The following is a 109653-nucleotide window of genomic DNA, read 5'->3' as shown; positions in this document are numbered from 1 at the left end:
GGAGACGCTGCTGGAGCTGATGATCGACGAGGTGGCCGGGGAACACCGGCTGCCGCCCGGACCGTCCGGCGACTGGCACGCCGACCTGCGGCACTTCTTCCGCGAGCAGCGCGCGCTGATGCGGCGCCACCCGTGGCTGCCCGCGGCGCTGCCCGCGCAGCGGACGTTCGGCCCGAACACTCTCGCCGCCCTGGAGCACGCCCTCGCCGTCCTCGCCCCCACGGGGCTCGGCGCCCCGGCGGCACTCGAAATCTTCAGCCTGCTCTCCGGCTTCGTGGCGAGCCATGTCACCCATGAGCACGCCCAGGAAGCGGCGGCCGGCGCCACCGACCGCGCCTTCCACGACGCGCAGGCCCGCTACCTGCGCTCCGCCGCCGTCACGGACGTCTGCCCGAAGGCCGCCGAGGCCCTGACGGCGCCGGGCGGCACGTCCTCCCCCGACGCGACCTTCGACCGGCTCCTCAACCGCATGATCGACGGGCTGACGGCCACGGACTGAGCGCACCGGACGGACAGCGGGACCGGCGGGCGTCCGGCCTGATCGGCGCGGGCGCTACGATGCCCCGGCGGGGCGGCCCCGGCGGCTCCGCGACCGGCCAAAACCCCGCGCGGAAAGGCAACCGACCCATGACGGCACACCCCACCGACAGTGCGCCCGCCGCGCCCCAGGGACCGTGGCTCGGCCCGGGGGTCGTGGTCCTGACGGGCATTCAGGCCGCCGGGAAGTCGACCGTGGCGCAGGCGCTCGCCGAGCGGCTGGCGCGGTCGGTGCACCTGCGCGGTGACACGTTCCGGCGCATGGTCGTCCGGGGGCGGCAGGAGATGACGCCCGACGCCGGCGCGTCGGCCCTCGCACAGCTGCGGCTGCGGCACCGGCTGACCGCCGCCTGCGCCGACCAGTACGCCCAGGCCGGGTTCACCGTGATCGCGCAGGACATCCTGCTCGGCGAGCATCTGACCGAGATGGCCGAGCACATCAGGACCCGCCCGCTGGCGGTGGTGGTGCTGACCCCGGACCCGTCGGCGGTCGAGCGGCGGGAGGCCGCACGGGCCAAGACGGCGTACGGGCCCGACTGGAGCGTGCGCGACCTCGACACGGCGCTGCGCGAGCACACCCCGCCGATCGGGCTGTGGCTGGACACCACGCACCAGACCGTCGAGCAGACCGTGGACGAGATCCTCGACCGCGCCTGGACGGAAGGCGCCATCGCCTGAGCCGCCCGCGGCCCGTGGCGCGGGCGCCGCGCCACGCTTCAGTACCCCTTCGGCGGCCGGGTCGGGTCGGCCTGCTGCACCCGGTCCGCGAAGTTCGAGCCGGACTCGTCGACGCCGTACCGGTCGCGGACGTACCCGATGGTCGCGGTCATGCAGGCCACCACGTCGTACGGCGTACGGGCGGTGCCGCACCGGTGGTACGCCGCGAAGGTCGGCGGAACGCACTGGGTGGCGCCGCGTGAGCAGTTGCGCGGGTGCCCGTCGGACATGACCGGGCCCCAGGCGTTGCCGTCGGTGGTGTTCACCCGCCAGCGCGGGTGGTTGTACGAGGACTCCCGCCGCGCGATCGTGACCAGCGCCGGTATGCCGTACCTGGGGTCCATACCGGTCAGTTCGCAGGCCAGCCGGGCGTAGTCGGCCATCGCCTCCGCGCCCGACGCGTCGTCGGGGTCGTGGTACTCGACCTCGGATAGGTCCATCGGGCCCCACTCCCCTCCGGCTCCGGGTGCCGGCACCGGGCCCGCCGGGAGCACCCTGTCCCGTGCCGCCGCCGGGCCTGCCGTCATGGTGCCCGCACCCGGGACGCGCGAACCGGCCGCCGCCGCTCCCGGGCCGCTCTCCCGGCCGTACGGGTACCGCTCCCCTGGCCGTGCCATGACGTGCGTGTGGCGTACGGACCCCTCGGGGTCGCCGGTACGGGTGACCGTCCGGACCTCGTTCGGCTGGGATGCCGACGAGGCTCCGCCAACCGGGTGAAGCGCGCGGACGACGGCCGGTGAAGGTCACTAAGGTGCCCGCCATGACCACATCCCAGGCCACCACCGGCAACCCTCCGTACAGCCAGCTGGGCACCCTCATGATGATCGGCTGGAGCGGCGCCCACCCCGAGGACGGTCACGACGTACCCTTCCTGCTCACCTACTCCCTCGGAGACGGCAAGGACGGCCCGGAGACCGGGACCGAGGTCATGGGAACCATGCTGAGCCAGGCCGGGCTGCTGGTCGGCGGCGAGCTCCAGGACGCCTCCCGCACCCCCTCCCTCCCGCTGACACTGATCGTCGAGGCCGGGCGGGCGGTGCTGACGATGCCGATCTTCAGCGCGCAGTGCCCGGTGCCGCCGGAGTGGCTGGCGGCGGCGGACCACCGGGGGCAGGTGTACGGCATGTTCGCCACCCGGCCGTGGCCGGAGGCGAAGCCGGGCGGGCCGGTCAGCGAGGACATGCTGCGGGCCTTCGCGGGCGACGAGGGCGTGATCAAGAGTTCCGCGCACTGCCTGATCCCGGTGCGCAGCCTGCAGGGCCGTTCGTCCTAGCGGCGCTCCCGGCCCTCGGGGGCGGGCCCGCCGGGCACGGGCGCGCGGCACCCCGGATGCGGATCCGGCCGGACCCGGTGACCCTGGAGAGGTGGGGGCGTCAGTGGCGAGGAGGACGACTCATGTCCGTGATGGACAAGCTCAAGCAGATGCTGAAGGGTCACGAGGACCAGGCCGGCAAGGGCGTCGACAAGGCCGGCGACTTCGTCGACGACAAGACCCAGGGCAAGTACAGCAGCCAGGTCGACACGGCCCAGGACAAGCTCAGGGGCCAGCTCGGCAAGGATCAGGGCCAGGACCAGCCGCCGCAGTCCTGATCACCGTGCCGCCCCGGGCCGGGCGCGCCTGTCGAGGCGCCCGGCCCGGGGCGCGTGTCGTGCACCGGAGAATCTGTCAAGAGCTAGCGCAAGGCTTCACCCGTTCGAGGGATGCAACCTTGCCTGATCGATTCTCCCCGTACGCGCCCCGCTACGGTTTTTCTGCACCCCGGCCCCCGGTGCCATCAGCCAGCTGCCGCTCTGCGGCCTGTGCAACCGGTGGGGGGCGCCATGACCGAACGCACCGCCGACGCGGCACTGCTCACGTACGCGGTCGGGGACCAGTTCGTGCTCGCGCTCAAGGGAGAACTCGATCTCGCCTTGGCGCTGACCTTGCAACCCGTCCTCGGTGAGGCGTTGCCGCCCCGGCCCGGCACCGTCGTCGTGAACCTGTGTCAGGTCACGTTCATGGACTGCAGCGGCCTGGCCCTGCTGTGCCGGCTCCGTGAACGGGTGGTCGACCGCGGTGGCCGTCTGGTGCTGCTCGGACCGCGTCCCGTGGTCCGCCGACTGCTGCGGCTCGCACCGCTCGACGAGCGTTTCGTCGTCATCGAACGGCTGCTGCCCGCCCGGACCCTCAACTGAGCGCCGGACGGGCACGCCGTCCACGGGTCCGCCGGTCCTGGAGGAAGCTGACGCCCTGCGCCAGCGGCAGGGCGTCCGAGTAGTTGACGGTGGTGGTGGCCCGGCGCATGTACGCCCGCCAGGCGTCCGAGCCGGACTCCCGGCCCCCGCCGGTCTCCTTCTCCCCGCCGAAGGCGCCGCCGATCTCCGCGCCCGACGTACCGATGTTGACGTTGGCGATGCCGCAGTCTGAGCCGTCGGCGGCCAGGAAACGCTCGGCCTCCCGCTGGTCCCGGGTGAAGACGCTGGACGACAGGCCCTGCGGCACGCCGTTGTGCAGGGCGACGGCCTCCTCGAAGGTGCGGTAGGTCAGCACGTACAGGACGGGCGCGAAGGTCTCGGTACGGACGACCTCGGTCTGCGCCGGCATCCGCACGACCGCCGGGCTCACGTAGGCGGCGTCCGGCGCCTGGTCGGTGAGGTGCGGTTCGCCGCCGGTGAGGACGGTGCCGCCGTCGTCGCGCGCCGTGTCCAGCGCCTTGGCCATGGCCGCGTGGGCGGCGGGGCTGATCAGCGGTCCGACGAGGGTGGCGGCGTCGAAGGGGTTGCCGACCGGCAGCTGTCCGTAGGCGTGCACGATCTTCTCGGTCAGGCGGTCCGCGACGTCCTCGTGCACGATCAGCCGGCGCAGGGTCGTACAGCGCTGGCCCGCGGTGCCCGCGGCGGAGAAGACGATGCCGCGTACCGCGAGGTCCAGGTCGGCGGACGGGGTGACCACGGCGGCGTTGTTGCCGCCGAGTTCCAGCAGGCAGCGGCCGAAACGGGCGGCCACCCGCGGCGCCACCGCGCGCCCCATCCGCACCGAGCCGGTCGCGCTGAGCAGCGCGACGCGCGGGTCGTCGGCGAGCAGCGCGCCGGTCTCCCGGTCGCCGAGCAGCAGCCGGTGCAGCGCGGCCGGGGCGCCCGTGTCGGCGATCGCGCGGGCCAGCAGGGCGTCGCAGGCCAGCGCGGTCAGCGGGGTCAGCTCGGAGGGCTTCCACACGACCGGGTCGCCGCAGACCAGGGCGACCGCGGTGTTCCAGGACCAGACGGCGACCGGGAAGTTGAAGGCGGACAGGACTCCGGTCACGCCGAGCGGGTGCCAGGTCTCCGCGAGGCGGTGGCCGGGGCGTTCGCTGGCCATCGTGCGTCCGTAGAGCTGCCGGGACAGCCCCACCGCGAAGTCGCAGACGTCGGTCATCTCCCGTACCTCGCCGAGCGCTTCGGAGCGGATCTTGCCGGCCTCGACGGTGACCAGGTCGGCGAGCGCGTCCCGGTGCTCGGTGAGCAGTTCGCCGAACCGTTTGACCAGGGCGCCCCGCTGCGGAGCGGGGACGGCGCGCCACTCCCGGAACGCCGCTTCGGCGGCGGCCACGGCCGCGTCGGTCTGCTCCGCGGTGGCGGCGGGCAGCCGGTACAGGACGCCGCCGGTGATCGGCGTACGGGCGGTGATCCCGGCGCCCTCGGGGACGGTCGCGACGCCGCAGCGGCGCAGCCGGTCGGCGGCCAGATCACGGAGTTCTGCGGTGCTGGGGAGCTGGGTGCGGGTGCTCACGGCGGGTGGCTCCTTCGGCGCGGGGGAGATGACGGGGCGGGGGTGGCCCGGCGGGGGCCGGTACGGATCGACCGGGGTCAGGAGTCGGGCAAGCCGTCAGGAGGGGCTCAGCTTGCGGAGGGCGTCGTCCGCTCCCAGCGCCTCCAGTGCCCGCCGCAGGGAGGCGTCCTGCTGTGCGGCGTAGATCTGGAAGGGGTCGTGCACGGGGCGGCCGACGGCTTCGGCGAGCCGGTGTTCGTCGTAGGGCGTTCCGGTGCGGGCGCTGTCCCGGGTGCCCTGTCCGGTCAGGTTGGAGGTGAAGATCCCGGCGGCCGAGCGGGGCAGGAAGTCCTCGTAGACGATCGGGCGGGCGGTCAGCCAGCCGTGTTCCAGCAGTCCGGCCAGGTCGGCGGGCGGGTGCTGCCCGTCGCGCGGGCGGGCGGCTGCCGGGGCGTACGTGAAGTAGCCCAGCCCTTCGGCGGCGAGCCGCTGTTCCGAGCGCGGGAAACCGGCCTCCCAGAGAGGGCGGGCCACGTCCTGCCGGGTGGTCACGCCGCCGTCCCCTTCGCGGGCGCTCCGCCGGTCCGCCGCTGCGGCGAGCAGCCGGTCCGTCTCCGTGACGAGCGCGTCGTAGCGGGCGCGACCGGTACGGCTCAGGGCGATGCCGCGCGCCTCGACCTCACCGAACCGCACCCGCAGGGCGCCGGTGGTCACGCTGCCGTCCGGTTCGCGGAAGGTGCGGGGTTCGTCCAGCGCGCGGAAGGAGGTCTGCCGCAGCAGGACGTCGGGACCGTCCCAGCGGGGCGGCCCCTGGATCTCGTCGATCATGGTGATGCCGCGGTCCGCCATCCGCCGGTAGAGCACGTCGATGTCCAGGACGCGGGGGGTGAGGTGGTTGACGTGGGTGCTGGTGACGCCGCCGATGTCGGCGGCGACGGCGGAGATCCGGGCGAGTTCGCGGTACCAGGCGCGGTCCACCGGCTCGGGGGACAGTTCGAAGGCGGCGACCGCCAGCGTGAGGAAGCGTTCCGCCGGTTCCGGCGCGAGGCCGTGCTCGCGTTCGGCGCGCTCGGCGAGGGTGAGCAGTTCGGGCGGGAAGAGGGTGCGGCGGTCCAGGAAGGTCTCCAGCCGGTCCTGGAGTCCGGCGTCGAAGAACCGGCGGTCGGCGGTGGTGAGCATCGAGGTGAAGACGCGGAAGGGGTTACGGTCCAGCTCTTCGGGCTCGACGGGGCGGAAGGCGGTGGAGACCACCGGGACCGCGCTCGTGGCGGCGTCCCGCAGGTCGTAGAAGCCCACCGGACGCATCCCCAGGGCGGCGAACACCTGCGCCGCCTGGCGCAGTTCGCGGGGTGTGCCGACCCGGACGGCGCCGTGCCGCTCCGCGGCGACCCGCTCGATGCCGCCCAGCCGCCCGGCGTCCGGGTCGCGGCGCGCGACCTCGTCGTTCACCTCGCCCGTCACCTCCAGGAGGGTGGTGTACGCGGGGACTTCGGCGCCGTACATGCCGGAGAGCCGGCGGGCGAAGGCGGCGCGCAGCCGCCAGGTGGGGATCATGCGGTCCTCCTGAGCGTGTGCCGGGCGTCAGATGATGTGGGCTTCCGGGCGGGCGCCGTCCTGCCGTACGTCCCCCTCCTCCCCCGTACCGGCCGTCCGGGCGCCGAACCGTGTGGCGGCGAACGGTCCGACGTCGAGAAACGGCTCCCGGCCCAGGTAGAGATCGCGGACCAGCTCCCCCACGGCGGGCGCCTGGAGGAAGCCGTGGCCGGAGAAGCCGGTGGCGTACAGGAAGCGGGGCACGTCGGCGGCCTCGCCGATGAGGGCGTTGTTGTCGGGGGTGGTCTCGTAGAGCCCGGCCCAGCCGTGGCTGACCGGCATCGCGGCCAGGGCGGGCGCCCGGCGGCCGACGGCCGCACGGAAGGGCGCCAGCCACTCCCGGCTGAACTCCCGCCCGAAGCCCGGCTCCTGGCGCGGGTCCGACATGCCGAGCAGCAGCCCGCCCGCGCCGTCGTTGTGGAAGTAGGCCGTGGAGCCGAAGTCCAGGGTGAACGGGATACGGGGCGGTGGGGCGTCCAGTGGCCCGGTGAAGGCGATCTGGCGGCGCACCGGGGTCACCGGCAGCCGTACCCCGGCCATCGCGCCGACCTCGGCGGACCAGGCGCCCGCACAGCAGATGACCGTGGTGGTACGGACCGTGCCGCGCGGTGTCCGTACCGCTTCGAGGGCGCCGTCGCGGGTGTCGATCGCGGTGACAGGGCAGTGCGTACGGATTTCCACGCCGAGCCGGGCGGCCGCGCGCAGGTAGCCGGTCACCGCCTCCCGCGGCAGCGCGTATCCGTCGGTCGGGCAGTACGCGGCGGCGACGATGCCGTCCGGGTCGAGGTACGGGCACAGCGCGGCGGCCGCGGCCGGGCCGATGATCCGGCTGGGCACCCCGAGCGCGTTCTGTGCCGCCACCCCCTCCTCGAACAGAGCGCGTTCGGTGGCGTCGCCGAGGAGGAAGAGGTACCCCACGCTCTCGAACCCGATGTCGGCGCCGGGCCGTTCGCCGAACGCCCGCCACGCCTCCAGGCTGCGCCGCCCGATGCGGATGTTGAGCGGGTCGGAGAACTGGGCGCGTACGCCGCCGATGGGCTTGCCCGAGGACCCGGCGGCGGGCCGGTCGCGCTCCAGCAGCAGGACGCCGCCGACTCCGGCCTCCGCCAGGTGGAACGCGATGCTCGCCCCCAGCACACCGCCGCCGACGATGACGACGTCGGCGCGTCCGGGGACGGGGGCGGCGGAGGCAGAGGCGGAGGCGCCGAGGTCCGTGCCGGCGCCGCGATCCGTGGCCCGGCCGAGGCTCGTGCCCGTGTCCGTGCCCGTACTGCGGTCCTGGGCCGTACGTCGCTCCATGCGGACGCCTTTCCGTCGGCTCGCTCGGTGCGCTGCGGGGTGCCGCCCTCCGGCGGCGGGCGTGCTGCCGGTACCGGTACGTGTGATGCCGCTGGTACCGATGGTGACGGCCGCGGACCGCCGCGTCCATGCGGCGTCCGCCCGGCCGGTCCTTTCCGGTCGCCGGTGACTGCCGTTCCTGTCCCAGTGACCGGACGCTGCCGTTCCTCTCCGGTGATCCGGTGACCGGTCACTGCCGCAGGTCGTCCACCAGCGTCGGCGACGGGCAGGGGATCTCGCCGAAGTCCTCGTCGTCCCCCGCGACGTCGAGGCGGTCGATGACACTCTCCAGGGCCGCGGGCAGGGTGGGCGCGAGACCGCTGTGCCACTGGACGAGCAGGGCGTGCCGGGCGGCGTCCGGCAGCAGCCGCCCGGCGTCGAAGGCGACCGGCGCCGGCAGCTCCTCGTCCGGGTCGTGGGCGGCCTGCATCCGCCAGTAGGCCGCGTCACGGAACTCGCCGTACCGGCGGTGGGAGAGGTACAGGCAGTAGGCGGCCGTCCGGCTGCCGCCGCCGGCGCCGAACCGCCACCAGAAGTCGGCGGCCTCCGCACGTCCGGTGATGTGCAGCAGACAGGCGAAGACGAGGGCGCCTTCGGGGTCGATCCGGTGGTCGTCGACCAGCCGGGCCAGGCTGTCCGCGGCCGCCGCGGCGTTCACCACCAGGGCGCAGGCCAGGTCGAGTTCGTGGGCGGCCTCGTCGTGGGCGCTGGGGTAGGCGGTGGGCGCCGGGGCGTCCGGGCGGGGCCCGGCCGGGTACGCGGCCCCGGTGTCCTCGTAGATGTCGCCGGTGAGCCGGTCACGGGCCGCCACGGTGTCGTAGGCGCCGTAGGACTCGGCGAGGACGTCGGCGGCTGCCGCCAGCAGCGACTCGATGGTGTCCCGGCCGGCCCGGTGGGTGTGCGGCATGGGTCACTTACCCTTCTGTGGGCCCGGTGCGATGCCCAGCGCGGCGGCGATCCGGCGCTTGCCCCGGCTCGCGTGCGAGCGGACGGTGGCCTCGTCGACGCCGAGCAGGGCGGCGATCTGGGTGTCGGAGTACCCGATGACATGGCGCAGCACGATCACGTCGCACTGCCGCTCGGGCAGCCGCGCGATCGCCTCGTACAGGCCCAGCTGGCTCTCCAGCAGCGCGAACTGCTGCTGGCACTCGCGCAGCAGGGCGCGGGTGACGACGGCGAAGGCGGCGCTCTGGGTCAGGGCCGTGGCGCGCCGGTGCCGGCAGAGCCAGTCGACCACGGACTCCTTGAGGACGGCCCAGGCGTAGGAGTCCACCGAGGACTGTTTGAGCGCGTACGGCCAGCACAGCCGTAATCGCTGGTACGCGGAGCCGGTCACCTCCAGGGCGGCGTCCTCGCTGCCGGTGTGCAGATAGGCGTAGGCCAGCCATTTGCGGTAGTGCGTCTCGTGGAACGCCTCGAAGGCGAGGGCCAGCCGCCGGCCGGCCTGGCGCAGCGGGTCGCCGTCCGGACACCGCGGCCGGTCGCGGGTCATGGCCGCTCCCGCCGGCCGTGGCACCCGGCGCCGGGCCCGTGTGCGGGGGCGCACGGCGGCAGGGGGCTGTCCCGGTACGTGCTCACGTGCGGTCCTCGTTCCGTTCGCCGCGGTCCAGAAGGCCGGCAGGCCCCGGCATCAGCGGGAGGGCGGCGGCCCTCCCTTCCAATGAACCGGAAAACCGGCCCGGTTGTGGCACCACCCGGAAGAAATCTCCCCGGAAACGATGATGTGATGATTCGGAGCGGGGGCGCCCGGCCCCCGGCACGCGCCGGTGCAAGACCGCGGCGGCGGGGGTAGTGCTCCGGCGTCGGCCCGGCAGCCGTACAGGGAGGCGGTCCTCTGATGAGCGAGCAGCACGGTGAACCGGTGGTGGACCTGCAACTCGACCGCGCCCACTCGGCGCGCATCTACGACTACTTCCTCGGCGGCAGGACCAACTTCCTCGCCGACCGCACGGCCGCCGCGAGCGTGCTCTCGGTCTTCCCGTCGGCGGCGGTCGCCGCGCGGGTCAACCGGGAGTTCATGCACCGCGCGACCCGCGCCCTGGCACGGGCCGGGCTGCGCCAGTTCCTGGACATCGGCACCGGCATCCCCACCTCGCCCAACCTGCACGAGATCGCCCAGGACGTCGCGCCGGACGCCCGGGTGGTCTACACGGACAACGACCCGATCGTGCTGGCGCACGCGGCCGCCCTGCTGCGCAGCACACCGCAGGGGCGCACCGCCTACCTCCAGGCGGACGTCACCGAGCCGGCCGGCATCCTCACGGCGCCGCAGGTCCGGGAGACCCTCGACTTCGGCCGTCCGGTCGCGCTGAGCCTGATCGCCCTGATGCACTTCGTGCCGGACGGCGGGCAGGACCGGGCGCACCGGGTCGTCGAGCACCTCAAGGCGGCCCTGCCCAGCGGCAGCACGCTGGCCATGACCCACGCCACCGCCGACTTCGCCCCGGAGGCGATGGCCCGGATCTCGGACATCTACGCGGCGGCGGGCACGTCCGTGGCCTACCGTACGGAAGCCGAATTCGCCCGTTTCTTCGACGGCTGGGAGCTGCTGGAGCCCGGCATCACGCTGGCGCACCACTGGCGCCCGGCCGACCCGGGCGAGGCGACGCAGGTCACGGACGCGGTGGCCGCCTCCTACGCCGCCGTGGCGCGCCGGCCCTGACACGACGACGGGCCGGACGCGACAGACCGGACGCGACGGGCCGGACGCGACGGGCCGGAGCGGCTGCGGGGTCCGGCCGCGGAGCGGGGCACCGGCTACCTGCGGTCGCCCTTCTGGGCCGTGAACGCGGGCGGCGGCTGTACGTCGTGGATGTGCGGGACCTGCGAGATCAGTTGCGTCGTCAGGGCGGCTGTCGCGGCGAGGGCCTGGGGCACTTCCACGGCCTGTGCGGTGGTCTGGGCAGTGGCGGTGACCGAGCCCGCCAGCAGGGCCGCGGCGGCAATCTTCTTGATCATGCCGTGCACAACGAGCGCCCCGGCGCACGGGTCACCCCGCCGCCCGTACCGGTGTACGGACGGCGGGGTGCGGGCGGCGCCCGGCGGGCCGCCGCCCCCGTCAGGAGCTGCGGTCGCCCTTGTCCTTGAGGGAGTCCCGCATGCCCTGGGCCTGGCCCTTGGCGTCGTCCAGCGCTCCCTTGGCCTTTCCCTTGGCCTGGTCGGCGCGGCCCTCGCCCTTCTTCCGGTCGTCGCCGGTGGCCTTGCCCATCATCTCCTTGGCCTTGCCCTTGGCCTTGTCCATGGCGTTTTCGTCGCCCATGCCCTGCTCCCTCGGTCCGGTTGGTGGGACAGCACCACGCTGCCGCAGCCGGGCACCGGCCGCATCCGGAGGCGGCTACCAGTAGGTCGGGGTCGTATCGGGAGGGGGCGTACCGGCAGGGGGGCGTACCGGCAGGGCTCCTACTGACGCCGCCCGTACGGGGAGCCATCCGTCACCGCCCCTCCCGCGCCGCCTCCATTGACCTCTCCGGCCGCCGGGGCCAAGGTGTCCCCCGCAGTCCCGGACCCGCTTCGACTCCAAGGACGCTCCCATGCGAAGACGCAGCTTCGTCAGCGGCCTCGCGGGCACCGCCGCGGGCCTCGGCCTGGCCGGCGCCGCGGCCCCCGCGACCGCCGTGGCGGCCCCCGCCGCCACAGCCCCCGCGCCCGGCTGGTCCGCCTCCCCCGGCTGGTCCGCCGTCCCGGTGCCCGACGCGCGGCCGGGCGCCCGGCTGTACGGTGTGGCCGCCGCCGGGCCCGGTCTCGCCTGGGCCGTGGGCGTGGAGGGCCTGAGCAACGTCAGCGAGGGGACGGCGGTCGCACTCCGCTGGGACGGCGCCGCCTGGTCGCGTACGGATCTGGGGCCGCTCGCCTCGTCCGGCCCCCTGACCTCGGTGACGTGCGCCGGCTCCCGTACCGCGCGGGCCGTCGGCGCCGGCGGTCTGCTGCTGGCCTGGGACGGCACGACCTGGCGGAAGACGCCGTACCCGGGCCAGGGAGAGAGCGGCACCACGGTCACCGATGTCGCGGCCACCGCCGACGGCCGGGCGTGGGCCGGCGGCCGGCACGACGGGCGCGCGGGGCTGCTGCACTGGGACGGCCGCCGGTGGCGCTGGTGCGCCCCGCTGCCGGACGCGGCGGCCCCCACTCCGGGGCGCGTCCATGTGACGCCCGGCGGCGAGGTCTGGGTGTACGGCGACGTCATCGCGCGCTGGGACGGCGCATGGACCGTGATTCCCCGCACCACCGGCATCCGCGCGACCGTCTCCGGGCTGCTCCCGGTCGCCCACGACGACATCTGGCTGACCGGTTACGGCTACGGCATCGGCGGCCCGCCCGGAAAGCCGCCCGGCGTCGTCTTCGAGCACTGGGACGGCACCCGGTGGTCACCGGTGAAGGGGCCGTACGGCGTCGGCCTGCTCAGTTCCGTCAGCGGGGACCGGCAGGGCCGCCCCGACCGGATCACCGGCTGGGACTTCTGGGACCAGAAGCGCTCGCACTACCTGCGGTGGGACGGCACGTCCTGGGTGAGCGAGCGTGGCCCCGAGATGCCCGAGACGGCCCTCATGACGGACCTGACGCGCATCCCCGGCACCTTTGCCTACTGGTCCGTCGGCACCACGTCCTTCTACCCGGGCACCACCGCCCGGATGCACATCGAACGCCTGGGCTGAGCGCGACGGCGGACGGGCGGGCGGCGGCTCCGGCGTTCACCCGTTCGCCCGTTCCGGATCGCAGCCCGCGCGGCGGGCTCCTAGCGTCCGTACGGCGGAGCTTCCCGCCCGCGCCTCCCGCGGCCGAAGGAGTTCGACATGCGCCGGCTCATCGCCGTACCGACCGCCCTGCTGGCCCTCACCGTCGCCGCGTGCGGCGGCAGCGGACCGGACGACACCGCGGCGTCCCCCGCCGCCTCCGGCTCGGGCCCGGGCGCGAGTCCCACGAAGACCCTGAAGGGCGGCCCGGACGGCGGCGGCAGCGCGCACCCGTCGGAGCCGGGCGGCTCTCCCTCCGGCGTGCCCGGCCAGCCGCTGGACTGCGGCGCGCTGCCCGACGCCATGGGCGAGGGCCTGACCGCGCGGCTCTTCTCCGGGCCCGGCGCCGGGCCGGCCGCGGGCTGCGCCGAGGCCCGGAGCGTGATGGCGGAGTTCTTCCGCAAGGCGGACGCGGACCAGCCGTCGCTGACGGTACGGGGCTGGGAGTGCCAGTACGAGGCCGGACCCACCGGCACCTGGCTGAGCAGTTGCCGCAAGGACGGCGGTCGGCAGCAGATGCACACCGAGGAGGCGGGCCGGTCCTCGTCACCGGACGCCCCCGGGGAGTCGCCGGGCGACCCGGGGCAGTCCGAGCTGCCGGGAGGGCCCGAGGTGCCCCAGGGGCCCGGGCTGCCCGGCGGGGGCGAGGAGTCGCAGACCTCGATCCGTCTGCCCCGGATGCACGTCTGAGGTCGGCCGCCGGGCTTCCGGCCCGCTCACGTCGCGCTTTCCCGGTCCGCCGCATCAATGCCGGTACCGGAACCGGTTCCGGCGGCCGTTTACGTCGATCCGGTGGTGGTGCGTCGATCCGGGCCTGGCTCGTCGAGCCGGTGACGTTGCGTCGATTCGGTGGCGTTACGTCGATCCGACCGCGTTACGTCGATCCGGGCCTGATGCGTCGTCCCGGCACCGGTGCGTCGATCCGGTTGCGGAACGTCGCTCCGGGGCCGTCACGTCGATCCGCCCCCGGTACGTCGAGCCGCCCCCGGCACGTCGAGCCGGGGCCGTTACGTCGAGCCGGGGCCGTACGACGCTCCGCTCCCGGTACGTCGATCCGAGACCGTACCGTCGAGCCGGAGCCGTACCGTCGACCCGGAGCCGTACCGTCGCTACCGCTCCTGCCCGACGCCCGCGAACCAGGCGGGCCCGTCGTCCATGGCCATCTTGATCCGCGTCACCGAGAACTCCTCCAGCTGCGGCAGGGCGTCCAGCGCGAACCAGCCCACCTCCAGCGACTCGTCGTCGTTGACGGCGGCCGCACCGCCGACGGCGCGGCAGCGCAGCGAGATGTCCATGAACTGGCACGCGTCGCCGTTCGGATAGCGGACCCGCTGGAGCGCCTCGACGAGGATCACCCGCTCGGGGACCACGTGCACCGCGGTCTCCTCGAACACCTCGCGCACCGCCGTCTCGGCCGGCTGCTCCCCCGGCTCCGGGATGCCGCCGATGATCGACCACATGCCGTTGTCCACTCTGCGGCCGAGCAGGACCCGGCCGCGGTCGTCGTAGACCACGGCGCTCACGCCGGGGAGCCACAGGAGCTGGTGGCCGATGCCGGCCCGGAGGTCACGGATGAAGTCGGGTGTCGCCATACCGCGCACCCTAACGAGAGCCCGGTGACCGATGCATCGTCCACGCAATCGGGCGGGCGTTCGCACGGTCCCCGGCGCGGGCCTCAGGCGCCGGCGCTCCGGCCCTTGTCGATCCCGCACCTGCCGCGGATGCAGCGCACCGCGTTCTCCGCGTCGTCCACCGTGATCGTGAAGCTGCGGCCGTCGCCGAGCCGGAGCACCACCGCCTCGCCGCGCCGTACGACCACGGCCGTGCCCTGCTCGGGGCGCCAGCGGTAGCCCCAGCCGCCCCAGTGGCGCGGGGTGACGCGGGGTGCGAAGTCGGCGCCGACGACGTTTTCGAGGGGGATGCGGCGGCGGGGCAGCCCCATGTGGCCGCACCGCACCTCCAGGCAGTCCTTGTCGACCCGTACGGCCACATGGACGAAGGCGAGGGTGCCGAAGAGCACCAGCAGTCCGGCCAGGACGCAGCCGACCACCGACATCAGCAGGGGTGCCAGACCGGTCGTCCAGGCGCTGTCGACGGCCAGCTCGATGCCCAGGGCCAGGCAGGCCGCGCCGATGCCGGCCAAGAGCCACTGCACCCGGTTGGTGGCGCGTCCGTGCCACTCCTCGGGGACGTCCGCGGGGTCTCGGTGGCTGCCGGAGGCGCCTTCGTCGAGCGGGCCGCCGTGCTCGCCGGGGGCTGCTGCCCCCTCGTGGGGGTGGTCCCTCATGAGTCGCAGCCTACGCGGGTTTGCCCGCCCTGGCAGCGTGTCGCGCGCCCTGCGGGGACTCAGTGACGGACGGGTTCCCGGGCCTCCGCCGCGCCGGACAGGAGTCGTCCCTCGTCATAGGCGAGAGCGGCCTCGGGAAGCTGCCCGGGACGGCCGCTGAGAAGGACGGTGACGGTACCGGTGGGGGCGGCCGAGGGGGCCGGGTCCGCGCCGATGCGGCGCAGTGCCTGGGCGGCGACCGCCTCGGCGGAGCCGAGCAGGACGAGCGCGGGGGCGCCGGGCTGCTGGAGGGCGGCGCGGATGCGCTCGGCGACCAGTTCGTAGTGGGTGCAGCCGAGGACGACGGTCCGTACGTCGCGGGGCGTGTTCGCGGCGGCGGCCGCCACGGCGGCGTCGATCGCGGCCTCGTCGGCGGTCTCGACGGCGTCGGCGAGCCCGGGGCAGGGTACGCCGGTGACCTCGACGCCGGAGGCGAACTGTTCGATCAGGTCACGCTGGTACGGGCTGCCCGTGGTGGCCGGGGTGGCCCAGATGGCGACCGGGCCGCCGGTGGCCGCGGCGGGCTTGATGGCCGGGACGGTGCCGATGACGGGCAGTGCGGGCTCCAGCTCGGCCCGCAGGGCGGGCAGGGCGTGCACGGAGGCGGTGTTGCAGGCGACGATCAGGGCGTCCGGGCGGTGCGCGGCGGCGGCGCGGGCGGCGGCGAGCGCGTGCGCCGCGATGTCGTGCGGCGGGCGGGGTCCCCAGGGCATGCCGTCCGGGTCGGAGGAGATGACCAGGTCGGCGTCGGGCCGCAGCCGCCGTACCGCGGCGGCCGCCGCGAGCAGGCCGGTACCGGAGTCCATGAGCGCGATCTTCACCCGGACACTTTACGCCGGGCCGCCCGGTACTTGTCATACCGGCGGCCCGCGTCCGCCGCGCCCGTGGGGCCGCCCGCCGGGTTCCGGCCACGGCGGGTGCCGGTGCGGCAGACTGCGGGCGTGGGAGCGACGGAGTGGATCGGTGCCGGGTCGCTGGCGGCCTGGGTGTGGCTGGCGCTGGGGCAGGGCTTCTTCTGGCGGACGGACGTACGGCTGCCCGCGCGCGACGATCCGGAACGGTGGCCGCCGGTCGCGGTCGTCGTCCCGGCCCGGGACGAGGCCGCGGTGCTGCCGGTGAGCCTGCCGTCCCTGTTGGCGCAGAAGTATCCGGGGCGGGCCGAGGTGATCCTCGTCGACGACGGCAGTACGGACGGGACGGGCGAGCTGGCCCGGGAGCTGGCCGGGCGGGGCGGGCTGCCGCTGACCGTCACCGCGCCGGGCGAGCCGGAGCCGGGCTGGACGGGCAAGCTGTGGGCGGTACGGCACGGCATGGCGCTGGTACGGGAGCGCGGCGACGCGGAGTACGTGCTGCTGACGGACGCGGACATCGCGCACGCCCCCGACAGCCTGCGCGAGCTGGTGGCCGCGGCGCGCTCGGCGGAGCTGGACCTGGTGTCGCAGATGGCGCGGCTGCGGGTGGTCTCGTTCTGGGAGCGGCTGATCGTCCCGGCCTTCGTGTACTTCTTCGCGCAGCTGTATCCCTTCCGGTGGGTCAACCGGCCGGGTGCGCGGACCGCCGCGGCGGCGGGCGGCTGTGTGCTGCTGCGGCGCGCGGTGGCCGAGCGGGCCGGGCTGCCCGACAGCATCCGGCATGCGGTGATCGACGATGTGACGCTGGCCAGGGCCGTGCGGCGGGCCGGTGGCCGGATCTGGCTGGGGCTGGGCGACCGGGTGGAGAGCGTGCGCCCGTACGCGGGGCTGGGCACGCTGTGGCGGATGGTCTCGCGCAGCGCGTACGCGCAGTTGCGGCACAACCCGCTGCTGCTGGCGGGGACGGTGGCCGGGCTCGCGCTCGTCTATCTGGCGCCGCCCGCCGCGCTGGCCGCCGGTCTCGCGGCCGGGAGCGCGACGACGGCGGCGCTGGGCGGCGCGGCGTGGGCCGTGATGGCCGGCACGTACCTGCCGATGCTGCGCTACTACGGGCAGCCGCTCTGGCTCGCGCCGCTGCTGCCGTGCACCGCGCTGCTCTACCTCCTGATGACGGTCGACTCCGCCGTCCAGCACTACCGGGGGCGCGGGGCCGCCTGGAAGGGCCGGACGTACGGGGCGCCGGGCGCGTCCTGACCGGGACTCACCTATCGGCGGGCGCTCACTTGCTGGCCGGGGACCAGTTCAGCCCCCAGCCGTACGCCTCGTCGACGGTGCGCTGCGGGCTGACGCCCGGCGCGGGCACCAGGTAGCGGGCCTCGCGCTGGACGACCAGCTCACTGCCGGTGTTGGTGATGAGGGCGAGGGCGCAGACGTTCGACGGGACGGTGCACTCGTCGAGCGAGAAGTCCACGGGCGCGCCGTACTGCGGCTGGAGGGTGACCGTGGCGTGCAGTCCGGCGAAGCTGGTGGCGCCCGCGTAGACGGTCACGAAGATGAGGATGCGCTTGATGCGGTCCTGGTGGTCGAGATTGACCGTCAGGTTCTCGCCGGAGGCGACGGCGCCGGTGCGGTCGTCCCGGTCGAGCTGGAGGTACGGCGGGGCGTGCAGGGTGCCGAAGTTGCCGCCGATGGGGTGGACCACACCCGCGCTGCCGTCGGTGAGTTCGTACAGCGCGCACAGGTCGAGGTCCAGGTCGCCGGACCGCGGCAGCAGCGCGCCGCGGGCGCCCAGCGCCTCCATGGTCCTGCGGCCCAGCTTCTTGCCCAGGCGGGAGGCGGGTTTGCCGGCCTGCTGCCAGTTCAGGTTGACCCGCATCGCGCCCGAGGTGCCGCCCTGCTTCGTCAAGGAGACGGCGGGCGCCTCCTTCGTGAGGGTGACCTTCGACAGGCTCACGGGCGGGGCGGGGGCGGGCACCGGCGGCGTGCCGTACGGCTGGGCGGGCGGGGCCGGGGGCGGCGGGTACGCGCCGTACTGCTGGGCGGTGGGGGCCGCCGGGGGCACGGCGGCGGGCGGGGCCGGTGCGGCGGCAGGCGGGGCCGGGGGCTCCTCCTCCACGCTGATGCCGAAGTCCGTGGCCAGCCCGGCCAGCCCGGTGGCGTACCCCTGCCCGACCGCACGGAACTTCCAGGCGCCCTGCCGCCGGTAGAGCTCCCCGAGGACGAAGGCGGTCTCGGCGGTGGCGTCCTGGCTGTCGAAGCGGGCCAGCTCGGCGCCGCTGCCCGCGTCGAGCACCCGGATGTGCAGTCCGGCGACCTGGCCGAACGTGCCCCCGTCGGCCGAGGCGGCGAGCACCACCCGCTCCACGGCGGGCTCCAGCCGGGCCAGGTCGACGGACAGGCTGTCGGCCGCGGTGTCCCCGGCGGGCCGCTTGCCTTCGTGGCGGACGGCGCCCGAGGCGTGCGCGGGCTGGTTGTAGAAGACGAAGTCGGTGTCGTCGCGGACCTTTCCCGCGGCGGTCAGCAGCAGCGCGGACGCGTCCACGTCCGGGGTGCCGGGGCCGGTGCGCCACCCCAGTTCCAGCCGTACCGACGTGGCCGGTACCGCGACGTTGCTCCCCTTGGGCATCGGCATCGTGGCGCCCTTCCTCTCGCTTCGCTCGCCGGGCCGCTGCACGGCGCCCCCTTCTGCACGGTGGCAGGTTCCAACCTACTTGCCGAAAAATGTCCGCCGTTCATCTGATGTGGACACGGCCTTTACACGATCCCTACGGGCGTTCGCGACCGATTTTGCCAAGTTCGCTCACATTGTGGACCGCGGGCTTCACACGACACGTGAAACAACCCTCTTTTCAGGCTCCCCAACCGGCACATCGTGGGCTTAACTTAAGAGGTATGACCTCCCCCCGCTCTACCTACGGCGGCGGCTACTACGCTTCGCCGTCCTTCCCGGACACCCCGATCTACGACTCCCTCGTCGCCGAGCGCGGCACCCCGCAGATTGCCCCGATCCGGGTCGAGTTGCCCTATGACACGGGCTCGTCGTACATGCCGGCTCTGCCGTCGGCGCTGCCCGCGCTCCCCGCCGCGCCCTCCCAGCCGTATTCGGGCCAGGGTTATCAGGGCGCCGCGGCCCAGCCGGTCGCCCCGCTGCAGAGCACCCCGGCGCCGTACATCCCGCAGCAGGCGGGCCCCCGCGGCCATCCCGCCCAGCAGCAACAGCCCCAGCGCCCGGCCGGCAACGGCGGCACGGGCTACGACGCGATGCGCCCGGCCGGCCCGGTCGCCCCGCGTCCCGCGCCGTCCCCGTACGACGATCCGTACGGCGGCCGTCAGCAGTATCCGCGCGGGTACTGACCGGACGGGCCGTACGCGGGCGGAGGACCGGCCCCGCACGACCGGGCGGCACCGGTGCCGGGGCCGCCGCGGGGGCCTGGCAGGATGAGGGCATGCTGAAGCCTTTACTCCAGGCCATCCACCGGTATCCGGTCAAGTCGTTGGCGGGGTCGGGACCCGACGAGGCGGTCGTGGAACCGTGGGGGCTCGCCGGGGACCGCCGCTGGATGCTCGTCGACCGCGAGCACCGGTTCGTCACCCAGCGCGCCCGGCCCCGGCTGGCCGCGGCCGCCGCAACGGAACTCCCGGACGGCGGCGTGCGACTGACGGCGCCGGACATGCCGCCGCTGACCGTCGGGGTACCGGAGCCCGGGACGACGGTCACGGTCGAGGTGTGGGGGGACAAGGTCGAGGCGGTGCCCGCGTCCGGCGCCGCCGCCGAGTGGTTCAGCACCTACCTGGACGTGCCGGTGCGCCTGGTGCACATGGACGAGCCGGGCCGGCGGCGCCCCACCGACCCGGCCTACTCGCGGCCGGGTGACACCGTCAGCTTCGCCGACGGCTTCCCCCTGCTCCTCACCACCACCGCCTCGCTCGACGCCCTCAACGCGCTCGTCGCCGAGGGCGGCCACGCCCACGAGGGCCCCCTGCCGATGAACCGTTTCCGCCCGAACGTCGTGGTGGACGGCACCGCGCCCTGGGACGAGGACGGATGGCAGCGGATACGTATCGGCGAGATCGTCTTCCGCGTGGTGAAGCCGTGCGGCCGGTGCGTGATGACCACCACCGACCAGCGGACCGGGCAGCGCGGCAAGGAGCCGCTGCGCACCCTGGCCCGCCACCGCCGCGTCGATGACCAGCTCCTCTTCGGCCAGAACCTGATCCCGGAGGGCACCGGCACCCTCCGCGTCGGCGACCCCTTCGAGGTACTCACCCGTCGGCCGGAAGCCTGAGCTCCGCCCCGCCGCACGTCCCCGGGTCCCGTACGGCGGGCGCCTGACGCCGCGTCGGCACCCGCGCACGCCCCGGCCGTGGAGCGCACGGCCGCATTGCGGGCGCGTGTCCGGCTGCCTACAGTGAGCGCACGGCGATGCCGACAGCGGGAGCCGTGGGGAGTGTCCAGTTGCCGATGCCTGCCTGGGAACCGCCCGGAGACCATCTCATTCCGGTGCAGCACATGCGTCCCGGGGACCACGCCTTTGTGAGCTACGACGACGACGAGGTGCGCTGGGAGGTCATGACCGCCTTCGTACGGCTCGGACTCGCCCGGGGTGAGAAGGTCGTGCTCTTCCCGGACCCGTGGCTCCCGGAGGCCGAGGTGCTGGCCCGGCTCGACTTCACCGGCCGCAGCACCGTGACGGCCCGCGAACGGGGGCAGTTGGTGCTGAGCAGCATGCGCGGGCTGATCCGCCCGGACCTCCGGTTCACGCCCGAGCGGCAGCTCGGGCGGCTGCACTCGGAGACGGCGCGGGCGGCCGCCGAGGGGTTCACCGGCCTGCGGGCCTTCATCGACATGCGGTGGGTGCCCGATCTGCACGCCGACGTGCGGGTGATGATGCACCGGGAGACGCACGCGGACGCGCTGTTCGACGGCCGTCCGTACAGCGAGATCTGCGCCTACGACCGTCGCTGGTTCAGCCGCGAGGTGCTGCACGCGATGGACCGGGCCCATCCGCGCGCCCTCCTGGAACGGCTCGGCAGCCTGCGGTCGGTGCGCGGCGGGGACGGCAGTGTGCACTTCATCGGCGACGCGGACACCACCGCCCGCCGGCCCTTCAGCACCGCGCTGGAGCTGGCGCTGTCCGGCAGCGCCGGCGCCCGCCGGCTCACCGTCGACCTGACCCGGCTGCACCTGCTGTCGGTGGGCTGCGCCACCGCACTGATCACGCTGGCCGGCCGGGCCACCGGTCACGACCGGGTCGAGGTCCGCTGCGACCGCGTACAGGCCCGCACGCTGCACCGGCTCGGCGCGGGCTCGGTGCCCCGGCTGGCCATGACGGAGGTGATACGGCCGTGCTGACCCCGGACCCGGCCACGTCCGAGGACGGGCCGGTCGACACGAGGACCGCCACCTGCCTGCTGCGGCGCCGCTTCACCGCGCGGCTGCTGCCGCAGCTGCGGCTGCTGGTGGAGGAGTGCGCCCTGCGCGAGGGCCTGGCGGAGCCGCGGCGCGGGGAGTTCGTGCTGGCCGTGGACGAGATCGCGGGCAACGCCGTGGAACACGCGGGCGGCTCGGGCCGTCTGGTGCTGCGGCGCATCGGTGACGAACTGGAGTGCCGTATCAGCGACTCGGGCCCCGGCTTCAGCGAAACCGTGATTCCCGAACTGCTGCCGGGGCTCGACGGAGCACACCACGGGCGCGGGCTGTGGCTCGCGCGCCTGGTGGCGGACCGGTTCGCGGTCCGTCCCGGCGACACGGAGGCGTCCGGTGCGCGGGGGGCCGAGGTCACCCTGGCGGTACGGGTGCGGTGAGACGGGTCGGCGGGCAGACCCCACCGGTCCCGCCCGTACCGCCCGTCCTCCCGCCCCGCCGCCTCAGCGTGCCCCTTCCTCCGGGGCCCGCAGCCACTCCTGCGCCCGGTCGCGCACGATCTGCTCACCGTGCTGTTCGGCGGCGTCGTCGTGCTCGTACCCCAACTGGTCCACCACCGCGACCACCCCGTCGATCCGCCCCGCCAGCCGCAGCGCCATCGACACCTCGCTGCTGCGCCCCAGCCGCCCCGACAGCGTGACCACACCCGCCCGTACGGTCACCCCGAGCGCGCCGGGCTTGAGGCCGAGGGTGCGCACCAGCACCTCGGTGATCAGTTCCTCGCGGATCTCCTCGTCCGGGCGCAGGAAGACCTTCAGCAGGTCGCTGCGGGTCACCAGCCCGCACAGCCGGCCCTCCGCGTCGACGACCGGCAGCCGGTCCAGCTTGCCGGTCACCATCAGCCGGGCGGCCTCGGCGACGGTCTGGTGGGGGCCGATCGTCACCGGCGGCGAGGTCATCAGCTCGCCCGCCCGCAGGCCGCGCTTCCTGGCCCGGTCCGCGCGGGCGCGGCCGGTCAGCCGGCGCCGGTTGTACCAGCGGTTCTGCAGGATGTCCTGGGCGGCCTGGCGGTACATCAGGTCCGTCTCGGAGATGACGCCCACGACCTTGCCGTCGGCGTCGACGACGGGCAGCCCCGTCTTGCGGTGCCGGCTCAGCAGATTGACCACTTCCCGGAACGAGGTGGTGCGCCGGGCCCTGACGACCTCGGTGTTCATGAGCCGGCCGACCTGTCGGTGATCCATCGTGGGACCTCCCTCACGCAGGGATACAGTGTCGGCCGCCGCCGGGTACGGCTGAAGGCCGCGCACCCGGCGTTACGGTGCGCGCCCCACAGGTGAGGGAGCCCCCGGCGGGCCCGGTGCCGTACGTGCTTCGGCGCCCCCGTCCGCTCCCGTCTCCGGCACCCGGCCGCCGGTGATTTCGCTCTCCGTTCGCCCCGTCCGTGCATGACGCGCGCCGGACGAGGTACCTGCGGGCAGGGAGAGGGGGCACGACGTGGTACGAGTCATCGCGGGACTGTGGCGCTGGCGGCGCAACCCGCTGCGCCGGACGACCGATCTCCTGGAGGCATGGGTGGCGCTGGCCGCCTTCCTGGTGATCGTGCTGGGCGGCGGCTTCGTGGGGCTCACCGTGGGCGGCGCGGCCCACGACGCGCTGCAGCGGTCCGTACGGGCCCAGACGCAGCAGCGGCACCAGGTCTGGGCGACGCCGGGCCGCTCTGCTCCGCGCCCTTCCGCGGCCGCCGACCCCGAGGCCGCCGCGGGCCGGGAGATGCACCGCCGGGTGGAAGCCCGCTGGACGGCGCCGGACGGCAGCGAGCACAGCGGCCCGGTGGCCGCGCCGGGTGCCGTGCGGGCTGGCGAACGGTTCCGGATCTGGACCGACGCGCGGGGCCAGGTGGTGCCGCGGCCGATGGACGCGAGCACGGCACGGGCCCATGCGGTGCTCGCGGGGCTCGGCGCGGCGGCCCTCACGGGAGCCACCGCCGCGAGCGCCCGGGAGCTGGTGACACGCCGGTTGCTGAACCGCCGTTACCGGCGCTGGGAACGGGAGTGGGAGCGCGCGGGCCAGGACTGGGGACGGGCCGGAGCGGGCAGCTGACCAGGGGCCGCGGGCTGCGGAAGGGGCCGCGGCCCGGTCCCGGAAAAGGCTGCCGGATGCCCGTACGGTGGGGTCGCGGGCCCCGTACGCGAACTCCCGCACATACAGGCTGACCATGTCATCCGGCGGCCGCCGGGCGCGCTACGGTGGAGCGGCCAGCCTCCCGGCTGGGGTCCCGGGCACACGTACGCGGACATACGCGGACGTACAACTGCCGGGCCGGTAACAGCCGCACGAGGTGGGGGCACGACAGCGCCATGGCACAGGGCTCGGTCCAGGTGACGCACACGGGCACATCGCGGTGGCGGCGCCGCACGGGCGAATACAGCTCGCTGGCCGCGGCCCTGGAAGCCGCCGGGGACGGTGACGTGCTGACCGTGGGTGCCGGCACGTACCGCGAGAACCTCGTGCTGCTGCGCGCGGTGACGCTGCGCGGTCCCGAAGGCGCGCGCGGATCGGTGCGGATCGCGCCCGCCGACGGTGTCGCGCTGACCGTACGGGCCTCGGCGACGGTCCAGGACCTCCAGGTGGAGGGGCAGGACTCGACGGCGCCCGCGATCCTGGTGGAGGACGGCGCGCCGGAGCTGGACGGGCTGCGGGTGGTGACGCGTTCGGCGTCCGGCATCGAGGTGCGCGGCGGCGCGCGGCCGACCGTACGCCGCTGCACGGTCGACAATCCGGGCGGTGTGGGCATCAGCGTGCTGGACGGGGCCGGCGGGATCTTCGAGGAGTGCGAGGTGGTGGCCGCCGGGCAGTCCGGGATCGCGGTGCGCGGCGGCGCGCACCCGCGGCTGGAGAACTGCCGGGTGCGCAACGCCTCCGGCGCGGGCCTGTCGGTGGACGGCGAGGGCAGCGGCGTGGAGGCGTTCGGCTGCGAGCTGTACGAGATCAAGGGTACGGGGGTGCAGGTGGCCTCGCGGGCGAGCGGCCAGCTGACCGACTGCTCGGTGCACCGGACCTCGGCCGACGGCATCACCCTGGACACCGACGCGGTGCTCACGCTCGCCGACTGCGACATCCACGACATCCCGGAGAACGCCGTGGACCTGCGGTCCCGGTCGGTGCTGACGCTGACCCGCAGCACGGTGCGGCGCTTCGGACGCAACGGGCTGTCCGTGTGGGACCCGGGCACCCGGGTGGACGCCAACCAGTGCGAGATCCACGACAGTACGGGCGACTACCCGGCGGTGTGGGTCAGCGACGGCGCCACCGCCGTCCTGGACTCGACGCGGGTGCACGACGTGCCGGACGCGCTGTTCGTGCTGGACCGGGGCTCGCGCGCGGACGTGGTGGACTCCGACCTGTCCCAGGTGCGCAACACGGCGGTGTCGGTGAGCGACGGCGCGACCGTGCAGCTCGACGACTGCCGTATCCGGGAGGCGGCGACCGGCGCGTGGTTCCGTGACCACGGCAGCGGCGGCACGCTCGCCAACTGCACCATCGACGCGGCGCAGACCGGCGTGATCGTGACCAAGGGCGCCGATCCCACCGTCGAGCGCTGCGTGGTCAGCAGCCCGGCCGAGGCGGGTTTCTACGTGTCGGCCGAGGGCCGCGGTACGTTCAACGGCTGCCGGGTGACCGGGAGTTCCGGGTACGGGTTCCACATCATCGACGGCTGCCGTACGACGCTGACGCACTGCCGCACCGAGCGCTGCGCGCGCGGCGGGTACGAGTTCGCGGACAGCGCCGCCACGCAGGGCGAGGGGTACACGGGCGGGCCGTCCGTACGGGACTGCACCAGCGACGAGAGCCGGGCGGCCGGGGAACCGGCGGTGCCGGCCCCGGCGGTGCGCGCGCCTGCGGGCGTACCGGTGACGCAGACGGCCGGGCTGCTCGGCGCCGTACCGGCACAGACCGTCCTGCCGGCGCCGCCCGCCCCGGAGCCCGCCGGGGCTTCCCCGGACAGCCGGCCCTCCGAGGAGGTGCTCGGCGAGCTGGACAAGCTGGTCGGCCTGGAGAGCGTCAAGCGCGAGGTGCGCAGCCTGATCAACATGATCGAGGTGGGGCGGCGGCGGCAGGAGGCCGGCCTCAAGGCCGCCTCCGTCCGCCGCCACCTGGTCTTCACCGGCTCCCCCGGCACCGGCAAGACCACGGTCGCGCGGCTCTACGGCGAGATCCTGGCCGCGCTGGACGTGCTGGAGCGCGGGCACCTGGTGGAGGTGTCCCGGGTGGACCTGGTCGGCGAGCACATCGGGTCCACGGCGATCCGTACGCAGGAGGCGTTCGACCGGGCGCGCGGCGGGGTGCTCTTCATCGACGAGGCGTACGCGCTCTCGCCGGAGGACTCCGGACGGGACTTCGGGCGCGAGGCGATCGACACCCTGGTGAAGCTGATGGAGGACCACCGGGAGGCGGTGGTGGTGATCGTGGCCGGGTACACGGCCGAGATGGAGCGCTTCCTCGCCGTCAACCCGGGTGTGGCGTCCCGCTTCTCACGGACCATCACCTTCGGCGACTACGCGCCGGAGGATCTGCTGCGGATCGTCGAGCAGCAGGGTGAGGAGCATGAGTACCGGCTGGCCGAAGGGGCGGGCGAGGCGCTGCTGAAGTACTTCACCGCGCTCCCCAAGGGCCCTTCGTTCGGCAACGGGCGGACCGCGCGGCAGACGTTCGAGTCGATGGTCGAGCGGCACGCGGGCCGGGTCGCCCTGCTGACCGACCCGGACACCGACGACCTCACGCTGCTGTACGCGGAGGACCTGCCCGACCTGCCCTGACGGCCCGTCAGCAGCCGCCGCCCGTCCCGTCGGTCTCCCGCGGGCGCGGTACGCCCGCCCCGAGCCGGGCGATCAGTACGGCGCGGGTCTCCTCGAACACCGGGTCGGACTGGTAGTCACCGTGCCCCAGGATCTGCGCGGGCAGCGGATGCTGGAGGGTCCGCCCGAAGGCCAGCGGATCGCGCAGCGGGCCGAGGTCGATGTCCGGGCCGTCCTCGCAGGTGAGCCGCACCGGGCCGCCGATGGGGTCGGTCAGCCGCCACAGGTTGCGCCAGTCGTCCATCTCCCGGTGCAGCCCGGTCAGCGCTTCCGGCCCGAAGCAGGCGGGGAACCACCGCCCGTACAGGCGCTCCAGCGGCGACCCGTACGTCAGCAGCGCGACCCGGCTGCGGGTGACCAGGTCCAGCTGCCAGACGGCCGCGGCCGCCAGCACACTGCCCTGGGAGTGGCCGGAGATGACCAGGCGGCCGTCGTTGTTCTCGGTCCAGGTGGCCATCCGCCACGTCAGGTCGGGGACGGCGCGCTCGGCGTAGCAGGGCGGCGCGAAGGGGTGCGCCGCGCGCGGCCAGAACGTGCCGACGTCCCACAGGATGCCGACGGTACGGCGGGTGGAGCGGTCGCGGTAGGCCCGCCAGCCCATGACGGCGAGCAGCAGGACCCCGACGCCCATCAGCCAGGAGCCGAGCGACTCGGCCGTCGCCGCGGCCGTGTGCACCAGCAGCGGCGCCTGCTCCGTGGCGCGTCCCGGCGCCCGGTCGGTGAGCCAGGCGCCGGCCACCGCGCCCGCGCCCAGCACCAGCGTGACCAGGCAGACCGCGCCGAGCAGGACCGGGGCGGAATCGGTGAGTCCGGCCCGCGCGATGGTCCCCGCGATCCGGCGCACCCGCTGCTCGTCGGGCCGCTCCTGCTTGTCGTACAGCCCCGGGATGTCCGGTTCCACCTTGCGGCGCACCACCAGCAGCTGAATCCCGGCCAGGACGGCGAAGGCCGCGACGACCACCAGGAGCACCGGCAGCACCGACGCCTGCCAGGACAGGACGACGGCCGGCCCGGCGATCGGGTCGCCCGGCTGCCCGGGGGTCGCGCCGCCGTCCATCCAGTCCGCCAGCCGTTGGGCCGCTCCCCCGGTGAGCACACCGCCCAGCGCGCAGCCCAGCAGGGCGACGGCCGCGCCGTGGAATCCCTTCAGCGCGGCGCGGCCGTCGCCGTGCCCGTGACGCCGTGCGGCGTTCTGCAGGAAGCCCGCGGTGACGAGGAGGCCGAGGACCAGCAAGCCCTGGAAGACGGCGATGCCGCCGAAGGCACCGCTGCCGGGCAGCCGGTCGCCGCTGACCCAGCCGGGCCGGGACCAGGCCGTGTGGACGGCGGACAGGACGAGGGCGACGAGCGCGGCGAACGGCAGCACCTTGACCACGAAGCGGTCGTGGTGCTCGTCCGGTTCGGCCTCGCAGCGCGCGGTGCGGCAGACGACCCGGACGGTGAGCGCCGTCAGCAGCAGGACCAGCGCGAGCAGCACCCGGCCGAGGGTGGACAGCGCCCCGTCGTGCCCCGTACGCCGGTCGAAGTCCAGCCCGGTCACGAGCAGCGCGACGGCGATGGTCAGCAGTCCGGCCGCGGTGTGCGCGGCGCGCAGCCGGGCCACCACCCGGCGGCCGTACCAGAAGCCGCGGCGGGTCAGCGCGGGGCGCTGGGCGGGCGGGACGTCACGGGAGGTGCCGGGGCGGCGCGGCGGCGGCGAGGCGGACTCGTACGCGCTCCACGTACGGCGGGAGAGCCACCACAGGAAGCCGACGAGCAGCAGCGGCATCAGGGCGGCGAGCACGACGCGGCGGCCGGGCCCGCTCCAGGTGCCGCCCTGCTCGGGGCTCATGAAGCCCATCCAGGACTTGCCGGCCGCGCAGGCGGCGCTGCCCGCGCACTGCCAGGCCGTCAGGTCCAGGGCCACCTCGCAGGCCGCGGCGACCAGCAGGACGGTGAGGCTGAGGGCGAGGAGACGGACGAGGACGTCGTACACGCGGTGGCCCCGGTGGTGCGCGGGGGCGGCGGGACGCATCCAGTGGGCCAGGTTGGCGACCATGAAGGGGAGCAGGATCAGCCACAGGGCGCGGGCTCCGTTGCCGGAGGTGAGGTTGCACCAGCAGTACGCCTCGCGGATCGGTTCGGCGCGGTAGTCGCCGGGGCGCTGTTCGGCGTCGGCGTCGACGGCCCTGCGGTACACGGCGGCGGTGTCGTCGCCGGTGATCAGGACGGTGCGCGGGTCGCCGAGCATCCGCTCCGGGGTCGTACCGCCGACGCCGTGCACGAGCAGCTCCAGGGCGAGTTGCCGGTCGCCGGGCGGGGCGGTGTCCGGCGTCTGCCCGCTTGGGGCGGTTCCTGGCGCGGGCCCGTCCGGGGCGGTGCCCGGCTCGTCCCCTTCCGGTGCGGCGTCCGGACGGTCCGGAGCCGTTCGGCGTGTGCTGCTTCCGCTGTCCACTGGTCTGTCCCCCGATGCCGTACGTGCCGGTCGGCGCCGCACGGTACCCGGCGGCGCCTTCCACTGTCATGTCATGCTCAACGAGCGCCCGCGGCTCCGGGCGCCCGCCTCGCGCCTGCCTTCTTCCCGGTTCCGCGGGCGCACACCCCACCCCGGCGGGGCGGATGCCCCTGCTGCCGCGTGCGAGGATGTGTGCGCAACGGCAGCCGGGCGGAAGGGACAGGCCGGGGTGAGCGACAATCAGAACCTGCTCGCGGAGCAGCGGCGCGCTCTGATCCTCGACGAGGTCAGACGGCGCGGCGGCGTCCGCGTGAACGAGCTGACCCGCAGGCTCAACGTGTCGGACATGACGGTCCGGCGCGACCTGGACGCCCTCGCCCGGCAGGGCATGGTGGAGAAGGTGCACGGCGGCGCGGTCCCGGTCAGCGAGCCGAGCAGCCACGAGCCGGGCTTCGAGGCGAAGTCGGGGCTGGAGCTGAGCGCCAAGGAGGACATCGCCAAGGCGGCGGCCCGGATGGCGGCGCCCGGCGGCGCCATCGCCCTGGCGGGCGGCACCACCGCGTTCGCGCTGGCCCAGCAGTTGCTGGAGGTGCCGGACCTGACGGTCGTCACCAACTCGGTACGGGTCGCCGACGTGTTCTACAACGCGCAGCGGGCGGCGGCCGGCGGCAGCCAGGCGCCCCGGGCGGGCGCGGCGACCGTGGTGCTGACCGGCGGCGTCCGTACCCCCTCGGACACCCTGGTGGGCCCGGTGGCGGACGCCGCGATCCGCTCCCTCCACTTCGACGTGCTCTTCCTCGGGGTGCACGGCATATCGGTGGAGGCCGGACTCTCCACGCCCAACCTGGCCGAGGCCGAGACCAACCGCCACTTCGTCCGCTCCGCCCGCCGGGTCGTGGTGGTGGCCGACCACACCAAGTGGGGCACGGTGGGGCTCAGTTCCTTCGCCTCCCTGGAGGACGTGGACGTCCTGGTGACCGACCGCGGCCTGTCGGCGCAGGCCCGTACGGAGATCGCGGAACTGCCGCCGGAACTGGTCGTCGCGGGCGAGCCGGGCGACGGTACGGACCTCTGAGGGCCCGGGGCGCCGGGGCGGCGCCCCCTGGAGGACCGGCGGCCGGCCCGGCGTGGCGAGCGGCTCAGGCCGGCCAGGTGCCGGTCTCCAGGAAGCTGTCGATCGTCGCCGCGTACGGCGCGATGTCCAGGCCCTGCTCCGCCAGCCAGCTGTCCGAGTAGTACTTGTCCAGGTAGCGGTCGCCCGGGTCGCAGAGCAGGGTGACGACCGAGCCCGTACGCCCCGCGGCGACCATCTCCGCGACGATCTTCAGCGCGCTCCACAGACCGGTGCCCGTCGAACCGCCCGCCTTGCGGCCGATGGCCCGCTCCAGGGCCCGTACGGCCGCCACGCTCGCCGCGTCCGGGACCTTCATCATCCGGTCGATGGCGCCGGGCACGAAGCTGGGCTCCATGCGCGGCCGCCCGATGCCCTCGATGCGTGAGGCGGTGGCGCAGTCCGTCTCCGCGTCGCCGGTGCGCCAGCCGTCGAAGAAGCAGGAGTTCTCCGGATCGGGCACGCAGATGCGGGTGTCGTACTGCATGTAGTGCACATAGCGGGCGATGGTCGCCGAGGTGCCGCCGGTGCCGGCCGTGGCGACGATCCAGGCGGGTTCCGGGTAACGCTCCAGGCGCAGCTGCTGGTAGATCGACTCGGCGATGTTGTTGTTGCCCCGCCAGTCCGTCGCCCGTTCGGCGTAGGTGAACTGATCCATGTAGTGGCCGCCGGACTCGGCGGCGAGTTCGGCGGAGACCGCGTAGACGGTCCGCGGGTCGTCCACGAGGTGGCAGGTGCCGCCGTGGAACTCGATCAGCCGGGTCTTCTCCCGGCTGGTGGTGGCGGGCATCACCGCGATGAAGGGCACCCCGATCAGGCTCGCGAAGTACGCCTCGGAGACCGCGGTGGAGCCGCTGGAGGACTCGATGACGGGCTTGCCGGGCCGGATCCAGCCGTTGCACAGTCCGTAGAGGAACAGCGAACGGGCCAGCCGGTGCTTGAGGCTGCCGGTGGGGTGGGTCGACTCGTCCTTCAGGTACAGGTCGATGCCCCACTCCTCCGGCAGCGGGAAGCGCAGCACATGGGTGTCGGCCGTCCGGTTGGCGTCCGCCTGCACCTTGCGGACGGCCTCCTTGAGCCAGCTCCGGTAGTCCGGATCGCTGCGGTCGACGTCCACGGTCGGCATCGGACAACCGCCCCCGGACACCCGGCCGGCGGGGCTGTGTGGTGACTGTGCGGTGCTCATGGCGCGCTCCCCGACGTCGTACGGAGCCCGCGCGGAACGCCGGGCCGGTTCCGACTATAACCACCTGCCACACGCTTCTCACCTGCATAAACAACCCTTTGAGCAACCCCAAGCACCTCCTGGGAGCGAGCTGCGGGCGAGCTTTGGCCAAGGGGTACTGGTGCACACGGCACGACGCAGGCAGACTGCGCACCGGGGCGGGTGGCGAGCGCACGCCCGACGTGCTGAGGAGGTGATCGCCATGGCGGAGCCCGAGTTCAACGCGACCGGGGTACGCATAGAGAAGTGGCTGCTCCGGTCGCTCACCCGGGCGGGCCAGGTCGTGATCAAGGACGGCAGGCTGGCCCTGCTGACGAGTTACGGCACCGAGATAGACAGCGCGCCGGTGCAGGCCGTACAGGCGCACAAACCCCTGTTCGCAGCCCGTGACCGGGCACTGGCGACGCTGAACGGACACCGTTACTCGCTGACGCTGGGCACCCCGGACCGCTTCCTGGACGCCGTACGCGCGGCACGCTCCGCGCGCGCTTGACAGGGTCTTACGGGGGACGGTGCGGTTGCGGGAGCGCACTGGTGGGACGACCCTGGACTCGTATCACTGAGGGTTCACCAGCGGTGACACTGTGGTGGAAGTGCGGACATCGCTGGATCCGATCTTCGCCCCCGTCGTACGAGGGCGCCCGACCTCATCAGGGAGTCGTGGTCGTGATCAGGCAGCCCAGCAGACACTGCACGGTGGAGCTCCAGGCCCTTCCGGCCCGGATCGGCCAGGTGCGCAGGATCGTATCGGCACAGCTCCGGTACTGGCGTCTCGACGCCTTGATAGACCCGGCGGCGCTCGGCGTGACCGAACTGCTGGCCAATGTGCACCAGCACGCCGTGCCCAGCAAACAGTGCACCGTCGAACTGCTCGTCCTCCTGGACCAGCTGACGGTGTCGGTACGCGACCTGGACCCGCGACTGCCCCGGGTACGGACGGCCGGGACCCTCGACACCGAGGGCCGCGGGCTGTCGCTGATCGACGCGCTGAGCGAGAGCTGGGGAGTGCGCCCGGACGGCGGCGGCAAGGTCGTCTGGTTCACGCTCCCCGCGCTCTCGCTCGCACCGGAGGAGACGGTGCGCCGTACGTCGGCGGGGCGCTCGTCGTGCGCCCGCGGCGCGGCAGCACGCGAACCGGCGCTCACCCCGGCCGAACCACCCCTGCGTACAGCGGTGGACACCCGCCCACGGGTGCGGGGCGCCGGAGTCGGCTGACGGGCCGGGGCGGACGGACGGCATGAACGCCTACGGGGGCGCGGCGTGGAGTGCCGACGGCGCCCGCCCCTGTCCGCTCACGCCGTCCCGCCCTTCGGGCCGGTGCCGAACCGCTCGTCCAGGGCGGAGAGCCGGCGCCAGTACTCGCCCTCGTCGATCTTCCCGGTCGCGAAGCGGCGGGCGAGCAGATCGATGGGCGACGGGCCGGCACGGCCTGCCGACGCGGGACCGGCGCCGCCCCGGAGGCCGCCGAACGGCTGCCGTCGGCCGCGCCACACGGTGCGCCGCAGCAGGGTGACCACCCCGAACACCGTCGGGCACCGTCCCGGCGCGTCGGCGTGCGCCTGGGTGGTTCGCCCTTGCGAGCCTGGCCCGCCGGGGGCCGCCGGTCGTCGTACGGCTGACGACACCGTGCGTACGGCCGAAGAAGTACGTGCTGCGGAGTCAGGTGCTGCGGCCTGGGACAACCGCCCCGCGCAACCGGAATTGATCTCTGTAACTACTGGTATGTACAGTCGCGCCATGACCACTTCCGAACGGCTCGTCGAGAGCACCAGGGAGCTCCTCTGGGAGCGCGGCTTCACCGGCACCAGTCCGAAGGCGATCCTGCAGCGCGCCGGCGTCGGGCAGGGCAGCATGTACCACCACTTCGCCGGCAAGTCCGACCTCGCGCTCGCCGCCATCCGCCGTACCGCCGAGGTCATGCGGGCCACCGCCGACACCGCCCTCTCCGGGGAGGGCGGCGCCTGCGACCGGGTGCGGGCCTACCTGCTGCGCGAGCGCGACGTGCTGCGCGGCTGTCCGGTGGGCCGGCTGACCATGGACCCGGACGTCATCGCCGATCCGGCGCTGCGGCAGCCCGTCTTCGAGACGCTCGACTGGCTGCGCGGCCGGATCGCCGCAATCCTCCGCGAAGGGTGCGAGCGGGGCGAGTTCGACGCGGAACTGGACCCGGAAGAGACCGCGGCCGCCGTCGTCGCCACCGTGCAGGGCGGCTACGTACTGGCCCGCGCCGCCGAGTCGCCCGCCCCCTTCGACACCGCGGTACGCGGCGTACTGTCCCTGCTCACGGCCCGCACCACCGGTCCGGGCCCGGTCGCCTGACGCCCCGTCACCGCAGCACCGCGCATCCGCGCCCGCACCGCACCGCACCGCACCGCACCTGAGAGGCGTCACCGCCATGGAGATCACCCGCAGCCGTCCCGACAGCCAGGCCGGGCCCGCCGGGCATTTCACCGGCACCGTATGGCTCGACGAACTCGCGTCGCCGCCCGCGCCGTCCCGGCTGCGCCTGTTCAGCGTCCACTTCGCGCCGGGCGCCCGTACCGCCTGGCACCGTCATCCGCACGGCCAGGTTCTGCACGTCACCGAGGGCGTCGGCCTGGTGCAGCGCAGGGGCGGCCCGGTCGAGGGGATCAGGGCCGGGGACACGGTGTGGACCGCCCCGGGCGAGTGGCACTGGCACGGCGCGGCGCCCGGCACGTTCATGACCCATCTCGCCCTGGTCGAGGCGGCCGAGGACGGCACGACCACCGACTGGGGCTGCCTGACCGACGATCGTACGGCCGCCGACGCCGAGCGGGCCGCGTGAGCCCGCACCCCACCGTTTCGCCCACCCACTCGGAGCACCCGTGCACGCCATGCAGTACACCGTCACCCTCCCCGCCGACTACGACATGGCAATCATCCGCGACCGGGTACGGACCCGGGGGCACCTCCTCGACACCTGCGCCGGACTCGGGATCAAGGCGTACGGCATCCGCGAGCGCGGGGCCGACGGTTCGCCCGTCAATCAATATGCGCCGTTCTATCTCTGGGCCGACCCCCTGGCGATGAACCGTTTCCTGCTCGGTGACGGCTTCCGTGGTGTGATCCGCGACTTCGGCCGCCCCGAGGTGCGGCACTGGACGGGCGTCCACCACGAGCGGGGTCCGTCCGCCGGAGCGGTGCCGGGCTCCTTCGTCCGCCGCACCCAGGTGCTCGACGGAGCGACGGATCCGGCCACCGCCGTGGCGGAGGCGGTGGCCGGTCAGCGGCGGCTGGCCCGTACCGACGGGGTGCACACCACCGCGCTCGCGCTCGACCCCCGGCACTGGGAGCTGATGCACTTCACCCTCTGGGAAGGCACGGCGCCCGAGTCGGACGGGGAGCGCTTCGAGGTGCTGCACCTGTCCGCGCCGGGGGCCGGGCAGCTGCCGACCGGGGCGCACTGGTGAACGCGCGTCCGGAACCCGCCGTCCGTACGGTGTCGGGAGACGTCTGCCCCGCCTCGCTGGGCCTCTGCGACGCCCACGACCATCTGTTCCTGCGCAGCCCGCAGCTGCCCGGTCAGGAACTCGACGACACCGGTGCGGCGGCGGCCGAGCTGCGGGCCTTCCGGGAGGCGGGCGGCGGCACGGTGATCCAGTGGACGCCGTACGGAATGGGGCGGCGCGCCGGTGAACTGCCCCGGCTCGCCGAGGAGTCGGGGGTGCGGATCGTCGCGGCGACGGGCCTGCACCAGGCGGTGCACTACGCGCCTGAGGTGCTGGAACGGGTAGGGGCGAAGGGCGGTGCGGCCGGTTCCGGCGGGGGCTCGACGGACCTGGCGGCGCTGTTCGTGGCGGAGCTGACCGCGGGGATCGGGAGCCGGCCCGGCGGTCGCGGTGACGGCCGTACGGACGCGGCCGGCGACGCCGGCGCGCGCCCCCGGGCCGGGATGATCAAAGTGGCCGGCGGATTCCACGGCCTGGACGCGCACGCCCGGTACACCATGGCCGCGGCGGCCGAGGCCCACCACGCCACCGGCGCCGCCATCGGCGTCCACCTGGAGCTGGGCACCGGGGCCCAGGACGTCCTCGACCTGCTGTGCGGGACGCTGGCGGTACCGCCGCGGCGGGTCGTCCTGGGCCACCTCAACCGCTCCCCCGACCCGGTGACCCACCGGTCGGCCGCCGCTGCCGGGGCCTACCTGGCGTTCGACGGGCCGTCCCGCACCCACCACGCAACGGACTGGCGGCTGCCCGACGCGCTGGCCGCGCTCGCCGACGCCGGGTACGGGGACCGGCTGCTCCTCGGCGGCGACACGACGACGGCGGCGGCCCGGTCGGTCAGCGGCGGGCCCGGCATGCCCCATCTGCTGCGCCGCCTGCGGCCGCGGCTCGAACTCGCCCTGGGGGCCGAACTGGTACGGCATATCTTCACCACGAATCCGGCCCGCGCGTTCGCGGTGGCGTGGGGGCGGGCGGGAGGCGCCTGAAGCCGGTGCGCAGGCGGCTGGAGCCGGTGGGCGGGCGGCTGGAGCCGGTGGGCGGGTGTCTGAAACCGGGGGCTGACGCCTGAGGCCGGACGACGGGCGGCCGTTGTCAGTGGGGCGGGTGACAATGGCGGCAGTGTGAACCGCCGGCCACTGGAGGGACCGTGGAACACCTGGGCATCCTCGCGCACAGCGCCGAAGGGGCGGCGCTGTGCTTCCGGGCCTTCTGCCAGGAGGCGTCCGCCGAGCTGGGACCGTACGACCATCCGGACGTGACGCTGGACTGCATCAGCATGGCGCGGTCCATGCCCGCCTGGGAGGCCGGTGATCATCGCTCGATACGGGCGACGCTCGCCGAGAGCGTCGCCCGCCTCGCCCGCGCCGGCGCGGACTTCTTCGTCTGCCCGGACAACACCGCCCACCTGGCCCTCGAACTGCCCGGCGAGCACCTGCCGTTGCCGGGCCTGCACATAGCCGAGGTGGTCGCCGAACGCGCCGCCCGTCACGGGTACCGACGCGTCGCCGTCCTGGGCACCGCGTACACGATGGACGGCCCGCTCTACGGGCACGCGCTGGGCTCCCGAGGCATCGCGGCGGACGTCCCGGACTCGGACGACCGCCGTACCGTCCACCGGATCATCTTCGACGAGCTGGTGAACGGCGTCTTCTCCGAGCCCGCCCGCCAGGAGTACGTACGCGTCATCGGGCGGCTGGCCGCACGCGGCTGTGACGCGGTCGCCCTCGTGTGCACGGAGATTCCGCTCCTGGTGACACCGGAGGTCTCGCCGCTGCCGACGCTGGACTCGACGCGGCTGCTGGCCCGCGCGGCCTTCGAGACCGCCGTGGGCCGACGGCCCGTACCACGGTGGCGGGGAGGAGCGGTCGGGACAGACATCAGCAGGTGATGCTGCCCTTGCGCAGTGCGTGGCCGTCGTCATTGCTGTCGTCGGCCCAGTAGACGGGCTTGGATCCGGCGACGCACTCGTCGGCGCCTGCCAAGGCGAAGCCCTCGTTGTTGTAGTCGGGCATGCCTGAGGGGCGGTTGTAGACGGCTTTGGTGGTGAAGGTGCCGGTGCGGGCTACTTGAAAGGTGCGGTGCTGTCCCTTGCAGGTGTCGTCGCAGACGGCCCACAGGCGGTCGGCCCGGGGTTCCCACTGCAACTCCATGACGCCGCTCATGCCACTGCTGAAGGACGCGACACGGGTGAAGGCACCGGAGTCCTCCAGGACGTAGCCGTAGATCATGCCGGTGCCCTCGACGCCGGTGAAGAACACGCCACCGCTGTGGGCGCCGTACCGTGCCGGGGCGTAGGCGGCGCCGGTGGAGGCGTCCTTGAAGGCGGCTCCCGTCAGGTAGGCGTCGGGGACCCAGGTGATGCCCTCGAAGCCGAGGTTGGAGCCGACGGGTGGCAGGTCGGAGGTGAGGTTCCACTCCTTGGCGGCGGTCAGGGTGGAGCCGGTGCCGGAGACGTCGTACTTCAGGACGGACAGCCGGCTGGTGCCGGAGGCGTCGCCGTCACGCTCACTGGCGACGAACACACCGGCGGCTCCGCCGCCGGTCGCGGTCACGCCCTCGCTGTCGGGCCGTCCGGAACCGCCGGGAAAGCGCAGGGCCTTGCCGGAGGCCCAGCCGCGGCCGGTGTCGGGCGTCCAGCCACCGGAGGCGTTACGGACCAGGCGCCACAGCTTGCCGCTGTTCTGGGCGGCCCACATGACCTTGCCGTCCTGGTGGAGGCCGCTGAGGTCCTCGCCGAAGACGTCGGCGGCGTCGGCGTTCGTCACGGCGCCGCTGCCGGGCCACGCCGCCGGAGTGGTGCCGTTGCCACCACAGTTGTTGGCGGCGCCGAGGGTCACCTCGGCCGCCTTGAAGGCGCCGGTGCCGTCGGGGCAGCGTGACCAGGACGGAGCGGAATGTTTGCTCCAGGAGAAGCTGTCGGCCAGGGTCCTGCCGTCCGGCAGATACAGACGGGCCTTGTCGTCCGAGCCCAGCCCGAATCTGTCGTGGACATCGAAGGCACGGAAGGCGCCCGCAGCCAGCCCGGTCCCGGCGGGGATCGTGTACTTCGAGCCGTCCTTGTCGTCCTTGAGAACCCAGCCCGAGATGTCGACCGTCGCGGTGCCCTTGTTGTACAGCTCGACCGAGTCCTCGACGCTCCCGGTGGTCACCACCTCGTTGATCCGGATGTCACCGGCCGGAGCCGCGTGAGCAGGGGCGACGACGGCCGTACCGGCCAGGACCGTCGCGGTGACGAGGAGAAGGACGAGGAGAAGGGGGAAAGCACGGTGCCGACGGCGCGTACGTACTGCGGTCACGGAGTCCGTCCAGAGGTCGCGGAGGAAGGGGCGGCACGACGGTCCGACGCGGACCGGACGGGACGCCTCCCGCCAGGCGTACGGCGCATGAACGGAAACCGAAGGATGGGCACAAGGCACGCGCGGCGGCCGGGACGTGATCCGCCGTCAGGTATGACCGGCGGGCGCCCGCCACCGCGAACCAAGAGATCAACTTTGCAACAGCAATGATCTTCGCAACGGCGCTTACCGCCTGCGCGCGCCACCCCCCTTGCGTATGTGATTTACGCAACGGCTAGATCGGGAACTGACACTCGGTGCTACCGCGAGGTAAGCGCATCCCCGCAGGTCCGGGACCCGGAAGGGGGCCAAGTGACCAACAGAAAAGCCCCGTACGGCCCGCCGTGCCTGGCCGGACTCCGACATCACGGCACCCACTGGTGCCCAAGAGGGCTATGAGGGCGGTCACACCGAGCTAATCTGATGCCTCACCTCCGGCCCTGCCGGACCGGCTCGCGGCTCCCGCGGGGTCGCGACGACACGGCCCCGGACCGGAGGTGATACCCGATGGACTCGTGTCCGAAGGGGTGCTGCTGTACTCGCTGTTCGTGGGAGGGCTTTTTTCGGAAGGCGCGCTGGTTCAGCCCGCTGTACGCGGTGGTGAAGTTCCTGCGTGAAACCTTTCAGCACTTCCACTGATCAGCAGTAAGGCCCCGGCTCGACACCGGGGCCCCTGCAGCTGGGTCCTGCCTCCGCCGGTTGAGCGCCAAGGGGGCAGGGCCCTTCATGCCTGCGCGCCGCCCGGAGCCGCGGACCGTGAACTTCCCGGCCCCCGCCACCGGACAGGCGGTTGTTGCACCTATCTTGCCCTGCCCGGCTGGGCATTTCGAGCGGCGGGCACGCCCCATCTTGCGTGAGCGGCGGCCAACCGAGTGTCATACACACTGTTCAGGCAGCACCACCGGGCCCCTTGTGGCTCACATCACGTCCCTCGGGGGTGGCAGGGACCACAAGAGGTTTCGAGGAAAAATGTCGAACACGTGACTGTGTACGGGCCGTTCAGCCGGGGCCGGCTTCCCGGCCCTCCCCCTCCAGGACCACCAGCGGATCGTCCAGCACCGGCTGCCACGCCAGCTCCGCCGCGCCGACCAGGCTGTTGTGGTCGAGCGTGCACGGCAGGATCGGTACGCCGCCGCTGCGCCCCCACAGGCTGCGCTCGGCGACCACGGCCCGCAGCCGTTCCGGGTCGGCGCCCAGCAGTTCACGGTGCAGGCCGCCGAGGATGATGCGGTCGGGATTGAGGATGTTGACGAGTCCGGCGATGCCGAGGCCCAGCCGGTCGATCAGCAGGTCGGCGGCGGCCCGTACGGACGGGTCCTGGTGCTCCTCGCGGAGCAGATCGGTGGCCTGCCGGAGCAGCGAGCCCTCGGGGCCGGGTGCGCGCCCCGCGGCGCCGAGGAAGGCGAGCGGGTCCGCCTCGACGTCGAGACAGCCGCGGCTGCCGCAGTGGCAGGGCGCGCCCTCCGGGTTGACGGTCAGGTGTCCGACCTCCAGGGCGAGGCCCGAACTGCCGCTGTGCAAGCGGCCGTCCAGGACCAGCGCGCCGCCGACGCCCCGGTGGCCGGAGGCGATGCACAACAGGTCGCGGGCGCCGCGTCCGGCGCCGTGCCGGTGTTCGGCCAGCGCGGCGAGGTTGACATCGTTGCCGGTGAAGCCGACCGCGGCGGTGGCCCCGGGGATGCCGGCCTCGGCGAGGGCGCGCCGGAAGAGCCGGCGTACGGGGGCGCCCGAAGGCCAGGCCAGGTGGAGGGGGTTGAGTGCCTCGCCGTCGGGTTCGGCGACGGCCGACGGGATGGCGAGCGCGGCGCCGAGGCAGCGCCGCCCGGCCCGTTCGAGCAGTCCGGAGCCCGCCGCCACCGCTTCGGCCAGTACGTGCGCCGGGTCGGCGGGGATCGTGCCGCAGCCGCTCACGGTGGCCACGATCCGCCCGCCGAGGCCGACCAGCGCGACGCGGTAACCGTCGGCGTGGATCTGCCCGGCGAGGACGACGGGGCCGTTCTCGTTCAGGAACAGCCGGTGGGACGGACGGCCTTGGGACCCCGCCGAGGAGGTCGGACGGGAGTCGACGACGATCAGCCCGAGCGCTTCCAGCTCCGCGGCCACCGCGCCCGCGGTCGCCCGGGTCACGCCGAGTTCCGAGGTCAGGACGGCACGGGTGGGTGCGCGCCCGGTGTGTACGAGCTCCAGTGCGGGCCCGAGGGCGCTGCGGCCCCGCTCCAGCCTGGTTGTCCGAGTGTGGGTCACGTCCCCATTCTTGCTTTGTACCGGCAGCAAACAAAATACGGGCCACCCTTCCGCGCGGGAAGCTGCGGGCCGCCCTCCGGGAAGCGCCGCCCGCGCCCCGTTCGGCGGGTCCGGCGCGCGTCCCGTTCGGCAGGCCGTGTCCCATGCGGCTACTGCACGGCGCGTACGGGCACGTACGCGGGAGTCGATACGCGGATGACGGGTACCCGACCTGTCGGAAGGGACCGTATGCGGACCATAATTGACTGCTTGGTCACGGATTCGGCCAGGGCATCCGGCCGGAGGACACCCGTGCGCGGGAGCGCGCACCGGAGCCGCCCGGCCACCCCGACACCTGGGGGGTCTGCATGAACGTCACACCTCGGCTGCGCGGAGCCGCGCGGCTGATGTTCGGCAATCCGGTCTCGCTCGTCTACCTCGCGCTGGTGCTCGCGGCGGCGCTCTTCGCCGTGGTGGACCTGGCCTTCGTGCAGCACGAGGACGCCTCCTTCTCCGGCGTCTGGGTGGCGCTGCTCACCGCCCCCACGGTCTTCCCGCTGTGGCTCGCCGGCGACGCGCTGTGGGGCGAAGCCGGCTCGCCGCAGTGGTACCTGATCCTGACACTGGCCGTCGCCGCGCTGGTCAACGCGTTGCTGCTGGGACTGGTCCACCGGGCGCTGCGCGGCCGGCCGGGCGCGCGCGGGGCCGTTGTCAGTGGCGGCTGGCACACTCAGCGGCATGGAGAACACTGACTTCACCGAGTCCCTGGAGCGGGACGGGCAACTCCTCGCGGACGCCGCCGAGAAGGCCGGGGCCGACGCGCCGGTCCCCACCTGCCCGGAGTGGCGGGTGCGCGATCTGCTCTCCCACACGGGCCGGGTGCACCGCTGGGCGACGGGCTTCGTGGCGCAGGGCCTCCAGCAGCCGGTCCGGTTCCCCGAGGCCCCTGGGCTGCCCGACGACCAGCTCGCCGACTGGCTGCGCGACGGCTGCCGGACTCTGGTGCGGGCGCTGCGCTCGGCCCCGGCGGACCTGTCCTGCTGGACCTTCCTGCCCGCGCCGTCCCCGCTGGCCTTCTGGTCGCGCCGCCAGGCGCACGAGACGGCGGTGCACCGCGCCGACGCCGAGGTGGCGCTCGGCGCGGGCATCACCGCAGCCACTCCCGCCTTCGCCGTCGACGGCATCGACGAACTCCTCGTCGGCATGCAGGCGCGGGAGCGCAGCACCATGCGCACGGAGTTGCCGAAGACGCTGCTGATACGGGCCGCCGGAGCAGCCGGCACACCCGCTGCGGCCTGGACGGTCCGGCTGTCGGACGCGCCGCCGCGCGCCGAGCGCATACCGGGCGCGGCGGCGGGAGACGCCGCGCTGTCCGGCGCCGCCGCGGCGGACTGCGTGATCGAGGGAGCGGCGCCCGACCTGTACCTCGCCCTGTGGAACCGCCGTTCGCTGGACGGCATCACCGTCACGGGCGATGCCGGGCTGGCCCGGTTGTGGCAGGAGCGTTCGGGACTCTGACGGTTGCCGTACGACGGAGGGAAGGGACGGAGACGGAGGGAGGCGGGCCGGCCGGACAGCAGAGAAATGGGCGGCAAGGAGCGGCGAGGAGCGGCACTCTCCTCGCACAACCCCGAAATTCAGGGCAGCACATGACAGACTGTCACCATGTCACCGACCCGCTCCCAGGCCGACCGTGACGCGATGACCGTCGAGATCGGTTTCGCGCTGCTGACCGGCGTGTTCGTGGCCGCGCTGACCTTCGGCGTGGCCGTGAGCCCGCTGCTCTTCCTCCAGCTGAGCCGGAACGCGACGGGGGCGCTCCTGGCGGCGGCCGCGAGCGTGGCAGGGATCGCGTTCGTCTGGCGGGTGGTGCGGGTTCTGCGCCGCTTCACCGGCCGGCGCTCCGGACCGGGCGCTCTGGCGGAGTGATCTCCGGTCGAGGACCGGGGGCGCGCTGAGCCGTATCAGGTCGCGCTCGGGCCTCCAGGCGGACGGCGGCCCGAGCCGCCTGGGACATACCGGCCCGGGACGCACCGGTTCGGGGCGGCTACCCGAGCCACCCGGGCCGTACGAGCCCGGACTCGTAGGCCAGCACCACGAGTTGGGCCCGGTCGCGGGCGCCCAGCTTGACCATCGTGCGGCTGACGTGGGTCTTGGCGGTCAGCGGGCTGACGACCAGGCGGCGGGCGATCTCCTCGTTCGACATGCCGAGGCCGACCAGCGCCATCACCTCCCGCTCCCGTTCGGTGAGCGCGGCCAGGGTGCCGTCCGCGGCCGGTTCCTTGGAGCGGGCGGCGAACTCGGCGATCAGCCGGCGGGTGACACCCGGCGAGAGCAGCGCGTCGCCCTCGACCACGGCACGCACCGCCCGCACGAGTTCCTCCGGTTCGGTGTCCTTGACCAGGAAGCCGGAGGCGCCGCAGCGGATCGCCTCGAAGACGTACTCGTCCAGTTCGAAGGTGGTGAGCATGACGACCTTCACGGCGGACAGCCGGGGGTCCTCGGTGATCTGGCGGGTGGCGGCCAGCCCGTCCAGCACCGGCATCCGGATGTCCATCAGGACGGCGTCGGGGCACAGGTCGCGCAGGGCGAGCAGCGCCTCCTCGCCGTCCGCCGCCTCTCCGACGACCTCGATGTCGGGCTGGGCGTCCAGCAGCGCCCGGAAGCCGGCGCGGACCAGCAGCTGGTCGTCGGCGAGCAGTACCCGGATCACGACTCCTCCTCGGTGGCCTGGTCCCTCACCGTATCCGCAGCGTGCGCGGCATCGGGCCGCTGCGGCTCCGGCGGTCCGGCGGGTGTCGCGGGGCGCAGCGGGAGGCGGGCGTGCACCCGGAAGCCGCCGTCCGGGCGCGGCCCCGCCTCGACGGTGCCGCCGAGCGCGGCGGCACGCTCGCGCATACCGACCAAGCCGTTGCCGCCCCCGGTGACGTCTCCGGCGCGCCCGGCGGCGGTCGCCGGGCCGTCGTCGTCCACCGTGATCTCCAGCGTGCCGGGGAGACGGCCGAGGCGGACGCGGGCGGTACGGGAACCGGAGTGCCGTACGACGTTGGTGAGCGCCTCCTGGACGATGCGGAAAGCGGCGAGGTCGGTGCCCGGAGCGAGACGCTCGGACGAGCCGTCCACGGTGACCGCGACCGCCAGGCCGGCACCCTTGGCCTGCTCGCACAGTTCGGGCAGCCGGTCCAGGCCGGGCGCCGGGGCGCGTGGCGCGGCTCCCGGTGCCCGCAGGGTGTCCAGAACCTGCCGGACCTCGCCCAGCGCTTCCTTGCTGGCGGCCTTGATGGTGGTCAGGGCGGTGCGGGCCTGCTCGGGGTCGTCGTCCAGCAGCGCGAGGCCGACGCCTGCCTGGACGTTGATGACGGAGATGCTGTGGGCCAGTACGTCGTGCAGTTCCCGGGCGATCCGCAGCCGTTCCTCGTCGGCCCGCCGCCGCTCGGCGGCCCGCCGCTCGGCACGTACCCGCGCGAACTGCTCACGGCGTACGCGCGCCAGCTCCGAAACCGCCACCACCGCCACCACCAGGACCGTGACGAACAGCTGTTCCCCCCAGGGCGCGGGCCCGTCACCCCGCGGCGGCAGCCAGCGGTAGAGCCAGTGGCCGACCAGGAGGTGGCTCGCCCAGACCAGGCCGACGGCGGCCCAGGCGGCCGTACGGTGCCCGGCGACGGCGGCCGCGAAGCAGCCGAAGGCGCCGAGGAACAGGACGGGGCCGTACGGGTACCCGGCGGCGAGGTAGACGGCGGTGGTGAGCGCGGTGCCGAGGGCGACGGTGCGCGGGTGGCGGTGCCGCAGGAGGAGCAGGGCCGCGCCCGCGATCACCAGGAGGTACGCCGGCAGGCCGAGGTCAGCGCGGCCCGGCTGGCCCTTCGCGGCGAACCGGGTGCCGACGCACACGAACACGGTGAACCAGACCGTCGAGGCCCAGGGCAGCCCCGCGCCGGACCGGCCCGCCGGCCCGCCGTCGTCCGCCACCCACCACGGGCCCGCGGGTCCGCCGCCTCTCGCCGCCCGCCACCGGCCCGGACGCGGGCCGCGGCAGTGCCGCGCCCACCGCGGCCGTACGTCGTCCATGCCGTCACGCTAGACCGGCGCACCGTACGGGGGCGTCAGCCCGGCGTGGGTGATCGGACGTACTCCCCGGGGAGTAGCCGCCGAGCAGCGGCCCCGGCTCCTGCCCTGGCTCCCGGCTCTCCGGTTCCCGGCTCCCGGTTCCCGGCCCTCCGGCTCCCGGCTCTCCGGCTCCCGGTTCCCTACTTGTCCAACGCCCCCATCGCCCGCCGCGCGACCGGATGCGTACGGACGATCTCGGCCAGCGTGGTCGTCCCCCGGACGATCTTCGCGAAGGCGTGCCAGGCCGGACGGAAGCCGGTCAGGGCAGCGTGGATCAGACCGGGGCGGCGGGCGAAGAGCGTGAGCATCCGGCGGCCGACGCCCATTTCCACCCCGAGCCCGGCCTTGATCGCGAAGGCGTAGTTCAGGGCCTGGCGGCGGGCGTCCACCGCGTCGTGCGCCTCCGCGACACGGGCGGCCCACTCCCCCGCGAGCCGCCCGGAGCGCAGCGCGAAGGAGATGCCCTCGCGGGTCCACGGCTCCAGCAGCCCGGCGGCGTCACCGCACACCAGGACGCGGCCGCGGGAGAGCGGCGAGTCCTCGGCGCGGCAGCGGGTCAGATGGCCGGAGGAGATGCTCGGCTCGAAGCCCGCCAGGCCGAGCCGCCCGATGAAGTCGTCCAGGTAGCGCTTGGTCGCGGCGCCCTCGCCGCGGGCCGAGATCACGCCGACGGTGAGGGTGTCGCCCTTGGGGAAGACCCAGCCGTAGCTGCCGGGGATCGGGCCCCAGTCGACGAGCACCCGTCCGGCCCAGTCCTCGGCGACCGTCGGCGGCACCGGGATCTCGGCCTCCAGGCCCAGATCGACCTGGTCCATCTTCACGCCGACGTGGGCGCCTATCCGGCTGGCGCTGCCGTCCGCACCGACCACCGCGCGGGCCAGCACCACCTCGCCGTCGCCCAGCACCACGGCGACGGTCCGCCGGTCCGGCACCGCCGAGCCGTGCTGTTCGACACGGGAGACGGTGGCGCCGGTGCGCAGCTCGGCGCCGGCGTCCTGGGCGGTCTTGACCAGCTGGGCGTCGAAGTCGGGACGGTTGATGAGCCCGAACAGCATGTTCTTGGAGCGGCGGGTGCGGGTCAGCTTTCCGTTGAGGGAGAACGTCACCGCGTGCACCCGGTCGCGCAGCGGCAGGTCGAAGCCGGGCGGCAGCGCGTCGCGGGACGGTCCGATGATGCCGCCGCCGCAGGTCTTGTAACGGGGGAGTTCGGCCTTCTCCAGGAGCAGCACCCGGCGTCCCGTACACGCCGCTGCGTAGGCGGCCGAGGCTCCGGCGGGCCCCGCGCCCACCACCACGACGTCCCACACCTGCTGGTTCCCCTCGGCTGCGCTGTCGCTGCTCACCTGTGCTTCTGCTCCCGTTCGATGCCTTGCTGCGCGTACCGCCCGCATCCTACGGCGCGCCGTCGGACGCCCTTCCTGTGGGAAGATCGGCCCCACAATCGCCCGTACGTACGGTTGGTCCGGTGCGGTAGAACCGGACGGACCGGCACGTGACCCCACGTGTACAACGCCGCGCCCACAAGGAGCGTTCCATGCCTGACAGCCCGCTCGCGCACACCGTCGCCTCGCTGCAGCCCCGGGCCAGGACCGAGCTGGCCGAGCTGGTGGCCTTCAAGTCGGTCGCCGACCCGGCGCAGTTCCCCCGCAGCGAGTGCGAGGCCGCCGCCGAGTGGGTGGCGGGCGCGCTGCGGTCCGAGGGCTTCACGGACGTGGCCCTGCTGGACACCCCGGACGGCACCCAGTCCGTGTACGGCTTCCTGCCGGGGCCGGCCGGCGCGCCGACCGTGCTGCTGTACGCGCACTACGACGTGCAGCCGCCGCTGGACGAGGCCGCCTGGATATCGCCGCCGTTCGAGCTGACCGAGCGGGACGGCCGCTGGTACGGGCGCGGTGCCGCGGACTGCAAGGGCGGCCTGATCATGCACCTGACGGCGCTGCGGGCGCTCAAGGCGCACGGCGGCGTCCCGGTCAACGTCAAGGTGATCGTGGAGGGCTCCGAGGAGCAGGGCACCGGCGGGCTGGAGCAGTACGCCGAGGCCCACCCCGAGCTGCTGACCGCCGACACCATCGTGATCGGTGACACCGGCAACTTCCGGGTCGGCCTGCCGACGGTGACCGCGACGCTGCGCGGCATGACGCTGGTCCGGGTCCAGGTGGACACCCTGGAGGGCAACCTCCACTCCGGCCAGTTCGGCGGCGCGGCGCCGGACGCGCTGGCGGCGCTGATCCGCATCCTGGACTCGCTGCGCGCGGAGGACGGCTCGACGGTCGTGGACGGCCTGGAGGCCGACGCCTGCTGGGACGGTCTGCAGTACGCGGAGGAGGAGTTCCGCAAGGACGCCAAGGTGCTGGACGGTGTCGGGCTGACCGGCAGCGGCACGGTCGCCGACCGGATCTGGGCCCGCCCCGCCGTCACCGTCCTCGGCATCGACTGCCCGCCGGTGGTCGGTGCCACGCCGTCCGTGCAGGCGGGCGCGCGGGCGCTGGTGAGCCTGCGGATCCCGCCGGGCACGGACGCCGTGAAGGCCTCCGAGCTGCTCACCGCGCACCTGGAGAAGGCCGCACCGTGGGGCGCGCGGGTCACCGTCGAGCAGATCGGGCAGGGCCAGGCGTTCCGCGCGGACACCGACAGCCCGGCGTACGCGTCGATGGCGGAGGCGATGCGGGAGGCGTACGACGGCACCGAGATGCAGACGTCCGGCATGGGCGGTTCGATCCCGCTGTGCAACACCCTCGCCGCGCTCTACCCGCGGGCCGAGATCCTGCTCATCGGCCTCAGCGAGCCGGAGGCGCAGATCCACGCGGTCAACGAGAGCGTCTCGCCGGAGGAGCTGGAGCGCCTCTCGCTGGCCGAGGCGCTGTTCCTCCAGCGGTACGCGCGGCAGTACGAGGCCGCCGGCAGCTGAGCCGCCCGCACCGTAGGCCGAGGGCCGAGCCGCCCGCCCATAGGACGGCGGCTGGGCCGCCCGGCCCGTAGGACACCCGTGACGACCGGTCCGGGGGCTCTCCCGCCGCCCCCGGACCGCTGCCCCAAGCGTCCGCCTTCGGCTCCTACCGCCCCCGGCCGCCCCTCACCCCACAGGAACGCCCGCCTCAAGATTGAGCGGGCGTCCCCGTTCGCGTGCGCGCAGGGCCCAGCGCAGCCGGTTCCAGCGCACCGGGGGCAGCATGTCCGCCGCCTCGGCCTCGGTGGCGAACCGCCAGTCCCGCAGCTCGGGCCCCGGGAGCAGCAGGTCCCGGATCTGCTCGCCCGCCAGCCTGCCGCCGTCGAAGAGCATCCGCAGGCCGCCGAAGCCGGGCGGCTTCGGCGGTTCCCAGTCCAGCACCAGCAGCCGTGGCGCGCTGTGCAGCCGGATGCCCAGTTCCTCGGTGACCTCGCGCAGTCCCGCCCGGGCCGGCGGCTCGCCCGGTTCCACGACGCCGCCGGGGAACTCCCAGCCCGGCTTGTACGTCGGGTCCACCAGCAGGACCCGGTCGGCATCGTCGAAGAGCAGCACGCCGGCCGCGAGGGTCTCCGCCGTGGGCTCCGGTGTCTGCACGATGTCGCAGGCCCCGGCACCGGCGTGGACGGCTTCCGCGATCCGTTCGGCGGTCTCCCGGGGTGTCAGCCGGGCCGTGTCGATGACGTGCGCGTCCTGTTTGAGCCAGCCGAGCGCGTCCTCGTACGCCTCCAGGTGCGCCCGGCACCGGCCCTGCGCCGCCGCGTCGGCCGGCGCGCCCCCGGCTCGGCCCGCGCGCCGGTCCGCACGCTCGCGGAGGATCGTTTCCTCCGCGTGCAGCAGAACGTGGCGTACGGGCACCCGGCGCGAGGCGAGGCCGCCGAATATCTCGTCCCGGTACTCCTGGCGCAGCAGCGGCATCGGGGTGACGAGCGGCCCCGGTACCTCGTTGAGCAGCGCGGCGGCCGTGTCCACGACGAGCCGGCGCCAGGACGGCAGGTCCTGGTAGTCGCCGACCTGCTCCAGCCGCGCGGCGGGCAGCAGCAGCCGCAGCTCGCTGCCGACCAGCTCGGGGTCGTAGAGCGTGCTGCCGGGAAGCAGGTCCAGCAGGTGCCGGGCCGCGGTGGACTTTCCCGCACCGGACGCGCCGTTCAGCCAGACGATCACATTGCCCCCTTGTCCCTAGACCCCTGTGAGTTGCCCGTAACACCCTGCCACGGAAACTTTTGCGGGGACGGGGCTATCCACGCGCTGCCACGGACGTGGCCTTTTCCACCTTCGGCGCAATACCGGAAGGTTTGAAGACCCCCTTGTACGCGCTGATCGCGGCCACCGCGGCGACGAGGACGCTGGTCACCACGTCCTTTCCGGCGAAATCCCCGGCGAAGAGCGCACTCCCCAGCCCCACCAGCACCGAGACCACCACCTGCACCAGAGTTCTGGCGGCGTGCGACCACTGCGGCTGATTGATGACGGAGATGAGCACCGGTGACGCGAAACCCACGATCAACGCCCACATCTGTGCGTTCGTCATGACGCTCCCCTTTCACTCGGGTTTCACTCGGGCGGTAGCCGGAGCGTCGCCGCCCCGGCCCGCCCCGGCAAGGGCTCGCGCACCGCAATCCCCCGCGCGGGCGTACGGGGACACCGCCCGGCCCGTCACCCCTTGTTCGCGCCCAGGGTCAGGCCCGCGATGAAGTGCCGTTGCAGGAGCAGGAAGACCACGATCGTGGGCAGGGCGACGATGACCGAACCCGCCGCCAGCAGGTTGTAGTCCGTGAAGAACTGACCGCGCAGGTTGTTCAGGGCCGAGGTGACCGGAAGTTTGTCACCGTCGGAGAGGAAGACCAGGCCCCACAGGAAGTCGTTGTACATCCAGGTGAATTGCAGCGTGCCCAGGGCGGCGAGGGCGGGCCGGCACAGCGGCAGCGTCACGTGCCGGTAGCGCCTCCACACCCCCGCCCCGTCGACGACCGCGGCCTCCAGGATTTCCCGCGGCAGGGTCCGCATGAAATTCGCCAGCACGAAGACGCAGAAGCCGAGTTGGAAGGCGACCTGCACGGCGAGCACGGCCCACAGGGAGTCGTAGAGCGTGAGCGAGTCGGACAGCCAGTAGGGCAGCGGCACCTTGGTGAAGAGCACGTAGAGCGGCGTGACGATGACCTGTTGCGGCAGCAGGTTGCCGGCTGTGAAGAACATCAGCAGGAGCAGCGAGCCGCGCAGCCGCAGCCGGGCCACGGCAAAGGCGGTGAAGGACGCGAGAAAGAGCGTGATCAGGACGCCCGGCACCGCGATCAGGAGGGTGTTCAGGAAATACCGGCCCATGCCGGAATCGGTGAACGCCTGCCGGTAATAGTCGAAGGAGAGCCGGCTCGGCAGGGAGAAGTACCCGTCCCTGGCGGTCTCCTCGTACGGGCGCAGCGACGCGTAGACGGCCAGCAGCAGCGGCGCGAGGAAGGCGAGTGAGACGGCGAGCAGAAAGGCGTGCACACCCCAGCGGCCGCCCCGGCGGCCACCTCGGCCGCCCTTCCCGCTCCGGCGGCGGCCGGGTGCGCCACCGGCCGGCCCGGCGGTACGTACCGGGCGCGCGGCCCGTACGGCGGGCACGGTCATCGGCGCTCCTCCCCCCTCAGTTCCTGGACGAGATAGGTGACGATGAACCCGAGGGAGACCAGCAGCAGGACGACGGCGATGGCCGATCCGAAGCCGATCCGGCTCGCCTCGCCGACGATGTTGTCGGTCACCAGGACGGACAGCAGTTCCAGGCCGTTGCGGCCCTTGTTGACGGCGTAGACGATGTCGAAGGCGCGCAGTGCCTCGATGACGGTGATGACGCCGACGATGACGTTGACCGGGCGCAGCGCCGGCAGCACGACCCGGAAGAACGTCTGCCGTTCGGTGGCCCCGTCGACGGCCGCGGCCTCCTTGAGCGTCGGGTCCACCGACTTCAGCCCGGCGAGGTAGAGGATCATGACGTACCCGGTGTGCCGCCAGCAGGCGGCCAGCAGGATCATCCAGATGTTCAGGTCCGGATCGCCGAGCCAGTCGACCGGGTCCTTCCCCCCGCCCAGGAGGGCGTTCAGGGCGCCCTGGTCGCGGGAGAGGATCAGCTGGGCGATGAAGCCGACGACGGCGAGCGAGAGCACCACCGGCATGTAGAGGGCGGACTGGTAGAAGCGGCTGAACCGCACGCCGCGGTCGATGAGCGCGGCGAGCAGCAGGCCGAACGGTGTGGCCAGCAGGCCGAGGGCGGCCAGCCACAGCAGGTTGTTGCGGACTGCCGGCCAGAATTGCGGGTAATCGGCGAAGAGGTGGGCGTAATTGCCGAGACCGGCCCATTCGATGTCACCGACGCCGTCCCAGTCGGTGAAGGACAGGCCGACGGAAGCCATGGTCGGGCCCCACACCAGGACGAGGTCGAGCAGAATCGGCAGGCCCAGCAGGACGCACAGGACGGCGCGGTCGCGGCGGGTGTGGCGCCGCGGGCCCCGGCGCCGGGCGCGGCGTGCCGCGGTCTTCGGCATGGTTCCCGGCCCCCCGTGGGTCGTACGGTCGTGGGTCGTACGGTCGGTGGTGGTCACGGCGTCAGTCCGCGGCGAATATCTGTCTCTTCTGCCGTTCGATGCTGTTGACCAGGCCGTCGATGTCGTCCGGGTCGCCGATGAACTGCTGGAGCGCCTGGATCAGTACGGTCGAGGCGAAATCGGGGCGGGTGTCGCGGTCCATGAACTGCGATATCTGCCGGGCGCCGGCCACCAGCCGGACGGCCTTCTTCTGCAGGGCGTCGTACGTCTGGGTGCCGGCCGCGCCGTTGGCCGCGACGTTGTTCGGGTCCCGCTTCAGGTAGGCCAGTTCGGCCTGGGGTGTGGCCAGGAAGGCGAGCAGGTCGCGGGCGGCTTCCCGGTGCCGCGCCTTCTTCGCCATCAGGAAGCCGTCCATCGGCGCCTCGACCGCCTCTTTCCCGAAGGCCGGATCGATCTCGGGGAACGGGAAGAGGTCCAGGTCCGCGCGGTTCTCCGCGGTGAACTGCTGGCCGGGGTGCTGCAGTCCGAGTACCGCCATACCGGCCTTCTTCCCCTGGAGGGACTGTGCCGCCTCCTGCCAGGTCCGGCCGTTGGCACCTTTCTGGTGGTACGGCAGCAGGCCCCGCCACAGGTCGAAGACCTGCCGTACCTGCGGGCTGGTCCAGGATTTCTCGCCGCGCATCAGGGCGATGTGGAAGTCGTACCCGTTGGCCCGCATGTCGAGGTAGTCGAAGGTGCCCATGGCGGGCCAGCCCTCCTTGTCGCCGAAGGCGAATGGGGTGAGGCCGTCCTTCTGCATCTGCCGGGCGAGCGCGCGGTATTGATCGAAGTTCTCCGGGACCTCGTAACCCCGCGTCCGGAAAACGCTCTTCCGATGGAAGACCGCCCACGGGTAGTAGTAGTACGGCACGAAGTACTGCTTGCCGTCCTCGCCCGTGGACTGTTTCCGCACCGCGTCGGAGAACCCGTCGAACTTCTTCCAGAGATCACTGATGTCGGCGAGCAGGCCCTTTCGCGCGAAGTACTGCATCCGGTATCCGGCGAACCACGTGAAGACGTCATCGGGCGTGCCCTGGAGGTAACGGTTGATGTTCTCCTGGAAGTTCTCGTGGTTGACCGTGTTGACCTTCACCGGCTTCCTGGACTTCTTCTCGTACGCCGCGAAGGCGTCGGCGTACGCGCGTTTGGGCACCGCGTCGGAGGCGTTGGACCCCAGGGTGACGCCGTCATCGGAGCCGTCACCGCAGGCGGCGAGCAGCGACGGCAGCGCGACCGCCCCCGCACCGGCCGCCATGCCCCGCAGCAGAGACCTCCGGGGCACCCCGGGTACCGCCCGGCGCGTACCCCCGCCCGGGCCGTCCCCCCTTGACCGGACCATGTCTTCTCCCCCTCCTCGGCGATGGAACCGAACAGAACCGAACGCGAGTGCTGGGATCTCACTCCCAACCGGTGCCTCAGTCAAGGCTTTCGGCGGCCCCTCCCGCATTTTCCCCTTTCGCCTTCCAACACAGTCCAACAAGCCTTACCGTAAATACTCGCAATTGACTGGTACATGACTTACTGCTCTCTCCGTGAACGGAGGACGCGAATCATGCGCCCGCACACCCCCCTCACCACCCGCCGCGCCCGGCGAAGAGTCGTCGCGGCACTGTCCGCGGCGCTGCTGTGCTCGGCCGGCGTGACGGCCCTGCCCGCCACGGCCCGCCCGGCCGGCGCCGCCGACGGTCCGGCCACCTCCGCACCCACCCCCGCCGCCTCCGCCGGAACAGCCGCGTCCGCCGCCCCGCGACTGCCCGACGGCCTGGCCAGGACACCTCCCATGGGCTTCAACAACTGGAACTCCACCCACTGCGGAGCCGACTTCAACGAGGCGATGATCAAGGGAATCGCCGACATCTTCGTCGCGAAGGGCCTGAAGGCCGCCGGCTACGAGTACGTCAACCTCGACGACTGCTGGGCCAAGAAGGAGCGGGACGCGAACGGAAAACTGGTCCCGGACACCACCCGCTTCCCCAACGGCATCAAGGCCCTGGCCGACTACGTCCACTCCAAGGGCTTGAAGTTCGGCATCTACACCAGTGCCGGCACCACGACGTGTGCGCAGGCGATGCCCGGCGCGCTGGGCCATGAGTACTCCGACGCCCAGCAGTTCGCCGACTGGGGAGTGGACTACCTGAAATACGACAACTGCAACAACCAGGGGGTGGACGCGAAGAAGCGCTACATCACCATGCGCGACGCCCTGAAGGCGACGGGCCGCCCCATCGTCTACAGCATTTGCGAGTGGGGCGAGAACAAGCCGTGGGAGTGGGCGGCGGACGTCGGGCACCTGTGGCGCACCACCGGTGACATCAGTGACGTGTGGGACAGCATGGTCTCGATCTTCAAGGCGAACGCGCCGCTGGCGCCGTACGCCGGTCCCGGCCACTGGAACGACCCGGACATGCTGGAGGTCGGCAACGGCGGGATGACGGACACCGAGTACCGCAGCCACTTCTCGCTGTGGTCGATGATGGCCGCGCCGCTGCTGATCGGCGCCGATCTGCGCAAGGCGTCGCAGGCGACCTTCGACATCCTCGACAACCGCGAGGTCGTCGCGCTCGACCAGGACCCGCTGGGCAAGCAGGCCCAGGTGCTGAAGTCCGAGGGCGGCCGCTGGGTCCTGAGCAAGCCGCTGGCCAACGGCGACCGGGCGGTGGCCCTGTTCAACGAGACCGACCGGCCGCAGCACATCACCACCACGGCCCAGGAGGCGGGCCTGCCGCAGGCGAGCGGCTACCGGCTGCGTGACCTGTGGAAGGACGAGAACACCCACACCGCCGGTGAGATCGCCGGGACCGTACCGGCACACGGCACGCTGCTGTACCGCGTCGCCGCCGACCGCCACTGGGCGCAGTACCCGCCGGCCCTCGACACCGCGGCGGACGGCGTCGCGCCGATCGAGGTCGGCAAGGAGGTCCGGACCGCCACCCTCACCCGCAATCTGGGCCGCACTCCCGCGCTGGACGTCAAGGTCGACTTCAAGGGCCCGCAGGGCTGGCGCGTCGAGCCGGTCACGTCCACCGGCACCCAGGTGCTGCCCCCGGGCAAGGAGCTGGCCACCGCCTGGAAGATCTCGCCGCTCGCGGGGACCAAGCCCGGTCCGTACGAGCTGTCGCTGACCACCGACTACCACTCGACACGCGGGCAACGGGTGACCCTGACGCTCCCGTTCGGGGTCACCGCCGTCCAGGCACCGCCGGCCGGCACCTCCTACGCCAGCGACCTGACCTGGCTCTCCGCCACCAACGGCTACGGGCCGGTGGAGAAGGACATGAGCGTGGGCGGGCAGCGGCCCGGTGACGGGACGCCGATCACCATCGGCGGCGTGCCGTACGCCAAGGGGCTGGGCGCCCACGCGCCCAGCGAGATCACGTACTACACGGGCGGCAAGTGCTCGGCGTTCAGCGCGCAGGTCGGCGTGGACGACGAGACCGGCGACCAGGGAACCGTCACCTTCGAGGTGTGGGCCGACGGGCGGAAGGTCGCCGAGAGCGGCAAGCTGACCGGCACCGACCCGGCGAAGGCGATCAGCGCCGCGGTCACCGGGGCGGGCACCGTACGACTGGTCGTGCAGGACGCCGGTGACGGCTTCTTCTACGACCACGGCGACTGGGCCGACGCGAAGTTCACCTGTTGACCGGGGCGTTCACCGCACAGCGCACACCGGCCGGGCGGGCCGCACGGTCCGCCCGGCTCCCGGTGTCCGGGCCCGGCCCGCTCCCCTTCCGGGTCAGCAGGTCGGCAGGCCGGGGACCGGGGCGTCGTTCCGGCCGCCCTTGAGGTAGACGGCGCTGACGTACACGCCGCTGTTGCCGCTGTCGTCGTCCGTCCTCGCCCACCAGGTGTTGGTCCACCGGCCGTACGACTCCCGGCGGCCCAGGTTCGCCTGGCAGTAGAAGTAGTTGGTGCCCGCGTTCAACGTGCCGACGTGCTGGAAGGAGCCGGTGTACGAGGCGGCCGCGCGCCACACCTGGCAGTTGACCTTGCCGCCGCCGATCGGCGCGCACGAGCTGGGCTCCGGTACGCCACCGGTCCCGCCGGTGGCGCTGCCGCCGCCCGGGGCGGCAGAACCGCCGCCGGACGCCGACCCGCCGCTCGCGCCCGCCCCGCCGTCGCCCCCGCCTCCCGTACCGCCGGCCGCCGCTCCTCCGTCGCCACTCCTGCCCTTGCCGGGGTCGCCGCCGCCACCGGGCTTCGGCTTCCCGGACGCGGCACTCTTCGAAGGCTCGCCCGAAGTGGCGGGCGCCGCGCTCCGCCCGCTCTCGTCCTTCCCGGGTGCCTTGCCATCCGGCTCGACGGCCCCGGTCTCCTCCGGCGTGCCCGACGCGCCCGCCCGCGCGGCCTGCTCCTGTTCCTGTGCGGGGGCGCCCGGCCGCCGCTCGGCGACCGTACCGCCGGAGTCCCGGGCCATCAGCCCGTACGTCACTCCCCCGCCCGCCACCAGGACGGCGGCCACCGCGGTGGCGAGCACGCAGGTACGCCGTCCGCGCCCGGCGGCAGGCGTGGCGGTGCCGGTGGCCGCCACGGTGCTGGTCTCCCGCTCCCCCAGGTTCCCGGCGGGGGCGGGCCCGGTGGGTGCTCGGCCACCGGCCGGCCCGGTGGGTGACTGACCACTGACCGGCCCGGCAGGGGCCTGACCGCCTGACGGCGACGGTGCCGGTGACGGCGCCGCCCGGACGTCCGCCGCAGTCGGCGACCACGACGTACCCGGGTCTGTACCCGTACCTGCGCCCGGCCCGGTACCCGGGTCTGTACCCGTACCTGCGCCCGGCCCGGTACCCGCACCCGTATCTGCTCCGGCCCCCGTCCCCAACCCCAACCGCACCGTCTGGCGCCCGTCGGCCACCGCCGTCAGCAGGGACCGCGCCTCGGCCGCGCTCGGCCGGGCGGCAGGGTCCTTGGCCATCAGCGCGTGCAGTACGGGCGTCAGCGGCCCGGCCCGGCGCGGCTCGGGCAGCGGTTCGGAGACGATCGCCGTCAGGGTCGACCAGACCGACGTCCGGCGGAACGGCGCACCGCTGCCCTCCACTGCCGCGTACAGCGTCATGCCCAGCGACCAGATGTCCGAGGCGGGCGACGGCGGCTGCCCCTGGGCGCGCTCGGGCGGCAGGTAGTCGAGCGAGCCGACGAGTTCGCCGCTGCGGGTGAGGTGGGTGCTCGCCCCGTCGTCGGGCGCCTCGATGCTGGCGATACCGAAGTCGGTGAGCACGACGCGGCCGACCCCGGTGTCCGGGCGGCCCGCGCGCCGCTGCCCGCGCTCCAGCAGGACGTTGCCGGGCTTGACGTCCCTGTGCAGCACGCCCACCTGATGGGCGGCGTCCAACGCGTCCATCACCTTGGCGCCGATGGCGGCGATCTCGCGCGGGTCCATGGGGCCGCCCCGGTCGAGCGCGTCGTCCAGCGACGGGCCGTCGACCAGTTCCATGACGATGACGGGGCGCCCGTCCTCGTCGATCACGTCGTGCACGGTGACCACGCCGGGGTGCCGGACCCGGGCCGCGGCCCGTGCCTCGCGCTGCATCCGGGTGCGCAGGTCGGCCAGTTCCGGCGCGGACGCGTCGGTGTAGGCGCGCAGCACCTTCACGGCGACTTCCCGGCCCAGCACCTCGTCCACCGCCCGGCAGACGACGCCCATGCCACCGCGCCCGATCTGTCCGGTGACCCGGTACCGCCCGCCGAGCAGCCGCCCGGTCAACTCCCCGGCTCCGCCGCCCCCTTCGCGAGCACGGTCGCCGCCTTCAGCACTGCCCTCGTCCCCCGGCCCGTTCACGCCATTCACGCAAGTCGCCCCGTTCGCCCCACTCGTCCCCTGTCATGGTCGGCACCAGCCTAGAGGGCCGTGGGGCGCCGCAGGCCCCGTCAGGCGGTCGGGGCGAAGGCATCGAGACGGGACTGTTGTGCGGCGGCGGACGCGGCGCCCACCACACCGGCGTCCGTACCCGTCTGCGCCGGTACGACCGTGAGGCCGCGGACGAAGGAGAGCGTGGCGTAGTCGCGCAGGGCGCGGCGCAGGGGGACGAAGAGGAGGTCCCCGGCGCCCGCGACACCGCCGCCGACGACCACGATCTCGATCTCGACGAGCGCGGCGGTGGCCGCGACACCGGCGGCCAGGGCCTGGGCGGCCCGCTCGAACGAGTGACGGGCCACCGGGTCACCCGCGCGGGCGGCGGCGGCCACGGCGGCGGCACTGGTGTCACCGTCGGGACCCGGCCGCCAGCCGCGTTCGAGGGCGCGGCGGGCGATGTTGGGGCCGCTGGCGATGCGTTCGACGCAGCCGCGGGCGCCGCACGGGCAGGGGTCGCCGTCGAGATCCACGCTGATGTGGCCGATGTGGCCGGCGTTTCCGGTGGGACCGGGGTGCAGCCGGCCGTTCAGGACCAGGCCGCCGCCGACCCCGGTGGAGACCACCATGCACAGGGCGTTCGCGTAGCCGCGGGCGGCGCCCTGCCAGTGTTCGGCGGCGGTCATGGCCACGCCGTCGCCCACCAGGACGACGGGGCGCGCGCCGACCAGGTCCCGTACTTCGGCGACGACCGGGAAGTCCCGCCAGCCGGGGATGTTGACCGGACTGACCGTGCCGCGCCGGGCGTCCACCGGACCCGCGCTGCCGATGCCGACGGCGGCCACCCTGGCCCACTCGGGGTGTGCGGTCAGCTCGCCCACCACCTCCGCCAGCGCGCGCAGGACGGTGGCGCCGTCCCGGTCGGCGGGCGTGGGCCGGGTGGTGCGGACGAGCAGCCTGCCGTGCTCGTCCACCAGCGCGCCGGCGATCTTGGTGCCGCCGATGTCCAGCGCTGCGCTCAGGTCCGTCTGCATCGGTGTCGAATCTCCTGGTGGGGCGCCTGGGCCGGGGTGCGTGACCCGGCACGGGAACGCCAGTCTCGTGCTGATTGACAACGTTGTCCAGAGGTTATGCTCGACGCCGTGCCGCACGTCGTCGTGCGGTGCCGCCGGACGGTCCCGCCGGTCGGCCGCACGCACCGGCCCTCCGGACACCGCCACAGCCATCATCGGCGTACCGGAGGGGGAACCGCCACACCCATCCCGCCCGTCTCTCCAGCAACGGCCGGAGCGAGCAGCGAAGCCGCCGCCCTCCCGGCCGCCCACCGCTCCTCCCACCACCTTCACCCACCGCCGACAGAATCAGGACCGCGCACGTGACCGACACCGCCCGGGGCACCTCCCGCCGCTACGGCAGCCGGCCCACGATGAAGGACGTCGCGGCCCGGGCCGGCGTCGGCCTGAAGACGGTCTCCCGGGTGGTCAACGGCGAGCCCGGCGTCACCCCCGAGACCGAGCGCCGCGTCCAGGACGCCATCACCGCCCTCGGCTTCCGCCGCAACGACTCCGCCCGCATCCTGCGCAAGGGCCGCACCGCCAGCATCGGCCTGGTCCTGGAGGACCTCGCCGACCCGTTCTACGGGCCGCTCAGCCGCGCCGTCGAGGAGGTCGCCCGGGACCACGGCGCGCTGCTGATCAACGGGTCCAGCGCGGAGGACCCGGCCCGCGAGCAGGAGCTGGTCCTGGCCCTGTGCGCGCGCCGGGTGGACGGCCTGGTGATCATTCCGGCCGCCGACGACCACCGTTACCTGGAGCCGGAGATCGCGGCGGGCGTGGCCACCGTCTTCGTGGACCGCCCGGCGGGCCGGATCGAGGCGGACACGGTGCTCTCGGACAGCTTCGGCGGCGCCCGCGACGCGGTCGCGCACCTGATCGCGCACGGCCACCGCCGGATCGGCTTCATCGGCGACCAGCCGCGCATCCACACCGCCGCGGAGCGGCTGCGCGGCTACCGTACGGCGATGGCCGGGGCCGGGCTGGCCGTCGACGAGTCGTGGGTCTCCCTCGGGTCGACCGCGCCCGACCGGGTACGGTTCGCGGCCACCGCCATGCTGGACGGGCCGCGCCCGGTCACCGCGCTGTTCGCGGGCAACAACCGGGTCACGGTCACGGCGGTGCGGGTGCTCGCCGAACGCCCGCGCCCGGTCGCCCTGGTGGGCTTCGACGACTTCGAGCTGGCCGACCTGGTGACCCCGGCGATCACGGTCGTGGCCCAGGACGCCGCGCGCCTCGGCCGTACCGCCGCCACGATGCTCTTCCGCCGCCTGGAGGGCACCGAGATCCCGCCGCAGCGCCAGGAGATCCCCACCCGCCTCGTCCCGCGCGGCTCGGGCGAACTGCCCCCGCCCGCCGACGAGTGAGCGCCACGCCTCCGATTGGAGCGCCCGCCGCGGCGCCCGTCGGCACTGACGCGCGGAACGTTGCCGATGCCCGGCTGTCCCCTCCTGGACCATGGAGCAATGAAAATTCAAGACCGGTTCCTGGAGGTCCTGACCTCGGACGCCAGAGAGACTTTCCTGCTGGCCCTGGGGCACCGCATGGCGATCTTCACGCGTGACGCCCTCGCCCAGGACGCCGCGCACGGGACTCAGCACGCCAGGGCCTGCAACGAGATGAGCATCGCCGTCTGGTCGCAGGTATGGGCGACCCGGGATGCCGAGGTGGCCGGTTACCCGGATTCCGATTTCCTTCCGGTGCTCCTCGAAAAGGCCGACCGGGGCGACGCACGGGCCTTTCTCCGCCATGCCGTCGAGAGCTCCCTGCTGGTGCTGGAGTCCGATGGCGCCACCGAGCCGGGAGCATCGGGCTCGTAGAGCCGGGCGGGGAAGGCACCTGAGGTGACGGGGCCCTTTCGGAAGGGGAAACCGCTTCCGAAAGGGCCTCTGGCCGTTCAGGGAACGTCAAACAGCGGAACTCCTCAGGACGACCAGCCGCTGCGTGGCCCGGGACATCGCCACGTACCGGTCCACCGCTCCCCGCACCCCTTCGCCGAACTTCTCCGGGTCGACCAGGACGACCAGGTCGAACTCCAGGCCCTTCGACAGTTCCGGGGTCAGTGACCGGACGCGGGAGGTGGCCGTGAAGGCGGGGGCGCCGATGACACAGGCGATGCCGTCGTCGTGGGTGGTGAGCCAGGCGTCGAGGATCGCGTCCCGGTCCGTCACGGGCGCGTGGGTGACGGGGATGCCGGTGCTGCGGACTGAGGTGGGGACGTTGGCGTCCGGGAGGGCGGCGCGGATGACGGGTTCGGCCTCCGTCATCACCTCTTCCGGGGTGCGGTAGTTGATGTTGAGGGAGGCCACGTCGATGCGGTCCAGCCCGATGCGTGCGAGGCGGTCGTGCCACGACTCGGTGAAGCCGTGCCGGGCCTGGGCGCGGTCGCCGACGACGGTGAAGCTCCGGGACGGGCAGCGCAGCAGCAGCATCTGCCATTCCGCGTCGGTCAGTTCCTGGGCCTCGTCCACGACGACGTGGGCGAACGGCCCGGCGAGCGGGTCCGGTCCGGCGGTGGGCAGTGCGGTCTCGTCGACCAGGCTGACCCGGGCGTCCTGGCCGCGCAGCATCACCACCAGTCCTTCGCCGTCGTCGCCGTCGGCGCCGGAGTCGGCCGCGGCCCCGATCAGGTTGTCGACGACCTGTGTCATGCACTCGCGCTGGGCGGCGAGAGCGGCGGCGTGCCGGCGCTTGCGCAACGACGCTTCCGGGTCGCCGAGCCGCTGCCGTGCCGCGTCCAGGAGGGGCAGGTCGGAGACCGTCCACGCCTGGGCGTCCGCGCGTTGCAGGGTGCGGATCTCGTCGCGGCTGAGCCAGGGAGCGCACAGGCGCAGGTAGGCGGGTACCGTCCACAGGTCCGAGACGAGGTCGGCCGCTTCGAGCAGCGGCCATGCGCGATAGAGGGACCTGAGCAGTTCCTTGTCGTGCTGCAGCGCCGTGCGGAGCTGGTCGGGCGGGGCCTCGGCGCCGTGTTTGTCCGTCAGGATCGTCAGCAGGGCCTCCCATATCTGCTCGCGGGCTTCGTTGTGCGGGGTGCCTGGTTCCGGTGCTTCGAACGCCTCGGCCCAGTCGTCGGCGGTCAGCCGGACGTCGGCCCAGGGGGTCGAGACCGTCGTGCCCTCGGCGGGCGGCTCCTCGTAGAACCTGACGGCCGTCTCGATCGCCTGCACCATGCGCGCGGACGCCTTCAGGGCGGCCGCCTCCGGGTCGGTCTCGGCTGCCGCTGCGGCGCCTTCGGCGACGAGGTCGCGCAGCGTGCAGGTCTGTACGCCTTCCTCGCCGAGACTGGGCAGGACGTCGGCGACGTAGGACAGGTAAGGCTGGTGCGGGCCGACGAACAGGACGCCGCCGCGGCGGTGCCCGAGGCGGGGGTCGGAGTACAGGAGGTAGGCGGAGCGGTGCAGGGCGACGACGGTCTTGCCGGTGCCCGGGCCGCCGTCGACGACGAGGGCGCCGCGGGAGCCCGCCCGGATGATGGCGTCCTGGTCGGCCTGGATGGTGCCGAGCACGTCGCGCATCCGCGCCGAACGGTTGCTGCCCAGGCTGGCGATGAAGGCGGAGTGGTCGTCGAGCGCGGCGTGCCCTTCGAGGCCGTCGGCGGTGAAGACCTCGTCCCAGTAGTCGCTGATCCGGCCGCCGGTCCAGCGGTAGCGGCGGCGGCTCGTCAGGCCCATCGGGTCGGCGTGGGTGGCTCCGAAGAACGGTTCGGCCGCCGGGGAACGCCAGTCGACCAGCAGCCGGCGGCCCGCGCTGTCGGTGAGGCCGAGCCGTCCGACGTACACGGGCTCGGGGCCGTCCTCGCCGACCATGCGGCCGAGGCACAGATCGAGGCCGAAGCGGCGCAGGGTGCGCAGGCGTGCGGTCAGCCGGTGCACCTCGGCGTCGCGGTCCATCGCCTGGCGGCCGGTGCCGCCGGGCGCCTTCAGTTCGGCGTCGAGGCGGTCGGACAGTTCGCGGACGGTCTGTTCCAGGCTCTCCGCGATGTCCGCGAAGTGCCGTTCGTCGGCCGCCGTCAGCTCTGGGTCAGCCTTGGCGGCGAGGCGGGCGGGGAGGGCGAACACGCCGGTGGTGGTCAGGGAATTCATGGTGGTGTCAGCTCCGATCCTGGGCCGCACCCGCGGAGGTCTGCCGGGCGGAGGACTGCGCCTCGCGCACCCCGTACACCGGCAACGACACACGCACTTCGCGTGTCCCCCATGTCCGCAGGTTCTGGCCTGGGCCAGAGATTCTGCGGTACGGACGGGGCCTTGCCGCAAGCCCCCCTGTGCGCTATAAGTTGAGAGTGGCAAGGAGTGTGAGGCTCCTTGCCTTTGTTGTTCTCGGCGGCGGATGACCGGGTTCCGGACACAGTTGAGCGGCGTACGACGGGGTCGTACGCCGCTGGTGGGGTTCGGCCCCCGAGAGCCGTCAGGCGTTCGGCACCGCCCGGCCCGCGAGGCCGTCGAGGTCGGCGCGGGTGAGGCCGGTCAGGCGGGCTGCCTCGGCGATGTCGACGGCGCCGCAGTCCAGGCCGCGCAGCAGGTAGCCGCTGAGCGCCTTGGCGGTCGCGGGCTCGTCCATCACGTCGCCGCCCGCCTTGGCCACGTACGCGGCCAGCCGGGCCGCGGCCTGCTCCAGACCCTCGCGGTAGAAGGTGTAGACGGCGGCGTAGCGGGTGGGCAGGTGCGCGGGATGCATGTCCCAGCCCTGGTAGTACGCGCGGGCCAGTGAGCGGCGCACCAGGCCGTGGTGCAGCCGCCAGGCGTCGTGGACCTGTGTGGTCGCGCCCACCGGGAGGACGTTGGTCGAGCCGTCGGAGAGGCGGACGCCGGTGCCCGCTGCCGCGACCTGCATCACGGCCTTGGCGTGGTCGGCCGCCGGGTGGTCCAGCGCCTGGTGGGCGGCGCTGACGCCGCAGGAGGCGCTGTAGTCGAAGGTGCCGTAGTGCAGGGAGGTGACGCGGCCCTCGGCGGCCTCTATCAGGCGGGCGACGGTGGCGCGGCCGTCGGCGCCCAGGACGGACTGGGTGGTCTCGATCTGGATCTCGAAGCCGATCCGGCCGGACGACAGGCCGTGGGTCTTCTCGAACGCCGTCAGCAGCCGCACCATCGCGGTGACCTGCTCGGGGTAGGTGACCTTGGGCAGGGTCAGCACCAGACCGTCCGGGAGGCCGCCGGCCGCCAGCAGGCCGGTGAGGAAGATGTCCAGGGTGCGGATACCGCGGTCGCGGACGGCGGCTTCCATGCACTTCATGCGGATGCCCGTGCAGGGCGCGGCGGTGCCGTCCCGGTAGGCGGCCGCGACGAGGGCGGCGGCGCGGGCGGCGGCCGCGTCCTCTTCGGCGTCCGGGCGCAGGCCGTACCCGTCCTCGAAGTCGATGCGCAGGTCCTCGACGGGTTCGCGTTCCAGCTTGGCCCGTACCCGCTCGTACACCGGCTCCGCGAGGCTGTCGGGGATGCCCAGGACGCCGGCGAACGCCTCCGCGTCCGGGGCGTGCTCGTCGAGCGCGGCGAGGGCGGCGTCGCCCCACTCGCGGACGGTGTCCGCGGTGAACACGTCGCCGGGGACGTAGACCGTGTGGACCGGCTGCCGGGTGCCGGGGTCGCCCGGGTAGCGCCGCGCGAGGTCCGCGTCGACGTCCGCGAGGGCGGCTCCGATCTCCTCGCGTACGGTGTCCGCGAGACTTGTCGCCACCGTCTCGTGCTGCCCCATCCGGCACCCTCCCTGTGCTCGCGCCCACCGTGCAACCGCGCAGGCGTCGCTCCGCTTTTCCGCTGTACGGAATCAACAATCCGTAGAGCGAAGCTATCCGGGCCGAGTTCGCAGGTCAACACCCTCCGGCGACGGGATGGCTGGGCGCTCCATGGGGAGCGTTCCCCATCGCGCGCGCCGTGCGCCCGCGCGCGACGTACCCCGTTTCACCCCTTTCGGTGTTTCTTCCGCCTTCCCCGGCCCGGCCGGAACGCCCGTGCGTAACATCACCGGCGCGGTGCGGGCGGCCCGGGCGCCCGGCCGCCCGCACGAGGCGTGGGGGCCTGTATGCCGGAGGAGTTCGGGGACGCGCTGCGGCGGCTGCGGCGGGAGCGGGAGGTCTCCCTCCGGACCCTGGCGCAGCTCGTGCACTACAGCAAGGGTTATCTCAGCAAGATCGAGAACGGCGAGAAGCCGCCGACCGGCGACGTCGCCCGCCGCTGCGACGCGGCGCTGGCCGCGGACGGCACGCTCACCCGGCTGCTGTCCGCCCGCACGCCCGGCGACCGCTGCCCGTACCCGGGACTGGCCGCCTACACCGCCGAGGACGCCCCCTGGTTCTTCGGCCGGGAACGCGCCACCGCCGCCCTGGTCGGCCGCCTCGCCGAACGCCTGGAGGCCGCGGGCCCGCTCGTCGTGGCGGCCCCGTCCGGGGCCGGCAAGTCCTCGCTGCTCCGGGCCGGCCTGCTGCCCGCCCTGCGCGCCGGCGCGCTGCCCGGCTCCCGGCACTGGGCGGTACGGGTCCTGACGCCGGGCACGCATCCGCTCACCGGGCTGGCGGCGGCGTTGACGGAAACGGGGGGCGCGGGTCCGGATACGGGTACGGGTACGGGTGCGGGCACAGGTACGGGTGCGGGTACGACGGCCACCACCGCGGCCGCCGCCACCGCGTCCACCACCGCGTCCACCGCCGAAGCCCTCGCCGCAGCCCCCGAACAGTGCCCCGCCATCGCCCGCGCCGCCCTCGGCGCCTGCCCGCGCCTGGTCCTCGTCGTCGACCAGTTCGAGGAGGTCTTCACCGCCTGCGAGGACCCCCGTGAGCGGCGGGCGTTCGTCGCGGCGCTCTGCGCGGCCGCGCGGGACGCCCCGTGCGCGGTGGTCCTCTGCGTACGCGCCGACTTCTACGGCCAGTGCCTGGACCACCCTCCGCTCGCCCCGGCCCTGTCCGCCGGGATCTTCGCGCTGCGGCCCATGTCCGTACCGGAGGTGCGCGCGGCGATCGTCCGGCCCGCCCGGGAGGCCGCGCTGGAGCTGGAACCGGGGCTCGAAGAGCTGCTCCTGGCCGACCTGGGCATCCACGAGGACGACGGCCCGGTGATCGGCGGGGCACTGCCCCTGCTGGCGCACGCCCTGCTCGGCACCTGGCAGCAGCGCACCGGCCGCACCCTCACCGTCGCCGGATACCGCCTGACCGGCGGCCTGCACGGCGCCGTGGCCACCACCGCCGAGCGGGTGCACGCCACGCTGGACCCGGCCGAGCGACGGGCGGCGCGGCAGGTGCTGCTGCGGCTGGTGCAGGTCGGCGAGATCGCGGGCGAGACCCGCCGCCGGATGCCGCGCGAGCGCCTGCTGGAGCATCTGCCGGACCCGGAGAAGACCGCCGCCGTGATCGATGTCTTCGTACGCGCCCGGCTGCTGACCCTGGACGCGGACACCGTGGAGATCACCCACGAGGCGCTGCTGCGGGCCTGGCCGCGGCTGCGCGGCTGGATCCGGGCCGACCGGGCCGGACTCGTCGTCCACCAGCGGCTCTCGGAGGCGGCCGGGGCGTGGCAGCGCGAGGGGCGGGAGGCGGCGGGGCTGTACCGGGGCACCCGGCTGGCGGTGGCCCGGGAATGGGCCGGGCAGCAGGGGGAGGACGCCGGACTCAGCCCGCTGGAGGAGGAGTTCCTGGAGGCGTCGCAGGCGCGCGAGGCAGCGGCGGCGCGGGCCGGGCGCCGCCGGGTGCGCCGCCGTCGCAGGCTCGCGGGCACCCTGGCCGTGCTGCTCGTCCTCGCCGTGTGCGCGGGGGTGCTGGCGGTCCAGCAGTGGCGTACGGCGGAGGCCGGCCGTCTCGACGCGTACGCCGGTGAACTGGCCGCCCGCTCGGGCCAGGTGGCCGCCGGGCAGCCCGAGGCGGCCATACTGCTGGCCGCCGAGGCGTACCGGCTGCGCCCGTCCCCCGCCTCCCGCAGCGCGCTGCTCAGCACTCAGGCGCGGCCCTTCGCAGGGCGCCTGACGGGACATCAAGGGCCGGTCAACGCCGTCGCGTTCAGCCCGAAGGGCGGCCTGCTGGCGGGCGGCGCCTCGGACGGCACGGTACGGCTCTGGGACCCCCGCACCCGCCGCCCGCTGGGCACCGCGATCCGGGCGGGAGCGACGCGGGTCCGCGGTGTGGCCTTCAGCCCGGACGGCGCGCTGCTCGCGGCGGGCGCCGCGGACGGCTCGGTACGGGTACGGGACACCGGCCGCCGGGGCCCGGTCACCACCGTGCCCGGCACGGGTGCGAACGGGGGCGCGGCCGGGGAGGTGGCCTTCGCGCCGGCCGGTCCGGGCGTACGGGGCGGGACGGCCGGCGCGACCCGTACCCAGGTCCTCGCCGCCACCGGCCCCGGCGGCAGCGTGACCCTGTGGAACGCGCCCGGCATGCGGCGGACGGCCCGCCTGCCCGGCCTGGGCGGCGGCGCGAGCGGCAAGGTGACGTTCAGCCCGGACGGGCGCCTGCTGGCCCGTGGTGACGCCAACGGCCGGGTCCGGGTCTGGCGGCTGCCGCGCTCCCTGACCGCCTCCGCGCCCGGCAGCGCCCTGTCCGACGCCGCCCGCCCCGGCTCCCCCACCGTCCTGGCCGACCGTACCGGGCACGGCAGCGGAGTCGTCGCCGTGGCCTTCAGCCCGGACAGCGCGACGCTCGCCGTCGGCGGCACCGACCGCACGGTGACGCTGTACGACACCCGCGACATGACCGTCACGGGGCGGCTCACCGGCCACAACGACGACATCAACGCCCTCGCCTTCAGCCCCGACGGCGACACCCTCGCGTCCGCCTCCGGCGACGGCTCCGCACGCCTGTGGGAGGTCGCCACCCGCCGTACCGTCGCCGCCTTCACCGGGCACAGCGACTACGTTCTCGCCGTCGCCTTCGCCCCGGACGGCCGCACCCTGGCCACCGGCAGCTTCGACCGGACCCTCGCCCTGTGGAACCCGTCCGGCGCGGCGCTGACCGCCCGGCCGGTGTCCGGCCGGTCCGCCGTCGCCTTCGCGCCCGGCGGGCGGCAACTGGCCGCCGCGGGCACCGACGGCTCGGTCCAGCGGTGGGACGTACGGTCCCGTACGCAGCTGGGGCCGCCGCTGGGCGGCCACCACGGCCCGGTGCGGGGGCTGGCCTACAGCCGGGACGGCCGCACGTTCGCGACCGCCGGGGCCGACGGGACCGTACGGCTGTGGAACGCGGCGAGCGGCAGCCGCAAGCGGGTGCTGACCGGGGCGCGCGGAGCGGTGTTCGCGGTCGCCTTCTCTCCCGGCGGGCGGCAGCTGGCAGGGGCGAGCGAGGACGGCACGGTCCGGCTGTGGGACCTCGCGCGGGGCGGCTCGGCCGTCCTGACCCAGCACGACGACTTCGTCAACGGCGTGGCGTTCAGCCCGGACGGGCGGCTGCTGGCCAGCGCGAGCGACGACCGTACGGTACGGCTGTGGGACGCCGTCACGCACCGCCCGGTCGCCGTCCTGCGCGGGCACACGGGCGCGGTGTGGGCGGTGGCCTTCAGCGCGGACGGGCGCATGCTCGCCTCGGCGGGCAACGACCGCACGGTGCGCCTGTGGGACCTGCGGCGGCACCGCGCCGCCGGAGTGCTGCGCGGCCACACCAGGTCGGTGCGCGACATCGCGTTCGCGCCGCGCGGGCGGCAGTTGGCCACGGTCGGGTTCGACGGCACCGTACGCGTCTGGGACACCGCCGCCCGTACCCCGACCGCGACGCTCACCGGGCACACCGACGTGGTGTGGTCGGTGGCCTACGCGCCGGACGGCAGGACCCTCGCCAGCACCGGCGCGGACGGCTCCGTACGCCTGTGGGACCTGGACGCGCGCCGGGTGGCCGGGCGCATCTGCCCGCTGGTCGGCAGGACCGGGCCCGCGCGCTGGCGGGAGTTGCTGCCCGATGTCCCGTACGGCTCGCTGTGCGACCGCTGACGGCGCGGAGCCGGCACGGATTTAACCCATGGCGTTTTCGATCAAGCCGGGCGACACTCTCCGGCATGACATGGATCGCACCGAAGGTGGACCGCCGTACCGAGCCGTACGTGGCGGACGAACGCAGCATGCTCCAGGGCTGGCTGGACCGGCACCGTGACACCCTGCTCGCCAAGTGCGCCGGGCTCACCCCGGAACAGCTCGTCCAGGTGAGCGCCGAGCCGTCGAACCTGACGCTGCTCGGCCTGGTCCGGCACATGACGGAGGTGGAGCGCGCCTGGTTCCGGCAGCGCGTCGCGGGCCAGAAGATCGGGCATCTGTACTTCACCGACGAGCAGCCGGACGGTGACTTCGAGAACCTCGACCCCGCCGGTGCCGGGGAGGCGCTCGCGGCGCTGCGCGCCGAGTGCGAGGCCGCCGACCAGGCCGTGGCGCACCGCGGCCTGGACGACACGTTCACCATGGCGGACGGCCGGGTCATCAGCCTCCGGTGGGTGTACGTCCACATGATCGAGGAGTACGCGCGGCACAACGGGCACGCGGATCTGCTGCGGGAGCGGATCGACGGGGTGACGGGCGAGTAGGCCGCACACGGACGGCGGGCCGGTCACCCGGGCAGGCGCTCGACGACCAGCAGTGCGGCGTCGTCCCGCAGCTCCCCGCCCGTGTGCCGGACCAGGTCCGCGCGGAGCCCGTCCACCAGGTCGTCCAGCGGCGCGGCGGCCCGTTCGCCGACCCGCTCGGTGAACGGGTGGAAGCGCCCCGCCGCGTCCCGGGCCTCGGTGAACCCGTCGGTGAGCAGCACCAGCCGCTCCCCCGCCCGGAACGGCAGCGTCTGCACCGCGTGTCCGGCCCCCACCAGATCGGCCATGCCGACGGGGGCGCCGGGCCGCTCCGGCGGGCAAGGGCGGACCCGGCCGCCGGAGACGAGCAGGGGTTCGGGGTGGCCGCAGTGGACCACCCGGGCCACCGGACCCTCGGGGATCTCCACCAGCAGGGCGGTGGCGAACCGTTCGGGCGTCTCGGCGCCCGGCAGGCGCGCGATGTGCCGCCGTGCGTCGTGCTCCAGCCGCCGGGCCACCTCCGTCAACTGCTCCTCCTCGTACGCCGCTTCGCGGAAGGAACGCAGCAGCAGCGCCGACGCCTCCACCGCGAGCATTCCCTTGGCCCGCACGTCGCCGATCAGCAGGCGGGTGCCGTACGGACTGCGTACCGCGTCGTAGAGGTCGCCGCCGCTGCGGGGCGCGGTCCGTGCCGGAAGGTACGTACCGCGCAGGCGCAGGTCTCCGATCCGTCCGGGCAGCGGCCGCAGCAGGACCCGCTGTGCCGTCGCGGCCGATGTGCCGGCCCGGTCCAGCGCGCGCTGTCGCCGCCGCCGTACCGCGCTGCTTGCAAGGGTCACCAGCGCGACGGCCGACGCCGTGCACGTAGCCGCTTCGGACAGCGGACCGGCCGTGAGCCGGCGGGGCTCCGGCACGCCGGTCGACACGGTCACGACGGCCAGTACGAAGAACGCGAAGGCGAGGCCGAACAGCGCGCGCGGCAGCAGGGCCGTGAACCGGTTCCGCGCGCACCCGGCAGAGCGCTCAACGGTGCTCGGCGGCTGCTTGCGCATGGGCTTCTTCCCTGGTGGTGATGGCGGGTCCAGTGATGGCGGGGGCGGGACGCACCGTGCGGCGACCGCCCGCCACGTCGTGCAGGGCCCGGTCGAGAAGCATCAGGAGGCGGTACTCGGCCACCCGGACGTCCAGACTGTCGTGCCGGTCGCCGCACCGCTCGGCCAGTTCCCGCCACACCCGGCGGGTCGCGGGCAGGACGGGGTGCGGGCTGCCGCCCCGGCAGCCGCGTACGCACAGCGCCAGGCAGGTCAGCAGCCGGGCGCAGCCGGCCCGGAACTCCCGGTCCCACACGTCGGCCCACGCCGCCACGGCCGATCCGGCCTCCGGCGCGCCCGGCCCGGTCACCGCCCCGGCCGGGCGCTGCGCGGCGAGGGCGTCGAGCGCGCCGACGCACGCCTCCGCGTCGTGCGCCACCCGCTCCAGGCTTTCCAGGACCTTGCGGTCCAGGTGCCAGACGGCGTTCCGGTTCCGCGCGCGCACGTTCCAGCGCAGGCTCTCGTGTGCCTGGCCGAGGGCGCTGCGGGCCCTGGCGGTGGTGTCCGCGACACGGGCAGGCCACTGTGTGCCGAGGACATCGTCGGGATGCCGTGCTTCCCGTACGGCGGTGGCCGTGCCGTCCAGCACGCCGGCCAGTTCGTCCCGCAGGCGGTCGAGGGCGGACTCCGCGGCCCGCAGCCGCAGCGGCGGCGGCAGCAGGGCGTTGAAGAGCACCGCGACGGCGATGCCCACCCCGATCTCCAGCAGGTGCGGCAGGATCTGCCCCGCGTGGCTCGGTCCGAGCAGGAGGACGAACACCGCGGTGATCGGTACGTGCAGTCCGTGCGCGCCGAGGCGTTCGTGCCCGGCGGCCAGCAGGGACAGCAGCAGGACGGCGGTCATGCTCAGCCACGTCGGTCCGACGAGGACCGCGGCGGGCAGGGCGATCAGGGCGCCGAGCGTGCACCCGGCCGCGTACTGGAGCCCCGCCGTGCACGAGCGGAACACCGTCGGATGGACGACCAGCAGCGCGGCGACGACCGCCGGGCCCGGCTGCGGCGCCTCCCACATGCTGCGGCACAGCTGCCAGGCCAGCGCCGCCGCCACGGCGGCCCGGACGGCGACCAGCCACCGCACCGCCCAGGGCCCGTCGCGGATGCGGGCCAGCCCGACCACCGCCTGTGCGGTGCCCGTCCGGCGCCCGGGCGGCGCCGCGTTCTCCTCCCGCATGTGCACCCCTTCCGTCCGCGCATCGGGACCGGCAGCACCAGCCGTCGACGGCGGCTGCCGAAACCATGTCTTGTCCGGTGCGGCTGCCAGTTATTCGGGCCGTGCCGAAGAATTGCGACGATGGCGGGAAAAGGTGCCGTTCGGCTGCACCGGACGGGAAAAGGCCCCGCACATCCGGGGAAAAAGGTCCCGCCGCTCGCCTTCTCTCCGGGGCACCGGAAAAACAGCTTCCGAAACCCCCACCGCGTAAAGAAGGACACCTCATGCGACTGATCAATTACAACGTGCTGCGGGACCTCGTCCACGAACACCAGCGCCTTACCGAGGACGGCTTCCCGGCCCGCGGGAAAAGGGAGTCCCGGCTGGCGGACGTCGCCTACACCCTCGGCGTCTACACCGGTCACCGGGACCCCGCCGCCGCCCTCCGGGAGGCCTGCCGCCTGCTGCGCGCGCACGACGCCGAGTACCGCCGAGCGGCCTGAGGACGCGCTGCGGCCCGCCTACTGCTCCGGGCAGGAGGCGGGCCGCAGCGCGTCACCGAATGGCCGCCGGCCGCCGTCGCTCAGTTTTCTTCCAGCATCTTCTCCCGCAGACCCGCGAGGATACGGGTCAGCAGCCGGGACACCTGCATCTGGGATATCCCGAGCGCCTTGCCGATCTCCGTCTGGGTGAGTTCGGCACCGAATCGCAGATGCAGAATCTGCCGCTCCCGCTCTTCGAGACCGTCCAGCAGCGGCTTGAGCGCCTGCACGTTCTCGGCCTTCTCCAGGGCGGGGTCCTCCGCCCCCAGGAACGCGGCGAGCATTCCGCCCGCGGAATGCGCGTCACCGTCCTCCGGCGGGGCGTCCAGGGAATCGGCGGAATACCCGTTCCCGGCGTACAGCCCCTCGATGACGTCGTCCTGGTCCATGTCCAGGTGCCGGGCCAGTTCCGCGGTGGTGGGCGCCCGGTTCAGGTCGTGCGCGAGTTCCTCCCGCGCCCTGGCCAGGTCGATACGGAGTTCCTGGAGCCGGCGCGGCACATGCACCGCCCAGCTGGTGTCCCGGAAGTACCGCTTGATCTCCCCGACGATGTACGGCACGGCGAAGGCGCTGAACGGCGCCCCGCGCGAGAGGTCGAACCGGTCGATCGCCTTGATCAGCCCGATGGTCCCCACCTGGACCATGTCCTCGGTCTCCTCGGCACGGCTGCGGAACCTGCGGACCGCGTAGTGCACCAGGGAGAGGTTCATCTCGACCAGGCAGTCGCGTGCGTACCGGTGGGCGGGGTCGTCCTCGGGGAGGTCCGCCAGCCGTTCGAAGAAGAGCTGGGACACCTCGCGGGCGTCCTGCGGGGTGACGGCTCCGGCGTCCTCCAGCCGGGGCAGCCCGGCCGGTCCGGTCGCGGGTCTGTCCCGTACGGGGGCGAGGTCGCTCATCACGTGCTCACCCGCCCGCCGGCCGCTGCCGAGCGCGGGTGGCGCACGCGGAACCACACCCACTTCCCGGAGCGCGTCCGGTCGAAGCCCCAGCCGTCCGCGAGGGCGCCCAGGAGTTCCAGGCCCCGGCCGTCCTCGGCCAGCGGCTCGTCCTGGGTGACGGTGGCCATCGGCACCGTACGGGCGGTGTCCCGGACCGCCGCGAAGAGGCTGCCGTCCGCCTCCCCGATCAGCATCAGCGGGATGTCGGGCGCGGTGGAGTGGCGTACGGCGTTGGCGACCACCTCGGACAGGCAGGTCCGGCCGTCGCCGAGCGCGTAGCGGTCGGGATCCAGGACGGCGCTGACCGACTCCCTGGCCAGGCGGGGCGCCTGCGGGCCCGTCGGCAGCCGCATCCGCAGGGCGCGGACGCAGGCGTCGGCCGGGGCGCCGGTCAGGCCGTCGGTCGGGGCGCCGTTCGGAGCGCCGCCAGGGGCGTCGGTCGGGGCGTGGGGCAGGGGCATGGTGCGGGTCTTCCCTTCGGTGCCGCGGTCGGGTTACGGCACCCTCGGTGTGCCCGCCCCGCGGCCCGGAACCCGGGGCTTACGTCCCCGCGTACGGGACGTAAGCCCCGGTACCGCAAAAAGCCCGGGGCCCGTACGCGGATGCGCGTACGGGCCCCGGGCTCGTCACTGGCGGCACGGCACGGACCCGCCGTGCCCCGCGGGGTCAGCCCTTGCGGGTCTTGACCTCGTCGGTGAGGGCCGGCACGACCTCGAAGAGGTCGCCGACCACGCCGTAGTCGACCAGGTCGAAGATCGGCGCCTCGGCGTCCTTGTTGATGGCGACGATGGTCTTCGAGGTCTGCATGCCGGCGCGGTGCTGGATCGCGCCGGAGATGCCCGCCGCGATGTACAGCTGCGGCGAGACCGACTTGCCGGTCTGGCCGACCTGGTTGGTGTGCGGGTACCAGCCCGCGTCCACCGCGGCGCGCGAGGCGCCGACGGCCGCGCCGAGCGAGTCGGCGAGGGCCTCGATGACCGGGAAGTTCTCGGCGCCGTTGACGCCGCGGCCGCCGGAGACCACGATCGCGGCCTCGGTCAGGTCCGGGCGGCCGGTGGACTCGCGCGGGGTGCGCGAGACGACCTTGGTGCCCTTGGAGGCGTCGGCGACGGTCACCGCGAGCTGCTCGACCGTACCGGCGGCCGGCGCGGCCTCCGGGGCGGCGGAGTTGGGCTTGACGGTGATGACCGGGGTGCCCTTGGTGATGCGGGACTTGGTGGTGTACGAGGCCGCGAAGACGGACTGGGTGGCCACCGGGCCCTCGTCGCCGGCCTCCAGGTCGACGGCGTCGGTGATGATGCCGGAGCCGATGCGGACCGCGAGGCGGGCGCCGATCTCCTTGCCCTCGGTGGAGGACGGCAGCAGCACGGCGGCCGGGGAGACGGCCTCGTACGCGGCCTGGAGGGCGTCGACCTTCGGCGCGACCAGGTAGTCGGCGAACTCGGGGGCGTCGGCGGTCAGGACCTTGACCGCGCCGTGCTCGGCGAGCGTCGCGGCGGCGGTGTCGGCGCCGGGGCCGAGGTGCACGGCGACCGGCTCGCCGATGCGGCGGGCGAGGGTGAGCAGTTCGAGGGTGGGCTTGCGGACGGCGCCGTCCACGTGGTCGACGTAGACAAGGACTTCAGCCATGGGATTGCTCTCCTGCGGGAAAAGTGAGGGCGGTGGTGCGGACGGGTTTCCGGGGGCTCAGATGAACTTCTGGCCCGCGAGGAACTCGGCGAGCTGCTTGCCGCCCTCGCCCTCGTCCTTGACGATCGTGCCCGCGGTACGGGCGGGACGCTCGGCCGCTTCCTCGACCTTGGTCCAGGCGCCCTCCAGGCCGACCTCGTCCGCCTCGATGTCCAGGTCGTCCAGGTCCAGGGACTCCACCGGCTTCTTCTTGGCGGCCATGATGCCCTTGAAGGAGGGGTAACGGGCCTCGCCGGACTGGTCGGTGACCGACACGACGGCCGGCAGCGACGCCTCCAGGTGCTCGGTGGCGGTGTCACCGTCCCGGCGGCCCTTGACGACACCGCCGTCGACGGAGACCTCGGACAGCTGGGTCACCTGCGGCACGCCCAGGCGCTCGGCGAGCAGCGCGGGCAGCACGCCCATGGTGCCGTCGGTGGAGGCCATGCCGCAGACGACCAGGTCGTAGCCGGTCTTCTCGACGGCCTTGGCAAGTACGAGGGAGGTGCCGAGCGCGTCGGTGCCGTGCAGGTCGTCGTCCTCGACGTGCACGCCCTTGTCGGCGCCCATCGACAGGGCCTTGCGCAGCGCGTCGTTGGCGTCCTCGGGGCCGACGGTCAGGACCGTGATCTCCGCGTCGCCGTCGGCGGCTTCCTTGATCTGCAGGGCCTGCTCGACCGCGTACTCGTCGAGCTCCGAGAGCAGGCCGTCCACGTCGTCGCGGTCGACGGTCAGGTCCTCGGCGAAGTGCCGGTCGCCGGTGGCGTCGGGCACGTACTTCACACAGACAACGATCCTCAGGCTCACGCCGGCTCTCCTACCTGCTTCGACTCTTCCGAACTGCCTTGTGCTGGCAGCATAGGCGCCTGTTGGGGCGGCTTCCGGTCGGACGGGTCTCCCGCGCCCACCGAAATATTACTCGCCAGTACATCCACCCCATTCCCCGGAAGCAAGGCCGTTGAACTGTGACGTTGCCAACGGGCCCGGAAGGGGTGGACGAGGCGCGCCCACGGAACCGGCGGGGTGCCCGAAGCGTTGAGACGGCCGCCCGGCGCACCCCCGCGGCGGGTCAGTCGCGCAGGGCGTTGAAGCGGCCCTCGTGGTAGAGCAGCGGGCGGCTGCGGCCCGCCGTGCCGGCGTACCCCTCCGGGTCGCCCTCGACGACCTGGCCGAGCACGATGCGGTGATCGCCGGCGGGCACCCGGGCCACCACCTCGCAGACCAGCCAGGCCAGCACACCGTCCAGCAGCGGCACGCCGTACGGGCCGGGGCGCCAGGAGGTCGGCGCGGCGAAGCGGTCGGCGCCGCTGCGCGCGAAGGTGGCGGCCAGCTCCCGCTGGTGCTCGCCCAGTATGTGCACGCCGACGTACCCGGCCTCGGAGACCGTGGCCCAGCTGGAGGAGCCGGTGCTGATGCCGAAGGACAGCAGCGGCGGGTCGGCGGCCACCGAGGTCACGGAGGTGGCGGTGAAGCCGACCGGGCGGGTGCCCGGCGCGGTGATCACGGCGACGCCCGCCGCGTGCTGCCGAAAGACGGAGCGCAGCAGGTCGGGAGTGGCGGAACGGGGCGTACCGAGGGCGGCTGGTGCCGTCATGGAGGTGTCCTTCTGCCGTGGTGTACGGGCCGGAGCGGCGCCGTCGCCGGCGCGGCCGAAGTCGTCGCTGCTCACGCGCCGGGACAGCGCACCCGGACGGTGCGCCGGAGGTCCGCGTACGCGCGTGCGCGAAGGAAGGTGCCTGACCGCATGACGTCACCCTGACGATGCGTGTGCCGGGCAGTCAAGTGACGCCGGGCATCTGGGAGATCAATCACGGACCGCGGCCCCCAGAGCGGCGATGACATCGGCCTTGCGGGGCTGCCCGGCGGCCCGGCGCACGACCGCGCCGTCCCCGTCGAGCACCAGCACCGTGGGTGTGCGCTCGATCCGCAGCGTCCGCACCAGGTCCAGGTGCGCCTCCGCGTCGATCTCGACGTGCGCCACGCCGGCCACCATCCCGGCCACCTCGGCCAGGGTGCGCCGGGTGGCCCGGCAGGGCTGGCAGAAGGCGCTGGAGAACTGCACGAGCGTGGCCCGCTCCCCCAGCCCGGCGCCGACCTCGGCGGCGCCCAGCCGCGTCCCCACGTCCTGCCCTCGCACGCGTCACCCTCCCTCGCACCGGTGCGCGGCGCGCCGGGGAAGCCCGCTGCCGCGGGGCGGCGCCGCACACCGTCGGTCCTGTCGTCGACGGGTGCAGCGTCCGCGGGGCCGCGTTCATTCCCGCCGGGCGCGGGACCGAGGTATACCTTCTGCCGCACCGGGCAACTGGACGGTGTGACCGCCACGTGACGAGAATCTCCCGGCAGCGGGGTCCCGTACGGTAGCCCCTGGGCCGCCGATCGGGCACGATCTCCCGAAAGCCGCATACTTACGGCTGCGTAACTTCTTCGCCGGGAGAACCCTCCCCAGGCACAGAAAAGGGGTCCCCGACATGGCAGAGCTCGTCTACCCGCCCGTCATCGGCGCCGCCCGCGCGGCGTTCAAGGCGCTCGACCTGAAGTTCGACATCGCCGGGGCCGACCACATCCCCCGGCGCGGCGGCGCGGTCCTGGTGAGCAACCACATCGGATACCTGGACTTCATCTTCTGCGGGCTGGCCGCCCGCCCCGCCAAGCGCCTGGTGCGCTTCATGGCCAAGGAGTCGGTCTTCCGGCACAAGGTGTCGGGTCCGCTGATGCGCGCGATGAAGCACATCCCGGTGGACCGTACGCAGGGTGTGCACGCCTACAAGCACGCGCTGAGCGCGCTGCGCGGCGGCGAGATCATCGGGGTCTTCCCGGAAGCGACGATCTCGGAGTCCTTCACCCTGAAGACCTTCAAGTCGGGCGCGGCCCGGCTGGCGCAGGAGGCGGGGGTGCCGCTGCTGCCGATGGCGCTGTGGGGCACCCAGCGGCTGTGGACCAAGGGGCACAAGCGGGACCTGGGCCGCAACCACTTCCCGATCACCATCCGGGTCGGCGAGCCGGTCGAGGCGTCGCCGGACGAGCAGACGGAGAAGATCACCGACCGGCTGCGGTCCCGGGTGCAGGACCTCCTGGAAGCGGCGCAGCGCGCGTACCCGGTCCGCCCCAAGGGCCCGGAGGACACCTGGTGGGTCCCGGCCCACCTCGGCGGCACGGCTCCCGCACCGGGAGCCTAGGCTCTGCCGTAGCGTGCCTCGGGCATCTCCAGCGCGGTCGGCAGCAGCTGCCACAGACGGGCACGGTCGACGGCCTCCTGGAGGCAGTGCGGTACGGCGGGACGCGGCTCGGCGAAGAGCACCGGGCGGTCGGCTTCCCCCAGCTCCGGCCGGACGGGCCAGGCCAGCTGCTCCCGGCCGAGACGGAATTGCGCGTCGACGCCGGGCTTGTTGCCCCGCGGGTCCCCTGAGTCGGCGCTGTGCGGGATGGCGTCGCGGACGTACGTGAACGCCGCCTCGGCGTATGAGTATGCGTGGCCGTCGCGGAGCGGAGCCGTCGGACGATGTCGTGTACGACCGGGTTCTCATGATCGATCGCGGTGTCGGCAGCCAAGTACGCAGAAATCTCGGGCTCGTACTGGATCAGCTCCATGATCCGCGAGCATAGCCATGCGCCCGACCGGAAGCCAATGCCTTTCCGGTCGGGCGCATAGCCATACGAATTCAGCCGCGTGGTGCGGTCGCCCTAGCGCCCCATCTCCTCGCGCAGCGCAGCCAGCATCCCGTCCACGTCCTCCTCCGTCGTGTCGAAGGAGCACATCCAGCGGACGTCGCCCGCGGCCTCGTCCCAGAAGTAGAAGCGGTAGCGCTTCTGCAGCCGCTCGGTGACGTCGTGCGGCAGGCGCGCGAAGACGGCGTTGGCCTGGACGGGGTAGAGGATCTCCACGCCGTCCACCTCGCGGACGCCGGCGGCGAGCCGCTGGGCCATGCTGTTGGCGTGCCGGGCGTTGCGCAGCCAGAGGTCACGCGTGAGCAGCGCCTCCAACTGCACGGATATGAAGCGCATCTTGGAGGCGAGCTGCATGGACATCTTGCGTACGTGCTTCATCGCCCGCACCGCGTCCGGGTTGACGACGACGACCGCCTCGCCGAACAGCGCCCCGTTCTTCGTGCCGCCCAGCGAGAGCACGTCCACGCCGACCGCGTTCGTGAACGCCCGCATCGGTACGTCCAGCGACGCCGCCGCGTTGGCGATCCGCGACCCGTCCAGGTGCACCAGCATGTTGCGCTCGTGGGCGTGCTCGCAGATGGCCCGCACCTCGTCGGGGGTGTAGACCGTGCCCAGCTCGGTGTTCTGGGTGATCGAGACGACCTGCGGCATCGCGCGGTGCTCGTCGTCCCAGCCGTACGCCTCGCGGTCGATCAGCTCCGGGGTGAGCTTGCCGTCCTCGGTCGGCACGGTCAGCAGCTTCAGGCCGCCGACCCGCTCGGGGGCACCGCACTCGTCCACGTGGATGTGCGCGGAGTCCGCGCAGATCACCGCGCCCCAGCGGTCGGTCATCGCCTGGAGGGCGACGACGTTGGCGCCGGTGCCGTTGAAGACCGGGAAGGCCTCGGCGGTCTGCCCGAAGTGGCTGCGGATCGTCCGCTGGAGCGCTTCGGTGTACTCGTCCTCGCCGTAGGCGACCTGGTGGCCGCCGTTGGCGAGGGCGAGGGCCGCCAGCACCTCGGGGTGGGCGCCGGCGTAGTTGTCGCTGGCGAAGCCGCGTACCGCCGGGTCGTGGCGCCGCCGGGCGTCGGTCTGCCGTGCGGTCACACTTCGGGGGTCAGCCACAGACGCTGTCCATTCACTTCCTGGGCGGGCCGCTCCCAGACGCCGCTGACGGCCTGGGCCAGGTCCTTGACGTCCGTGAAGCCCGCGAACTTGGCATTCGGGCGCTCGGCGCGCATCTGGTCGTTGACGAGCGCCTTGACCACCAGGATGGCAGCCGCCGCCTTCGGGCCGTCCGCGCCCCCGGCCTTGCGGAAGGCGTCGCCGAGGGCCAGCGTCCACGCCTCGGCGGCCGCCTTGGACGCGGCGTACGCGGCGTTCCCGGCGGTCGGCTTGCTCGCGCCCGCCGCACTGACCAGCAGGTACCGGCCGTTCCCGGACCGCTCCAGCGGGCCCTGGAAGGCGAGCGAGGTGTGCTGGACCGTACGGATGAGCAGTTTCTCCAGCAGGTCCCAGTCGGCGAGGTCGGTCTCCGCGAAGGAGGCGGAGCCGCGCCAGCCGCCGACCAGGTGCACCAGGCCGTCGATCCGGCCGAACTCCTTCTCCGTACGGTCGGCCCAGCCGCAGGTCGCGTCCAGGTCCAGCAGGTCCACGGTGTCGCCGGTGACGGTGGCGCCGCCGTGCGCGTACCGCGCGGCGTCCACGGCCTCCGCCAGCCGCGCGGCGTCCGCGTCGGCGGCGACCACGGTCGCCCCCGCCTCGGCGAGCCGCAGCAGCGTCGCCCGCCCCGCGGGGCCGGCCGCCCCGGCCACCGCGATGACCGCGCCTTCCAGATGTCCCTGGCCGTTGGTCGCAGTACTCATGTTCCTCGTCTCCTCGTGCTCCGGCGTGCCCTGGGTGCCGCCGGCACTCACACCGCCGCCAGTACGTCGCTGCCGGCCGTGATGCCCTTGGTGGAGGCAATCACGCCGCGCAGTTTCTTGGCGAGCGCCTCGTAGAACATGCTCAGCGGGAACTCGTCCGGCAGGACGTCGTCGACCAGCTTGCGCGGCGGCTTGTCGAGGTCGAGCGCGTCGGGGCCCTTGGCCCAGACGGAGCCGGGGTGCGGGGCGAGGTAGGTGGAGACGAGGTCGTAGGCGGCGAACCAGTGGACCAGCTTGGGGCGGTCGATGCCGTCCCGGTAGAGCTTCTCGATCTCGCCGCACAGCTGGTTGGTGACCTGCGGGGCGCGCTCCCAGTCGATGTGGAGGGTGTTGTCCGTCCAGCGTACGACGTCGTGCTGGTGCAGGTACGCGAAGAGGAGCTGGCCGCCGAGGCCGTCGTAGTTGCGCACCCGGTCACCGGTGACGGGGAAGCGGAACATCCGGTCGAAGATCACCGCGTACTGCACGTCGCGGGCCTGGCGGAAGCCCTCGGCCTCCAGCTTGACGGCCTCCTTGAAGGCGGTCAGGTCGCAGCGCAGCTCCTCCAGGCCGTACATCCAGAACGGCTGCCGCTGCTTGATCATGAAGGGGTCGAACGGCAGGTCACCGTGGCTGTGGGTGCGGTCGTGGACCATGTCCCAGAGCACGAACGCCTGCTGGCAGCGGTCCTGGTCGGCGAGCATCGCGCGGATGTCGGCGGGCAGTTCGACGCCCAGCGTCTCGACGGCGGCCTCGCTGACCCGGCGGAAGCGGGCGGCCTCGCGGTCGCAGAAGATGCCGCCCCAGGTGAAGCGCTCGGGCGCCTCGCGCACGGCGATGGTCTCCGGGAAGAGGACGGCGGAGTTGGTGTCGTACCCGGCCGTGAAGTCCTCGAAGGTGATGCCGCAGAACAGCGGGTTGTCGTAACGGGTGCGCTCCAGCTCCGCCAGCCACTCGGGCCAGACCATGCGCAGCACGACCGCCTCGAAGTTGCGGTCCGGGTTGCCGTTCTGCGTGTACATGGGGAAGACGACCAGGTGCTGGAGGCCGTCGACGCGCTCCCGCGCGGGCTGGAAGGCCAGCAGCGAGTCGAGGAAGTCGGGCACGGCGAAGCCGCCGTCGGCCCAGCGGCGCAGGTCCGCCACGAGCGCCCGGTGGTAGGCGGCGTCGTGCGGGAGCAGCGGCGCCAGCTCCTCGATGGCCGATATGGCGCGCTCGACCTCACGCCGGACGTCGTCGGCGGCGGGCGCGCCCTCGGCGTCGAGGTCGACCGAGCCGTCCTTGGACTGCCAGGGGCGGATGGCCTCGATGGCGTCCTTGAGCACCGGCCACGCGGGATGCGCGACCACACGCTCTGCGGTCCCGATGCCCCCCGGGGCACCCACAGGCGAAAGAATTTCCGTCATGACTACCCTCCGGCAGGAGATCCTGTTGTGCGGACACGGTATCCACGGGTCCTCCGCGACCTCAAGAGCCACCGGGAAAAATCTTTCGCTAAACCCCCATGGTCACGAATCTTTTTCCTGTATGGCGAAGATGGGGCGGGAGTTTCTGTCAGCCCGGCCCACCCCTGCCGCGCATCCTCCAGCACGTTCCAACACGTACCGACATCTACCCCGCAACGGTCGTCCCATCCGGTGCGGGCCGCCCGCCGGACACCCGGCGCGGCGGCCGGCCGCGGGGACCGGCCTTCGGCGAGCGGGTGGTTCCGGCCGATTCCCGTCCGCCCGTCGAGCCGCTCCCGTACGGCACCGTCCCGTACGGAGCACCGGGCGCACGCGGCGGCCGGGCCCGCCAACTGGGACTCGGCGGCGCGCGGCCCCGGTGGGGCGCTCACGCCACGCCCCGACGCCCGCGCCACAGGCTTGACCGGTTCCTGTCACCCCCCTGCCGCTGTCCTGTCACTCCCCTGCGGCTCTCCTTCCGCTCCCCTGCGGCTCTCCTCCCGCTCTCCCGCCCCTGACTTGTCGCCCCGGCCCGCCGCGTCAGCGCGCGGAGGACTCGCCCACGCACGAGTGAGGCGCATTCCGGGCGGAAGCCCCGGACGACGGCGCGCAACGCCCCGGCGCACGCCCCTGGCCGCGGCGCCGATCGCCGCGAGCCCCGGCGCCGCCCCGGATTTCCCGGCCCCGGCGGGTGCGGCCGCAGACCTGACAAGTCCCCGTTCCGGCCACGTCGGAGCGCTGTCCGACATCGGTTCCGGCGTTCCGGACGCCCGTTAGGCTGTGCGCCGTTTCGCAAGTGCAGCCGGTGGGCCCGCGCTCGGGACAGGTCCGGCAGCCGTGGCCCGCGGCCGGTACCGGTCTGCCGGCACCCCCTACAGAAACGAGGCAGCCTTGTCCTTTCTCACCATCGGACACCGCGGGATGATGGGCGTCGAGCCGGAGAACACCCTGCGCTCGTTCGCCCGCGCCGAACGCGAAGGTCTCGACGTCATCGAGCTGGACCTGCACCTGAGCAAGGACGGCGCGCTCGTGGTCATGCACGACGCGGACGTGGACCGCACGACCGACGGGACGGGGCCGATCGCCGACCGCACCCTGGCCGAGCTGCGCGAACTGGACGCCGGCGACGGCGAGCGGATCCCGGTGTTCGAGGAGATCGTGGACGCGGTACGGGCCCCGCTGCAGGCGGAGATCAAGGACGCGGCCGCCGCCCGGGCGCTCGCCGAGGTCCTGCGCGCCCGCGACCTGACCGCCCGGGTCGAGGTGATCTCCTTCCACGACGCGGCGCTGGCCACCGTCTCCCGGCTGCTGCCCGGCGTGCGGACCGCGCTGGTCGCCGAGCACTACGGCATCGACGTGGTGGACCGCGCCCTGGCCGTGGGCGCCTCGGCGCTCTCCCTCGACATCCGCAGGCTCACCCTGGAGCTGGTGGAACGGGCCCACACCGCGGGGCTGCGGGTGCTCGGCTGGACCGTCAACACCCACGACCAGCTCCGGCTCAGCCGCGGCCTTGGGCTGGACGGTGTGGTGACCGACTTCCCCGAGATCCGGCGGGCGGTGCGGTTCACGGCCTGAGGGCCGGCGCGGCAAAGCGGTACGGGCGGGCCGCCGGAGGAAGGGGGCCCGCCCGGCGCCTCGGCCGAGCGCCCGGCGCCTCGGCCGGACGTCCCGGCTGCCTCAGCCGAGCTCCTTGACCAGCAGCTCGAACTCCAGGTCGGCACGCTGCGGGATGCCGAACCGCTCGTCGCCGTACGGGAACGGGAACATCGTGCCCGTACGCCGGAAACCGCGCCGCTCGTACCAGGCGATCAGCTCGTCCCGCTGCCGGATGACGGTCATCCGCATCTCGGCCGCGTCCCACTCGGCGCGGGCGGTGCGCTCCGCCTCGGCCATGATCACTTTGCCGAAGCCGCCGCCCTGGAGCGTGGGCCGGACCGCGAACATCCCGAAGTACACGTGGTCGCCCCGGCGTTCGAGCTGGCAGCAGGCGACGATCTCCCCCGCGTTCTCGGCGAGCAGCAGCCGGCTGTCCGCGTCGCGCAGGACGGCCGTGACGCCCTCCGGATCGGTGCGCTGGCCTTCCAGCAGATCCGCCTCGGTGGTCCAGCCGGCCCGGCTCGCGTCGCCTCGGTAGGCGGACTCGATCAGCTCGACGACCGCCGGGACGTCGGCTTCGGTGGCGGTTCTGTAGGTCAGCTCGACGGTCGGCATCGGCGGTGTCCTCTCGGGGTGGCGTGCGGCGCGGCGTACGGGCACCGGCGCCGGGGCGCCGCGCGGTACGGCCGTACCGGAGGCTAACAAGAGCCACCGCGCCACCGCCCGGCCCGCCCGAAGGCGTAGGGTCCGCAGCATGGTGCATGTACTGAGCAGCAGGGTGCTGGTGCGGCCGTCCGACCCCGAGCGGTCGCGGGAGTTCTACGGCAGCGCGCTGGGCCTGGAGGTCTACCGCGAATTCGGTACCGGCCCGGAGCGCGGCACGGTCTTCTTCCTCGGCGGCGGCTACCTGGAGGTCTCCGGCCGCTCCCCCGAGCCCCCTACAACCACGCTCCAACTCTGGCTCCAGGTCGCCGACGCCGCCGCGGCGCACGAAGAACTGGCGGCCCGTGGGGTGGAGATCCTGCGTCCCCCGGTGAAGGAGCCGTGGGGCTTGATCGAAATGTGGATCGCGGACCCCGACGGCCATCGCATCGTGCTGACCGAGGTCCCGGCGGACCACCCCCTGCGATACCGGCCCGGCATCTGACCTCCGCGACTCCGCCTGCCCGCCGTACGGCCGACCCGCCGCACATGCTCCCCACCGTGCGCCCGTGCGCTCCCGATGCCGGGTTTCCGGCGCGCGTCCGCGCCCCGTCAGCGGGGCACGATGCCGCTGTACCGGGCCGCGCGGCGCCGCGCCGCGTGCGACCGCCGTACGGGCTCTCGGGGAGGACGCCGTGCACGGACCGCCATGGGTCGGCTGGCTGCTGGTGCTGCTGTGTGCCGGAGCGGGCGCGTACTGCCTGTCGAGCGTGCGGCGCGGTACGGCCGCGCAGCGGCGGGAGGCGCGCGGCGAGGCGCTGATGGGGCTGGGCATGGCGGCGATGGCCGTACCCGCCACGGCCCTGGCCCAGCCGTCCTGGGCACCCTGGGCGTTCGCGGCCGTCTTCGGCGCCGCGGGCCTGTGGGCGCTGCTGCGCCGACATCCGCACCATGCGGTGGGCGCGGCGGCGATGGTCTACATGTCCCTGGCGATGGTGTCCGTCCCCGGCGGCGGGCCGGGGGGCGGCGGACACGCGGAGTCCATGACGCACATGGGGTCGACGGGACCGGGCGGCTTGCCGGTGTTCACGGTGCTGCTCCTGGCCTACTACGCCGTGTACGTCGTCGTCGCCGGCGTACGGCTGGCACCGGCAGCCGCTCCCGGCACAGCGGACTGCGCCCCGCAAGCCCCGGCGCGGGCCTCCTGGCCGGAGGTCGTGGGAGCGTGCCGGGTGGCGATGGGCATCGGCATGTTCGCGATGCTGCTGACGCTCTGAGCGGACGGCGGCCGCCCGTGCGCGTGCATGCCGCACCGCACAGCCACCGGCGCCCTCGGAAGCCGTGGTATACATCACTTCCGACGCGGATCGTACCTCGCGGTAGCCACGCGCTCATAGGCTGAAGCCATGATGGTCCCTCTCGCGCTGATGATGCTCGGCGCGCTGGTCGCGGCGACGGCGCCGCGCCTGATGGCCCGCGCCGAATGGCCCGACCGCGAACCGGTGCTCGCCCTGTGGGTGTGGCAGTGCGTGGTCGCCACCGTACTGCTGTGCTGCGTCCTCGCGATGTCCCTCTTCGGCGCCGCCGCGTGGGAAGCCGTACGCAGTCATCTCTTCGGCCATGCGCCGCGCGTCGTCGTCGAGGCGTACGCCCTCAAGGAGTACGGCCCGTGGTCCGGCGTACTGGCCGCGGTACTGGCGGGCGGCGGCGCGTGGACGGCCGTCATGCTCACCCGCGAGGTGCGCGACGCCCGCGCCCGGCGCCGGAAGCGACGCGCCGACCTGCTGCGGCGCTCCCCGCTACTGCCCGGCGAAGAGCCCTCCGGCGACCGGCTCGTGGTCCTCGAAGGCGACCGCCCCGAAGCGTGGTGGCTGCACGGCGCCACTCCTCAACTGGTCGTCACCACGTCGGCGTTGCGCCGCCTGAAAGGCCGTCAGCTCGATGCGCTGATCGCCCACGAGCAGGGCCACGCACGAGCCCGCCACGACGTGCTGCTGTACTGCGCCTCGGCGCTCGCGGCCGGATTCCCGCAGGTCCCGGTCTTCGCCGCGTTCCGCGACCAGGTGCACCGGCTGGTCGAACTGGCCGCCGACGACGTGGCCTCGCGCCGCTTCGGCCGGCTGACGATCGCCCTGGCCCTGGTCGAACTCAACGAGGACCGCGGGGTGTTCGGCCCCTGCCCCGCCCAGTGCGCCCAGCTCCCCCACCGCGTACACCGCCTGCTCGCCCCGGCCCCGCGCTTCACCCCGGGCCGCCGCCTGCGCATGACGGCCGTCGCGGCCCTCGTCCCGGCGATCCCGCTGCTGGTGACGTTCATACCGGGGCTGAGCGCGCTGACGTACTGAGGGCCGAGGGGCGCGCCGAGGAGGCACGGGCGCAAGGGCATACCGAGGCCGTACGAACGCCCGCAGCCGGGCACACGCCGACGTACGAACACGTCTCCGCACGAACACATCCCGCACGAACACACCCCCGTACGGAGACCCCCTGGCCCCGCCCGGCACGCCTCCGCGAGGATTTCCCCATGCCCCCGCCTCCGCCATCTCCCCCGCCCCCAGCAGGCCGTCCCCCTCCCCCCACCGCTCCACCCGCCTGTCCCTCCTCCTGCTCCTCCCCTTCATCGCCCTCCTCGCTCTGGTGACCGCCCGCTGGAGCCCGCTGCTCGCTCTCGACCACGGCATCGCGACGTCCCTGCACCGCACGGCCGTCACGGCTCCCGGCCTGACCTCCGTCAACAAGGTCTTCTCCGACTGGGTGTGGGACCCGTGGACCCTGCGGGCCCTCCTGGCCGTCGCGGTCATCGCACTACTGCGCCGCAGGCAGTGGGTACTGGGCTGCTGGGTGGCCGTCACAGCAGCCGTGGGGACAGCGTTGCAGCAGGTACTGAAGGCACTCGTGGGCCGCCAGCGCCCCGAGTGGCCGGACCCCGTCGACTCCGCGCACTACGCGGCCTTCCCCTCCGGCCACGCCATGACGGCGGCGGTGGCGGGCGGCCTGGCGCTGTGGCTGTTGCGGCTGTCCGGGGCCCGTCGGCGGTGGCTGTGGGCGGCCGCGGTGCTGGTCGGCGTGTCCGTGGCGGGTGTCGGGCTCACCCGCGTCTACCTCGGGGTCCACTGGGCCACGGACGTGCTCGGCGGCTGGCTGCTGGGCGGGGCCCTGGTGGCGGCCGCGGCGGCCGGGTACGCCCACCGGTACAGGGCGCGGCGATGACGGCGGGCCGCCGACGCGACAGGATGGCCCCATGACGATCAAGGGTGTGCTCTTCGACTTCTCCGGGACGCTGCTGCGCATCGAATCGCCGGAGAGCTGGCTGCGGGCGGTACTGGCCGGGACCGGGACGGACCTCGCGGAGGAGGAGGTGGTCCGCCTCGCGGCGGAGCTGGGCCGGGTCGGCGCGCTGCCCGGCGGTTCGTCGCCGCAGCACCTGCCGCCCGAGCTGGCCGCCCTCTGGGAGGTACGGGACCGCAGCGCCGACCGGCACCGCGAGCTGTACACCGGGCTGGCCCGGCAAGTACCGCTGCCCGACGAAGCGTTGTACGACGCACTGTACGAACGCCACATGACGCCCGCCGCGTGGGCGCCGTACCCGGACGCCGCCGAAGTCCTGTCCGAACTACGGCGACGCGGCATCCGCACCGCCGTGGTCAGCAACATCGGCTGGGACCTCCGGCCGGTCCTTCGCGCACACGGCCTCGACCGCTTCGTCGACAGCTACGCCCTGTCGTACGAACACGGCATCCAGAAGCCCGACCCGCGACTGTTCGAGATCGCATGCGAGGAACTGGCGTTGCCCCCCACGGACGTCCTGATGGTCGGCGACGACCGCACGGCGGACGGCGGAGCCACAGCCCTGGGCTGCACCTACCTCCCCGTCGACCACATCCCGGTAACCGAACGCCCTGCCGGTCTGCGCCCCGTACTGAGCCTGGCCGGCTGACCCACCCGGACCCGGCGGGCGCCCGGCCGCCCCTACGGCCGCAGCACCTCCGTATGAATGGCCAGCTTGAACTGGGCGTGGGTGATCGCGGCCGGCACCTTGGCGTCGCCGGGGCCGCGTGCCGAGATCTTCAAGCCGACCGGTGTGCCCGGATGGACGAACATCTGCCACAGGTAGGTCTTGTACTGGCCGCCTCCGGTCTTCCACGTGTCCGTGGTGGCCGTCGAGTCGTAGCCGGGGCCGAGTGGGTCGCGTACGAAGCGGGCCCGGTATTCGTTCGGGCGGTCGTCCGCCGCCCAGAACACCATCGCGGACAGCAGGCCCCAGCCCTCGTGGCTAGGCCAGATCAGGCCCGAGCGGGCGTCCGGGAACGCCGACGGTGTGCCGCCTCCGTTGGCCGGGTCGTGCATCTTCCACGGGTCGTAGGACTCGTCGCCCGCTCCGTACGGGAAGCGCACCAGGTGGTACCCGTCACTGTCGTACGAGATCTTCTGTGTCCCGGCTCCGTGTTTCTCCGCGTCCCAGAGCAGTGAGCACACCACGACGGACATATGTCGTTCCTCTCCCGACTTTCGGTGGCGGGAACCCCTCCGGCCCCACACGTCCATTGCGCCACAGGTGTCGCCCGCGCGGTAGACGGCGGGCGGCACCGGGCCGGCGGGAGGCGGAGCGGACGGTCAGGTGATGCCGACGCTGGCCAGGGCGTGGCGTTGGACGGCGGTGAGGTCGGTGGGGAAGTAGACGTAGCAGATGCCGCCGGTGCCGCTGACGACCTTGCCTTCGGCGTTCTTGCGTTTGGTGCGGAGCCAGATGTTCTCGAATTCGCGGCGCTTGTAGACGCGGCGGACCGCGGCGTTGGTCGGTGAGTTGGGGTCGTTGGCGACGACGTCGCCGGTGCGGGTGAAGCCGATGACGGTCATCAGGTGGCCGGCCGTGCCGTAACCGGCGCCGGTCAGTTCGGCGGCCAGGAAGGACTGGGAGGTGATCACGGGGATGCCCGCGTGGATGAGGGTCTCCGCGTCGGAGAGGGTGCGCAGCCGGGTGACGACGGCCTCCATGTCCTGGTAGGTGGCCGCGTAGGCGGTGTTGAACGGCCAGTTGCCGCAGCCCTCGTACTGGTAGTCGTAGGTGTAGCGGGCGGCGTGGCAGACCTGGGGGTCGGCGTAGGCGGGGTTGACCCAGGCCAGGTCGGCGGCGGTGGGTTTGCGGCCCCAGTACTCGATGATCATCTGGGAGGAGGTGGGGCTGCACCAGGCCTCGCCCCCGTTGTCGTACTCCGGGTACTGCCCCTTGTGGGTCTCCTGCGAGTACCGCGGCACGACCAGCTCGCGGCCGGTCGCGACGCCCGGCTTGGCGGCCGGCACGTCGAAGCGGTCGGGGATGTCGGAACCCATCAGTCCCAGGCGCCACACCGTGGGGGTCAGGGTGGTGCCGGGCTTCCGGTAGAGCGTGACGCGCAGCTCGTACGAGGCCAGCCGTACCCCGCTCGCGGGGTTGTCGATCGCGAAGGTGTCGGTGGAGATGCTGCTCCGGCCGTCCTTCTGGCCGTCGACGGAGGTACGGCGGATGTCGCCGTCCCCGGCGGCCCAGCGGCCCATGACGTACCACGGGGTCCGTACGCCGTCGCCGTACGTGCCGCGCAGCTCGACGGCGATCCAGGTGCCGGCGGGCGTCTGGGCGTTCCAGGAGACGACGGCTTCGGTGGACGGGACCTTGAGCGTGCGGGCCGGGGACGTCCAGACGGCGTACTCCCAGGCCGCGGTCGTACCGGTGTGCGGATCACGGTAGTCGGCGGTGCCGGCCGGGCGGTCGATCAGCACGCCCGGGCGGCGCCCGTCGGCCACCCGGGTGCCGTTCGCGACACCTTGGTTCCAGTCGGCTGCGGTGTGCCAGGCTCGGTAGTCCACGAGACGCTTCGCCTTCGGTGCGGCGGACGGTGCGGAAGAGGAGGCGGCGTGCGCCAGCGGGGTGGCCGCGCCTGCCGCGACGGCGAGGGCGGCGGCCAGAACGGTACGCCGGGGTGTGGGTCTGCTCATGGTGGAGTCCCCCAGTCGGATGCGAAGGATTGAGCCAGGAGAACAGTGGAGCTCAACTATTCCGCCGCATACACCCTTCGGCCAGCCGTTCGTCGCGCGTCGCCGCAGGGATCAGCAATTTGCGGCAGTGGAGGGCATGGGGAGGGGGGTGGACAGCCCTCTGCGGGGGCGGGCGGGGCGGCCGAAGATCATCGGTTCTGCACCTGGCGTACCGGTAATCTTGCAGCGTCTCACCCGTCCCAGCAGACAGGCAACAGCGTGCGTCAAGAGCCGATCCGGCCGATCCCGCCCGGCCTCGCCGGCCGGCTGCGCGCGCTGCCCCCGTCCTGCGGCCCCGTCCGGCTGATCGCGGTGGACGGGCACGCCGGGTCCGGCAAGAGCACCTTCGCGCGGCATCTGGCCACGGCGCTCGGCGGCGCCCCGGTCGTCCGTCTGGACGACATCGCGACCCACGACGAGCTGTTCGCATGGACGGCGCGGTTCCGTACCGAGGTCCTGGAACCGCTGTCGCGGGGGGAGCACGCGCGCTACGCGGTGTACGACTGGGAGCGCAGGGAGTTCACCGCGCGCCGGGAGCTGGCACCGGCGCACGCCGTCGTCGTGGAGGGCGTCGGCGCGGGCCGCCGCGCGCTGCGCCCGTACCTGGCGTGCCTGCTGTGGATGGAACTGACGGCGTGTCACTCCTGGGACCGCGGTCGACGGCGGGACGGACCGGCCCAGGCCGCGTTCTGGGATGACTGGATCCCGGCGGAGCGCGCTCATTTCGCGGCGGACCCCTCACGTCCGCACGCCGGCCTGCTGGTACGGGGGCGCACCGAGGGTTACGAGGTGCTGCCGGGGCCCGGTGGGGCGTGTGGGAACCCTTGAATCATCACCGAACGTGACGGACCACGGGCGGTACGCAGATCGTCGCCGTGCGCGTACCGCCGACTGCCTCAACTCGGCTTGACCTGGGGGGCGTACAGGACTTACGTTCTCAATGTGCGGTTCTGACGGACCGCCCGCAGACGCGAAGCCCCCGGTTGTTCCCCCGTGATCGGGGGCTTCGTTCTGTGCCCGGGCGCTCAGCGCGCGCCGCGCGCCGTCCGCCCCCTCACCCTATGTCACCGCCCCCTTCGCGCCGCGGAGCCCCGCCTTCCCCCGCACCGCCCTCTTCGGCCTGCACCGATACCGCAGGTACGATGCGAGTCCGTGCCACCGAAGGACGCAGTCGAAGAGCAGCCGGGGGCGACCTGCAACTGCCGCCCCGAGCACGCCGGTTCGTTCGAACACGCTGCGGCCTGGCACTCGCCCGGCGGCACACCACGGGGGACGTTTTGTGGGGGACGTGATGGATTTCGGCACCCAGGGCACACACGCCCCGGCCGAACTCGCCTGGCTGCGCGCGGTGGACGCCTACACGGTAGGCGCGTACCCGCAGGCCGAGGAGGAGTTCCGGGCCGCGGTGCGGATGGACCCGACGATGGCCGACGGCTGGCTCGGCCTGCACGCACTGCGTGCGGACACCTCGACCGCGCTGCTGCACATGCACCGGCACCGCGACCGGTTCGGGGAACAGCGCGCCCGGCACCGACGCACACTCAATTCCTGGTACTGGCTGGGCTGGTGGGTCCAGCCGGTGCTGGAGACCGGCCGCGACCTGCTGCTGGCGTACGCCTCGCACTGGCTCGACGGCCGCCATGTCGGCGAGCTGGACCAGGCCTTGGCGGGCTGCCCGCCGGTGGACACCGACCCGCAGGTGCGCTTCCTGCACGCCTGCCGCGCCTATCTCGTCAAGGACTGGGACCAGCTCGTACGGCACACCGAACCGCTGCTCGACGATCCGCTGCTCGGCATCGAGGCCGGACTCTTCGGCGGCATGGCGCGGGTGCGCCAGGAGATGTTCGGGCAGGCCGAGCCGCTGCTGTCGGCCGCCCTGATGCGCTGCCGCAGCGAGCAGCCGCAGCGCAAGGAGCTGCGGTACTGGCTCGCCCGCGCCCACGAGGGCACCGGCCGCAGCGCCGCCGCGCTGCCGCTGTACCGCTCGGTGCACCGGGTCGACCCGGCGTTCATGGACACCGCGGCGCGGCTCGCGGCCATCGCCGAGGGGGACGGCCTGGAGGAGGGCACCGACCTCGCGGCCGTGACCGCCGGCTTCGGCCAGGAGGCGGGCGGCGACCTCGACCCGCTCTCCCCGCTCGACCCGGTGGACGGGCGGGAGCTGCTGGCCGCGACCGAGCCGGAGGGCCCGGACGGCGACCTGGCGGGCGGTTCGCCGGGGGACGCGGGACCGGTCGTACGGGAGAAGGCGATGCTCGGCGGTCCGCGCCGCTCGGACCGGCTGCCGGCCGGCCCGTCCGACCCGGTGCTGCTGGAGAAGGCGCTCGCCGAACTGGAGCGGATGGTCGGCCTGGAGCCGGTGAAGCGTCAGGTCAGGGCGCTGTCCGCGCAGTTGCGGATGGCGCGGCTGCGGGCGGGCCAGGGCCTTCCGGTGCAGCCGCCGAAACGACACTTCGTCTTCTCCGGCCCGTCCGGCACCGGCAAGACCACCGTGGCCCGGATACTCGGCCGGGTGTTCTACGCCCTCGGCCTGCTCGGCGGCGACCATCTCGTCGAGGCGCAACGGGCCGACCTGGTCGGCGAGTTCCTGGGGCAGACCGCCGTGAAGGCCAATGAGCTGATCGACTCGGCGCTGGGCGGGGTGCTGTTCGTGGACGAGGCGTACAGCCTCTCGAACTCCGCGTACAGCAAGGGCGACGCGTACGGCGACGAGGCCCTGCAGGTGCTCCTCAAGCGCGCCGAGGACAACCGCGACCGGCTCGTCGTCATCCTGGCCGGCTACCCGGAGGGCATGGACCGCCTGCTGGCCGCCAACCCCGGCCTGTCCTCGCGCTTCACCTCGCGCGTCGACTTCCCGAGCTACCGGCCGCCGGAGCTGACGGCCATCGGCGAGGTGCTGGCCGCCGAGAACGGCGACCACTGGGACGAGGAGTCGTTGGAGGAGCTGCGCAGCATCAGCGCGCACGTCGTCGGCCAGGGCTGGATCGACGAACTCGGCAACGGCCGGTTCCTGCGCACGCTGTACGAGAAGAGCTGCGCCTACCGCGACCTGCGGCTGTCCACCTGGTCCGGCGCGCCGTCCCGCGACGACCTGGCCACCCTGCGGCTGCCGGACCTGATGCAGGCGTACGGCGAGGTGCTCTCCGGCCGCGGCCCGGTCCCCGGCCCTGGCCCGGAGGCGCCGCCGCTCTGAAGCGCCGGCTCTGACGGCGCCACCGCTCCGGCAGCGCCGCCCCGAAGCGGCCGGCGTCCAACTGCGCAAGCTACGCCGTTGAACCGGACATGCCCTGCTCGTGCACGCACGCGGCCACCGCCTCCAGCAGCAGGAGCCGCCCGCGGAAACGACGTGAGCCCGCGGACCACCGCGGGCTCACACCTTCGTCAGGGCCGGGTCACCCCGCCAGCGCCCGGTCCTCCCGGGTGGCCTGCCCCGGTGCCGTACGCGGGCCGGAGAGCCGGTCGCCGGGCACCTCGGGTACGCGGGCGCCCGGCGCGCCGCTGAAGGCCGGTACGGCCGGCAGCTCCTGCCGGTGCGCCGGGTCGCGCACCTCCCCCACCAGCTTCTCCAGTACGTCCTCCAGCGCGACCAGCCCCAGTACCCGCCCGGCCGCGTCCGCGACGGCGGCCAGGTGGGAGGCGGAGCGGCGCATGGCGGTCAGGGCGTCGTCCAGGGGGAGTTCGGCGCGCAGCGTCGTCATCGGGTGCCAGATGTGCTGCGGCACCGCGCGGTCGCCCTCCTCCAGGTCCAGTACGTCCTTGACGTGCAGGTAGCCCATGTAGGCGCCGCCCGGCGCGGACACCGGGAAGCGGGAGTAGCCGGTCTTGACGGTCAGCTCCTCGACCTGGCGCGGCGTGACGGCCGGGTCGACCGTGACCAGCCCGGCCGGGTCCAGGAGGACGTCGGTGACGGGCCGGCTGCCCAGTTCCAGCGCGTCGGAGAGGCGTTCCTGCTCGGCGGGGGCCAGCAGACCGGCCTGCTTGGAGTCCTCGACGAGGTCGGTGAGCTGCTGGCTCGTGAAGACCGCCTCCACCTCGTCCTTCGGCTCGACGCGGAACAGCCGCAGGACGCCGCGGGCGCACGCCCCGAGCAGCGCGGTGACCGGGCGGCACAGCCGGGCGAAGGCGACCAGGCCGGGGCTGAACCACAGCGCGGTCTTCTCCGGCGCGGCCATCGCCAGGTTCTTCGGGACCATCTCGCCGATGACGAGGTGGAGGAAGACCACCGCGGCCAGGGCTATGACGTAACCGAGGGGGTGGATCAGCGGCTCGGGCAGGTGTGCCGCGTGGAAGAGGGGCTCCAGGAGGCGGGCGACGGTCGGTTCGGCGACCGCGCCGAGCGTCAGGGAGCAGACGGTGATGCCGAACTGGGCCGCCGCCATCATCTGCGGCAGGTTCTCCAGGCCGTGCAGCACCTTGCGGGCCCGTTTGGAGCCCGCGGTGGCCAGCGGTTCGATCTGGCTGCGGCGCACCGAGACGAGCGCGAACTCGGCGCCCACGAAGAACCCGTTGACCAGGACCAGGAAGACGGCGAAGAGGAGTTGCAGGAAGGTCACCGGGCCACCTCCGCCGGCGTCGGTGCGGGTGCCGCGGCGCCCGCGGTCCGTATGATCCGGACCCGCTCGGCGCGGTGGTGGGACACCAGCCGCACCCGCAGCCGCCAGCCGTCCAGCTCGGCGGTGTCGCCGGGGGCGGGCACCCGCCCGAGTATCTGGGCCACCAGGCCCGCCACGGTCTCGTACGGGCCGTCGGGCGTGTCCAGGCCGATCCGCCGCAGCGTGTCGACCCGGCAGCCGCCGTCGGCGTCCCAGGCGGGGCGGCCGTCCTCGGGCGGCGCCTGGGCCAGTTCGGGCAGGTCGATCCGGTCGTGCTCGTCGCGGACCTCGCCGACCAGTTCCTCGACGATGTCCTCCAGGGTGACCACGCCCGCCGTGCCGCCGTACTCGTCGACCACGACGGCTATCGGCTGCTCGCTGCGCAGCCGCTCCAGCAGCGGCTGCACCGGCAGCGTCGCCGGGACCAGGAGCAGCGGTACGGCGATCCGGGCCGCCGGGGTGCGCAGCCGGTCGTGCTCGGGCACCGCGAGGGCGTCCTTGAGGTGCACCATGCCCACCACCTCGTCGAGCCGGGTCCGGTAGACGGGAAAGCGGGACAGGCCGGTGGCGCGGGTGAGGTTGAGGACGTCCTCGGCGGTCGCGGACGCCTGGAGGGCGCTGACCCGTACCCGCGGGGTCATCACGTTCTCGGCGGTCAGCCCGCCGAGCGAGAGGGTGCGCACGAACAGATCGGCGGTGTCCTGCTCGATCACTCCGGCACGGGCCGAGTGGTGGGCGAGCGAGACCAGTTCGCCGGGGGTGCGGGCGGAGGCCAGCTCGTCGGTCGGCTCCACGCCCAGGGCCCGTACGAGCCGGTTGGCGACGGTGTTCAACAGGGAGATCACCGGGCGGAAGAACCGCGAGAAGGCGCCCTGCGGGCCCGCGACGAAGCGGGCGACCTGGAGCGGCTTGGAGACCGCCCAGTTCTTGGGCACCAGTTCACCGAGGACCATCTGCACGGCGGAGGCCAGCAGCATCCCGATGACGACGGCGATGCCGGGTACGGCACCGGCCGGCAGTCCGGTGGCGGTCAGCGGCCCGGACAGCAGCCGGGCCAGGGCGGGCTCGGCGAGCATGCCGACCACCAGGGAGGTGATGGTGATGCCGAGCTGGGTGCCGGAGAGCTGGAAGGAGAGTTCGCGCAGCGCGCCGACGACGGTGCGGGCGCGCCGGTCCCCTTCGGCGGCGGCCCGTTCGGCCTCCGCCTTCTCCACGGTGACCAGGCCGAACTCGGCGGCCACGAAGAAGCCGTTGGCGAGGATCAGGACGAGGGCGGCCGCGAGCAGCAGCAGTGTGGCGGTCATGCCGCCGCCTCCGTGGAGGGGAACTCCCGTGGGTGCGGGGGTTCCGGTGGAGGGGCGGCGCAGGTACTACCGGACGATCCGTCCATTGCTGGAGGGAGTCACTCCTCAGGTCGCAGGGGCCCGCTGGCGGGGCGGGGCGCGGGAAGCGCCCTGGGCACCAGGGTAATCAGCAGGGCCGGGGTGCGGGCAGGGTCACCGGGCCGGCTGGTCCCCGGTGCCGTGGTTCTCGGCGAGGGCCCGGAGCGTACGGGCGTCGCGAATGGCCTGGTCGCGCGCGATGCCGGGCTGGATGCCCATGGCGGGCAGGCTGGTGCCGTCGGCCAGGTCGAGGTGGACCCAGGGGTCGCCCTGGCGCAGGTTGACCCGCAGCACCTGGGCCCAGGCCAGCTCGCGCTTGGTGGTGAGGTTGACGACCGTGACGCCGTCCTGCCGGGCGACGACCTTGGGCCGCGCGAGCAGCAGCAGCACGCCGAGGATGACCAGCCCGGTGAAGACGAAGCTGACCCGCTCGCCGCCGCCCAGGTTAGGCAGCAGGACGGCGATCACCGTCAGCACGGCGAGCTGGGCGATGCCGACGCCGTACAGGACGGCACGGGTGCGGCCCGGCCGGAAGGTCACCGGGAGGTCGGGCAGGGGCGCGGATGCGGGCGCGGACACGTCGCTGGGCTCTTTCGTACGGGCCGCCGGCGCGGGCCGGCGGCGGGTGTGGCCGCCGCCCGTCGGCGGTGGCCGGGCCGCCTGGCCTGGGTCAGAGGCGGCAGGCGTGGATGCCGGTGGTCAGGATGGCGCGGGCGCCGAGCTCGTACAGCTCGTCCATGATGCGCTGGGCGTCCTTGGAGGGGACCATCGAGCGGACCGCGACCCAGCCCTCGTGGTGCAGCGGGGAGACGGTCGGCGACTCCAGGCCCGGGGTGAGGGCGACGGCCTTCTCGACGTGCTCGACGCGGATGTCGTAGTCCATCATCACGTAGCGCCGGGCGACCAGGACGCCCTGCATCCGGCGGAGGAACTGCCGGACCTTCGGGTCGTCCTCGGGCGCGCCCTTGCCGCGGATGACGACCGCCTCGGACTTCAGGATCGGCTCGCCGATGATCTCCAGCCCGGCGTTGCGCAGGGTGGTGCCGGTCTCCACGACATCGGCGATGATCTCGGCGACGCCCAGCTGGATGGCGGTCTCCACGGCGCCGTCCAGGTGGACGACGGAGGCGTTCACGCCGTGGTCGGCGAGGTGCTGGGTGACCAGTCCGGAGAAGGACGTGGCGACCGTCATGCCGCCGAAGTCGGTGACCTCCTTGGCCGTGCCCGGGCGGGTGGCGTAGCGGAAGGTCGAGCCGGCGAAGCCGAGCTGCATGATCTCCTCGGCCTGCGCGCCGGAGTCGAGCAGCAGGTCGCGGCCGGTGATGCCGATGTCCAGCTTGCCGGAGCCGACGTACACCGCGATGTCGCGCGGGCGCAGGAAGAAGAACTCGACCTCGTTCTCCGCGTCGACCAGGACCAGCTCCCTGCGGTCCTTGCGCTGGCGGTAGCCGGCCTCATGGAGCATCGCCGACGCAGGCTCGGACAGTGAACCCTTGTTCGGGACGGCGATGCGCAGCATGAGAACGACTTCCTTCGTGCGGGAGGGGGGAGGGGAGAAGAAAAAGGGGGGTGGTGCGGGGGCCGGGCGACGGCTCAGAGATGGGCGTAGACGTCGTCGAGGGAGATGCCCTTGGCGACCATCATCACCTGAAGGTGGTACAGGAGCTGGGAGATCTCCTCGGCGGCGGCCTCGTCGGACTCGTACTCCGCGGCCATCCAGACCTCGGCGGCCTCCTCGACGACCTTCTTGCCGATCGCATGGACGCCGGAGCTGACCAGCTCGGCGGTGCGGGAGGTGGCGGGGTCGCCGGTGGCGGCCTTCTGCTGGAGCTCGGCGAAGAGCTCCTCGAACGTCTTCTTGGACATGATGTGACCCACCCTACGCGGTCGCCCGGCCGCGCTCAGCGCCAGGGCTCGGCGACGGTGCGCAGCGTCGCGGCGGTGGCGACGGCCGCGGTCACCGCCTCGTGGCCCTTGTCCTCGGTGGAGCCGAAGATTCCGGCCCGGTCCAGGGCCTGCTCCTCGGTGTCGCAGGTCAGCACGCCGAACCCGATGGGTACGCCGGTGTCGACGCTGACCTGCGTCAGACCCTGGGTGACGCCCTGGCACACGTAGTCGAAGTGCGGGGTGCCGCCCCGGATGACGACGCCGAGCGCCACGATCGCGTCGTAGCCGCGGCCGGCCAGGACCTTGGCGACCACCGGCAGCTCGAAGCTGCCGGGCACGCGCAGCAGCGTCGGCTCGTCGATGCCCAGCTCGGACAGGGCACGCAGGGCGCCGTCCACCAGGCCGTCCATCACCTTCTCGTGCCACTGGGCGGCGATGACGGCCACCCGCAGGTCGCCACAGTTCTTCACGGACAGTTCGGGTGCGCCCTTGCCGCTCACGGTTCTGGTCTCCTCGTGGTCCGGTGCTCGTGCACGTACGTGGTGGGGCGGCCGGGGATCCGGCCGCGCGGTGGGACGGCCGGCATCCGGCCGCGGGGTCCTACTGGTTGCCGCAGGCCGACGCGCGGTCCGCGTCGAGCCAGGGCAGGTCGTGCCCCATCCGGTCCCGCTTGGTGCGCAGGTACCGCAGGTTGTGCTCGCCCGCCTGTACGGGCATCGGCTCCCGGCCGAGGACCTTGAGTCCGTGCCGGACCAGTGCCTCGGTCTTCTCCGGGTTGTTGGTCATCAGCCGCAGCGAGCGCACGCCGAGGTCGGCGAGCACCTGGGCCCCGGCGCCGTAGTCCCGGGCGTCGGCGGGCAGCCCCAGCTCCAGGTTGGCGTCGAGGGTGTCGCGGCCGCGCTCCTGGAGCTCGTACGCGCGCAGCTTGGACAGCAGCCCGATGCCGCGTCCCTCGTGGCCGCGCAGGTAGATCACCACGCCGCGGCCCGCCTCCTGGACGCGCCGCAGCGACTCCTCCAGCTGGGGGCCGCAGTCGCAGCGCAGCGAGTGGAAGATGTCGCCGGTCAGGCATTCGGAGTGGACCCGTACGAGGATGTCCTCGCCGTCGCCGATCTCCCCCGCCACCAGTGCGATGTGCTCGACGCCGTCGACGGTGGAGCGGTAGCCGTACGCGGTGAACTCGCCGTGGCGGGTGGGAAGCCGGGTCTCGGCCTCGCGGCGGACGGTGGGCTCCGAGCTCCGGCGGTACGCGATCAGGTCCTCGATGGAAATGATCGACAGACCGTGCTTGCGGGCGAACGGCACCAGCTCGGGCAGCCGCAGCATCGTGCCGTCCTCGCCGGCGATCTCCACGATGGCGGCGGCGGGCCGCAGCCCGGCGAGCCGGGCCAGGTCCACGCCGGCCTCGGTGTGGCCGTTGCGGGCCAGCACGCCGCCCTCGCGGGCGCGCAGCGGGAAGATGTGGCCCGGGCGTACGAAGTCGGCGGGGGTGGCCTCGCCGGAGGCGAGCAGACGCAGGGTGGTGGCGCGGTCGGCGGCGGAGATGCCGGTGCTGACGCCGTGCGCCGGGGTGGCGTCGACGGAGACGGTGAACGCGGTGCGCATCGACTCGGTGTTGTGCTCGACCATCTGCGGCAGCGCGAGGCGGTCCAGTTCGGCGCCCTCCATGGGGGCGCAGATCAGGCCGCGGCACTCGCTCATCATGAAGGCGAGGATCTCGGGGGTGACCCGTTCGGCGGCGACGATCAGGTCACCCTCGTTCTCGCGGTTCTCGTCGTCCACGACCACCACCGGGCGGCCGGCGGCGATGTCGGCGACGGCCTGCTCGACGGGGTCCAGGGCGAGGACGGCGTCCCGCTCGACGGCTCCCTCGGGGTCGTACCAGCTCTGCAGTGCGGTCATGCCGCCGCTCCTTCCAGGACGGGCTGCGGATTCGTGCGGGAGCGCAGCCACCAGTCGCGCATACCCCACAGGACGAGGCCGAGGTAGACGACGTAGACCAGGCCGGAGAAGGCCAGGCCGCTGCTGAAGGCGAGGGGGACGCCCACGATGTCGACGAGCAGCCAGGCGAACCAGAACTCGACCAGGCCGCGGGCCTGGGCGACCATCGCCGCCAGGGTGCCGACGAAGATGTACGCGTCGGGCCAGGGGTTCCAGGACAGCTGCGGGACCAGGGCGAACAGCGAGCCGACGGCGACGGTGCCCACCGCCGTGCCGGCCAGCAGGAGTCCGCGTTCGCGCCAGGTGGCGAAGCGTACGGCGATGGAGCCGTCCTGGGCCTGCTGCCGGCCGCGCTGCCACTGCCGCCAGCCCCACAGCGCCACACCGATGACCAGCAGCTGCTTGCCGACGCCGCCGCTGAGGTGGGCGTAGGCGTACGCGGAGACCAGGATCAGGCCGGACAGGAACTGGGCGGGCCAGGTCCATATGGAGCGCCGCCAGCCGAAGGCGAGGGCGGCCAGGCCGATGCTGTTGCCGATCATGTCGGACCAGATGACCTGCTGGCCGAAGGCGGTGAACGCCGGGCCGTTCAGCCAGCCGAGGGGGTTCACCGCAGGCTCTCTTCCACGGCCGCGACGGCCGCCGTGCTGTCCGGGCCCTGGTCCTGACCGTGGCCCGCGCCCCGGCCCAGGAGCCGTTCGACGTACTTGGCCAGGACGTCGACCTCCAGGTTGACCGGGTCGCCCGGCTGCTTGATGCCGAGGGTGGTCAGGGCGAGGGTGGTGGGGATGAGGCTGATGGTGAAGAAGTCGTCGCCCGCGTCCACGACGGTGAGGCTCACGCCGTCGACGGTGACGGACCCTTTCTCCACGACGTAACGGGCGAGTCCGGCGGGCAGCGCGACCTTGACGAGCTCCCAGTGCTCGCCGGGCGTCCGCGAGACGATGGTGCCGGTGCCGTCCACATGGCCCTGGACGAGGTGGCCGCCGAGGCGGCCGCCCAGCGCCATCGGGCGTTCGAGGTTGACGCGCGAGCCGGGGACGAGCGCGCCCAGGCCGGAGCGGCCGAGCGTCTCGGCCATCACGTCGGCGGTGAAGGTGCCCGCGCCGGTCTCCACGACGGTCAGGCAGACGCCGTTGACGGCGATCGAGTCGCCGTGCTTCGCGTCCTGGGTGACGAGCGGGCCGCGCAGGGTGAACCGGGAGCTGTCACCGAGGTTCTCGACGGCGGCGACCTCACCCAGTTCTTCGACGATTCCGGTGAACACGTCAGTTCTCCTCGTTCAAGGGGGGCAGGGTGTGGCGGGCTGGGGTGGCGGTGATGCGCAGGTCGGGGCCGAGCCGGGCGGTGTCGGTCACCTCAAGGCGCAACGCCTGGCCGATCGTGGCGATTCCGGCGTCGCCGAGGGCGGCGGGGCCGGCGCCGAGCAGGACGGGCGCGAGGTAGCCGACGACCTTGTCGACGGCGTGCGCGGCGAGAAAGGCTCCGGCCAGGGTCGGGCCGCCCTCCAGGAGCACCGACCGGACGTCGCGCTCGTACAGGGCGTCGAGCAGGGCGGGCAGGTGCACGCCGGTGCCGCCCGCCGAGCGCGGCAGCCGGACGATCGGGGCGATGCCGTCGAGGTGGCCGGTGTCGGCGTCCTCGGCGACCGCGATCAGGGTGGGCGCGGTGCCGTCCAGGACGCGGGCGCCGGGTTTGACGACGGCGGCGCCGGTGTCGATCACGACCCGCAGCGGCTGGCTGACCTCGGTGTCGGTCAGGCCCGCGACGCGGGCGGCGAGGTGCGGGTCGTCGGCGCGGGCGGTGCCGGACCCGACGATCACCGCGTCGGCCCGGGCGCGCAGCCGGTGGACGTCGGCGCGGGACTCGGCCGAGGTGATCCAGCGGCTGGTGCCGTCGGCGGCGGCGATCCGGCCGTCGAGGGTGGCGGCGTACTTCCACAGCACGAAGGGGCGGCGGCGCAGTACGGCCGTCAGCCACGCCTCGTTGCCGGCCGCGGCCTCGTCGGCGAGCAGGCCGCCCTCGACCTCGACGCCGGCCGCGGCGAGGGTGGTGGAGCCGCCGGTGGCGGCGGGGTTCGGGTCGGGGACGGCGTAGTGCACCCGGGCGACGCCCGCCTCGATGAGGGCCTGGGCGCAGGGGCCGGTGCGGCCGGTGTGGTTGCAGGGTTCCAGCGTGACGAAGGCGGTGCCGCCGCGGGCCCGCTCACCCGCCTCGCGCAGCGCGTTGACCTCGGCGTGCGGGCCGCCGGCCCGCTCGTGCCAGCCCTCGCCCGCGACGTTTCCCGCGGCGTCCAGGACGACACAGCCGACGACGGGATTGGGGCTGGTGTGCCCGAGGCCGCGGGCGGCAAGCTGGATGGCTCGGCGCATCGCCGCGGTCTGCGCGGGGGCTGGGGTGGCCACCGGGTCCTCCTGCCACTCAGGGCACGGACTCCGGGGCTGTCACGAAGGACAGGAAAAACGGGAACGGGACAACGGGGACACCGAGGCCGGAAAGGGAGCCGCCACTCGTGGACACGAGGACGACCGCCAACGACGGCGGTGTACCGCTGCTCGCCCGCCGCGCACTGCCTCCCATCCGGACTTTAACCGTCGGTGCAGGAATTCCACCTGCTCAACCGGCCGCTGGAGGCGGCCGGGTCGCGGACTGTTACCGCCGGTTCGGACTTTCACCGACCCCGGAGTGCGCTGCGTATGTCAATTCAGTACGGCTTCAGTCTGCCACGTCTGATCGTCGGCCATGCGGGCGGCGACCTGTGGAGTGGCTCACAGGGAGCGGCGCGGACACCGCACTGCGCCCCGCGCCGACGGGCCCCCGGCCCGGACCGCCCCTCTCCCCCCACCCGCAGGACTGATCGCGATGACGACGATTCTGGTGACCGGCGGCACCGGCACGCTCGGCCGGGCCGTGGTCGGCCGGCTGCTCGCCGCCGGTCACGACGTACGCAGCCTCAGCCGCCGTCCGTACACCGGCGCCGGACGGCCCCGGCTGCACCCGTACGCGGTCGACCTGCGCGACGGCTCGGGCCTGGCCCCGGCGCTGGCGGGCGTGGAGACCGTGGTGCTGCGCATGGTCAAGGCCGGGGCACGGCTGCCGGTGCCGGCCGGGGTGCGGCTCCAGCCGGTGGACGTCCGCGAGATCGCCGCCCGGCTGGTCGAGCTGGCGTCCGGGGCACCGGCGGGCCGGGTGGCGGACCTGGGCGGCCCCGAGGCGCGCAGCGCCCGCGATCTCGTACGGGACACCTTGCAAGCCGGCGGGCGGCGGCGCGTGCTCGTACCGCTGTGGGTGCCGGGCAGGCTGTTCGGGGCGCTGCGGCGGGGCGAGAACCTGACGCTGGAGCACGCGGACGGCACGGTGGGGTACGGGGACTTCCTGGCGGAGCGCAGCGGTGGCGGGGCGAAGGCCGGTGGGGCGGTGGAGGCTGGGCGGTAGGAGGCGGACTGCGGGGAACCGAGCGGCCGCGAGCACTCTCCGGCCGCCTGTTTCAGGCCGCGGGCCCGAACAGGTCGTCCTGGGCCGCGTCCATCGCCGCGAGCACCGCGCCGCGCAGCACGGCCCGGCCGCCGACCGTTCCCGCGCGTACCTCGGTGCGCAGTGGAGACATCCGCGCGAGGTGACCGGCGACCCGGCCGGCCAGCGCGTCGCCGCCCGCGCGGCCGGTCTCGCCGCCGAGCACGACGCAGCCGGGGTCCAGCACGGCGCAGACGGCGGCGGCCCCGATGGCGACCCGGGCGGCCAGCGCGTCGAGGAAGGCGGCGCCGGATTCGCCCGCGCGGACGGCGGCACGTACCAGCGCCTCGGCGGCCGGGGCGCCGGTCGCGTCCGTACCCCCGGGGCCGGGCCGGCCCTCCCCCGGGCCCGCCTCGACGCCGTGCTCGGCGGCCAGCCGGCACACCGCCGCCGAACCCGCCAGCGAGTGGAAGCCGCCGTCGCAGCCCGCGGCCGTGGGCAGCGTGCCGGTGCCCGGTACGGGCAGGAAGCCGATCTCGCCGGTGCCGCCGGAGGCGCCGCGCCGCAGCCGGCCGTCCAGGACGACGGCGGCGCCGGTGCCGTGGCCCAGCCAGAGCAGGACGAAGGTGTCCCGGTCGCACGCGGCGCCGTCCCGCTGCTCGGCGACGGCGGCGAGGTTGACCTCGTTCTCCAGCAGGACCGGTGCGGCGGGCCGGTCGCCGAACGCGGTGACGAGCGCGTCGTGCCAGGCGGGCACCCACTCCGTACCGCCGAACCGCCCGGTGGCCGGGTCGACCAGGCCGGGCGCGCCGACCGCGACGACGTGCGGCCGCCCGGCCCCGGCCTCGCCGAGCAGCTTCTCCAGGGTGGCCACGCCGTTCGCCGCCGCCCGGCCGGGCTCGGCGTCCGGGCCGACCGGGACGGTCGCCTCGGCCAGCACCCGGCCGAGCAGGTCGGCGACCGCGAGGGTGGCGCCGTGCGTGCGCAGGTCGACGGCGGCGAGGTGGGCGCGGCCGGCGACGATTCCGTACAGCCGCGCGTTGGGCCCGCGGCGCCGGGCGCCCGACTCGCCGACCACCGTGATCAGTCCGGCGGTCCGGAGGCGTTCGACGAGGTCGGCGACGGTCGGCCGGGACAGTCCGGTACGCGCCTTCAGCTCCCCGGCGGTCAGCGGGCCCTCGCTCTGGAGGAGCTGGAGGGCCAGGCGGTCGTTGATGGCCCGCGCGGTGCTCGGTGAGGCGGTGCGCGGGGCGGTGCGTACGGCGGCCGAGGCGGTACGGGCGGGGGCGGGTCCGCGCGTCTCATCCATGCCCGGATCCTTCCAGACCCTCTGGTGCGGGGGTCGCTGCGGTGGCTTCGGTACCGGCCGGTGGATTTTCCTTATTATCAGGCAGGCTTCCTGATAGTTTACCGCTCATGGATGGCACAGGCGTTCCCGATCCGGTTCCCCCGCCCGCCGCACCCCCCGAAAAGCCGCCGGAGCAGCCGTTCTCCCCCGCCCGGCTGCGCCGCGCCCGCTGGTCCGTCGCGGTGGTCTTCCTCGTGCACGGCTCGGTGACCGGCAGCTTCGCCACCCGCGTCCCCTGGATCCAGGACCACGCCCAGATCAGCGCGGGCCAACTGGGCCTCGCGCTCGCCTTCCCCGCGATCGGCGCGTCACTCGCCATGCCGCTGGCCGGCCGGATCAGCCACCTCCTCGGCGCCCGCACCGCGCTGCGCGCGCTGCTCGCCCTGTGGACCCTCTCGCTCGCGCTGCCCGCCCTCTCCCCCAACCTGTACGGGCTGTGCGGCGCCTTGCTGGTGTACGGCGCGACCTCGGGCATGGCGGACGTGGCGATGAACGCGCTGGGCGTGGAGACCGAGGACCGGCTCGGCAGGCCGATCATGTCGGGGCTGCACGGCATGTGGAGCGTGGGCGCCCTGCTCGGCTCGGCGGCCGGGACCGTCGCGGCACACGCCGCCACCGACGCCCGGCTGCACCTGGCCGTCGCCGCCGCCGTGACGACCGTCCTGGGAGCCGTCGCCTGCCGGGGCGTGCTGGACCTGCGCAGCACCCCCGACGAGCACCCGCCGCCGCGCTTCGCGCTGCCCCCGAGGTCCGCGCTGGTCATCGGCGCGATCGGGTTCTGCGCGGTCTTCGCGGAGGGCGCCAGCCTGGACTGGTCGGCGGTCTACCTGCGGGACGTCCTCGGCACCGACGCGGGCCTGGCGGCCGCCTCGACCACGGCCTTCTCGTGCACCATGGCCGTCGCCCGGCTGGCGGGCGACCGGGTGGTGGCCCGCTTCGGGCCGGTGCGCACCGTACGGGCGGGCGGGGTGCTGGCGACGGCGGGCGGCGTCCTGATCGTGCTGGCCCGGCACCCGGCGATGGCCGTGGCGGGCTTCGCGCTGGTCGGCCTGGGCATCGCCGTCGTGGTGCCGCTGGCGTTCGCGGCGGCGGGCCGCAGCGGCCCGGCGCCCAGCCAGGCCATCGCGGGTGTCGCCACCATCACCTACACCTCCGGGCTGATCGCCCCGTCGGCCATCGGCTCGATCGCCCAGGCGACCTCGCTGACCGGCTCGTTCCTGCTGGTCACGGCGCTGGCCTGCGGGCTGGTCGCGGGCGCGGGGGTGCTGCGGGTGCGGGGCCGGGACACGGCCGGGCGCGACGCGGTGCCGGCGGGGAGCCTGGAGCGGTCCTGAGCGGCGGATCGGTCACCCCTCTGCCCAGGAGGGGTGACCACGGCGCGCTCAGGCGCTCTGCGCCTCCGGGTGCAGCAGTTCGGCCGCTATCCCGCGGGCGTGGTCCGACCAGGGGGTGGGCCGCAGTGCCTTCGGGTCGACGCGCACCAGGACGCGGTGGCCGCGCGCGTAGGTCTGCTCGCCGTCGGCGGAACAGAGCCGGAAGCCGTACGTCAGGCCGGTGCGGCCCAGGCGCTCGACCCACAGGTGGGCGGCGTAGTACCCGGGCCGGGTGACCGGCTGCTCGTACGAGACCTTCATCTCCTTGATGACGTTGCACATGTCACCGGCCGCCGCCCAGTCCCCGTCGAAGCCGAAGCCGCGGGCGTGCCAGAACTCGGCCCAGGCGCGCTCGACGAGCAGCGGGTAGCGCGAGTTGTGGAGCATGCCGAGCGCGTCGAGGTCGTCGAAGTGCACGGTGACGGGGACCAGCTGGCCGTACGGGACGGCGGGGGCTGCCTCAAGGGCTTCGACGCTCACGGGTGGGTGCTCCTGGTTCTGCGGCGGGCCGGGCCGCCGGCGTACGCGGGGCGGCGGCCCGGCCGTACGGAGGTACGGCGGACCCCGCCCGATGCTGTTGACTGTTCAAGAAGTGAACCCAGCCATCGTAAGTGCCTGCTTAAAATGCTCCGGCCGCCGGGGCGGGCAGCGCCGCACGGCGGGCCGGCCGGTCCGGTCGCCCCAGGTCCGCACGGTGCCGCCGTAGCATGACCCGGCCGGTGTCCCGCCCGGCCACCCCCCGCGACGTATGTGAAGAAGTGGAGCACTCATGGGCCTCGGTGTGCGCTGGACCGTGCACGGCGACGGGCGCACCCCCGCCCCCGGAGCCGTCGTCAGACCGGACGAACGGCTGTCCTGGCCGCGGACCGCGGGCCTCGGCGCGCAGCACGTGGTGGCCATGTTCGGCGCCAGTTTCGTCGCCCCGGTCCTCATGGGCCTGGACCCGAACCTCGCCATCATGATGTCGGGCGTCTCGACCGTCATCTTCCTGCTGGCGACCCGCGGCCGGGTGCCGTCCTACCTCGGCTGCTCGCTCTCCTTCGTCGGTGTCGCCGCCGTGATCCGCGCGCAGGGCGGCACCAGCGCCACCGTGACCGGCGCGGTCCTCGTCGTCGGCGTCGCGCTCTTCCTGGTCGGCGTGGCGGTGCAGCGGTTCGGCGCGCGGATCATCCACGCGGCGATGCCGCCGGTGGTCACGGGCGCCGTCGTGATGCTCATCGGCTTCAACCTGGCACCGGTGACGGCGAGCACGTACTGGCCGCAGGACCAGTGGGTGGCGCTGCTGACCATGCTCTTCACCGGGCTGGCCGTGGTCTGTCTGCGCGGCTTCTGGTCGCGCGTCGCGATCTTCCTCGGGCTGGTCTTCGGGTACGGCCTCTCCTGGGTCCTGGACCTGGTCTTCGGGAAGATCCACTCGGCGAACGGCGCCGGGCAGGTCACCGACCACTGGCGCCTGGACCTGTCGGGCGTCGGCCAGGCCGAGTGGATCGGCCTGCCGTCCTTCCACGCGCCGTCCTTCCAGTGGTCCGCGATCCTGGTCGCACTGCCGGTGGTGATCGCGCTGGTCGCCGAGAACGCCGGACACGTCAAGGCGGTCGGCGAGATGACCGGCGACCCGCTCGACGACAAGCTGGGCACCGCGATCTCCGCCGACGGCGTCGGCTCGGTGCTCTCCACCGCGCTCGGCGGCCCGCCCAACACCACGTACTCCGAGAACATCGGCGTGATGGCGGCGACCCGGGTCTACTCCACCGCGGCCTACTGGGCGGCGGCCGGTTTCGCGCTGCTCTTCGGCCTGTGCCCGAAGTTCGGCGCCGTGGTCGCCGCGATCCCCGGCGGTGTGCTGGGCGGCATCACCGTCATCCTGTACGGCATGATCGGCCTGCTCGGCGCGCAGATCTGGGTCCACAACAAGGTGGACCTGCGCAATCCGCTGAACCTGGTGCCGGTCGCCGCGGGCGTCATCATCGGCATCGGCGGCGTCAGCCTGAAGATCAGCGAGAACTTCGAGCTGGGCGGCATCGCCCTCGGCACGATCGTGGTGCTCTCCGGCTACCACGTGCTGCGCGCCCTGGCCCCCGCCCATCTGAAGCAGCAGGAGCCGCTGCTCGACGAGGGCACCAGCGCGTACGACGAGGAGGACGCGCCCCGCGGGCCGTCGGCCCCGGACCGGCCGGAGAAGCCGGAGCCGACGGAGTGAGGCCGCGGCTCAGCCGAGGTTCTTGACCGCCTCGTAGTACGTCCAGGCGAGCGCGTTGCACGAGGTCTTCTTCGCGCCGCCGTACTTGGCGCAGACCCGCTTGAGGTCCGCGTACAGCGCGCTGTCCAGGCGCGGCTTGTTCGCGGCGAAGGTGCCGGCCTTCTTGTAGTTGCGGTAGCCGAAGTCGTGGCGCGCGCAGGACGTCTCGAACGGGAAGCCGAAGGGGTTGTCGGGCGACTTGGAGCAGTAGTCGGTGCTCCAGTCGAACGCGTACGCCGCCCACTTCCCCTGGCTGCCGCGGGCCGCGAGCCAGCCGCTGTAGCTGCCGGCGTCGGCCTGCGTCCAGCCCGACAGCACCTTGGACTTGTCGGCGGGGACGGCCTGCGCCGGCGCCGCGGCCGCCACCAGAGCGGTCACGGTCATGGCCGAGGCGGACAGGGCGGCGGCGAATCTTCGGGACATCTTCAACCTCCGAGGGGGAACGGTCCCTTGGCAGGACGGACCGCTGTGTCGAAGGCCGAAAATAATCACTTCGGTCGAGCGCCGGTGGGGTTTTGGTTGAACAGTGATCGGCGAACCGGCGCCGTACGGGCAAGAGAGCGCCGCGTATTACCCCGATCCGGGCATCCTCCACCGGGCCGCCACCCCGGTACGCGCCCGGCTGCCACGCTGTGCGCATGACGACGACTCAGCAGGTCCCGGGCGGCCCGCGGACCGGAACGGCCGCCCGCGCGGCCCGGCCGGGCACCGTACCCCCGCAGGCCCCCGCGCCCCCGGCCTCCGTCGCCGCGGTCCTGGCGCGGCTGCGGGCGCTGCAGGCCACCCTCCCGCCCGCCGACGGCATCGCGGTCTTCAACCGGGTCTATCTGTCCGTCACCGAGGAGATCGCCCGGCGGCTCGGCACGGGCGGCTTCCAGCACACGGCGGCGGCGGGCGAACTGGACGCGGTCTTCGCCCGGCGCTATCTCGCCGCGGTGGACGCGGCCGGCACCGGCCTGACCGTACCGGCCTGCTGGCGCCCGGTGTTCCAGCTGCGCCGCCACCCCGGCGTACGGCCGCTGCAGTTCGCGCTGGCGGGCATCAACGCGCACATCGGCCACGACCTGGCGCTGGCCGTCGTGGACACCTGCCGCGCCCTGGGGTGCGAACCGGCCGGTCTCGCAACGGACTTCGACCGGGTCGGCGATCTGCTGACCGGCATGGAGGAACGCATCCGGGAGAGCCTGATGCCCGGCCCCGACCTGCTGGACGTCGCCGACCCGCTCACCCACCTCGCCGGTTCCTGGAGCCTGGAGATGGCCCGGGACGGCGCGTGGGCGGCGGCACGGGTGCTGTGGAGCCTGCGCGGCATGCCCGAGACGGCGCAGGAGTTCGCCGAGCGGCTCGGGTCGGGCGTGGGCCTGGTGGGCCGCTGCCTGCTGACACCGCTGGGCTGACGAGGGGCCGCGTACGGCGTGCCGTACACGGCCCTGCGGCGAAGGGGCCCCGCTCAGTCCTCCGGCAGCTCGACCGGTGCGATCTCGTCGTACACGTCGCCCGGCCCGGGGTTGGCCGCGTCCGTGCTGCCGCCGAACTGCGTCATCACGCCCCAGACCGCGTTCAGCGCGGTCTGCACGGCGCCCTCGGCCCAGCCCGCCGTCCAGGAGATGTCGTCGCCCGCGAGGAAGAGGCCACGCTTGTCCTCGGGCAGCCGGTCCTGCATGAAGTGGGTGAACAGGCGCCGCTGGTAGCGGTAGTGACCCGGCAGGTTGGCCTTGAACGCGCCCATGAAGTACGGCTCGTTCTCCCAGGAGACGGTCACCGGGTTGCCGATGATGTGCTTCCTGATGTCGACCTTCGGGTAGATCTCCGAGAGCGACTTGAGCATGACCTCCATGCGGTCGTTGGCGTTCAGCGGCAGCCACTTCAGGCTGTCGTCGCACCAGGTGTAGGAGAGGCAGATGACGGCCGGCTTGTCGGGGCCGTCGTCCAGCAGGTACGTGCCGCGGGTCATCCGGTCGGTGAGCGTCATGCTCATCACGTCCCGCCCGGTCTCGTTGCCTTCGTCGTCGACGGCCTTGTCCAGCCAGAACGGCCGGTCCACGGGGACGAACAGCTTGGAGGACTCCATGTAGTGGGTGCGCTCGATCGCCGTCCAGTGGTCGATGGGGAACAGCGCGTCGTCGCAGGCGATCTTCGACAGCAGCATCCAGGACTGCGCGGTGAAGACGGCCGCCTCGTACGTACGGATGTCGCCGCTCGCGTCGGTGACGGTGATGCGGTTGCCGGCCGTGCGGTGCAGCCGGGTGACCGCCGGGCGCGGCGTGCCGTCGTGCAGGGAGGACAGCGAGGTGCCCGGCGCCCAGTGGACGAGCTTCGCCGGCTCGCGCTCCCACAGGCGCAGCGGGAGCTGCTGGCTGCCGCCGACGATGCCGCGGTGGTGGTCGTCGGCCTCGGTGTAGACGACGCGCAGGATCTCCAGGATGGAGTTGGGGAAGTCGGTGTCCCAGCCGCCGGTGCCGAAGCCGACCTGGCCGAAGATCTCGCGGTGCCGGAAGGACTTGAAGGCGCTGGAGTCGCAGAGGTAGCCGTAGAAGGTCTGGTTGTCGAGCTTCTCGACCAGCCGCGCCCAGATCTCCCGGATGCGCGGCACGTCGCGCTCGCGGATGGCGCGGTTCATGTCGGAGAAGTCCGCGCCCTCCTCCAGGCAGGCGTTCCAGGCGTCCATGACCTGGGTGTAGACCTCGGGCAGGTCCTCGACGGTGCGCGCGTAGTGCGACTCGCCCTTGAGGTCGACGACGGTCGAGGGGGTGTCGGGCGCGAGCGGGTTGGGGAACGGCTTGGTCTCCAGGCCCACCAGGTCGATGTAGTACTGGAGGGCGGTGGAGGACGGCGGGAAGCGCATCGCGCCCATCTCCGCGGTCAGCCCCGGGTCACAGCCCTCGAAGCCGACGGTGCGCAGCCGGCCGCCTATCTGGTCCGCCTCGTAGACGACGGGCCTGAGGCCCATCTTCATCAGCTCGTAGGCCGTGATGATGCCGGACAGACCGCCGCCGATGACGGCGACCTCCTTGCCGTGCTCGGTCGCGGGCACCTGGCCGAGGCCCGCCGGGTGG

The 109653-nt window shown here is 73.5% G+C and carries 104 protein-coding genes, 1 pseudogene and 1 riboswitch (2 of these 106 running past the window's edge); of the genes and pseudogenes, 46 read left to right on the top strand and 59 right to left on the bottom strand.

Going from position 1 to position 109653, the window contains the following annotated elements:
* Together OEIGOIKO_RS35645 and OEIGOIKO_RS35640 are read left to right on the top strand one after the other, a co-directional pair.
* Positions 1–499 carry the 3' portion of a TetR/AcrR family transcriptional regulator C-terminal domain-containing protein gene (locus tag OEIGOIKO_RS35645; protein WP_371858998.1) on the top strand. 230 nt of this gene lie to the left of the window's left edge, so the window shows 499 of its 729 coding nt (coding positions 231–729); its start codon lies beyond the left edge, outside the window; the stop codon is at positions 497–499.
* Between the two features lie 128 nt (positions 500–627).
* The gene (locus OEIGOIKO_RS35640) at positions 628–1215 is read left to right on the top strand and encodes an AAA family ATPase (protein ID WP_246177751.1); all 588 of its coding nucleotides are present in this window, start codon (positions 628–630) and stop codon (positions 1213–1215) included.
* A 38-nt stretch (positions 1216–1253) separates the two neighbouring features.
* Here the strand turns inward: OEIGOIKO_RS35640 and OEIGOIKO_RS35635 are convergent, their stop codons facing one another.
* Positions 1254–1694, bottom strand: a complete 441-nt coding sequence (locus tag OEIGOIKO_RS35635) for a lysozyme family protein (protein ID WP_125057497.1) — start codon at positions 1692–1694, stop codon at positions 1254–1256.
* Positions 1695–2014: 320 nt separating this feature from the next.
* Between OEIGOIKO_RS35635 and OEIGOIKO_RS35630 the strand changes: the two genes are divergently transcribed.
* The 3 genes from OEIGOIKO_RS35630 to OEIGOIKO_RS35620 all read left to right on the top strand — a co-directional run bounded on the left by OEIGOIKO_RS35630 (position 2015) and on the right by OEIGOIKO_RS35620 (position 3429).
* Positions 2015–2527 carry a DUF5949 family protein gene (locus tag OEIGOIKO_RS35630; protein ID WP_125057496.1) on the top strand — a complete coding sequence of 171 codons (513 nt, stop codon included), beginning with the start codon at positions 2015–2017 and terminating at the stop codon, positions 2525–2527.
* Positions 2528–2649: 122 nt separating this feature from the next.
* Positions 2650–2844 (top strand): antitoxin, encoded by a 195-nt coding sequence (locus OEIGOIKO_RS35625; protein WP_125057495.1) that lies wholly within the window; start codon positions 2650–2652, stop codon positions 2842–2844.
* A 231-nt stretch (positions 2845–3075) separates the two neighbouring features.
* Positions 3076–3429, top strand: a complete 354-nt coding sequence (locus OEIGOIKO_RS35620) for an STAS domain-containing protein (RefSeq protein ID WP_170251950.1) — start codon at positions 3076–3078, stop codon at positions 3427–3429.
* Here the strand turns inward: OEIGOIKO_RS35620 and amaB are convergent.
* The 5 genes from amaB to OEIGOIKO_RS35595 all read right to left on the bottom strand — a co-directional run bounded on the left by amaB (position 3422) and on the right by OEIGOIKO_RS35595 (position 9404).
* Positions 3422–5002: an L-piperidine-6-carboxylate dehydrogenase gene (amaB, locus tag OEIGOIKO_RS35615; protein ID WP_125057493.1), complete on the bottom strand. Its 1581-nt coding sequence runs from the start codon at positions 5000–5002 to the stop codon at positions 3422–3424. The genes OEIGOIKO_RS35620 and amaB overlap by 8 nt on opposite strands.
* 96 nt (positions 5003–5098) lie before the next feature.
* Positions 5099–6535, bottom strand: a complete 1437-nt coding sequence (gene hglS / locus OEIGOIKO_RS35610) for a 2-oxoadipate dioxygenase/decarboxylase (RefSeq protein ID WP_125057492.1) — start codon at positions 6533–6535, stop codon at positions 5099–5101.
* Positions 6536–6562: 27 nt separating this feature from the next.
* On the bottom strand, positions 6563–7873 hold the full coding sequence (locus tag OEIGOIKO_RS35605; RefSeq protein WP_125057491.1) for an NAD(P)/FAD-dependent oxidoreductase: 1311 nt from the start codon (positions 7871–7873) through the stop codon (positions 6563–6565).
* 229 nt (positions 7874–8102) lie between these two features.
* The gene (locus OEIGOIKO_RS35600; protein WP_125057490.1) at positions 8103–8819 is read right to left on the bottom strand and encodes a hypothetical protein; all 717 of its coding nucleotides are present in this window, start codon (positions 8817–8819) and stop codon (positions 8103–8105) included.
* A 3-nt stretch (positions 8820–8822) separates the two neighbouring features.
* Positions 8823–9404, bottom strand: a complete 582-nt coding sequence (locus OEIGOIKO_RS35595; RefSeq protein ID WP_125057489.1) for an RNA polymerase sigma factor — start codon at positions 9402–9404, stop codon at positions 8823–8825.
* Between the two features lie 345 nt (positions 9405–9749).
* On the opposite strand from OEIGOIKO_RS35595, the gene OEIGOIKO_RS35590 reads away from it, so the two are divergent.
* Complete coding sequence (locus tag OEIGOIKO_RS35590) at positions 9750–10574, top strand: SAM-dependent methyltransferase (RefSeq protein ID WP_125057488.1); 825 nt, start codon at positions 9750–9752, stop codon at positions 10572–10574.
* Between the two features lie 95 nt (positions 10575–10669).
* On the opposite strand, the gene OEIGOIKO_RS35585 is transcribed toward OEIGOIKO_RS35590, so the two are convergent.
* Entirely contained in the window at positions 10670–10870 is a 201-nt protein-coding gene (locus OEIGOIKO_RS35585; protein WP_125057487.1) for a hypothetical protein, read from the bottom strand.
* 100 nt (positions 10871–10970) lie between these two features.
* The gene (locus tag OEIGOIKO_RS35580; RefSeq protein ID WP_125057486.1) at positions 10971–11171 is read right to left on the bottom strand and encodes a CsbD family protein; all 201 of its coding nucleotides are present in this window, start codon (positions 11169–11171) and stop codon (positions 10971–10973) included.
* Between the two features lie 271 nt (positions 11172–11442).
* On the opposite strand from OEIGOIKO_RS35580, the gene OEIGOIKO_RS35575 reads away from it, so the two are divergent.
* Positions 11443–12564 (top strand): ligand-binding sensor domain-containing protein, encoded by a 1122-nt coding sequence (locus OEIGOIKO_RS35575; RefSeq protein ID WP_125057485.1) that lies wholly within the window; start codon positions 11443–11445, stop codon positions 12562–12564.
* Positions 12565–12702: 138 nt separating this feature from the next.
* A complete protein-coding gene (locus OEIGOIKO_RS35570; protein ID WP_174857265.1) occupies positions 12703–13332 on the top strand; it encodes a hypothetical protein in 630 nt (209 codons plus the stop codon).
* 419 nt (positions 13333–13751) lie between these two features.
* Here OEIGOIKO_RS35570 and OEIGOIKO_RS35565 read toward each other — a convergent pair whose 3' ends face one another.
* From OEIGOIKO_RS35565 to OEIGOIKO_RS35555, 3 genes are all read right to left on the bottom strand, one after another.
* Entirely contained in the window at positions 13752–14234 is a 483-nt protein-coding gene (locus OEIGOIKO_RS35565; protein ID WP_125057484.1) for an NUDIX hydrolase, read from the bottom strand.
* 83 nt (positions 14235–14317) lie between these two features.
* Positions 14318–14929: a hypothetical protein gene (locus tag OEIGOIKO_RS35560; protein WP_125057483.1), complete on the bottom strand. Its 612-nt coding sequence runs from the start codon at positions 14927–14929 to the stop codon at positions 14318–14320.
* A gap of 59 nt (positions 14930–14988) precedes the next feature.
* Positions 14989–15789, bottom strand: coding sequence for a glutamate racemase (locus OEIGOIKO_RS35555; protein ID WP_170251949.1), 801 nt, complete (start codon positions 15787–15789; stop codon positions 14989–14991).
* 120 nt (positions 15790–15909) lie between these two features.
* Between OEIGOIKO_RS35555 and OEIGOIKO_RS35550 the strand changes: the two genes are divergently transcribed.
* Positions 15910–17073 carry a glycosyltransferase gene (locus OEIGOIKO_RS35550; protein ID WP_125057482.1) on the top strand — a complete coding sequence of 388 codons (1164 nt, stop codon included), beginning with the start codon at positions 15910–15912 and terminating at the stop codon, positions 17071–17073.
* A gap of 25 nt (positions 17074–17098) precedes the next feature.
* Here the strand turns inward: OEIGOIKO_RS35550 and OEIGOIKO_RS35545 are convergent, their stop codons facing one another.
* Positions 17099–18451 (bottom strand): TerD family protein, encoded by a 1353-nt coding sequence (locus OEIGOIKO_RS35545; protein WP_125057481.1) that lies wholly within the window; start codon positions 18449–18451, stop codon positions 17099–17101.
* Between the two features lie 260 nt (positions 18452–18711).
* Here OEIGOIKO_RS35545 and OEIGOIKO_RS35540 point away from each other — a divergent pair, with 260 nt between their 5' ends.
* The 4 genes from OEIGOIKO_RS35540 (at position 18712) to OEIGOIKO_RS35525 (ending at position 21624) form a co-directional block, all read left to right on the top strand.
* On the top strand, positions 18712–19173 hold the full coding sequence (locus OEIGOIKO_RS35540) for a DUF6643 family protein (RefSeq protein ID WP_125057480.1): 462 nt from the start codon (positions 18712–18714) through the stop codon (positions 19171–19173).
* Positions 19174–19265: 92 nt separating this feature from the next.
* Complete coding sequence (locus tag OEIGOIKO_RS35535) at positions 19266–20105, top strand: MOSC domain-containing protein (RefSeq protein ID WP_125057479.1); 840 nt, start codon at positions 19266–19268, stop codon at positions 20103–20105.
* A gap of 224 nt (positions 20106–20329) precedes the next feature.
* A complete protein-coding gene (locus tag OEIGOIKO_RS35530; RefSeq protein WP_246177749.1) occupies positions 20330–21172 on the top strand; it encodes an MEDS domain-containing protein in 843 nt (280 codons plus the stop codon).
* On the top strand, positions 21166–21624 hold the full coding sequence (locus OEIGOIKO_RS35525) for an ATP-binding protein (RefSeq protein WP_371858997.1): 459 nt from the start codon (positions 21166–21168) through the stop codon (positions 21622–21624). The genes OEIGOIKO_RS35530 and OEIGOIKO_RS35525 overlap by 7 nt, the downstream gene beginning before the upstream one ends.
* Before the next feature lie 63 nt (positions 21625–21687).
* On the opposite strand, the gene OEIGOIKO_RS35520 is transcribed toward OEIGOIKO_RS35525, so the two are convergent.
* The gene (locus OEIGOIKO_RS35520; RefSeq protein WP_125057477.1) at positions 21688–22428 is read right to left on the bottom strand and encodes a CBS domain-containing protein; all 741 of its coding nucleotides are present in this window, start codon (positions 22426–22428) and stop codon (positions 21688–21690) included.
* 253 nt (positions 22429–22681) lie between these two features.
* Between OEIGOIKO_RS35520 and OEIGOIKO_RS35515 the strand changes: the two genes are divergently transcribed.
* Both OEIGOIKO_RS35515 and OEIGOIKO_RS35510 read left to right on the top strand, forming a co-directional pair.
* Complete coding sequence (locus tag OEIGOIKO_RS35515; protein ID WP_125057476.1) at positions 22682–23287, top strand: Rv1733c family protein; 606 nt, start codon at positions 22682–22684, stop codon at positions 23285–23287.
* Between the two features lie 257 nt (positions 23288–23544).
* Complete coding sequence (locus OEIGOIKO_RS35510; protein WP_125057475.1) at positions 23545–26004, top strand: right-handed parallel beta-helix repeat-containing protein; 2460 nt, start codon at positions 23545–23547, stop codon at positions 26002–26004.
* 7 nt (positions 26005–26011) lie between these two features.
* Here OEIGOIKO_RS35510 and OEIGOIKO_RS35505 read toward each other — a convergent pair whose 3' ends face one another.
* Positions 26012–28477 carry a hypothetical protein gene (locus OEIGOIKO_RS35505; protein ID WP_371858996.1) on the bottom strand — a complete coding sequence of 822 codons (2466 nt, stop codon included), beginning with the start codon at positions 28475–28477 and terminating at the stop codon, positions 26012–26014.
* A 229-nt stretch (positions 28478–28706) separates the two neighbouring features.
* Here OEIGOIKO_RS35505 and OEIGOIKO_RS35500 point away from each other — a divergent pair, with 229 nt between their 5' ends.
* Positions 28707–29552, top strand: a complete 846-nt coding sequence (locus OEIGOIKO_RS35500) for a DeoR/GlpR family DNA-binding transcription regulator (protein ID WP_030023667.1) — start codon at positions 28707–28709, stop codon at positions 29550–29552.
* 64 nt (positions 29553–29616) lie between these two features.
* On the opposite strand, the gene OEIGOIKO_RS35495 is transcribed toward OEIGOIKO_RS35500, so the two are convergent.
* Positions 29617–30714, bottom strand: a complete 1098-nt coding sequence (locus OEIGOIKO_RS35495; RefSeq protein WP_125059370.1) for a PLP-dependent cysteine synthase family protein — start codon at positions 30712–30714, stop codon at positions 29617–29619.
* Between the two features lie 301 nt (positions 30715–31015).
* On the opposite strand from OEIGOIKO_RS35495, the gene OEIGOIKO_RS35490 reads away from it, so the two are divergent.
* Together OEIGOIKO_RS35490 and OEIGOIKO_RS35485 are read left to right on the top strand one after the other, a co-directional pair.
* Positions 31016–31306: a hypothetical protein gene (locus tag OEIGOIKO_RS35490; protein ID WP_030023665.1), complete on the top strand. Its 291-nt coding sequence runs from the start codon at positions 31016–31018 to the stop codon at positions 31304–31306.
* A gap of 173 nt (positions 31307–31479) precedes the next feature.
* Positions 31480–32028 (top strand): ATP-binding protein, encoded by a 549-nt coding sequence (locus tag OEIGOIKO_RS35485; RefSeq protein WP_125057474.1) that lies wholly within the window; start codon positions 31480–31482, stop codon positions 32026–32028.
* 77 nt (positions 32029–32105) lie between these two features.
* Here OEIGOIKO_RS35485 and OEIGOIKO_RS35480 read toward each other — a convergent pair whose 3' ends face one another.
* Positions 32106–32339 carry an SHOCT domain-containing protein gene (locus tag OEIGOIKO_RS35480; protein WP_371858995.1) on the bottom strand — a complete coding sequence of 78 codons (234 nt, stop codon included), beginning with the start codon at positions 32337–32339 and terminating at the stop codon, positions 32106–32108.
* Between the two features lie 211 nt (positions 32340–32550).
* On the opposite strand from OEIGOIKO_RS35480, the gene OEIGOIKO_RS35475 reads away from it, so the two are divergent.
* The 5 genes from OEIGOIKO_RS35475 to OEIGOIKO_RS35455 all read left to right on the top strand — a co-directional run bounded on the left by OEIGOIKO_RS35475 (position 32551) and on the right by OEIGOIKO_RS35455 (position 36168).
* A complete protein-coding gene (locus OEIGOIKO_RS35475; protein ID WP_246177747.1) occupies positions 32551–33132 on the top strand; it encodes a TetR/AcrR family transcriptional regulator in 582 nt (193 codons plus the stop codon).
* 76 nt (positions 33133–33208) lie between these two features.
* On the top strand, positions 33209–33619 hold the full coding sequence (locus tag OEIGOIKO_RS35470; RefSeq protein ID WP_125057472.1) for a (R)-mandelonitrile lyase: 411 nt from the start codon (positions 33209–33211) through the stop codon (positions 33617–33619).
* A 40-nt stretch (positions 33620–33659) separates the two neighbouring features.
* Positions 33660–34244 carry a DUF4865 family protein gene (locus OEIGOIKO_RS35465; protein WP_125057471.1) on the top strand — a complete coding sequence of 195 codons (585 nt, stop codon included), beginning with the start codon at positions 33660–33662 and terminating at the stop codon, positions 34242–34244.
* Complete coding sequence (locus tag OEIGOIKO_RS35460; protein WP_371858994.1) at positions 34241–35266, top strand: phosphotriesterase family protein; 1026 nt, start codon at positions 34241–34243, stop codon at positions 35264–35266. Before OEIGOIKO_RS35465 ends, OEIGOIKO_RS35460 begins: the two co-directional genes overlap by 4 nt.
* Before the next feature lie 161 nt (positions 35267–35427).
* Complete coding sequence (locus OEIGOIKO_RS35455; RefSeq protein WP_125057469.1) at positions 35428–36168, top strand: aspartate/glutamate racemase family protein; 741 nt, start codon at positions 35428–35430, stop codon at positions 36166–36168.
* Here OEIGOIKO_RS35455 and OEIGOIKO_RS35450 read toward each other — a convergent pair.
* Both OEIGOIKO_RS35450 and OEIGOIKO_RS35445 read right to left on the bottom strand, forming a co-directional pair.
* Positions 36158–37576: a lamin tail domain-containing protein gene (locus tag OEIGOIKO_RS35450; protein WP_125057468.1), complete on the bottom strand. Its 1419-nt coding sequence runs from the start codon at positions 37574–37576 to the stop codon at positions 36158–36160. The two genes, OEIGOIKO_RS35455 and OEIGOIKO_RS35450, sit on opposite strands and share 11 nt — an antisense overlap.
* Positions 37577–38614: 1038 nt before the next feature.
* Positions 38615–39859, bottom strand: a complete 1245-nt coding sequence (locus OEIGOIKO_RS35445) for an ROK family protein (RefSeq protein WP_125057467.1) — start codon at positions 39857–39859, stop codon at positions 38615–38617.
* Between the two features lie 347 nt (positions 39860–40206).
* Between OEIGOIKO_RS35445 and OEIGOIKO_RS35440 the strand changes: the two genes are divergently transcribed.
* The 3 genes from OEIGOIKO_RS35440 (at position 40207) to OEIGOIKO_RS35430 (ending at position 41767) form a co-directional block, all read left to right on the top strand.
* The gene (locus OEIGOIKO_RS35440) at positions 40207–40590 is read left to right on the top strand and encodes an SCO4225 family membrane protein (protein ID WP_125057466.1); all 384 of its coding nucleotides are present in this window, start codon (positions 40207–40209) and stop codon (positions 40588–40590) included.
* Positions 40577–41356, top strand: a complete 780-nt coding sequence (locus tag OEIGOIKO_RS35435) for a maleylpyruvate isomerase family mycothiol-dependent enzyme (RefSeq protein ID WP_125057465.1) — start codon at positions 40577–40579, stop codon at positions 41354–41356. The genes OEIGOIKO_RS35440 and OEIGOIKO_RS35435 overlap by 14 nt, the downstream gene beginning before the upstream one ends.
* Positions 41357–41503: 147 nt before the next feature.
* On the top strand, positions 41504–41767 hold the full coding sequence (locus OEIGOIKO_RS35430) for a DUF6332 family protein (protein ID WP_125057464.1): 264 nt from the start codon (positions 41504–41506) through the stop codon (positions 41765–41767).
* A 118-nt stretch (positions 41768–41885) separates the two neighbouring features.
* Here OEIGOIKO_RS35430 and OEIGOIKO_RS35425 read toward each other — a convergent pair whose 3' ends face one another.
* The 3 genes from OEIGOIKO_RS35425 to OEIGOIKO_RS35415 form a co-directional block, all read right to left on the bottom strand.
* Entirely contained in the window at positions 41886–42551 is a 666-nt protein-coding gene (locus OEIGOIKO_RS35425; RefSeq protein ID WP_125057463.1) for a response regulator, read from the bottom strand.
* Positions 42548–43909 (bottom strand): sensor histidine kinase, encoded by a 1362-nt coding sequence (locus tag OEIGOIKO_RS35420; protein ID WP_125057462.1) that lies wholly within the window; start codon positions 43907–43909, stop codon positions 42548–42550. The genes OEIGOIKO_RS35425 and OEIGOIKO_RS35420 overlap by 4 nt, the downstream gene beginning before the upstream one ends.
* A 179-nt stretch (positions 43910–44088) precedes the next feature.
* On the bottom strand, positions 44089–45291 hold the full coding sequence (locus OEIGOIKO_RS35415) for a geranylgeranyl reductase family protein (RefSeq protein ID WP_170251948.1): 1203 nt from the start codon (positions 45289–45291) through the stop codon (positions 44089–44091).
* A 191-nt stretch (positions 45292–45482) separates the two neighbouring features.
* Between OEIGOIKO_RS35415 and OEIGOIKO_RS35410 the strand changes: the two genes are divergently transcribed.
* Positions 45483–46856 carry a dipeptidase gene (locus OEIGOIKO_RS35410; RefSeq protein WP_125057460.1) on the top strand — a complete coding sequence of 458 codons (1374 nt, stop codon included), beginning with the start codon at positions 45483–45485 and terminating at the stop codon, positions 46854–46856.
* Between the two features lie 165 nt (positions 46857–47021).
* Here the strand turns inward: OEIGOIKO_RS35410 and OEIGOIKO_RS35405 are convergent, their stop codons facing one another.
* The 5 genes from OEIGOIKO_RS35405 to OEIGOIKO_RS35385 all read right to left on the bottom strand — a co-directional run bounded on the left by OEIGOIKO_RS35405 (position 47022) and on the right by OEIGOIKO_RS35385 (position 51734).
* Positions 47022–48056: an NUDIX hydrolase gene (locus OEIGOIKO_RS35405; protein WP_125057459.1), complete on the bottom strand. Its 1035-nt coding sequence runs from the start codon at positions 48054–48056 to the stop codon at positions 47022–47024.
* A gap of 73 nt (positions 48057–48129) precedes the next feature.
* Entirely contained in the window at positions 48130–48423 is a 294-nt protein-coding gene (locus OEIGOIKO_RS35400; protein ID WP_125057458.1) for a hypothetical protein, read from the bottom strand.
* Between the two features lie 125 nt (positions 48424–48548).
* Positions 48549–49502 (bottom strand): carbohydrate ABC transporter permease, encoded by a 954-nt coding sequence (locus OEIGOIKO_RS35395; RefSeq protein ID WP_125057457.1) that lies wholly within the window; start codon positions 49500–49502, stop codon positions 48549–48551.
* Positions 49499–50413 carry a carbohydrate ABC transporter permease gene (locus tag OEIGOIKO_RS35390; protein WP_125059368.1) on the bottom strand — a complete coding sequence of 305 codons (915 nt, stop codon included), beginning with the start codon at positions 50411–50413 and terminating at the stop codon, positions 49499–49501. Before OEIGOIKO_RS35390 ends, OEIGOIKO_RS35395 begins: the two co-directional genes overlap by 4 nt.
* 61 nt (positions 50414–50474) lie before the next feature.
* Positions 50475–51734, bottom strand: coding sequence for an ABC transporter substrate-binding protein (locus tag OEIGOIKO_RS35385; RefSeq protein ID WP_125057456.1), 1260 nt, complete (start codon positions 51732–51734; stop codon positions 50475–50477).
* A 270-nt stretch (positions 51735–52004) separates the two neighbouring features.
* Here OEIGOIKO_RS35385 and OEIGOIKO_RS35380 point away from each other — a divergent pair, with 270 nt between their 5' ends.
* Positions 52005–54092, top strand: a complete 2088-nt coding sequence (locus OEIGOIKO_RS35380; RefSeq protein WP_125057455.1) for an NPCBM/NEW2 domain-containing protein — start codon at positions 52005–52007, stop codon at positions 54090–54092.
* 93 nt (positions 54093–54185) lie between these two features.
* Here OEIGOIKO_RS35380 and OEIGOIKO_RS35375 read toward each other — a convergent pair whose 3' ends face one another.
* Entirely contained in the window at positions 54186–56225 is a 2040-nt protein-coding gene (locus OEIGOIKO_RS35375; protein ID WP_125057454.1) for a serine/threonine-protein kinase, read from the bottom strand.
* 89 nt (positions 56226–56314) lie between these two features.
* Positions 56315–57271: an ROK family protein gene (locus OEIGOIKO_RS35370; RefSeq protein ID WP_125057453.1), complete on the bottom strand. Its 957-nt coding sequence runs from the start codon at positions 57269–57271 to the stop codon at positions 56315–56317.
* Positions 57272–57612: 341 nt separating this feature from the next.
* Here OEIGOIKO_RS35370 and OEIGOIKO_RS35365 point away from each other — a divergent pair, with 341 nt between their 5' ends.
* Together OEIGOIKO_RS35365 and OEIGOIKO_RS35360 are read left to right on the top strand one after the other, a co-directional pair.
* On the top strand, positions 57613–58656 hold the full coding sequence (locus tag OEIGOIKO_RS35365; RefSeq protein ID WP_125057452.1) for a LacI family DNA-binding transcriptional regulator: 1044 nt from the start codon (positions 57613–57615) through the stop codon (positions 58654–58656).
* 99 nt (positions 58657–58755) lie between these two features.
* A complete protein-coding gene (locus OEIGOIKO_RS35360; protein WP_125057451.1) occupies positions 58756–59109 on the top strand; it encodes a hypothetical protein in 354 nt (117 codons plus the stop codon).
* Positions 59110–59196: 87 nt separating this feature from the next.
* Here OEIGOIKO_RS35360 and helR read toward each other — a convergent pair whose 3' ends face one another.
* Together helR and OEIGOIKO_RS35350 are read right to left on the bottom strand one after the other, a co-directional pair.
* Entirely contained in the window at positions 59197–61374 is a 2178-nt protein-coding gene (gene helR, locus OEIGOIKO_RS35355; protein WP_125057450.1) for an RNA polymerase recycling motor ATPase HelR, read from the bottom strand.
* 322 nt (positions 61375–61696) lie between these two features.
* Positions 61697–62980 (bottom strand): DUF6986 family protein, encoded by a 1284-nt coding sequence (locus OEIGOIKO_RS35350; protein ID WP_125057449.1) that lies wholly within the window; start codon positions 62978–62980, stop codon positions 61697–61699.
* A 327-nt stretch (positions 62981–63307) separates the two neighbouring features.
* Here OEIGOIKO_RS35350 and OEIGOIKO_RS35345 point away from each other — a divergent pair, with 327 nt between their 5' ends.
* The gene (locus tag OEIGOIKO_RS35345; RefSeq protein ID WP_125057448.1) at positions 63308–67186 is read left to right on the top strand and encodes an nSTAND1 domain-containing NTPase; all 3879 of its coding nucleotides are present in this window, start codon (positions 63308–63310) and stop codon (positions 67184–67186) included.
* A 65-nt stretch (positions 67187–67251) separates the two neighbouring features.
* Positions 67252–67770 carry a DinB family protein gene (locus tag OEIGOIKO_RS35340; RefSeq protein WP_125057447.1) on the top strand — a complete coding sequence of 173 codons (519 nt, stop codon included), beginning with the start codon at positions 67252–67254 and terminating at the stop codon, positions 67768–67770.
* 23 nt (positions 67771–67793) lie between these two features.
* On the opposite strand, the gene OEIGOIKO_RS35335 is transcribed toward OEIGOIKO_RS35340, so the two are convergent.
* Entirely contained in the window at positions 67794–68801 is a 1008-nt protein-coding gene (locus OEIGOIKO_RS35335; RefSeq protein WP_125057446.1) for a PP2C family protein-serine/threonine phosphatase, read from the bottom strand.
* A complete protein-coding gene (locus OEIGOIKO_RS35330) occupies positions 68773–70011 on the bottom strand; it encodes an FUSC family protein (RefSeq protein ID WP_125057445.1) in 1239 nt (412 codons plus the stop codon). Before OEIGOIKO_RS35330 ends, OEIGOIKO_RS35335 begins: the two co-directional genes overlap by 29 nt.
* A gap of 263 nt (positions 70012–70274) precedes the next feature.
* On the opposite strand from OEIGOIKO_RS35330, the gene OEIGOIKO_RS41930 reads away from it, so the two are divergent.
* Positions 70275–70493 carry a DUF5133 domain-containing protein gene (locus OEIGOIKO_RS41930; RefSeq protein WP_170251947.1) on the top strand — a complete coding sequence of 73 codons (219 nt, stop codon included), beginning with the start codon at positions 70275–70277 and terminating at the stop codon, positions 70491–70493.
* 80 nt (positions 70494–70573) lie between these two features.
* Here OEIGOIKO_RS41930 and OEIGOIKO_RS35320 read toward each other — a convergent pair whose 3' ends face one another.
* From OEIGOIKO_RS35320 to OEIGOIKO_RS35295, 6 genes are all read right to left on the bottom strand, one after another.
* A complete protein-coding gene (locus tag OEIGOIKO_RS35320; RefSeq protein ID WP_125057443.1) occupies positions 70574–71428 on the bottom strand; it encodes an RNA polymerase sigma factor SigF in 855 nt (284 codons plus the stop codon).
* Positions 71428–71931 (bottom strand): ATP-binding protein, encoded by a 504-nt coding sequence (locus tag OEIGOIKO_RS35315; protein ID WP_125057442.1) that lies wholly within the window; start codon positions 71929–71931, stop codon positions 71428–71430. The genes OEIGOIKO_RS35320 and OEIGOIKO_RS35315 overlap by 1 nt, the downstream gene beginning before the upstream one ends.
* 205 nt (positions 71932–72136) lie before the next feature.
* Positions 72137–73099, bottom strand: coding sequence for an electron transfer flavoprotein subunit alpha/FixB family protein (locus OEIGOIKO_RS35310; protein ID WP_030017771.1), 963 nt, complete (start codon positions 73097–73099; stop codon positions 72137–72139).
* Between the two features lie 57 nt (positions 73100–73156).
* Complete coding sequence (locus tag OEIGOIKO_RS35305) at positions 73157–73945, bottom strand: electron transfer flavoprotein subunit beta/FixA family protein (RefSeq protein ID WP_125048215.1); 789 nt, start codon at positions 73943–73945, stop codon at positions 73157–73159.
* 262 nt (positions 73946–74207) lie between these two features.
* Positions 74208–74732 (bottom strand): flavin reductase family protein, encoded by a 525-nt coding sequence (locus OEIGOIKO_RS35300; protein WP_125059366.1) that lies wholly within the window; start codon positions 74730–74732, stop codon positions 74208–74210.
* A gap of 210 nt (positions 74733–74942) precedes the next feature.
* A complete protein-coding gene (locus OEIGOIKO_RS35295; RefSeq protein ID WP_125057441.1) occupies positions 74943–75275 on the bottom strand; it encodes a thioredoxin family protein in 333 nt (110 codons plus the stop codon).
* Between the two features lie 331 nt (positions 75276–75606).
* Between OEIGOIKO_RS35295 and OEIGOIKO_RS35290 the strand changes: the two genes are divergently transcribed.
* The gene (locus tag OEIGOIKO_RS35290; protein ID WP_125057440.1) at positions 75607–76314 is read left to right on the top strand and encodes a lysophospholipid acyltransferase family protein; all 708 of its coding nucleotides are present in this window, start codon (positions 75607–75609) and stop codon (positions 76312–76314) included.
* On the opposite strand, the pseudogene OEIGOIKO_RS35285 reads toward OEIGOIKO_RS35290, so the two are convergent.
* From OEIGOIKO_RS35285 to OEIGOIKO_RS35270, 4 genes and pseudogenes are all read right to left on the bottom strand, one after another.
* Positions 76311–76726: pseudogene (locus OEIGOIKO_RS35285) on the bottom strand (hypothetical protein). The gene OEIGOIKO_RS35290 and the pseudogene OEIGOIKO_RS35285 overlap by 4 nt on opposite strands.
* Before the next feature lie 93 nt (positions 76727–76819).
* On the bottom strand, positions 76820–77890 hold the full coding sequence (locus tag OEIGOIKO_RS35280; RefSeq protein WP_246177744.1) for a threonine aldolase family protein: 1071 nt from the start codon (positions 77888–77890) through the stop codon (positions 76820–76822).
* Positions 77887–78648 carry an SDR family NAD(P)-dependent oxidoreductase gene (locus tag OEIGOIKO_RS35275; protein ID WP_125057438.1) on the bottom strand — a complete coding sequence of 254 codons (762 nt, stop codon included), beginning with the start codon at positions 78646–78648 and terminating at the stop codon, positions 77887–77889. Before OEIGOIKO_RS35275 ends, OEIGOIKO_RS35280 begins: the two co-directional genes overlap by 4 nt.
* A gap of 47 nt (positions 78649–78695) precedes the next feature.
* Positions 78696–80093 (bottom strand): DUF6421 family protein, encoded by a 1398-nt coding sequence (locus OEIGOIKO_RS35270; protein ID WP_125057437.1) that lies wholly within the window; start codon positions 80091–80093, stop codon positions 78696–78698.
* 930 nt (positions 80094–81023) lie between these two features.
* Here OEIGOIKO_RS35270 and OEIGOIKO_RS35265 point away from each other — a divergent pair.
* Complete coding sequence (locus tag OEIGOIKO_RS35265) at positions 81024–81707, top strand: glycerophosphodiester phosphodiesterase (RefSeq protein ID WP_125057436.1); 684 nt, start codon at positions 81024–81026, stop codon at positions 81705–81707.
* Positions 81708–81809: 102 nt separating this feature from the next.
* Here OEIGOIKO_RS35265 and OEIGOIKO_RS35260 read toward each other — a convergent pair whose 3' ends face one another.
* Positions 81810–82343 carry a GNAT family N-acetyltransferase gene (locus tag OEIGOIKO_RS35260; protein WP_125057435.1) on the bottom strand — a complete coding sequence of 178 codons (534 nt, stop codon included), beginning with the start codon at positions 82341–82343 and terminating at the stop codon, positions 81810–81812.
* A gap of 139 nt (positions 82344–82482) precedes the next feature.
* On the opposite strand from OEIGOIKO_RS35260, the gene OEIGOIKO_RS35255 reads away from it, so the two are divergent.
* From OEIGOIKO_RS35255 to OEIGOIKO_RS35235, 5 genes are all read left to right on the top strand, one after another.
* On the top strand, positions 82483–82875 hold the full coding sequence (locus tag OEIGOIKO_RS35255) for a VOC family protein (protein WP_125057434.1): 393 nt from the start codon (positions 82483–82485) through the stop codon (positions 82873–82875).
* A gap of 190 nt (positions 82876–83065) precedes the next feature.
* Positions 83066–83647 carry a DUF5134 domain-containing protein gene (locus tag OEIGOIKO_RS35250; protein WP_125057433.1) on the top strand — a complete coding sequence of 194 codons (582 nt, stop codon included), beginning with the start codon at positions 83066–83068 and terminating at the stop codon, positions 83645–83647.
* Between the two features lie 129 nt (positions 83648–83776).
* Complete coding sequence (locus OEIGOIKO_RS35245) at positions 83777–84715, top strand: M56 family metallopeptidase (RefSeq protein ID WP_125057432.1); 939 nt, start codon at positions 83777–83779, stop codon at positions 84713–84715.
* A 196-nt stretch (positions 84716–84911) separates the two neighbouring features.
* Positions 84912–85580, top strand: coding sequence for a phosphatase PAP2 family protein (locus OEIGOIKO_RS35240; RefSeq protein ID WP_125057431.1), 669 nt, complete (start codon positions 84912–84914; stop codon positions 85578–85580).
* Between the two features lie 31 nt (positions 85581–85611).
* Positions 85612–86307 (top strand): HAD family hydrolase, encoded by a 696-nt coding sequence (locus OEIGOIKO_RS35235; protein ID WP_125057430.1) that lies wholly within the window; start codon positions 85612–85614, stop codon positions 86305–86307.
* 32 nt (positions 86308–86339) lie between these two features.
* On the opposite strand, the gene OEIGOIKO_RS35230 is transcribed toward OEIGOIKO_RS35235, so the two are convergent.
* Together OEIGOIKO_RS35230 and OEIGOIKO_RS35225 are read right to left on the bottom strand one after the other, a co-directional pair.
* Complete coding sequence (locus OEIGOIKO_RS35230) at positions 86340–86858, bottom strand: hypothetical protein (protein ID WP_125057429.1); 519 nt, start codon at positions 86856–86858, stop codon at positions 86340–86342.
* Between the two features lie 126 nt (positions 86859–86984).
* A complete protein-coding gene (locus OEIGOIKO_RS35225) occupies positions 86985–88343 on the bottom strand; it encodes a peptidase C39 family protein (RefSeq protein WP_125057428.1) in 1359 nt (452 codons plus the stop codon).
* Positions 88344–88601: 258 nt separating this feature from the next.
* Here OEIGOIKO_RS35225 and OEIGOIKO_RS35220 point away from each other — a divergent pair, with 258 nt between their 5' ends.
* Complete coding sequence (locus OEIGOIKO_RS35220) at positions 88602–89210, top strand: uridine kinase family protein (protein ID WP_246177741.1); 609 nt, start codon at positions 88602–88604, stop codon at positions 89208–89210.
* A 463-nt stretch (positions 89211–89673) separates the two neighbouring features.
* A complete protein-coding gene (locus OEIGOIKO_RS35215) occupies positions 89674–91575 on the top strand; it encodes an AAA family ATPase (RefSeq protein ID WP_125057427.1) in 1902 nt (633 codons plus the stop codon).
* A 199-nt stretch (positions 91576–91774) separates the two neighbouring features.
* On the opposite strand, the gene OEIGOIKO_RS35210 is transcribed toward OEIGOIKO_RS35215, so the two are convergent.
* The 10 genes from OEIGOIKO_RS35210 to ribD form a co-directional block, all read right to left on the bottom strand.
* Entirely contained in the window at positions 91775–92935 is a 1161-nt protein-coding gene (locus OEIGOIKO_RS35210) for a hemolysin family protein (protein ID WP_125057426.1), read from the bottom strand.
* A complete protein-coding gene (locus OEIGOIKO_RS35205; RefSeq protein ID WP_125057425.1) occupies positions 92932–94278 on the bottom strand; it encodes a hemolysin family protein in 1347 nt (448 codons plus the stop codon). The genes OEIGOIKO_RS35210 and OEIGOIKO_RS35205 overlap by 4 nt, the downstream gene beginning before the upstream one ends.
* A 192-nt stretch (positions 94279–94470) precedes the next feature.
* Positions 94471–94935, bottom strand: a complete 465-nt coding sequence (locus OEIGOIKO_RS35200; protein ID WP_125057424.1) for a PH domain-containing protein — start codon at positions 94933–94935, stop codon at positions 94471–94473.
* A gap of 91 nt (positions 94936–95026) precedes the next feature.
* Positions 95027–95875, bottom strand: a complete 849-nt coding sequence (gene hisG, locus OEIGOIKO_RS35195) for an ATP phosphoribosyltransferase (RefSeq protein ID WP_125048183.1) — start codon at positions 95873–95875, stop codon at positions 95027–95029.
* Between the two features lie 74 nt (positions 95876–95949).
* A complete protein-coding gene (locus OEIGOIKO_RS35190; RefSeq protein ID WP_030017415.1) occupies positions 95950–96222 on the bottom strand; it encodes a phosphoribosyl-ATP diphosphatase in 273 nt (90 codons plus the stop codon).
* A 35-nt stretch (positions 96223–96257) separates the two neighbouring features.
* Positions 96258–96743: a 6,7-dimethyl-8-ribityllumazine synthase gene (ribH, locus tag OEIGOIKO_RS35185; RefSeq protein WP_003986918.1), complete on the bottom strand. Its 486-nt coding sequence runs from the start codon at positions 96741–96743 to the stop codon at positions 96258–96260.
* Between the two features lie 100 nt (positions 96744–96843).
* Entirely contained in the window at positions 96844–98145 is a 1302-nt protein-coding gene (locus OEIGOIKO_RS35180) for a bifunctional 3,4-dihydroxy-2-butanone-4-phosphate synthase/GTP cyclohydrolase II (protein WP_125057423.1), read from the bottom strand.
* Positions 98142–98795 (bottom strand): nicotinamide mononucleotide transporter family protein, encoded by a 654-nt coding sequence (locus tag OEIGOIKO_RS35175; protein WP_125057422.1) that lies wholly within the window; start codon positions 98793–98795, stop codon positions 98142–98144. The genes OEIGOIKO_RS35180 and OEIGOIKO_RS35175 overlap by 4 nt, the downstream gene beginning before the upstream one ends.
* The gene (locus OEIGOIKO_RS35170) at positions 98792–99451 is read right to left on the bottom strand and encodes a riboflavin synthase (RefSeq protein WP_246177739.1); all 660 of its coding nucleotides are present in this window, start codon (positions 99449–99451) and stop codon (positions 98792–98794) included. Before OEIGOIKO_RS35170 ends, OEIGOIKO_RS35175 begins: the two co-directional genes overlap by 4 nt.
* 1 nt (position 99452) lies before the next feature.
* The gene (gene ribD / locus OEIGOIKO_RS35165) at positions 99453–100589 is read right to left on the bottom strand and encodes a bifunctional diaminohydroxyphosphoribosylaminopyrimidine deaminase/5-amino-6-(5-phosphoribosylamino)uracil reductase RibD (protein ID WP_246177737.1); all 1137 of its coding nucleotides are present in this window, start codon (positions 100587–100589) and stop codon (positions 99453–99455) included.
* A 157-nt stretch (positions 100590–100746) separates the two neighbouring features.
* Positions 100747–100877, bottom strand: a riboswitch (FMN riboswitch).
* A gap of 169 nt (positions 100878–101046) precedes the next feature.
* Between ribD and OEIGOIKO_RS35160 the strand changes: the two genes are divergently transcribed.
* Positions 101047–101619, top strand: coding sequence for an SDR family oxidoreductase (locus tag OEIGOIKO_RS35160; RefSeq protein ID WP_125057421.1), 573 nt, complete (start codon positions 101047–101049; stop codon positions 101617–101619).
* A gap of 52 nt (positions 101620–101671) precedes the next feature.
* Here the strand turns inward: OEIGOIKO_RS35160 and OEIGOIKO_RS35155 are convergent, their stop codons facing one another.
* A complete protein-coding gene (locus OEIGOIKO_RS35155) occupies positions 101672–102946 on the bottom strand; it encodes an ROK family transcriptional regulator (protein ID WP_125057420.1) in 1275 nt (424 codons plus the stop codon).
* A gap of 107 nt (positions 102947–103053) precedes the next feature.
* Here OEIGOIKO_RS35155 and OEIGOIKO_RS35150 point away from each other — a divergent pair, with 107 nt between their 5' ends.
* Positions 103054–104319, top strand: a complete 1266-nt coding sequence (locus tag OEIGOIKO_RS35150) for an MFS transporter (RefSeq protein WP_125057419.1) — start codon at positions 103054–103056, stop codon at positions 104317–104319.
* A gap of 48 nt (positions 104320–104367) precedes the next feature.
* Here the strand turns inward: OEIGOIKO_RS35150 and OEIGOIKO_RS35145 are convergent, their stop codons facing one another.
* Positions 104368–104838: an acyl-CoA thioesterase gene (locus OEIGOIKO_RS35145; protein WP_125057418.1), complete on the bottom strand. Its 471-nt coding sequence runs from the start codon at positions 104836–104838 to the stop codon at positions 104368–104370.
* A 289-nt stretch (positions 104839–105127) separates the two neighbouring features.
* Between OEIGOIKO_RS35145 and OEIGOIKO_RS35140 the strand changes: the two genes are divergently transcribed.
* Complete coding sequence (locus OEIGOIKO_RS35140; protein ID WP_125057417.1) at positions 105128–106558, top strand: uracil-xanthine permease family protein; 1431 nt, start codon at positions 105128–105130, stop codon at positions 106556–106558.
* 9 nt (positions 106559–106567) lie between these two features.
* Here OEIGOIKO_RS35140 and OEIGOIKO_RS35135 read toward each other — a convergent pair whose 3' ends face one another.
* On the bottom strand, positions 106568–107020 hold the full coding sequence (locus OEIGOIKO_RS35135) for a phospholipase (protein ID WP_125057416.1): 453 nt from the start codon (positions 107018–107020) through the stop codon (positions 106568–106570).
* Between the two features lie 215 nt (positions 107021–107235).
* Here OEIGOIKO_RS35135 and OEIGOIKO_RS35130 point away from each other — a divergent pair, with 215 nt between their 5' ends.
* A complete protein-coding gene (locus tag OEIGOIKO_RS35130) occupies positions 107236–107994 on the top strand; it encodes a DUF5995 family protein (protein WP_281288419.1) in 759 nt (252 codons plus the stop codon).
* Between the two features lie 53 nt (positions 107995–108047).
* On the opposite strand, the gene OEIGOIKO_RS35125 is transcribed toward OEIGOIKO_RS35130, so the two are convergent.
* Positions 108048–109653, bottom strand: the 3' portion of a protein-coding gene (locus OEIGOIKO_RS35125) for a flavin monoamine oxidase family protein (protein ID WP_125057415.1). It continues 95 nt past the right edge of the window; the window shows 1606 of its 1701 coding nt (coding positions 96–1701); its start codon lies off the right edge, out of view; it ends in the stop codon at positions 108048–108050.

Source organism: Streptomyces paromomycinus (genome assembly GCF_003865155.1).
Lineage (GTDB): Bacteria > Actinomycetota > Actinomycetes > Streptomycetales > Streptomycetaceae > Streptomyces > Streptomyces chrestomyceticus.
Note: the sequence above shows the minus strand (reverse complement) of the source record. Positions and strands in the feature narration are given on the sequence as shown.

What these genes read in the sequence shown, in the direction of transcription:
- OEIGOIKO_RS35640 (WP_246177751.1), top strand. Translation starts at nt 628, where the DNA reads ATGACGGCACACCCCACCGACAGTGCGCCCGCCGCGCCCCAGGGACCG.
- OEIGOIKO_RS35635 (WP_125057497.1), bottom strand. Translation starts at nt 1,694, where the DNA reads ATGGACCTATCCGAGGTCGAGTACCACGACCCCGACGACGCGTCGGGC.
- OEIGOIKO_RS35630 (WP_125057496.1), top strand. Translation starts at nt 2,015, where the DNA reads ATGACCACATCCCAGGCCACCACCGGCAACCCTCCGTACAGCCAGCTG.
- OEIGOIKO_RS35625 (WP_125057495.1), top strand. Translation starts at nt 2,650, where the DNA reads ATGTCCGTGATGGACAAGCTCAAGCAGATGCTGAAGGGTCACGAGGAC.
- OEIGOIKO_RS35620 (WP_170251950.1), top strand. Translation starts at nt 3,076, where the DNA reads ATGACCGAACGCACCGCCGACGCGGCACTGCTCACGTACGCGGTCGGG.
- hglS (WP_125057492.1), bottom strand. Translation starts at nt 6,535, where the DNA reads ATGATCCCCACCTGGCGGCTGCGCGCCGCCTTCGCCCGCCGGCTCTCC.
- OEIGOIKO_RS35605 (WP_125057491.1), bottom strand. Translation starts at nt 7,873, where the DNA reads ATGGAGCGACGTACGGCCCAGGACCGCAGTACGGGCACGGACACGGGC.
- OEIGOIKO_RS35600 (WP_125057490.1), bottom strand. Translation starts at nt 8,819, where the DNA reads ATGCCGCACACCCACCGGGCCGGCCGGGACACCATCGAGTCGCTGCTG.
- OEIGOIKO_RS35595 (WP_125057489.1), bottom strand. Translation starts at nt 9,404, where the DNA reads ATGACCCGCGACCGGCCGCGGTGTCCGGACGGCGACCCGCTGCGCCAG.
- OEIGOIKO_RS35590 (WP_125057488.1), top strand. Translation starts at nt 9,750, where the DNA reads ATGAGCGAGCAGCACGGTGAACCGGTGGTGGACCTGCAACTCGACCGC.
- OEIGOIKO_RS35585 (WP_125057487.1), bottom strand. Translation starts at nt 10,870, where the DNA reads ATGATCAAGAAGATTGCCGCCGCGGCCCTGCTGGCGGGCTCGGTCACC.
- OEIGOIKO_RS35580 (WP_125057486.1), bottom strand. Translation starts at nt 11,171, where the DNA reads ATGGGCGACGAAAACGCCATGGACAAGGCCAAGGGCAAGGCCAAGGAG.
- OEIGOIKO_RS35575 (WP_125057485.1), top strand. Translation starts at nt 11,443, where the DNA reads ATGCGAAGACGCAGCTTCGTCAGCGGCCTCGCGGGCACCGCCGCGGGC.
- OEIGOIKO_RS35570 (WP_174857265.1), top strand. Translation starts at nt 12,703, where the DNA reads ATGCGCCGGCTCATCGCCGTACCGACCGCCCTGCTGGCCCTCACCGTC.
- OEIGOIKO_RS35565 (WP_125057484.1), bottom strand. Translation starts at nt 14,234, where the DNA reads ATGGCGACACCCGACTTCATCCGTGACCTCCGGGCCGGCATCGGCCAC.
- OEIGOIKO_RS35560 (WP_125057483.1), bottom strand. Translation starts at nt 14,929, where the DNA reads ATGAGGGACCACCCCCACGAGGGGGCAGCAGCCCCCGGCGAGCACGGC.
- OEIGOIKO_RS35545 (WP_125057481.1), bottom strand. Translation starts at nt 18,451, where the DNA reads ATGCCGATGCCCAAGGGGAGCAACGTCGCGGTACCGGCCACGTCGGTA.
- OEIGOIKO_RS35540 (WP_125057480.1), top strand. Translation starts at nt 18,712, where the DNA reads ATGACCTCCCCCCGCTCTACCTACGGCGGCGGCTACTACGCTTCGCCG.
- OEIGOIKO_RS35535 (WP_125057479.1), top strand. Translation starts at nt 19,266, where the DNA reads ATGCTGAAGCCTTTACTCCAGGCCATCCACCGGTATCCGGTCAAGTCG.
- OEIGOIKO_RS35530 (WP_246177749.1), top strand. Translation starts at nt 20,330, where the DNA reads ATGCGTCCCGGGGACCACGCCTTTGTGAGCTACGACGACGACGAGGTG.
- OEIGOIKO_RS35520 (WP_125057477.1), bottom strand. Translation starts at nt 22,428, where the DNA reads ATGGATCACCGACAGGTCGGCCGGCTCATGAACACCGAGGTCGTCAGG.
- OEIGOIKO_RS35510 (WP_125057475.1), top strand. Translation starts at nt 23,545, where the DNA reads ATGGCACAGGGCTCGGTCCAGGTGACGCACACGGGCACATCGCGGTGG.
- OEIGOIKO_RS35495 (WP_125059370.1), bottom strand. Translation starts at nt 30,714, where the DNA reads ATGCCGACCGTGGACGTCGACCGCAGCGATCCGGACTACCGGAGCTGG.
- OEIGOIKO_RS35490 (WP_030023665.1), top strand. Translation starts at nt 31,016, where the DNA reads ATGGCGGAGCCCGAGTTCAACGCGACCGGGGTACGCATAGAGAAGTGG.
- OEIGOIKO_RS35475 (WP_246177747.1), top strand. Translation starts at nt 32,551, where the DNA reads ATGACCACTTCCGAACGGCTCGTCGAGAGCACCAGGGAGCTCCTCTGG.
- OEIGOIKO_RS35470 (WP_125057472.1), top strand. Translation starts at nt 33,209, where the DNA reads ATGGAGATCACCCGCAGCCGTCCCGACAGCCAGGCCGGGCCCGCCGGG.
- OEIGOIKO_RS35440 (WP_125057466.1), top strand. Translation starts at nt 40,207, where the DNA reads ATGAACGTCACACCTCGGCTGCGCGGAGCCGCGCGGCTGATGTTCGGC.
- OEIGOIKO_RS35435 (WP_125057465.1), top strand. Translation starts at nt 40,577, where the DNA reads ATGGAGAACACTGACTTCACCGAGTCCCTGGAGCGGGACGGGCAACTC.
- OEIGOIKO_RS35430 (WP_125057464.1), top strand. Translation starts at nt 41,504, where the DNA reads ATGTCACCGACCCGCTCCCAGGCCGACCGTGACGCGATGACCGTCGAG.
- OEIGOIKO_RS35420 (WP_125057462.1), bottom strand. Translation starts at nt 43,909, where the DNA reads ATGGACGACGTACGGCCGCGGTGGGCGCGGCACTGCCGCGGCCCGCGT.
- OEIGOIKO_RS35410 (WP_125057460.1), top strand. Translation starts at nt 45,483, where the DNA reads ATGCCTGACAGCCCGCTCGCGCACACCGTCGCCTCGCTGCAGCCCCGG.
- OEIGOIKO_RS35400 (WP_125057458.1), bottom strand. Translation starts at nt 48,423, where the DNA reads ATGACGAACGCACAGATGTGGGCGTTGATCGTGGGTTTCGCGTCACCG.
- OEIGOIKO_RS35395 (WP_125057457.1), bottom strand. Translation starts at nt 49,502, where the DNA reads ATGACCGTGCCCGCCGTACGGGCCGCGCGCCCGGTACGTACCGCCGGG.
- OEIGOIKO_RS35390 (WP_125059368.1), bottom strand. Translation starts at nt 50,413, where the DNA reads ATGCCGAAGACCGCGGCACGCCGCGCCCGGCGCCGGGGCCCGCGGCGC.
- OEIGOIKO_RS35380 (WP_125057455.1), top strand. Translation starts at nt 52,005, where the DNA reads ATGCGCCCGCACACCCCCCTCACCACCCGCCGCGCCCGGCGAAGAGTC.
- OEIGOIKO_RS35370 (WP_125057453.1), bottom strand. Translation starts at nt 57,271, where the DNA reads ATGCAGACGGACCTGAGCGCAGCGCTGGACATCGGCGGCACCAAGATC.
- OEIGOIKO_RS35360 (WP_125057451.1), top strand. Translation starts at nt 58,756, where the DNA reads ATGAAAATTCAAGACCGGTTCCTGGAGGTCCTGACCTCGGACGCCAGA.
- helR (WP_125057450.1), bottom strand. Translation starts at nt 61,374, where the DNA reads ATGAATTCCCTGACCACCACCGGCGTGTTCGCCCTCCCCGCCCGCCTC.
- OEIGOIKO_RS35350 (WP_125057449.1), bottom strand. Translation starts at nt 62,980, where the DNA reads ATGGGGCAGCACGAGACGGTGGCGACAAGTCTCGCGGACACCGTACGC.
- OEIGOIKO_RS35345 (WP_125057448.1), top strand. Translation starts at nt 63,308, where the DNA reads ATGCCGGAGGAGTTCGGGGACGCGCTGCGGCGGCTGCGGCGGGAGCGG.
- OEIGOIKO_RS35340 (WP_125057447.1), top strand. Translation starts at nt 67,252, where the DNA reads ATGACATGGATCGCACCGAAGGTGGACCGCCGTACCGAGCCGTACGTG.
- OEIGOIKO_RS35335 (WP_125057446.1), bottom strand. Translation starts at nt 68,801, where the DNA reads ATGCGCAAGCAGCCGCCGAGCACCGTTGAGCGCTCTGCCGGGTGCGCG.
- OEIGOIKO_RS35330 (WP_125057445.1), bottom strand. Translation starts at nt 70,011, where the DNA reads ATGCGGGAGGAGAACGCGGCGCCGCCCGGGCGCCGGACGGGCACCGCA.
- OEIGOIKO_RS41930 (WP_170251947.1), top strand. Translation starts at nt 70,275, where the DNA reads ATGCGACTGATCAATTACAACGTGCTGCGGGACCTCGTCCACGAACAC.
- OEIGOIKO_RS35320 (WP_125057443.1), bottom strand. Translation starts at nt 71,428, where the DNA reads ATGAGCGACCTCGCCCCCGTACGGGACAGACCCGCGACCGGACCGGCC.
- OEIGOIKO_RS35315 (WP_125057442.1), bottom strand. Translation starts at nt 71,931, where the DNA reads ATGCCCCTGCCCCACGCCCCGACCGACGCCCCTGGCGGCGCTCCGAAC.
- OEIGOIKO_RS35310 (WP_030017771.1), bottom strand. Translation starts at nt 73,099, where the DNA reads ATGGCTGAAGTCCTTGTCTACGTCGACCACGTGGACGGCGCCGTCCGC.
- OEIGOIKO_RS35300 (WP_125059366.1), bottom strand. Translation starts at nt 74,732, where the DNA reads ATGACGGCACCAGCCGCCCTCGGTACGCCCCGTTCCGCCACTCCCGAC.
- OEIGOIKO_RS35290 (WP_125057440.1), top strand. Translation starts at nt 75,607, where the DNA reads ATGGCAGAGCTCGTCTACCCGCCCGTCATCGGCGCCGCCCGCGCGGCG.
- OEIGOIKO_RS35275 (WP_125057438.1), bottom strand. Translation starts at nt 78,648, where the DNA reads ATGAGTACTGCGACCAACGGCCAGGGACATCTGGAAGGCGCGGTCATC.
- OEIGOIKO_RS35270 (WP_125057437.1), bottom strand. Translation starts at nt 80,093, where the DNA reads ATGACGGAAATTCTTTCGCCTGTGGGTGCCCCGGGGGGCATCGGGACC.
- OEIGOIKO_RS35260 (WP_125057435.1), bottom strand. Translation starts at nt 82,343, where the DNA reads ATGCCGACCGTCGAGCTGACCTACAGAACCGCCACCGAAGCCGACGTC.
- OEIGOIKO_RS35255 (WP_125057434.1), top strand. Translation starts at nt 82,483, where the DNA reads ATGGTGCATGTACTGAGCAGCAGGGTGCTGGTGCGGCCGTCCGACCCC.
- OEIGOIKO_RS35245 (WP_125057432.1), top strand. Translation starts at nt 83,777, where the DNA reads ATGATGGTCCCTCTCGCGCTGATGATGCTCGGCGCGCTGGTCGCGGCG.
- OEIGOIKO_RS35235 (WP_125057430.1), top strand. Translation starts at nt 85,612, where the DNA reads ATGACGATCAAGGGTGTGCTCTTCGACTTCTCCGGGACGCTGCTGCGC.
- OEIGOIKO_RS35230 (WP_125057429.1), bottom strand. Translation starts at nt 86,858, where the DNA reads ATGTCCGTCGTGGTGTGCTCACTGCTCTGGGACGCGGAGAAACACGGA.
- OEIGOIKO_RS35225 (WP_125057428.1), bottom strand. Translation starts at nt 88,343, where the DNA reads ATGAGCAGACCCACACCCCGGCGTACCGTTCTGGCCGCCGCCCTCGCC.
- OEIGOIKO_RS35215 (WP_125057427.1), top strand. Translation starts at nt 89,674, where the DNA reads ATGGATTTCGGCACCCAGGGCACACACGCCCCGGCCGAACTCGCCTGG.
- OEIGOIKO_RS35205 (WP_125057425.1), bottom strand. Translation starts at nt 94,278, where the DNA reads ATGACCGCCACACTGCTGCTGCTCGCGGCCGCCCTCGTCCTGATCCTC.
- hisG (WP_125048183.1), bottom strand. Translation starts at nt 95,875, where the DNA reads ATGCTGCGCATCGCCGTCCCGAACAAGGGTTCACTGTCCGAGCCTGCG.
- OEIGOIKO_RS35190 (WP_030017415.1), bottom strand. Translation starts at nt 96,222, where the DNA reads ATGTCCAAGAAGACGTTCGAGGAGCTCTTCGCCGAGCTCCAGCAGAAG.
- OEIGOIKO_RS35180 (WP_125057423.1), bottom strand. Translation starts at nt 98,145, where the DNA reads ATGACCGCACTGCAGAGCTGGTACGACCCCGAGGGAGCCGTCGAGCGG.
- OEIGOIKO_RS35160 (WP_125057421.1), top strand. Translation starts at nt 101,047, where the DNA reads ATGACGACGATTCTGGTGACCGGCGGCACCGGCACGCTCGGCCGGGCC.
- OEIGOIKO_RS35155 (WP_125057420.1), bottom strand. Translation starts at nt 102,946, where the DNA reads ATGGATGAGACGCGCGGACCCGCCCCCGCCCGTACCGCCTCGGCCGCC.
- OEIGOIKO_RS35150 (WP_125057419.1), top strand. Translation starts at nt 103,054, where the DNA reads ATGGATGGCACAGGCGTTCCCGATCCGGTTCCCCCGCCCGCCGCACCC.
- OEIGOIKO_RS35140 (WP_125057417.1), top strand. Translation starts at nt 105,128, where the DNA reads ATGGGCCTCGGTGTGCGCTGGACCGTGCACGGCGACGGGCGCACCCCC.
- OEIGOIKO_RS35135 (WP_125057416.1), bottom strand. Translation starts at nt 107,020, where the DNA reads ATGTCCCGAAGATTCGCCGCCGCCCTGTCCGCCTCGGCCATGACCGTG.
- OEIGOIKO_RS35130 (WP_281288419.1), top strand. Translation starts at nt 107,236, where the DNA reads ATGACGACGACTCAGCAGGTCCCGGGCGGCCCGCGGACCGGAACGGCC.